The 93,546-nt window shown below is 40.5% G+C and carries 77 protein-coding genes, 1 tRNA gene, 1 other RNA gene and 1 other annotated feature; of the genes, 59 read left to right on the forward strand and 20 right to left on the reverse strand.

Features of this window, described 5'->3' with window-relative positions:
• The first annotated feature begins 340 nt into the window (after positions 1-340).
• From J2S11_RS17670 to hisIE, 8 genes are all read left to right on the forward strand, one after another.
• The gene (locus J2S11_RS17670) at positions 341-1,516 is read left to right on the forward strand and encodes an ATP phosphoribosyltransferase regulatory subunit (protein ID WP_307396799.1); all 1,176 of its coding nucleotides are present in this window, start codon (positions 341-343) and stop codon (positions 1,514-1,516) included.
• A 4-nt stretch (positions 1,517-1,520) separates the two neighbouring features.
• Positions 1,521-2,165, forward strand: a complete 645-nt coding sequence (hisG, locus tag J2S11_RS17675; RefSeq protein WP_307396801.1) for an ATP phosphoribosyltransferase — start codon at positions 1,521-1,523, stop codon at positions 2,163-2,165.
• A complete protein-coding gene (gene hisD, locus J2S11_RS17680) occupies positions 2,158-3,450 on the forward strand; it encodes a histidinol dehydrogenase (protein WP_307396803.1) in 1,293 nt (430 codons plus the stop codon). The genes hisG and hisD overlap by 8 nt, the downstream gene beginning before the upstream one ends.
• Positions 3,451-3,531: 81 nt before the next feature.
• Positions 3,532-4,134 carry an imidazoleglycerol-phosphate dehydratase HisB gene (gene hisB, locus J2S11_RS17685; RefSeq protein WP_307396806.1) on the forward strand — a complete coding sequence of 201 codons (603 nt, stop codon included), beginning with the start codon at positions 3,532-3,534 and terminating at the stop codon, positions 4,132-4,134.
• Between the two features lies 1 nt (position 4,135).
• The gene (hisH, locus tag J2S11_RS17690) at positions 4,136-4,783 is read left to right on the forward strand and encodes an imidazole glycerol phosphate synthase subunit HisH (protein WP_307396807.1); all 648 of its coding nucleotides are present in this window, start codon (positions 4,136-4,138) and stop codon (positions 4,781-4,783) included.
• Positions 4,780-5,514: a 1-(5-phosphoribosyl)-5-[(5-phosphoribosylamino)methylideneamino]imidazole-4-carboxamide isomerase gene (gene hisA / locus J2S11_RS17695; RefSeq protein WP_307396811.1), complete on the forward strand. Its 735-nt coding sequence runs from the start codon at positions 4,780-4,782 to the stop codon at positions 5,512-5,514. Before hisH ends, hisA begins: the two co-directional genes overlap by 4 nt.
• Before the next feature lies 1 nt (position 5,515).
• Complete coding sequence (hisF, locus tag J2S11_RS17700) at positions 5,516-6,274, forward strand: imidazole glycerol phosphate synthase subunit HisF (RefSeq protein WP_307396813.1); 759 nt, start codon at positions 5,516-5,518, stop codon at positions 6,272-6,274.
• Positions 6,271-7,014: a bifunctional phosphoribosyl-AMP cyclohydrolase/phosphoribosyl-ATP diphosphatase HisIE gene (gene hisIE / locus J2S11_RS17705; RefSeq protein ID WP_307396815.1), complete on the forward strand. Its 744-nt coding sequence runs from the start codon at positions 6,271-6,273 to the stop codon at positions 7,012-7,014. The genes hisF and hisIE overlap by 4 nt, the downstream gene beginning before the upstream one ends.
• 338 nt (positions 7,015-7,352) lie before the next feature.
• Here the strand turns inward: hisIE and J2S11_RS17710 are convergent, their stop codons facing one another.
• Together J2S11_RS17710 and clpP are read right to left on the reverse strand one after the other, a co-directional pair.
• Complete coding sequence (locus tag J2S11_RS17710; RefSeq protein ID WP_307396816.1) at positions 7,353-8,156, reverse strand: copper amine oxidase N-terminal domain-containing protein; 804 nt, start codon at positions 8,154-8,156, stop codon at positions 7,353-7,355.
• A 462-nt stretch (positions 8,157-8,618) separates the two neighbouring features.
• Complete coding sequence (gene clpP, locus J2S11_RS17715) at positions 8,619-9,212, reverse strand: ATP-dependent Clp endopeptidase proteolytic subunit ClpP (protein WP_307396818.1); 594 nt, start codon at positions 9,210-9,212, stop codon at positions 8,619-8,621.
• Positions 9,213-9,358: 146 nt separating this feature from the next.
• Between clpP and J2S11_RS17720 the strand changes: the two genes are divergently transcribed.
• Positions 9,359-11,104: a phospho-sugar mutase gene (locus tag J2S11_RS17720; RefSeq protein WP_307396820.1), complete on the forward strand. Its 1,746-nt coding sequence runs from the start codon at positions 9,359-9,361 to the stop codon at positions 11,102-11,104.
• A 108-nt stretch (positions 11,105-11,212) separates the two neighbouring features.
• Here J2S11_RS17720 and J2S11_RS17725 read toward each other — a convergent pair whose 3' ends face one another.
• Together J2S11_RS17725 and J2S11_RS17730 are read right to left on the reverse strand one after the other, a co-directional pair.
• Positions 11,213-11,602, reverse strand: a complete 390-nt coding sequence (locus tag J2S11_RS17725; protein ID WP_307396822.1) for a bactofilin family protein — start codon at positions 11,600-11,602, stop codon at positions 11,213-11,215.
• Positions 11,603-11,716: 114 nt separating this feature from the next.
• Positions 11,717-12,850, reverse strand: coding sequence for a M23 family metallopeptidase (locus tag J2S11_RS17730; protein WP_307396824.1), 1,134 nt, complete (start codon positions 12,848-12,850; stop codon positions 11,717-11,719).
• A gap of 316 nt (positions 12,851-13,166) precedes the next feature.
• On the opposite strand from J2S11_RS17730, the gene J2S11_RS17735 reads away from it, so the two are divergent.
• Positions 13,167-13,346 carry a hypothetical protein gene (locus tag J2S11_RS17735; protein WP_307396826.1) on the forward strand — a complete coding sequence of 60 codons (180 nt, stop codon included), beginning with the start codon at positions 13,167-13,169 and terminating at the stop codon, positions 13,344-13,346.
• 317 nt (positions 13,347-13,663) lie between these two features.
• Here the strand turns inward: J2S11_RS17735 and J2S11_RS17740 are convergent.
• A tRNA-Arg gene (locus J2S11_RS17740) sits at positions 13,664-13,742 on the reverse strand.
• A 285-nt stretch (positions 13,743-14,027) separates the two neighbouring features.
• Here J2S11_RS17740 and rpoN point away from each other — a divergent pair.
• From rpoN to J2S11_RS17815, 15 genes are all read left to right on the forward strand, one after another.
• Complete coding sequence (gene rpoN / locus J2S11_RS17745; protein WP_307396828.1) at positions 14,028-15,383, forward strand: RNA polymerase factor sigma-54; 1,356 nt, start codon at positions 14,028-14,030, stop codon at positions 15,381-15,383.
• A 301-nt stretch (positions 15,384-15,684) separates the two neighbouring features.
• Complete coding sequence (locus J2S11_RS17750) at positions 15,685-16,725, forward strand: sugar-binding transcriptional regulator (protein ID WP_307396942.1); 1,041 nt, start codon at positions 15,685-15,687, stop codon at positions 16,723-16,725.
• Positions 16,726-16,846: 121 nt separating this feature from the next.
• Positions 16,847-17,854 (forward strand): type I glyceraldehyde-3-phosphate dehydrogenase, encoded by a 1,008-nt coding sequence (gene gap, locus J2S11_RS17755; RefSeq protein WP_307396830.1) that lies wholly within the window; start codon positions 16,847-16,849, stop codon positions 17,852-17,854.
• A gap of 63 nt (positions 17,855-17,917) precedes the next feature.
• On the forward strand, positions 17,918-19,099 hold the full coding sequence (locus J2S11_RS17760) for a phosphoglycerate kinase (protein ID WP_307396832.1): 1,182 nt from the start codon (positions 17,918-17,920) through the stop codon (positions 19,097-19,099).
• Between the two features lie 47 nt (positions 19,100-19,146).
• A complete protein-coding gene (tpiA, locus tag J2S11_RS17765; protein WP_307396835.1) occupies positions 19,147-19,902 on the forward strand; it encodes a triose-phosphate isomerase in 756 nt (251 codons plus the stop codon).
• Complete coding sequence (gpmI, locus tag J2S11_RS17770) at positions 19,902-21,440, forward strand: 2,3-bisphosphoglycerate-independent phosphoglycerate mutase (RefSeq protein WP_307396837.1); 1,539 nt, start codon at positions 19,902-19,904, stop codon at positions 21,438-21,440. Before tpiA ends, gpmI begins: the two co-directional genes overlap by 1 nt.
• A 109-nt stretch (positions 21,441-21,549) precedes the next feature.
• Entirely contained in the window at positions 21,550-22,836 is a 1,287-nt protein-coding gene (gene eno / locus J2S11_RS17775) for a phosphopyruvate hydratase (RefSeq protein ID WP_307396839.1), read from the forward strand.
• 78 nt (positions 22,837-22,914) lie between these two features.
• Entirely contained in the window at positions 22,915-23,148 is a 234-nt protein-coding gene (secG, locus tag J2S11_RS17780) for a preprotein translocase subunit SecG (RefSeq protein WP_307396842.1), read from the forward strand.
• 408 nt (positions 23,149-23,556) lie between these two features.
• Positions 23,557-24,609 (forward strand): helix-turn-helix domain-containing protein, encoded by a 1,053-nt coding sequence (locus J2S11_RS17785; protein ID WP_307396844.1) that lies wholly within the window; start codon positions 23,557-23,559, stop codon positions 24,607-24,609.
• Positions 24,610-24,629: 20 nt separating this feature from the next.
• Entirely contained in the window at positions 24,630-25,424 is a 795-nt protein-coding gene (locus J2S11_RS17790) for an SDR family NAD(P)-dependent oxidoreductase (protein WP_307396846.1), read from the forward strand.
• A 279-nt stretch (positions 25,425-25,703) separates the two neighbouring features.
• Positions 25,704-26,225 carry a TetR/AcrR family transcriptional regulator gene (locus tag J2S11_RS17795; RefSeq protein ID WP_307396847.1) on the forward strand — a complete coding sequence of 174 codons (522 nt, stop codon included), beginning with the start codon at positions 25,704-25,706 and terminating at the stop codon, positions 26,223-26,225.
• A gap of 303 nt (positions 26,226-26,528) precedes the next feature.
• Positions 26,529-27,239: an alpha/beta hydrolase gene (locus tag J2S11_RS17800; protein WP_307396944.1), complete on the forward strand. Its 711-nt coding sequence runs from the start codon at positions 26,529-26,531 to the stop codon at positions 27,237-27,239.
• 76 nt (positions 27,240-27,315) lie between these two features.
• Positions 27,316-28,086, forward strand: a complete 771-nt coding sequence (locus tag J2S11_RS17805) for an alpha/beta hydrolase (protein ID WP_307396848.1) — start codon at positions 27,316-27,318, stop codon at positions 28,084-28,086.
• Between the two features lie 73 nt (positions 28,087-28,159).
• The gene (gene rnr, locus J2S11_RS17810; protein WP_307396850.1) at positions 28,160-30,496 is read left to right on the forward strand and encodes a ribonuclease R; all 2,337 of its coding nucleotides are present in this window, start codon (positions 28,160-28,162) and stop codon (positions 30,494-30,496) included.
• 565 nt (positions 30,497-31,061) lie between these two features.
• Positions 31,062-31,907 (forward strand): copper amine oxidase N-terminal domain-containing protein, encoded by an 846-nt coding sequence (locus J2S11_RS17815; RefSeq protein WP_307396852.1) that lies wholly within the window; start codon positions 31,062-31,064, stop codon positions 31,905-31,907.
• Between the two features lie 207 nt (positions 31,908-32,114).
• On the opposite strand, the gene J2S11_RS17820 is transcribed toward J2S11_RS17815, so the two are convergent.
• Positions 32,115-33,032 (reverse strand): helix-turn-helix domain-containing protein, encoded by a 918-nt coding sequence (locus J2S11_RS17820; protein WP_307396853.1) that lies wholly within the window; start codon positions 33,030-33,032, stop codon positions 32,115-32,117.
• Positions 33,033-33,448: 416 nt separating this feature from the next.
• Here J2S11_RS17820 and J2S11_RS17825 point away from each other — a divergent pair, with 416 nt between their 5' ends.
• The 3 genes from J2S11_RS17825 to J2S11_RS17835 all read left to right on the forward strand — a co-directional run bounded on the left by J2S11_RS17825 (position 33,449) and on the right by J2S11_RS17835 (position 35,883).
• Positions 33,449-33,583 carry a hypothetical protein gene (locus J2S11_RS17825; RefSeq protein WP_307396855.1) on the forward strand — a complete coding sequence of 45 codons (135 nt, stop codon included), beginning with the start codon at positions 33,449-33,451 and terminating at the stop codon, positions 33,581-33,583.
• A gap of 470 nt (positions 33,584-34,053) precedes the next feature.
• A complete protein-coding gene (locus J2S11_RS17830; RefSeq protein ID WP_307396857.1) occupies positions 34,054-34,872 on the forward strand; it encodes a GNAT family N-acetyltransferase in 819 nt (272 codons plus the stop codon).
• 45 nt (positions 34,873-34,917) lie between these two features.
• Positions 34,918-35,883, forward strand: coding sequence for an ornithine cyclodeaminase family protein (locus J2S11_RS17835; protein WP_307396858.1), 966 nt, complete (start codon positions 34,918-34,920; stop codon positions 35,881-35,883).
• A gap of 102 nt (positions 35,884-35,985) precedes the next feature.
• Here the strand turns inward: J2S11_RS17835 and J2S11_RS17840 are convergent, their stop codons facing one another.
• Positions 35,986-37,956, reverse strand: coding sequence for a S9 family peptidase (locus J2S11_RS17840; RefSeq protein ID WP_307396860.1), 1,971 nt, complete (start codon positions 37,954-37,956; stop codon positions 35,986-35,988).
• A gap of 139 nt (positions 37,957-38,095) precedes the next feature.
• Here J2S11_RS17840 and smpB point away from each other — a divergent pair, with 139 nt between their 5' ends.
• Positions 38,096-38,560 (forward strand): SsrA-binding protein SmpB, encoded by a 465-nt coding sequence (gene smpB / locus J2S11_RS17845; RefSeq protein WP_307396862.1) that lies wholly within the window; start codon positions 38,096-38,098, stop codon positions 38,558-38,560.
• Between the two features lie 177 nt (positions 38,561-38,737).
• Positions 38,738-39,075: a transfer-messenger RNA gene (gene ssrA, locus J2S11_RS17850) on the forward strand.
• A gap of 366 nt (positions 39,076-39,441) precedes the next feature.
• Here the strand turns inward: ssrA and J2S11_RS17855 are convergent.
• Positions 39,442-39,849 carry an LAGLIDADG family homing endonuclease gene (locus J2S11_RS17855; protein ID WP_307396864.1) on the reverse strand — a complete coding sequence of 136 codons (408 nt, stop codon included), beginning with the start codon at positions 39,847-39,849 and terminating at the stop codon, positions 39,442-39,444.
• Between the two features lie 455 nt (positions 39,850-40,304).
• Here J2S11_RS17855 and J2S11_RS17860 point away from each other — a divergent pair, with 455 nt between their 5' ends.
• The 4 genes from J2S11_RS17860 to J2S11_RS17875 all read left to right on the forward strand — a co-directional run bounded on the left by J2S11_RS17860 (position 40,305) and on the right by J2S11_RS17875 (position 43,967).
• Positions 40,305-42,233 (forward strand): DUF2339 domain-containing protein, encoded by a 1,929-nt coding sequence (locus tag J2S11_RS17860; protein WP_307396866.1) that lies wholly within the window; start codon positions 40,305-40,307, stop codon positions 42,231-42,233.
• A gap of 146 nt (positions 42,234-42,379) precedes the next feature.
• The gene (locus J2S11_RS17865) at positions 42,380-42,655 is read left to right on the forward strand and encodes an AbrB/MazE/SpoVT family DNA-binding domain-containing protein (RefSeq protein WP_307396868.1); all 276 of its coding nucleotides are present in this window, start codon (positions 42,380-42,382) and stop codon (positions 42,653-42,655) included.
• Positions 42,656-43,051, forward strand: coding sequence for a type II toxin-antitoxin system death-on-curing family toxin (locus tag J2S11_RS17870; protein WP_307396870.1), 396 nt, complete (start codon positions 42,656-42,658; stop codon positions 43,049-43,051).
• A 10-nt stretch (positions 43,052-43,061) separates the two neighbouring features.
• The gene (locus J2S11_RS17875; RefSeq protein WP_307396872.1) at positions 43,062-43,967 is read left to right on the forward strand and encodes a radical SAM/SPASM domain-containing protein; all 906 of its coding nucleotides are present in this window, start codon (positions 43,062-43,064) and stop codon (positions 43,965-43,967) included.
• 124 nt (positions 43,968-44,091) lie between these two features.
• On the opposite strand, the gene J2S11_RS17880 is transcribed toward J2S11_RS17875, so the two are convergent.
• Positions 44,092-45,339 (reverse strand): Acg family FMN-binding oxidoreductase, encoded by a 1,248-nt coding sequence (locus tag J2S11_RS17880; protein ID WP_307396875.1) that lies wholly within the window; start codon positions 45,337-45,339, stop codon positions 44,092-44,094.
• A gap of 109 nt (positions 45,340-45,448) precedes the next feature.
• On the reverse strand, positions 45,449-46,045 hold the full coding sequence (locus J2S11_RS17885) for a TetR/AcrR family transcriptional regulator (protein WP_307396877.1): 597 nt from the start codon (positions 46,043-46,045) through the stop codon (positions 45,449-45,451).
• Positions 46,046-46,417: 372 nt separating this feature from the next.
• Here J2S11_RS17885 and J2S11_RS17890 point away from each other — a divergent pair, with 372 nt between their 5' ends.
• The gene (locus J2S11_RS17890; protein ID WP_307396879.1) at positions 46,418-47,266 is read left to right on the forward strand and encodes a DegV family protein; all 849 of its coding nucleotides are present in this window, start codon (positions 46,418-46,420) and stop codon (positions 47,264-47,266) included.
• 211 nt (positions 47,267-47,477) lie between these two features.
• On the opposite strand, the gene J2S11_RS17895 is transcribed toward J2S11_RS17890, so the two are convergent.
• Complete coding sequence (locus J2S11_RS17895) at positions 47,478-49,121, reverse strand: PucR family transcriptional regulator (protein WP_307396881.1); 1,644 nt, start codon at positions 49,119-49,121, stop codon at positions 47,478-47,480.
• 80 nt (positions 49,122-49,201) lie between these two features.
• Positions 49,202-51,238: a methyl-accepting chemotaxis protein gene (locus tag J2S11_RS17900; RefSeq protein WP_307396883.1), complete on the reverse strand. Its 2,037-nt coding sequence runs from the start codon at positions 51,236-51,238 to the stop codon at positions 49,202-49,204.
• Between the two features lie 469 nt (positions 51,239-51,707).
• Between J2S11_RS17900 and atzD the strand changes: the two genes are divergently transcribed.
• The 13 genes from atzD (at position 51,708) to ileS (ending at position 69,051) form a co-directional block, all read left to right on the forward strand.
• Positions 51,708-52,817 carry a cyanuric acid amidohydrolase gene (atzD, locus tag J2S11_RS17905; protein ID WP_307396885.1) on the forward strand — a complete coding sequence of 370 codons (1,110 nt, stop codon included), beginning with the start codon at positions 51,708-51,710 and terminating at the stop codon, positions 52,815-52,817.
• Between the two features lie 43 nt (positions 52,818-52,860).
• Positions 52,861-54,114, forward strand: a complete 1,254-nt coding sequence (locus tag J2S11_RS17910; RefSeq protein WP_307396887.1) for a transporter — start codon at positions 52,861-52,863, stop codon at positions 54,112-54,114.
• Positions 54,115-54,179: 65 nt separating this feature from the next.
• Positions 54,180-55,487, forward strand: coding sequence for a uracil-xanthine permease family protein (locus J2S11_RS17915; protein ID WP_307396889.1), 1,308 nt, complete (start codon positions 54,180-54,182; stop codon positions 55,485-55,487).
• Positions 55,488-55,604: 117 nt separating this feature from the next.
• On the forward strand, positions 55,605-56,552 hold the full coding sequence (locus tag J2S11_RS17920) for an oxamate carbamoyltransferase subunit AllH family protein (protein WP_307396891.1): 948 nt from the start codon (positions 55,605-55,607) through the stop codon (positions 56,550-56,552).
• A 44-nt stretch (positions 56,553-56,596) separates the two neighbouring features.
• Positions 56,597-58,156, forward strand: a complete 1,560-nt coding sequence (fdrA, locus tag J2S11_RS17925) for an acyl-CoA synthetase FdrA (protein ID WP_307396893.1) — start codon at positions 56,597-56,599, stop codon at positions 58,154-58,156.
• Positions 58,156-59,571 carry a YlbE family protein gene (locus J2S11_RS17930; RefSeq protein ID WP_307396894.1) on the forward strand — a complete coding sequence of 472 codons (1,416 nt, stop codon included), beginning with the start codon at positions 58,156-58,158 and terminating at the stop codon, positions 59,569-59,571. The genes fdrA and J2S11_RS17930 overlap by 1 nt, the downstream gene beginning before the upstream one ends.
• Positions 59,572-60,507, forward strand: a complete 936-nt coding sequence (arcC, locus tag J2S11_RS17935; RefSeq protein ID WP_307396897.1) for a carbamate kinase — start codon at positions 59,572-59,574, stop codon at positions 60,505-60,507.
• A gap of 245 nt (positions 60,508-60,752) precedes the next feature.
• On the forward strand, positions 60,753-61,349 hold the full coding sequence (locus J2S11_RS17940) for a DedA family protein (RefSeq protein ID WP_307396898.1): 597 nt from the start codon (positions 60,753-60,755) through the stop codon (positions 61,347-61,349).
• A gap of 68 nt (positions 61,350-61,417) precedes the next feature.
• Positions 61,418-62,479 (forward strand): YkvI family membrane protein, encoded by a 1,062-nt coding sequence (locus J2S11_RS17945; RefSeq protein ID WP_307396900.1) that lies wholly within the window; start codon positions 61,418-61,420, stop codon positions 62,477-62,479.
• A 208-nt stretch (positions 62,480-62,687) separates the two neighbouring features.
• The gene (locus J2S11_RS17950) at positions 62,688-63,581 is read left to right on the forward strand and encodes a GNAT family N-acetyltransferase (RefSeq protein WP_307396903.1); all 894 of its coding nucleotides are present in this window, start codon (positions 62,688-62,690) and stop codon (positions 63,579-63,581) included.
• A 37-nt stretch (positions 63,582-63,618) separates the two neighbouring features.
• Entirely contained in the window at positions 63,619-64,227 is a 609-nt protein-coding gene (locus J2S11_RS17955) for a TetR/AcrR family transcriptional regulator (RefSeq protein WP_307396905.1), read from the forward strand.
• A gap of 463 nt (positions 64,228-64,690) precedes the next feature.
• Positions 64,691-65,140: a DUF3908 family protein gene (locus J2S11_RS17960; RefSeq protein ID WP_307396906.1), complete on the forward strand. Its 450-nt coding sequence runs from the start codon at positions 64,691-64,693 to the stop codon at positions 65,138-65,140.
• 350 nt (positions 65,141-65,490) lie between these two features.
• Positions 65,491-65,833: a binding site (T-box leader), on the forward strand.
• Between the two features lie 83 nt (positions 65,834-65,916).
• Positions 65,917-69,051, forward strand: coding sequence for an isoleucine--tRNA ligase (gene ileS / locus J2S11_RS17965; protein ID WP_307396945.1), 3,135 nt, complete (start codon positions 65,917-65,919; stop codon positions 69,049-69,051).
• A gap of 120 nt (positions 69,052-69,171) precedes the next feature.
• Here ileS and J2S11_RS17970 read toward each other — a convergent pair whose 3' ends face one another.
• Both J2S11_RS17970 and J2S11_RS17975 read right to left on the reverse strand, forming a co-directional pair.
• Positions 69,172-70,914, reverse strand: coding sequence for an ABC transporter ATP-binding protein (locus J2S11_RS17970; protein ID WP_307396908.1), 1,743 nt, complete (start codon positions 70,912-70,914; stop codon positions 69,172-69,174).
• Positions 70,911-72,674 (reverse strand): ABC transporter ATP-binding protein, encoded by a 1,764-nt coding sequence (locus tag J2S11_RS17975; RefSeq protein ID WP_307396910.1) that lies wholly within the window; start codon positions 72,672-72,674, stop codon positions 70,911-70,913. Before J2S11_RS17975 ends, J2S11_RS17970 begins: the two co-directional genes overlap by 4 nt.
• Positions 72,675-72,928: 254 nt before the next feature.
• On the opposite strand from J2S11_RS17975, the gene J2S11_RS17980 reads away from it, so the two are divergent.
• The 7 genes from J2S11_RS17980 to J2S11_RS18010 all read left to right on the forward strand — a co-directional run bounded on the left by J2S11_RS17980 (position 72,929) and on the right by J2S11_RS18010 (position 81,847).
• A complete protein-coding gene (locus tag J2S11_RS17980) occupies positions 72,929-74,356 on the forward strand; it encodes a PTS mannitol transporter subunit IIBC (RefSeq protein WP_307396912.1) in 1,428 nt (475 codons plus the stop codon).
• A 367-nt stretch (positions 74,357-74,723) separates the two neighbouring features.
• On the forward strand, positions 74,724-76,865 hold the full coding sequence (locus J2S11_RS17985; RefSeq protein WP_307396914.1) for a BglG family transcription antiterminator: 2,142 nt from the start codon (positions 74,724-74,726) through the stop codon (positions 76,863-76,865).
• A gap of 2 nt (positions 76,866-76,867) precedes the next feature.
• Positions 76,868-77,305 (forward strand): PTS mannitol transporter subunit IIA, encoded by a 438-nt coding sequence (locus tag J2S11_RS17990; protein WP_307396916.1) that lies wholly within the window; start codon positions 76,868-76,870, stop codon positions 77,303-77,305.
• Between the two features lies 1 nt (position 77,306).
• Positions 77,307-78,449, forward strand: coding sequence for a mannitol-1-phosphate 5-dehydrogenase (locus J2S11_RS17995; protein WP_307396918.1), 1,143 nt, complete (start codon positions 77,307-77,309; stop codon positions 78,447-78,449).
• 126 nt (positions 78,450-78,575) lie between these two features.
• On the forward strand, positions 78,576-78,842 hold the full coding sequence (locus J2S11_RS18000; RefSeq protein WP_307396919.1) for a phosphocarrier protein HPr: 267 nt from the start codon (positions 78,576-78,578) through the stop codon (positions 78,840-78,842).
• The gene (ptsP, locus tag J2S11_RS18005; RefSeq protein ID WP_307396921.1) at positions 78,842-80,554 is read left to right on the forward strand and encodes a phosphoenolpyruvate--protein phosphotransferase; all 1,713 of its coding nucleotides are present in this window, start codon (positions 78,842-78,844) and stop codon (positions 80,552-80,554) included. The genes J2S11_RS18000 and ptsP overlap by 1 nt, the downstream gene beginning before the upstream one ends.
• A gap of 297 nt (positions 80,555-80,851) precedes the next feature.
• Positions 80,852-81,847: a lipoate--protein ligase gene (locus J2S11_RS18010; protein ID WP_307396923.1), complete on the forward strand. Its 996-nt coding sequence runs from the start codon at positions 80,852-80,854 to the stop codon at positions 81,845-81,847.
• A 369-nt stretch (positions 81,848-82,216) separates the two neighbouring features.
• Here J2S11_RS18010 and J2S11_RS18015 read toward each other — a convergent pair whose 3' ends face one another.
• Entirely contained in the window at positions 82,217-82,771 is a 555-nt protein-coding gene (locus tag J2S11_RS18015; RefSeq protein ID WP_307396925.1) for a pyridoxamine 5'-phosphate oxidase family protein, read from the reverse strand.
• Between the two features lie 88 nt (positions 82,772-82,859).
• On the reverse strand, positions 82,860-83,528 hold the full coding sequence (locus J2S11_RS18020) for an O-methyltransferase (protein ID WP_307396927.1): 669 nt from the start codon (positions 83,526-83,528) through the stop codon (positions 82,860-82,862).
• A 311-nt stretch (positions 83,529-83,839) separates the two neighbouring features.
• On the opposite strand from J2S11_RS18020, the gene J2S11_RS18025 reads away from it, so the two are divergent.
• Entirely contained in the window at positions 83,840-85,015 is a 1,176-nt protein-coding gene (locus tag J2S11_RS18025) for a hypothetical protein (protein ID WP_307396929.1), read from the forward strand.
• 86 nt (positions 85,016-85,101) lie between these two features.
• Here J2S11_RS18025 and J2S11_RS18030 read toward each other — a convergent pair whose 3' ends face one another.
• From J2S11_RS18030 to J2S11_RS18045, 4 genes are all read right to left on the reverse strand, one after another.
• Complete coding sequence (locus J2S11_RS18030; RefSeq protein ID WP_307396931.1) at positions 85,102-85,464, reverse strand: DUF3221 domain-containing protein; 363 nt, start codon at positions 85,462-85,464, stop codon at positions 85,102-85,104.
• Positions 85,465-85,581: 117 nt separating this feature from the next.
• Positions 85,582-85,722 carry a hypothetical protein gene (locus J2S11_RS18035; protein ID WP_307396933.1) on the reverse strand — a complete coding sequence of 47 codons (141 nt, stop codon included), beginning with the start codon at positions 85,720-85,722 and terminating at the stop codon, positions 85,582-85,584.
• 2 nt (positions 85,723-85,724) lie between these two features.
• The gene (locus J2S11_RS18040) at positions 85,725-86,882 is read right to left on the reverse strand and encodes an AimR family lysis-lysogeny pheromone receptor (RefSeq protein ID WP_307396934.1); all 1,158 of its coding nucleotides are present in this window, start codon (positions 86,880-86,882) and stop codon (positions 85,725-85,727) included.
• A gap of 355 nt (positions 86,883-87,237) precedes the next feature.
• Entirely contained in the window at positions 87,238-90,351 is a 3,114-nt protein-coding gene (locus J2S11_RS18045; protein ID WP_307396935.1) for a hybrid sensor histidine kinase/response regulator, read from the reverse strand.
• Between the two features lie 153 nt (positions 90,352-90,504).
• Here J2S11_RS18045 and J2S11_RS18050 point away from each other — a divergent pair, with 153 nt between their 5' ends.
• From J2S11_RS18050 to J2S11_RS18060, 3 genes are all read left to right on the forward strand, one after another.
• Complete coding sequence (locus J2S11_RS18050; RefSeq protein ID WP_307396937.1) at positions 90,505-91,842, forward strand: MFS transporter; 1,338 nt, start codon at positions 90,505-90,507, stop codon at positions 91,840-91,842.
• Positions 91,808-92,719 (forward strand): polysaccharide deacetylase family protein, encoded by a 912-nt coding sequence (locus J2S11_RS18055; RefSeq protein ID WP_307396939.1) that lies wholly within the window; start codon positions 91,808-91,810, stop codon positions 92,717-92,719. Before J2S11_RS18050 ends, J2S11_RS18055 begins: the two co-directional genes overlap by 35 nt.
• Before the next feature lie 106 nt (positions 92,720-92,825).
• The gene (locus tag J2S11_RS18060) at positions 92,826-93,233 is read left to right on the forward strand and encodes a hypothetical protein (protein ID WP_307396941.1); all 408 of its coding nucleotides are present in this window, start codon (positions 92,826-92,828) and stop codon (positions 93,231-93,233) included.
• Positions 93,234-93,546: the final 313 nt, after the last annotated feature.

Below are 93,546 nucleotides of genomic sequence, written 5' to 3' on the forward strand. Positions count from 1 at the left end.
GACTCCTTACGGAGTACTTAATGAACCGCCGTATACCGAACGGTTTGTACGGTGGTGTGAGAGGTCGGGGGTTAGTCACCCCCTCCTACTCGATTTTAGCTGAAGGCTTGCACGATCAGGTTTGAAGATCAGACAAGCTTTCTACTGAAAAAAGAATTGACCTACCCCATGAAGGCATGGTAGACTTTTTCACATAACATTTTACTTTAACTTATTAGCAAGCTAAAGGATTTTACGGAAGACAAATGATTCAGAAGTAAGAGCTGGATGGTTTGAGCAAGCTAATAAAGGCTCATAGATAAATGAATAAGAGATAGAAAAAGTTCGTGGGGTGTGAGGAATGACGAAGCCATTTGTGTTTGAAAAACCATTGGGAATGAGGGATATCCTTCCCACTGACGTTGAACGCAAGGAAGAGGTTCTTTTACGAATACAAAAAGTGATCAAGCGCTGGGGATATGAACGGATTGAAACCCCGACTTTAGAATTTTACGATACGGTTGGCGGTGTGAGTGCGACGCTTGAGCAGAAGCTGTTTAAACTGTTGGATCGCTCGGGCCGCTCTCTTGTACTGCGCCCAGATATGACGACTCCGATTGCGCGAGTGGTGGGTTCTTTATTGAAGGAGCAAGCGTTCCCTTTACGCTTAGCGTATCAGGGAAATGTGTTTAGAGCACAGGAAAATGAAGCAGGGAAAAATGCCGAGTTCCCTGAGGTCGGTGTCGAGCTTATTGGAGAGGTGGCCCCTGATGCGGATGCTGAAGTGCTCGTGCTAGCGATTGAATCGCTGCGTGCAGCTGGAGTAGAGAAGTTCCAAATAGCGATTGGTCATGTAGGATTCCTGCATTCCTTGTTAGCTCTATATTTTGAGGATGGTGAGCAGCAGGAGCTAAAGCGTCATTTATATCAAAAAAATTACGTTGGTTTCCAGCAGCTTGTAGTGGATTCTGCCCTAGCGGAGGGGGATAAAGAGAAGGTTCTAGCTCTCCTAAAGCTACAAGGAGGAGCTGAGATTCTAGAAACATTGAAGCAGCTTGAGTTACCAAATCCTTTGAAGAAGTCCATTTATGAGCTAGAGGAGCTGTGGGCTGTGCTCAAGCTGTACGGGATAACGGAGCATATACTGTTAGACCTAAGTTTATTAAAAGAAATGGACTATTACACAGGGATTCTTTTTGAAGGCTACGCCCATTCATTAGGTTTTCCGATATGTGATGGTGGTAGATATGATCAATTGCTTGAGGGCTTTGGACGTCCCGCACCAGCTATCGGATTTTCGTTGAAGCTTGACCGTGTGATTGAGGTTGTCGGTTCCTCCTTGACTCAGAAGGGGTGTAAAGAGAAGCCGATAAGGATACTGTACGGAGAGGCAGAGCGAAGGAAGGCGATTGAGCTTGCGGCAAGGCATAGGGCTGAGGGGCGTATTGTAAAACTGCATTTTAAACAGAACGGTGCTTTTGAAAAAGATGAACGCCTAGCCGAAGAGATCATTGATCTTAGAAAAGGAGGGGCGTAGTGAGATGCAAACTAGAAATAGACCGCTAATGATTGCTATGCCTAAGGGAAGAATTTTTGAGGAGGCTGTAGCTCTGCTTCGAAAGGCAGGATATCCCTTGCCTCCTGAGTTTGAGGAGTCAAGAAAGCTGGTAATTGATGTGCCAGAAGCGGATATGTCTTTCATTCTAGCGAAGCCTACGGATGTACCTACGTATGTAGAGTATGGGGTAGCCGATCTCGGTGTAGTAGGCAAGGATGTATTACTGGAGGAGGAGCGGGATGTGTATGAGCTGCTAGATTTGCAGATCAGCTATTGCCGCTTATGTATTGCTGGTCTTCCAGATTGGAAACCTACCCGTTCACCAAGAGTAGCTACAAAGTATCCGAATGTGGCTTCCGCCTATTTCAGGCAGCAGGGACAGCAGGTTGAAGTGATTAAGCTGAATGGCTCTATTGAACTGGCTCCAATTGTGGGCTTAGCGGATCGGATTGTGGATATTGTATCGACAGGACAGACTCTACTGGAAAATGGATTGGTAGAGCTGGAAACGATCACTCAGGTTTCCTCTCGACTGATTGCCAATCAGGTGAGCTATCGGATGAGAAGAGAAGAGATACAGTCTATGATTAAGCGATTAAAGGCTGTTGTGGAGGGAAAGCATGATTAAAATCATTGAGAGAAAAGCTCAGGATGCCACGGCTTCTCTGCAGCGGAGTATAGAAACAGGTACGAAGGAGCAGCGCCAGGCGGTTTGGGACATTATAGAGCAAGTGAAGGCAAATGGAGATCGAGCTTTGTTTCAGCTTACTCATCAATTCGATGGAGTTCAGCTTGATACACTTAACGTTTCAGAAGAGGAAATACAAGAAGCGTATAAGTTTGTTGATGAAGAAACAGTCGAGACATTTAAGCAGGCGATCACAAACATCGTTCAGTTTCATGAGAAACAGAAGAGAGAATCCTGGATGTATTCGAATCCTAATGGCACTAAGCTCGGAATGAAGCTACGTCCTCTGCAAAGAGTGGGCTTGTATGTTCCAGGTGGAACAGCCGCCTTGCTGTCATCCGTTTTAATGACCGCTATTCCGGCTCAGGTGGCTGGAGTTCAACAGCTAGTGCTCACTACTCCTCCCTCAAAAACCGGAAAAGTAGCTCCAACTGTGCTGGTAGCTGCTGATCTCCTAGGTATTCGAGAGATATATAGTGTAGGCGGAGCACAGGCAATTGCGGCTCTAGCTTATGGTACGGAAACAATAAAAGGAGTAGATAAAATTGTTGGTCCGGGGAATATCTATGTGGCCTTAGCGAAACGAGAGGTGTTCGGTACGGTGGATATCGATATGATCGCTGGACCTAGCGAGATTGTTGTTCTAGCAGATGAACAGCAGAATCCAGCGTATATTGCCGCAGACCTATTATCTCAAGCAGAGCATGATGTACTTGCTTCAGCGATCTGTGTAACAACGTCCAAGGAGCTGGCTCAAGATGTTCAAGCAGAGCTGGTAAAGCAGGTGCAGAAGCTGCCACGCAGAGAAATCGCTTTAAAAGCACTGGAACAGCATGGAGCCATTTATGTAACAGAAACATTAGAGGAAGCCCTTGATATTGTAAATCAGCTTGCTCCTGAGCATTTAGAGCTAATGGTGGAGGAGCCCTTTGAGCTTCTGGACAGCATTCATCACGCAGGAGCGGTTTTCCTAGGAGAGTACAGCTCTGAGCCAGTTGGAGATTATTTTGCAGGACCAAATCATGTTCTGCCTACTAACGGTTCAGCCCGCTTTTCATCTCCGCTAAATGTGGATGACTTTATGAAGAAGAGTAGCATTATTGCTTATAGTAAACAGGATTTAATGGAAAATGCAGATAAAATTATGCGCATAGCTAGATTTGAAGAGCTAGAAGGTCATGCACAGGCTATTCAAATTCGATTAGAGCAATCGAGTAAGGATTAAGAAACAGATTATCCTGAGGAAAATTAAAGAGAAATAATGGATACATCTTACGAGCAACTGTATGGAGGAGGTAGTGATGAAATGTCAGGAAAAATAGTAGCGAGAGAGCATACCATTCGTCGTCATACGAATGAAACGAAAATTGAGCTAAAGATTGCTTTAGATGGAGAGGGAAAAAATCAAATTCATACAGGTGTTCCTTTTCTTGATCATATGCTGGATTTATTTGCCCGTCATGGACATTTCGATTTGCAGGTCAAAGCGGAAGGAGATGTGCATATTGATGCCCATCATACGACAGAGGATGTAGGAATTTGCTTGGGCTTAGCGATCAGGGAAGCGTTAGGAGATAAAGCAGGTGTACAAAGGTACGGAAATGCTTTTGTACCCATGGATGACTCCCTGGCTCAGGCTGTCATAGATTTAAGCAATCGTCCACATTTAGAGTACCGTGCCAACTTGTCAAAGGAAAGAGTAGGTCAGTTTGACACAGAACTCGTTCATGAATTTTTTTGGAAGCTAGCCCTAGAAGCACGAATGAACTTACATGTCATTTTGCACTATGGACAAAATACACATCATCAAATTGAAGCTATGTTTAAAGCGGTGGGTCGAGCGTTAGATGAAGCAACGAGAATTGATCCTAGGGTTAAAGGAGTTCTCTCAACGAAAGGAATGCTGTAGGATGATCGCCATAATTGATTACGGGATGGGGAATTTGCACAGTGTTAGCAAAGCGCTGGAGCGTTTGGGCTTTGATTACTTTATTTCAGGAGTTCCAGCTGAGTTGGCTAAGGCGGATGCTCTCCTTTTACCTGGAGTAGGCTCCTTTAAGGATGCGATGGAAAGCTTACACCAGAGTGGCTTGACTACATTTATTCAAGGATGGGCTGTGTCAGAAAAGCCTTTGTTAGGTATTTGTCTTGGTATGCAGTTGCTTTTTGAAGAAAGTGAAGAGAATGGGCAATCCCTTGGATTAGCTCTACTTCCGGGTAAGGTGCAGCGATTTTCAGGTGAAACAGAGGCTGGTTATAGCTACAAGGTTCCTCATATGGGCTGGAACAATCTGAATATCAAGGATACAGATCATGCCCTTTTTCAAGCATTGGAAGGAGCAGAAGGGTACGTTTATTTTGTGCATTCCTATGTTGTGCATGCCGACAATGAAGAGGATGTGTTGGCGACAAGCTCTTATTATGGCGAGGTTCCTGCAGTTGTAGGAAGAGGCTCTGTGTTAGGCATGCAATTTCACCCTGAAAAAAGCAGTGCCGTTGGGATGAGACTGCTACAAAACTTTGGAGAAATGGTCCAGAAGGCAGGTGTAGGAAGATGAGTCGTTTTAAAATATATCCTGCCATCGATATACGTGACGGGAAATGTGTACGACTGGTACAAGGAGATTATGCTCAGGAAACCATATATGCTGATTCTCCTGTAGCCATGGCTAGTACCTTTGTTGAAGCAGGAGCGGATTGGATCCATGTTGTGGATTTAGACGGAGCAAAGGCAAAGGAAAGAGTTAATCATCAGCATGTGCTACAAATTGCTCAGGAGCTTGGTGTTCAGGTGCAGGTTGGAGGGGGCATACGAACGGCTGAGGATGTGGCCTTTTATTTAGAGCATGGAGTACAGAGAGTGATTCTTGGGAGTGTGGCTGTAAACAATCCTGCTTTTACGAAGCAAATGCTCTCTACATATGGAGGTGAGAGGATCGTTATTGGACTTGATGCTAGGGACGGATATGTGGCTACGGAGGGTTGGCTGGAAACATCTACGGTACTTGCCGAGGAGCTAGGTCAAGAGCTTGCTGCACATGGAGCAGAGCTTTTCATTTTTACCGATATTTCACGAGACGGTATGCTTAGTGGACCAAATACGGAAGGAATAACTAGGCTGGCACAAGCGACAGGAAAACAGGTTATCGCCTCAGGTGGTGTGAGCACCCTACAGGATTTGCAGGGACTTGTTGCGGAGCAAAAACACGGCGTAGCTGGAGCAATTGTAGGAAAGGCACTGTATACGAATCAATTTACGCTTGAAGAAGCGCTGCAGGTGGTGAAATAGCATGCTGACCAAACGAATTATTCCCTGCTTGGATGTGAAGGAAGGGCGTGTTGTGAAGGGAGTTCAGTTTTTAGAGCTACAGGATGCTGGAGATCCGGTGGAGCTAGCCGGCTATTACGATCAGGAGGGAGCGGATGAACTAGTATTTCTTGATATATCTGCTTCGCATGAAGGGCGAGAAACGATGATTGATGTGGTCCGTGAAGTAGCAGGGACATTAGCTATTCCCTTTACCGTTGGTGGAGGCATTAATACTGTTGAGGACATGAAACGTGTCCTTCGAGCAGGAGCAGATAAGGTCTCCGTAAATACAGCAGCTGTCCTAAGACCTGAATTGATTGCTGAAGGGGCAGGTTACTTTGGCTCCCAATGTATCGTGCTAGCGGTAGATGCCAAATTTGATTCTACTCTAGACTCGTGGAGAATTTATACACATGGTGGAAGAAAGGCAACAGAATGGGAAGTGACTGATTGGGTAAAAGAAGCTGTTCGTTTAGGTGCTGGAGAAATCCTGCTAACAAGCATGGATCAGGATGGGGCTAAAACGGGATATGATCTTGCTCTCACTCAAAGGGTTTCAGGAGCGGTTTCTGTTCCTGTAATCGCCTCAGGTGGTGCTGGAGCGAAGGAGGATTTTACGGCTGTTTTTCAGCAGGCTGGAGCGGATGCTGCGTTAGCAGCTTCTATTTTTCACTATAAGGAAACGTCTATAGGTGAAGTGAAGGCGTATCTTCAGGAGAGTGGGGTGGAGGTCAGATGAGTAATCAGGATGGAAAAAGTGTAGGGCAGGAGAAGGAACAAGCTGATCACTATATAGAAGGAATCAAATTTGATCAGCAAGGGCTTGTACCTGCCATCGTTCAGGATGTGACGAGTAAGGAGGTTCTAACTCTTGCTTATATGAATAAAGAATCCTTACAACGATCCATTGAAACGAAGCAAACCTGGTTTTATAGTCGTTCAAGACAGGAGCTTTGGCATAAAGGAGCTACGTCGGGACATACTCAGGAAATTGTAGATATTCGTTTTGACTGTGATGCTGACGCCCTCGTTGTTCTTGTTAAGCCAGCTGGTCCTGCCTGTCATACAGGGAGCTATAGCTGTTTTTCTGAATCTCTGCTATATAGGAAAAGGGACAAGGAGGATACTGAAGACGAGAAGGATGGAGATGAGCTGAAGGCTGATTCAAATGCGTATACAATGAGTCAATCGGGAGAACGCTTTGCCATACTTAATCTACTGGAAAAGACGATAGCTGAACGTGAGACTGAACGCCCCGAGGGTGCTTATACAACCTATCTATTTGAAAAAGGCGTGGATAAAATCCTAAAGAAAGTCGGGGAAGAAGCAGCTGAAATTATTATAGCGGCTAAAAATCGTGATCCTGAGGAATTAAAATGGGAGGTTGCTGATTTTCTCTACCATCTTCTCGTACTCCTAAGAGAACAAAAGCTTCCACTGGATGATGTGCTTAAGGTTTTGGAGGAACGCTTTAATTAAAGTATAAATACAAATTATAAACTCTACGATATAAGTAAGCCCTTTTGGTACAGTCTTTTAATGCCTTTTAATGCTGGAAAGGGTTTTATTATTGTCGCCTGCCTAGTAAGCCATTAACTGCTAGTCGGTGGAAGTCCGACCTAAGTAAGAACCAAGTCGCTTAGCTTCTCTCACTGATTGCTAGAGGAGAAGCTGGAATGAGTAAAGGCGACCTTACGGTCGCCTAGAAAATTTCAGTTTTTTACTCTACTCTTTTTTATTCCGTTGGAATAGCTCGGATAACATCGGAGTAAACGTTAAAAGGAGATTCTAACAATTCACGCTTCTGGTTTTGAGGATTAGTGTAAGTTGTCCGTACCGTATTTGTTGGATTGCTTAAAGAAACTAACTGATTGATCGCCGATAAATGGGCCGATCTTATCCAAACGATTATCCTCCGTAATATCCCCAACCGAACGAGCAATTCGATTGGGAGCACCATCTACGTATTGAAACAGAATGTGAGCTTTATCCTCCCGAATTTCGACCATGGTATAAACTAATGAATCCATAAACAGATAACGATGAGCTTCGCCTTTTACGAAACGGTATGAGAATTCGTTCCCTTTATGCGGATTCAATGTATTAAAGCTAGACTGCAAAGGAAGGGAAATAGCAGCTAATCGAGCTTGCACCAAATCATTCCCGTTTAATGCCTCCTTCGGGCCTGTGTAGTTAGGAGAGCTAACAAATACCAAGCCACGAGTGTTTTCAAACTGTACCGAAAGACCAAGCTGCTCCGAGACAAATCGTACCGGAACCATAATCCGGCCGTTCATAATTTGAGCAGGAACATCCAGGGTTACCGCCGCATTATTTTTATAAGCCGTTCTCTGGCTAGCCGTAACGCGTATGATGTCACCGCCTGCATTTTGAATTGTTGCTCTTTTTGCAGTATTATCCCATTGATATGTTAACCCCAAGGAGGACAATGTCCGTAACGGAACGAGCATTCTCCCTTCTTTGATGACAGGACTAGTGTCCGTTTCAATAAACTGACCATCGACATTTACATGAAGGGTTCGTTCAGTATTTTCCGCTGAAACGACTGAAGCTGTTGCAAATAATAAGAAAAGCAACATAAGCCAAATGTACTTTTTCATCAGAAACACCTCTTTGTTTTTATTTGTCATTACCCCATCTTTCTGTCCCTACACTAAAGATTTAGACGAATCCTTCCCTTAAAAGTTGCAATAGAGGAAAAAAACACCTTCCTCAAAATTCTCTTCCCTTACCTAAATTTTTCGAAACATCACTTAATTTGGCGATGAATAAATGGAAAAGCAAAATGCTCCATTTACTCTCACAGAAGATGAGTTCTTAACCTTATAGGAAAAAGCCCAAAACAAAAAAGATCTCTACACCATGTTAAAGCTATGATTAATTTTAGCAATAAAAAAGAAGCAGGACTTTTTTCCTGCTTCTTGTTTTATAAAGCTAATGACAACTTGCCTATTCATAAATAATTAGCCATAATCGAACTTATGATATAGTAAGCTTCATACAGAGCTTATGCTTCGAGTAATCTTTACTCTTTTATAAGATAGTAGTCAAACTGCCTAGCGTTAGTCTTTCTTAGGCTGTCCAACGATCACATCGTCTACCAAGCCGTATTCCTTCGCTTCAGTAGCAGACATAAAGTTGTCGCGATCGGTGTCTTTTTCAATTCTTTCAAGTGGCTGGCCAGTACGTTCAGCTAAAATATGATTGAGGTGCTCTCTCATTTTAAGAATTCTCTTAGCGTGGATCTCGATATCTGTTGCTTGCCCTTGAGTACCACCTAATGGTTGGTGAATCATCACCTCAGCGTTTGGCAAAGCAAAGCGTTTACCTTTTTCACCAGCAGCTAATAGAAAGGCACCCATAGAAGCAGCTAATCCGATACAAATTGTTGAAACCTGAGGTTTAATATGCTGAATCGTATCGTAGATCGCCATTCCAGCAGAGATAGAGCCACCAGGACTGTTAATGTATAGGCTAATGTCCTTGTCAGGATCATCGGATGCTAGGAACAAAAGCTGAGCGACAACGGAATTAGCCACCTGATCATCAATGGCTGTTCCTAAGAAGATAATTCTGTCCTTTAACAGGCGAGAATAAATATCATATGCTCTTTCGCCACGGTTTGTTTGCTCAATTACAGTTGGGATTAGATTCATGGTTAGACCTCCTTATTTAGATATCCTCCTGACATTTCTGTGCCTACCATGGTACAGTAAACATGCTAGGAGTGGTATGAGATTATTGTCTCTGTTTGTATTTTACACCAAAAGGTCAAAAAAGGTCAAATAAAAAGGAGAGCAGAATGAGTAAAAAAATGGAAACCTACAGCTATGAGCAGCGTTATCAGCAATGGGCATCATTTGAAGGCCTCACCAAAGAGATGAAGATGGAGCTAGAAAGCATTCAAAATGATTCAAAGGAGCTCGAGGAACGCTTTTATACAGACCTGGCTTTTGGGACAGGAGGATTAAGAGGTATCCTTGGAGCCGGAACAAATAGAATGAACACGTATACGGTTAGAAAAGCAAGTCTTGGCTTAGGTCACTACTTAAAGAAAACCTATGTAGATCAAGACATTCATGTAGTTATCGCCTATGATTGCCGACATCAATCTGTTGAGTTTGCCGAGCAGGCTGCTTTGACCTTAAATGGACTAGGGATTCATGCTCATGTTTTCCCTGAGCTAAGACCAACACCACAGCTTTCGTACACGGTTCGTCAGCTAAGCGCTCAAGCAGGAATTGTCATTACGGCTAGCCACAATCCACCTGAGTATAATGGCTATAAGGTTTATGGGGCAGATGGAGCGCAGATGAATTTAGAAACGGCTGACCAAGTCATTCAGCTAATAAATAAAATTGAAAATGAACTAACAATAGATGTGATGGACAAGGAAACGGCTATACAGAAAGGACTTTTACATACAATTAATGATCAATTAGATCAGGCGTATATAGACTATGTTGCTTCTCTTACCTTGCAACCAGATGTCATTAAACAAGCGGCGGACGATTTTCACATTGTGTTTACGCCACTACATGGAACGGCGCTTGGTCCCACAACGAAGGTTCTTAAGCAAGTGGGCTTTAAGCATGTCCATGTTGTAGAGGAGCAGGCCAATCCAGATCCGAATTTCAGCACGGTTAAATCGCCTAATCCGGAGGAGCATGAAGCGTTTGAAATAGCCCTTCAATACGCTGACCAAACAGGAGCAAATCTGATAATGGGAACAGATCCTGACGCAGATCGAATGGGAGTCGTTGTTCCTGATCATACAGGGACTTATCAGGTACTAAGTGGTAATCAAACGGGAGCCCTAATCCTACATTATCTATTAGAACAAAAGCAAAAGGATGGCTCATTAACAGCGGAGCATATGATATGTAAGACGATTGTAACGTCAGAGCTAGGTCGTGTTTTAGGACAAGCGTTTGGTGTCGAAACGTTAGATACACTTACAGGCTTTAAGTTTATAGGTGAGAAGATCAGGGAATTTGAGCAGACTGGTGATCAACAGTTTCTGTTCGGCTACGAGGAGAGCTATGGGTACTTAATTGGTGCGGAAGCAAGAGATAAGGATGCCATTCAAGCCGTTCTATTAGTAGCAGAAATGGGAGCTTATTATCATAGGCAGGGAATGACCTTATTAGATGCTCTGCATCAAATTTACACGAAGTATGGATTTTTTAAGGAAAAGCTCGTTTCTGTGACTATGCAGGGACTAGAAGGAGTAGCTAAGATCAAAGAGACGATGCAACGCTTGAGAGAACAGCCACCGCAAAACGTTAGTGCCGTACCAGTAAAATGGATTGAAGATTATTCAACGGGTACTCGCTTCACACCGTCAGGGAGGGAAGTGGAAAAGCTACAGCTACCAGCATCAAACGTAGTGAAATATTTTCTAGAGGACGGATCTTGGATCTGTGTTCGGCCATCAGGAACGGAGCCAAAGCTTAAGCTGTATATTGGAGTTGAAGGTGGCACAGAAGAAGAAGCTCAGCAGAAGGTAGAGATATACTCGAAGGATTTTCAGCAGAATTGGCTTTAGTATCAGCAGAATTGGCATATAAAAAACCTCCATTACTCTCAGTAGCACTTAGCACTTTTTAAGAGAGTAGGAGGTTTTTAATTTTTAAATTCATTTGATTCGTCCTATTTAGGCGTTTGCTTTGAGCTTTTCTTGCTTTTTCTTATCCTTCGCGTTAGAGATGTTCATATGGCTATGCCCGTTGAATATAGCCCCTTTTTCAATCTCAATCGTTTGAGCTGTAATATCTCCCTTCACCTGACAGCCCTTCACTAGCTGGATGGCATCGGATACTTGAATATTTCCTTCGACAAGCCCTTCTATGGTTAAGCTACCAGCCGTAATATTGCCTAAAATCACACCATCTTTACCTACTAAAACCGTTCCTTCTGTAACGACATCCCCTTTAAACTCACCATCTATGCGAATAGAGCTTGTAGACTCCAGTTTTCCTTCCATTTTAGTGCCATGTCCTATGACCGTATTGATTCGGTCAGGCTGAGTATTTTTAGAAAACAATCTCTTTTCCCCCTGTCTGGGCTATTTTTTCTATTCAATCATTTGGTGAGCTTCTTATCGGGTAAGATGGCCAGTTGCTCACCACTGTTCACTGGTACCTCTGTTTAATCTAGGCTATCTTAAATAATCAGCAGGATTAATCGCTTTCCCATCCTTATGTAGCTCATAGTGTAGATGGACACCGGTACTGCGTCCCGTGCTACCCATCCTGCCAATCTCGTCCCCTTTTTCCACCTTATCCCCCTTCTCTACATCAATCGCTGATAAATGAGAGTAGGAGGTGGTATATCCGTTACCATGATTGACAACAATTTGATTGCCATAGTTTCCGTTCCTCCCCGCGAAGGTCACCGTTCCGTGGGCTGTAGCATAAATAGGTGATCGACTGTTACCAGCAAAATCAATTCCACTATGCATTCTAGTTCTTCCATGGAAAGGATCCTTACGAAAGCCAAAGGAGGAGGAAACCCTCCCATTTGACGGTGGGATGGATGGGATAAACAACGCTTTATACTGTTCTTCCTCGATATAACTTTTTAAATCTGTCAGTTGACTCTGCTGGTGCTTCGCTTCATCCTTTAGGGCAATGATTTGTTCACGGATTATTTCAGTTACGGCAAATGTTTGGCTTGAGTACACTGAGGTAAGTTCACGCTGGTCTGCTTTTGAACGTGAGGAGTCTGAAGATGCCATTCTTCGAAGGGCAGCTGTTTCTTCTGTGGAGTTGTGTTCTTCAAAATGATGAGAGTGGGGCTCTTCAAAATGGCCATCTAATTCAAGTGATGTAAAGGTACTAATTCCTAATACTCGTGGAGAGGGATCAAAGCTAGATACGGCAAAAAGACCTTCATCACTGCGTTGTATGCCTTCGTTCTGCAGGAGTGAGGTAGAATCGTCGAGCTCTTTAATTTGCTGTTCAAGCTGTTGAACTTCTTCAATATAACGCTGAAGATCTAGTAAATTATTCTGAAGATCATCCAATTCAACATTGACATGGGATAATCGCAGCTTTAATTCATGATTTTCATCAATGTATCCGTCCATTTCTACATACTGTTGATCCATTCTGGCGTCTAGTTTTTTTGTTGTATCCCATAAAAACAGAGATAAACCTATCCCTGTAATTGTAAGGATAAGCACTAGACTAATTAATATGAGAATTGGCCATTTTTTCACTTTGTAGGACTGAATATCCCCTTTTCCGTGAGGGATAATTTGAACGGTCCACCATTTATTGTTCTTGCTCATTGTTTTCTCCTATAACCAAATGATTCAGTAGCTGTCCATTCGACAGCATTCCTACCTTGATCTTCCGTAAAGATATCATCTTAAAGGATCCTAGAGGTAAAAAATAGACAATAAGGTAGTTGGTTGGGTTAGCAACTTTTATTCAATTCGCCTTCCTGAGTAAAATTCCTTCTAATTTCGACAAAAAAATATTTTAAAATCACTCAAGGTAAGGAGGATTATTAAATTCCGGATTTTGCATATCGAAAGAGGACTAGCTAAAAGGATAGTGTTAATTGCATGGAAGGAGGATCATTCAAATGACGAGGGATCATTCATGGAAGAAGGATTAATCAAGTGCCGAGGGGTAGCCTCATGGAGGAGGTTCAATCAAGTGCCGAGGGGTATCCTCATGGAAGAAGGATCAATCAAGGAGGAGAAGCTCATTCATGAAAAGAAGTCAAGACGGAGTACTCATGAAAAGGACATAAAAAAGGCCGCCCCACTATCATTCTAACTTTGGGTCAGCCGCTTAATTTTAGATAAGATGTTCAAATTTGATTAGATAATCTAATGAGTAGCTTTCTAACGGTCATAATTGCACCTTAGAAGTGTATATTTTATGTTTAAAAGTTCTAACGGTCAAATTTGCACCTTAGAGCACAAATTGATGGAGTTAATCTGCGGATTTGCATTCTAAGGGTCTGAAATGTCCGTTAGAAATTAAATCAAGGAAAAAAAGGTGTCTAAGAGTCGAAAATGTCCGTTACAGCTCAGCATTAAAAGATGTTACAGCTCTAAAGGTAATATGAAAATAGAAGCAGATATGTATGCTGGCGCACCCGGAGGGATTCGAACCCCCGGCAGACGTGGTACCGGAAACCACCGCTCTATCCTGCTGAGCTACGGGTGCACAAGAAAAAGAGCAACTCTAATTATACTGCTTCCTATAGTATAAATCAATGGCAATAAATGAATTGCTGAATTGATCAAAAATTTCATTCGTACGTAAGCATAGGAATAAAAAAATGATATACTATAAAGAAAGAAGTGACAGATGAAGGGTTGAAAAGGATTGAAAAGAGAAGGACTGAATAGAGAAGGATAGAAAAGAGAGTGTACAAATAATGTTTGGGTAGAGACATGTTATGGAGAAGAACATGCTATTCGGTAAAACATGTGATACGGAGGGATAAGCATGCAGCTAGGATTCGAATTGACTCAGCAACTTCAAACGAAGCTTGTGATTACTCCAGAGCTACGGCAGTCGATTACAATCTTACAGTACCCTACCCTTGATCTTATTCGCTATTTAAGAGAGCAGGCGGGGGAAAATCCCTTTATAGAGCTTGCGGAGCCTGAGGATTTTTTATGGAACAAAAGCATAGAGAAAAGCCAAATTAAATCAAACTGGGATGAAGATGATCAGCTGCAGGAGGGAGCTTATTCCTCCCTTGAAGCCTATGTCAACCCTATTGATTATTGTGCTAATCATGAGGAAACTCTACAGGGATATTTACTAGAACAGGTAGGCTGTCTCACACTCGAGCCCCAAATCAAAAAAATTGTCCAGTTTCTTATCGGCAATGTAAATGAGCGGGGATACCTTGAGCTAGATGATGATAAGTGGGCTACTTCTTTAGGGGGAGGCTTAGAGGATTGGGAGCAGGCTTTAGGGGTTTTACAGCAGCTAGAGCCGCGTGGAGTTGGGGCAAGGAGCTTAGAAGAATGTTTGCTCTTACAGCTCAGGCACCTAGGAGGTACAGACCAACTAACGGAAAAAGTAATCGCTGAATATTTAGCGGACCTTGCGGCAAAGAGATATCAGAAGATAGCTAGTGCTTTGAAGGTAAGTGTACAGGAGGTCCAGCAAATTGCAGATTTTATAAGCACCTTACAGCCTAAGCCAGGCATGCTCTTTCACTCGCAGGAAGCCAGATATATTATTCCTGACGTCTATGTTCAAAAGGTTAATGGCAAATTGCTAGTTCAGCTTAATGATCGAATACTGCCACGTGTTCAAATGAACAAAGTCTATGTTGATTTACTTAAGCAAGGAACGGATGCGAAGGAGTATTTGGAGGAGCAATTGCAGCAGGTTCAATGGATTGAGCGTAGCTTAGCTCAGCGTCAACAAACGATTTTAAAGGTAGCCAAAGCGATTATTCAAGCTCAGCCAGAATTTTTTGTAGAGAATAAACCTTCCTTGAGGCCGCTTGTTTTAAAGCAGATTGCTCAGGAGGTTAATGTTCATGAATCTACCGTTTCAAGGGCGACAAACCATAAATATATTCAAACCTCCCAAGGGGTATTCGAGCTTAAGTATTTCTTCTCCAATAGGTTAACATCCAATGAAGAAAATGCTACCTCCTCACAGCAGGTCAAGCAATGGATACAGGGCATTATTGAAAAAGAAGAGAAGCGTAAGCCTTTATCCGATCAAAAAATTGTTTCTATCCTTCAGGAAAAAGGAGTTTCTGTGGCTAGACGAACGGTTGCTAAATATAGAGAAGAACTAGGTATCTTCCCTTCCTCACAGAGAAAAAGAGTGTAAGATTAAAGTTAATTATTAGTGTGAGAAATTAATAATTTAAGCAAGTACACGAGGCAATTATATATAGACAATTCATTTAGACAGGGTCAACAGGTCATCATTAGACAAATTCATATTGATAAATTCATCCTTCATTGTTAAAATAGCAGTGAAGTTATTTTTTTTATTCAAATGGGACGTTTTTCGTCAACGGGGGACGATTTTTGTCCCTAAAGTAGTCTTTTGTTAGGCTATTTGTAATCAAAAAGGATTGTTTTAACATCATGAGCTTCATGGACAGCAAAGGAAAGGAGGAGGTCTACTGGAAAAACTGCTCCACTTACAATTAAAGGTTGTCCCGGATCTCCTGCAAGTTATGACCAGAAGATACACCATAATGAAGGTCATTCAAGCTACTCAGCCTATTGGACGGAGAAGCTTAACTCAAATGGTGGGTCTAACTGAGCGGGTGCTAAGGGCAGAGACGGACTTTATTAAGCAGCAGGGACTACTCCAGATTGCCTCCTCAGGCATGAGCCTTACCCCAGAAGGTGTAGAGGCGGTGACCGGATTGCGAGGCATGATGAGAGAGCTCCTAGGCCTGAAAGAGCTAGAACAGCAGCTAGAGCAGCTTTTATCCGTAAATCAGGTGATTGTGGTTCCAGGAGATAGTTCTGAAGAAGCCTGGGTCAAGCATGATTTAGGACGTGCTGCTGTAGAGCAAATGTCTTTGCTAGCTGAAGAAAAATGGAATGTGGCTGTGGCTGGTGGAACAACGATGGCTGCTGTAGCTGAGGTGATGAAGCCTAGCTCCAAGCTTAAATCTCTAGTATTTTTACCAGCTAGAGGTGGTTTAGGAGAAGAGGTGGAAAACCAGGCGAATACGATTACCTCGAAGATGGCTCAGCAATCAGGAGGAAGCTATCGTATGCTTCATATTCCAGATCAGCTAAGTAAGGAAGCGTATGAATCTCTGACACATGATCCACACATCAAGGATGTGATCAGACAAATCCGATCCTCGCGAATGATCGTTCATGGAATTGGTGAAGCTAGAACGATGGCTTTGCGCAGAAAATCCACAAAGCAGCTGCTCCAGTCGATTGAAGAACGTCAGGCTGTCGCCGAAGCGTTTGGCTATTATTTTAGCCAGCAGGGTGAAATCGTCGAAAAGATTCAAACGGTGGGTCTGCGCTTAGAGGATGTTCAACAGGCCGATCATATTATTGCGGTCGCTGGAGGTCGGGCAAAAGCAAGAGCGATTCGTGCTTTTCTAATGCATGGCACTCATGATGTTTTAATCACCGATGAGGGGGCAGCTAGAGAGATGATTCAGCTCTGCCAGCCTGAAACAGAGGTTTAGTTTTCTAGTCATCGGGCTATCAATTTACTAGTGTATACCTAACTAGGGTAGGTCAGAACATAACAGTAATAATGCTTTACAATTATATAAAATGGATAGAGACCAAAGGAGGAAATTAAGAATGGCTACAAAAATTGCAATCAATGGTTTTGGACGTATTGGGAGAAACGTGTTCCGCGCAGCATTAAACAACCCAAATGTTGAGGTAGTTGCTGTTAATGACTTAACAGATGCAAAAATGCTAGCTCATCTTCTAAAGTATGATTCCGTTCACGGTAGATTAGACGCAAAGGTTGAAGCTAGTGACAATGCCCTAATTGTTAACGGAAGTACAGTAAAGGTTCTAGCTGAGCGTGACCCTTCTGCACTACCTTGGAAGGAGCTAGGCATTGATATCGTAGTAGAAAGTACAGGACGCTTTACAGATCATGCTGACGCTTCTAAACACATCGAAGCAGGAGCTAAGAAGGTAATCATTTCTGCACCTTCTAAGGACGCTGACTTTAATGTTGTTCTTGGTGTAAATGAAGGAAGCTATGAGCCAGCCTCACACAACATTATTTCAAATGCTTCTTGTACAACAAACTGTTTAGCACCATTTGCTAAAGTTCTAAATGAAAAATTCGGATTACGTCGTGGTATGATGACAACTGTTCACTCTTATACAAACGATCAGCAAATTTTAGACCTAGCACACAGTGACTACCGTCGTGCACGTGCAGCTGCTGAAAATATTATCCCAACAACAACGGGTGCAGCTAAAGCGGTAGCTCTAGTTTTACCAGAGTTAAAAGGTAAATTAAACGGCTTCGCCATGCGTGTTCCTACAGCTAACGTTTCTGTAGTTGACCTAGTAGCTGAGCTAGATAAAGAAGTAACAGTTGAAGACGTAAACGGTGCTCTTAAAGAAGCGGCTGAGGGAGAGCTTAAAGGAATTTTAGCTTATACTGAGGAGCCACTTGTAAGCTCTGACTTTAACGGAGATGCTCATTCTTCTACAATTGATGCACTATCTACAATGGTAATGGAAGGCAACATGGTTAAGGTTGTTTCTTGGTATGACAATGAGTGGGGCTACTCCAACCGTGTCGTAGATTTAGTTGAATATATGGCAAGCAAAGGCTTATAATTTTAAATGAAAGAAGTTTAGAGGAGAATAGGGTATTCTCCTCTTTCATGTGGAGGCGATACGATGAACAAGAAAACAATGCGAGATATTGAGTTTAATCAAAAACGTGTGTTTTGTCGTGTTGATTTTAACGTCCCTATGGAGGATGGTCAGGTAACGGACGATACGCGGATTCGTGCAGCTCTTCCTACTATTACATATTTAATAGAGCAGGGAGCCAAAGTGATTCTAGCCAGTCACCTAGGTAGACCAAAGGGAGAGGTTAAGGAAGAGCTTCGTTTAGATGCTGTAGCTAAGCGTCTTTCTGAGCTATTAGGGAAAGAGGTAGCTAAAGCAGATGAAGCGTTTGGACCAGAGGTTGAGGCGCATGTGGCTCAAATGAGTGCAGGAGATATCCTCTTGCTTGAGAATGTACGCTTCTACGCTGGAGAGGAAAAAAATGATACTGAGCTAGCGAAATCCTTCGCTGCTTTAGCTGACGTATTTGTGAATGATGCGTTTGGTACAGCACATCGTGCTCATGCTTCAACAGAAGGAATTGCTCACCACCTTCCTGCCGTTGCAGGATTACTTATGGAAAAGGAACTAGATTTCTTAGGCGGTGCCCTAGAGCAGCCTGAACGTCCTTTTACGGCCATCATTGGTGGAGCAAAGGTTAAGGATAAAATCGGTGTCATTGAAAACCTACTGAATAAAGTGGACAACTTGATTATCGGTGGCGGATTGGCGTACACGTTCGTAAAAGCGCTTGGACATGATATTGGTAAGTCTCTTTTAGAAGAGGACAAAATCGATCTTGCCAAACAATTTATGGAGCAGGCTAAGGAAAAAGGCGTCAAGCTATACATCCCTCAGGATGTTGTTGTAGCCGATGAATTTTCAAAAACTGCTACGACTCAGGTCGTTGCTATCGATGCAATCCCTAGCGACTGGGAAGCGTTAGATATCGGACCGAATACGATTGATACGTATCGTCAAGTGATTCTTGATTCTAAGCTAGTGATTTGGAACGGACCTATGGGAGTGTTTGAATTTGATCTATTTGCTCAAGGAACAAATTCTGTAGCTCGTGCATTAGCTGACTGTGAAGGAACCACCATTATTGGAGGTGGAGATTCTGCTGCTGCTGTAGAAAAGGCGGGATTAGCAGACTCCATGAAGCATGTCTCTACGGGTGGAGGAGCTTCTCTAGAGTTTATGGAGGGTAAAATCCTACCGGGTGTAGCTGCTCTTCAAGATAAATAAAATAAAAAACATAGCATACGATAGATCTACTTGAAGGAGGAAGCAAGATGCGTAAACCGATTATTGCAGGGAACTGGAAGATGCATATGACTGTAGACGAAGCCAAAGCGTTTGTTCAAGAGGTTGATGGACTTGTACCAAGTGCTGATCAGGTAGATACGGTTATTTGTGCTCCTTTTACCCATCTTTCAACCCTGACAGAGCTTGTGCAGGAGCGTCCCATTGCTATTGGAGCGCAGAATATGTATTTTGAGGAGCAGGGTGCATTTACAGGAGAGATTAGTCCCGTGATGCTAAGCTCGCTTGGCGTAACGTATGTGATTTTAGGACATTCTGAAAGACGTCAGTATTTTAATGAAACGGACGAGCTAGTCAATGCAAAGGCGAAGGCTGCTCATCAACATAAGCTAATTCCAATTATTTGTGTAGGTGAGAACCTAGAGGAAAGAGAAAAGGACGAGACCAAAGAGGTTGTTCAAAAGCAGCTAATTGGTGCGTTACAAGGACTTTCATCTGCTGAAGCTTCAGCTTCTGTGATTGCTTATGAGCCAGTGTGGGCTATAGGTACAGGAAAATCATCTACTGCTGAGGATGCGGGAGATGTCATTTCCTTCATTCGCTCGATTGTAGAGGATCAATATGATCAACAGGTTGCTAGTGCTGTCCGTATTCAGTATGGTGGAAGTGTGAAGCCAGAAAATATTGCCGAGTACATGGCCCATCCTGATATTGATGGAGCGTTAGTGGGAGGAGCTAGCTTAAAGCCAACATCCTTCCTACAGCTTTTGGAGGGACGTTCGTAATGAGAAGACCAAAACCTGTAGCGTTAATCATCCTAGACGGCTTCGGACTTCGTGATGAAATGCAAGGGAACGCTGTAAGTCATGCGCGCAAACCGAACTATGACCGATACTGGGAGAACTATCCTCATACCACTTTAACGGCAAGTGGAGAAGCGGTTGGACTTCCAGGCGGACAGATGGGGAATTCCGAGGTAGGTCATTTAAATATTGGTTCTGGGCGGATCGTTTATCAGGACTTAACTAGGGTAAACAAGGAAATAAGTGAAGGAGCCTTTTTTGATAACGAAGTGATGATTGAAGCGATGCGTTATGCAAAAAGGGAAGGAAAAAAGCTTCACTTATATGGTCTGCTTTCAGATGGTGGTGTACACAGTCATATCAATCACCTTTTTGCTCTTTTACGTTTAGCTAAGACAGAGCAATTGACAGAAGTGTATATTCATGCCTTTTTAGATGGAAGAGATGTAGCTCCAGACAGTGCCCAATCCTATATCGAACTTCTTCTAGCGAAAATGAAGGAGCTAGGAGTTGGAAAGCTTGCTACCGTCCAGGGGCGATATTACTCTATGGATCGTGATAAGCGCTGGGATCGTGTAGAAAAAGCCTATCGGGCCATGGTGTATGGAGAAGGTCCTAAATATACGGACCCTATCCAAGCGATTACCGAATCCTATGAACAAAGTGTCTTTGATGAGTTTGTTATTCCGACTGTGATGGTGGACGAGCATGGTGAACCAGTGGCTCAAATAGAGTCTGGAGACGCTGTGATCTTTTATAACTTTAGACCTGACCGAGCCATCCAGATTTCTAACGTCTTTACAAACGAAGACTTTAGAGGCTTTGATCGGGGAGAAAGCACACCAAAGAACCTGCACTATGTTTGTTTAACCCATTTTAGTGAGACTGTTCAAGGCTTCGTGGCGTACAAGCCGGTGAACCTAGACAACACATTAGGTGAGGTGCTTACACAAAATGGTCTGAAACAGTTACGTATAGCAGAGACGGAAAAGTATCCTCATGTCACCTTTTTCTTTAGTGGTGGGCGTGAAGCTCCATTTGAAGGCGAGGAACGTGTCCTCATTGCTTCGCCTAAGGTAGCCACCTATGATCTACAGCCGGAAATGAGTGCATATGAGGTTACAGATAGGCTGCTACAAGAATTAGACCGTGACCACCATGACGTGATCATTTTAAATTTTGCTAACCCGGATATGGTAGGGCATTCTGGAATGCTAGAGCCAACAGTTAAAGCGATTGAAGCTGTAGATACGTGTTTAGGAAAGATTGTAGATAAGATTCTAGCTAAGGATGGCGTAGCTTTAATTACGGCCGACCATGGAAATGCCGATATGGTACTGGATCCAGCAAATCGCCCTGTTACATCACACACCACAAATCCAGTTCCTTTTATTGTGACCAAAAATGGGGCGGAGCTTAGAGAGGGTGGTATCCTAGCAGATATCTCTCCAACGATCCTAGATCTTCTAGGTGTGCAACAGCCTGTTGAAATGACAGGTGCTTCAATGATTAAAAAGTAGAAGAAGCTTGCTCTATACAACGTGTTCTTTAGAGCTAATTTCTTATAGTGAATTTCATACAGCTACTTAGACTAAATAACAAAAATATTAAAGAGGAGTGTGTTTTAACATGACAATCATTTCTGATGTATATGCTCGCCAGGTATTAGATTCACGTGGTAACCCAACTGTTGAGGTAGAAGTATATTTAGAATCTGGTGTAATGGCTCGCGCAATCGTACCTTCTGGAGCTTCAACAGGTGCTCACGAAGCTGTAGAGCTACGTGATGGAGATAAAGAGGTTTACTTAGGAAAAGGGGTAACAAAAGCGGTTCAGAACGTAAATGAAATCATCGCTCCAGAGCTTATTGGCTTTGATGTACGTGATCAAGTGGGCATTGATGAGTTTATGATTGAATTAGATGGAACAAAAAATAAATCTAAGCTTGGAGCGAACGCTATCCTTGGTGTTTCCATGGCAGTAGCTCGTGCTGCGGCAGAGGAGTTAGGCTTAGAGCTTTATGAGTACTTAGGAGGCTTTAACTCTAAGACTTTACCTGTGCCAATGCTTAACATCTTAAACGGTGGGGAGCATGCGGACAATAACGTAGACATTCAAGAGTTTATGGTTATGCCTGTTGGAGCATCAACGTTCCAAGAAGCCCTTCAAACAGGTGCTGAGATTTTCCATAGCTTGAAATCCGTATTAAAGGAAAAAGGTTTAAATACAGCTGTTGGAGATGAAGGTGGCTTTGCTCCAAACCTTTCCTCCAATGAAGAAGCGATTACAACGATTATTACAGCGATTGAAAAAGCGGGATATAAAGCTGGTGAAGACGTATTTATCGCGTTAGATGTAGCTTCAACAGAGCTATATCAAGATGGTAAATATGAATTCAAGGGAGAAGGAATCACTCGTACAACAGATGAGATGATAACATTCTACTCTGAGCTTTGCGATAAATACCCAATTATCTCCATTGAAGATGGTCTAGCTGAGGATGATTGGGAAGGCTGGAACAAGCTAACGAAAGCGATTGGAAACAAGGTTCAGCTAGTTGGGGATGATCTATTTGTTACAAATACAGAGCGCTTATCAAGAGGAATTGAAGAGGGTACAGGGAACTCCATCTTAGTTAAAGTGAACCAAATTGGTACACTAACGGAAACCTTTGATGCGATCGAAATGGCAAAAAGAGCTGGATACACAGCGGTTATTTCTCACCGTTCTGGTGAAACTGAGGATACAACTATTGCTGATATCGCAGTGGCTACAAACGCTGGACAAATCAAAACTGGAGCTCCTTCTCGTACAGACCGTGTAGCGAAATACAACCAATTACTACGCATTGAGGATCGCTTAGGGGATGTAGCCAGGTACGGTGGAAAAGCTGCTTTTTACAATCTAAAAAAATAATGCCAAAGGGGAATTGATAACTTGGGCATTTTATGATAACGTATTAGTATTGCAAACTCACTTTTAGGAGGTGGGAGAATGGAACTAGTCGTTAAAATCTTACTAGTTGTGGTTTCCCTTGGTCTGATTACAGTTGTTTTACTTCAATCTGGTCGTAGTGCTGGTTTAGCTGGTGCTATTGGCGGTGGTGCGGAGCAAATTATGGGGAAACAAAAAGCACGTGGTATTGATGCCCTTCTTGGAAAAATTACAACAGTTTTAGCGGTTGTATTTATACTGTTATCTGTTACGGTTGCTTATATCGTAGGATAATCATAGATCAAATCAATACTCAAAAGGGAAGCAGTAGGTGGACAAGCCTGCTGCTTTTTCCTTTACTTTTTTTCTAATAATAGTAATTAATGGGTAAACATAGACAAAGAAGTATTTTCTGGGATAGTAAAACCTAATTATTGTGAGGATAATTGTCGACCTTCTCTTGATCCATATTCTTTTCAAAATAATGATAATGATCTTTAGTGGCTATTTATATGGAATTCGTTCCGAACGAATTATCAAAGGAAATTCAAGTATTTAAATCGGCGCAATAGGCTAGTTCGTTGGCACCCTCTGCTAGTTACATATCGGAATGTTAAGGGTATCATAATATTCATAAGTCAGGGAGAGGATGGTTTCTCATCCGAATATGTCAGTTAGCAGAAGGAGGTGCAAAAGAAGAGAATGACAACTCATGCTTTTGACCGAATTAAAATGCCTCCGGGTTTTTGGGAAGGACTGCGTCAATTGGGAATTGCCTCGCATGATGTAGCCCGCAAAGCCGGATTGCCGCTCACTATTATTTCCGAGACGGCTGTTAGTACCGCCCAATACTACTCAATCTGGCAGGCGTATTCCGATTTGGTAGGTGACATAGCCCAAGGGATGATCAAGCTTGCAACCATTTATGAAGCAACGAAATACCCACCAACTGTATTGGCCACTTATCACGCCCGTGATTATCGCGATGCCTTGCATAGAATGGTCCGATATAAACAGCTCTGTCCTCCAGAAAGCTTAAGGATGATTGAAGGCGGTGAGGAATGTACCATCGAATTGGAATGGCTCGTCACTGATCAAACTTGTCCGCCATTGCTGGTGGGTATCACACTGGCATTCCTGCTTGAATTGGGAAGACGAGGTACAGGCCAGCATCTAAAGGCCAGTGCTGTAGAATTTTCGCAGCCGATGGGAGATGTTCAGGCCCTGGAAGTTTACTTTGGGTGTCGCATCCGAACGGATTCCGATCGCAATCGATTGACGCTATATAGACATGATCTGGATTCTCCTTTTCTTACCTATAATGAAGAGTTGCTTGAGGTTCTGACTCCTGCACTGGACCTCACACTGCATCAACATCAAGACAATCGTTCCATATCGAACATGGTTAAATGGATCATGAAGCGCACCTTGAGCGGCGGACGCCCCGATGTACAGACGGTCGCCAAAGAACTGGGCATGAGTGACCGTACGTTGCAGCGTCGACTAACCGATGAGAACTCAAGTTTCAACCATCTGCTCACACAAGCACGGCAAGAACAGGCACGGATGTATTTGGCAGACTTATCGCTCGATATTAAGGAAGTAGCATTCCTGATCGGATATGAAGACCAAAATTCGTTTTACCGTGCGTTCCGCTCTTGGGAAGGTGACACTCCTGCCAATTGGCGAAGAGGACATACGGGGGGCCAAGCAAACGTAGAAGATATGCCTTCAGACAGACTGAATAATCATTAACAGAAAAGGGAGAATGAATCATGGATATGGGATTGAACAACAAAACAGCCTTGGTAACAGGATCAACGAAAGGAATTGGCAAAGCCATTGCCATCGAGCTGGCCAAAGAAGGGGTCAATGTACTTATTAATGGACGAAATTCCGAAGAGGTAGAGCGCATAGTAGGTGAGATTAAGTCTGCATATCCGAATACTTCCCCTCAAAATGCGGCGGCTGATATCGTCAATGTCGCTGAGCGGGAAGCTTTGTTTGAAAAGTTCCCGCATGTTGATATTTTAGTAAACAACACAGGGATTTACGAGGTCATGTCCTATGACGACGTAGATGACGACGTATGGGAAACATATATTCAGACCAACATGCTTGCCGCAAACGGGCTATCCAAATTCTATATGCCAAACATGCTAAACAACGGCTTTGGCAGAATCATCTTTATCGCGAGCGAAGAAGCGGTGATGCCATCCGGACAAATGCCGCAATATGCCGTAACCAAATCCATGCTTCTCTCTTTGTCGAAGAGTCTGTCCAAATTGACAGTGGGGACGGAGGTAACAGTCAATACGATTATGCCTGGGCCATCACTTTCGGAGAATGTACAACAGATCATCGAGAGCATCTTTCAGGACGAAAACATGACCTTTGAGGAAAAAGAAAAAACCTTTATGGCGGCCAATCTCCCGCAATCCGAATTGCAGCGGTTCATCAGGCCAAGCGAGATTGGTAGACTTGTGACATTTGTGTGCAGCCCTTATGCAACACCATTCAAAGGTTCAGCGATCCGTATGGACGGTGGAATGGTTCCAACGATTTACTAATCATTTGCAAAATACATGTATCTAGCGCTCATTTCATTGTTTAAATTGCTAGTGTGAACTAGAAGACTGGCGAGGTTCTGATAACTGAAAAAATCCACAAGAACCAAGACTCCTATGCAGGTTAAGCGACTTAATGGTAACTAAATCAGGTTATTCATTCGTTGCTCAGTTTTGAGAGTTCAACTCTCAAATTAATCTGTCTTCTGTGTGTCATATAGACAAGGCATGCAGTGACCAAACTAAACCAAGAGATCAATTACTAATGAAAGAGGGCTAACTATGGTGAGGTCGAAAGGACAGGATCGCAAGGAGGAAATCCTTGAGGCAGGTGTGGAGGTATTTGCCCAGCGTGGATACTATAACACTACGACTGCCCTTATCGCAGAGAAAGCGGGGATATCTCAACCTTATGTGTTTCGTTTTTTTCCGACGAAGGAAGAACTGTTCATCGCCGTTTTGAATCGGGCGTTTGACCGGATCCTCCAAACATTTAAAAATGTGGAGTCGAGCCCAGACCAACTGGGTAACGACATGGTCAAAGCCTATGAAGAATTGTCGGTCCAATATCCTAATGAGATTGCTTTGCAGGTGATCGGCATTGGCATCACCGAAGAAGCAATTCGGGCGGCTGCCAAAGAGGGGTTATCCCGTATCAGAACTTATGCCCTAAAAGAGTTTAAAGCAGCAGGCATACCCGATGCAGAAAAGAACGTAACGATTTTTATCGCCATGGGCATGATGTGCAACATTTCATACTTTTTGGATCTTCCCGAGCTTTTTGAGTTCAACGAAAATAAATAACTGTCCAGGTTATTTTATTTTTGCTACAAAAGTAATTGATCAATCAATACCTACCTCTTTTTTTCTAAAAGAGCGTCATGTTTCCCCTTCATAAATCGTTTGTATATTTATATTTCCATTTAAATAACTCACCTCTCATTGGGAGTACCTCATGTCTAAAAAGCACGCACCAATAGCCCATATTCTTTATACATTGTAGAAAAGAGCTACTTTTAGCCTGCTTTTAAGATTTTTAAAAAAGGGTACTATAAAGGAGTAGATGGATCCAATGATAAGGAAAGGGTGAGAATTTTGAAAGGATGTATGCTCATACATGGGTTTACTGGTAGTCCTTATGAAGTCAAACCTTTAGCGAGCTTCTTAGAACAGCAAACAAATTGGAACATATATACTCCCACACTTGCGGGACATGGGCAAGGGGATTCCATAGTGGAAACAACGTATCATGACTGGATTTCTTCTGCTGAAGGAGCATTGAAGAAAGCGTCAGAAGAAAATGAAGAGCTTATCTTGATCGGCTTTTCTATGGGGAGTATCATTGCCAGTTATCTGGCTTCTAAATATCAAATTTCTAAGCTGATTCTTCTTAGTCCAGCTGTATTTTATCCGAGTACACAGCAATTTTTTAAAGTCATGGTTGAGGTAACCCGTATGTACTTCCAAGATCAATTAAAAGCTCAAAGTTATATTGATCGTTATCGTGGTAAATGGAAGAGTACACCGTTTCAAGCGGTATGGAATTTTCACCAGCTGGTCAAGCAACTCAAACCAAGCTTCCGATTGATTGACATCCCTATCTTGATTGTGCAAGGACGAAAGGACGAAATTGTGAATCCCAAAAGTGCTCAGTACATTTTTAATATGGTACGATCGGAAGAAAAGGAGCTTGTCTGGCTCGAGGATTCAAAGCATATTGTTTGCCATGACTGCGAAGCGGACATCATATTTAATAAGGTTGAACAATTTTTGCAGGCAGAAGACTCTGTTCAGGAGGAGTCATTAGCTGTAAACTAGAGCTAGAGGTTAGAGGTTAGAAAGATACCTGGAGCGCTATAACAAATAGCATCGATGGGGAGAGGACAATTTTAGCATGGGAATGGAAAAACCAACATCCTTCACATATAGAGGGGATCGTCAAATAGGTGTGCTGCTTATTCATGGCTTTTCTGGATCAACAAAGGAGCTAACAGGATTAGGACGGATCTTGCACGAGCAGGGCTTGACCGTCCACGCTCCTTTATTAAAGGGTCACGGTCTAACACCTGAGGAGATGGGCAAAACGACTTGGGTAGACTGGTGGGGGAGTGTAAAGGAAGGCTATCAACAGCTAGTACGTGAAGGCTGTACATCGATATTTGTTATAGGGCATTCCATGGGTGGGCTGCTAGCGCTTAAGCTAGCTCAGTACGAGAAGATAGAAGGAATTGTAACGCTATGTGCGGCCATGAAGGTACGAGATAAGCGTTTCGCCATCGTCAGCCTACTCCAGCATATGATCCCTTATAAACGCAGAAAAAAGCCTAAGGCAGATTACATTGAACGGGAGCTTTATATTTATGATAGGGTTCCGTTAAAGTGTATCGTAAGCTTACATAAGCTTATCACGAATGTACAGAAAATGGTGCACTACGTGAAGCAGCCTATTCTCATTATTCAATCTGATTTGGATGAAACGGTGGACCCTTTAAGTGGGAATATCCTGTATCAACGTGTGGGAAGCGAGGAAAAAGAGCTGGTTACATTTAAAGATTCCACCCATATGATCACACTTGACTTAGAAAAGGAAATGGTTTTTGACCGAGTGCAGAAGTTTCTTTTGGACCGAATTGAAAAAAAGGTTAGTCTTTTAAATGTACAATAACAATAATTGCAAACATACAGCTACAATAAAGCAGAGTGAACACAGTAATGGATACAGAAAGGGTGTGGAGATCATGGTCGATCGTCAGGAATTGCTTGCCTTTATGAAGGATGATGCCTATAAGCCACTCAGTGTAAAAGAGCTTGAAGAAACGTTTGAGATAGAGGATGCTGAGGAGTTTAAAGCCCTCGTTAAGCTTTTAAATGAACTAGAGAACGAAGGAGAAATTGTACGTACTCGATCAAACCGTTATGGCATTCCAGAACGAATGAATTTAGTGAAGGGAACGATTCAAGGGAATCCAAAAGGATTTGCCTTTCTTCTTCCTGAAGAGGAGGGAGAGCAGGATGTTTATATTTCTGAAAAAGATTTACATGGAGCTATGAATCGAGATAAGGTGCTGGTACGTATAAATCGTGGTACATCAGGCCCTCGCTTAGAAGGAGAAGTTGTAAGGATTGTAAAAAGAGAAACTCAGCAGGTTGTAGGAACCTTCCAGGATCTTGATACATACGGTTTTGTCGTGACTGACGACAAACGTATGAGTCATGATATTTTCATTCCTAAGGAAGCGTATAACGGAGCTGCTGAAGGTCATAAAGTTGTTGTTTCCATTACTAAATATCCAGAGGGTAGACGAAATGCGGAAGGGGAAGTTATTGAAATTTTAGGGCATAAAAATGACCCCGGAGTGGACATCCTCTCTATTATCCGTAAATTTGATTTACCTGAAGGCTTTAACGATGAAGTGATGCGTGAAGCTGAGGAAGTTCCTGATCAAATTTCTGAGAGTGAGCTCACTCAGCGTAGAGATTTACGTGAGGAAACGATCGTGACGATTGATGGAGAGGATGCCAAGGATTTAGATGATGCGATTTCCTTAAAGAAAAATGGAGCAGGAAACTTCCTTTTGGGAGTGCATATTGCTGATGTCAGCTACTATGTAAAGGAAGGCTCTGCCCTAGACAAAGAAGCTTACCATAGAGGTACTAGTGTGTATCTAGTGGATCGTGTTATTCCGATGATTCCGCATCGTTTATCCAATGGAATATGTAGCTTAAACCCTAAAGTAGATCGTTTGACGCTAAGCTGTGAGATGGAAATTACACCAAATGGGGAAATTGTGCATCACGAGATTTTCCAAAGTGTGATTCGTACAACAGAAAGAATGACGTATACAAATGTACGTAAGATTGTGGAGCGTGAAGAGGAAGAGGTTTTAAAGCAGTATGAGCCTCTTGTACCGTTTTTCGATCAGATGAAGGAGCTGGCTTTAATCCTACGCAAGAGACGTATGGATCGTGGCGCAATCGACTTTGACTTTAAAGAAGCCAGAGTTTTAGTGAATGAGGAAGGTCAAGCTGCGGATGTAGCCATTCGTGAACGCTCTATTGCGGAGAAGATCATTGAGGAGTTTATGCTTGCTGCCAATGAAACAGTAGCTGAGCATTTTCATTGGATGGATGTTCCTTTTATCTACCGAACACATGATGATCCAAATCCGGAGAAGCTTCAAGCTTTCTTAGAATTTATTACGAACTTTGGTTACCTTGTACGAGGTAAATCTAATACGGTTCACCCTAGAGCCCTGCAGCATCTTTTAAATCAAATTAAGGATACACCAGAGGAGTCGATTATCAGTACAGTCATGCTTCGTTCGATGAAGCAGGCAAAGTATTCGGCTGAAAATATCGGGCATTTTGGCTTAGCAGCTGATTTTTACACGCATTTCACGTCTCCTATTCGTCGTTACCCAGACTTGATTGTCCACCGCTTGATTCGTAAGCTCATTATTGAAGCAGATATGAGTGAAGGTCAGCAGCAGCGCTGGAGTGAAAGGCTACCTGAAATAGCGGAGCATACCTCGAGTAGAGAGCGCTTAGCCGTCGATGCCGAACGAGAAACAGATGATCTGAAGAAAGCGGAATACATGCTGGATAAAATCGGTGAGGAATACGAGGGAGTCATTAGTGGAGTAACCTCCTTTGGCTTGTTTATTGAGCTACCGAACACCATTGAAGGACTTGTTCATGTTAGCTATCTGACAGACGACTATTATCATTATCATGAGAAGCAATATGCCATGATCGGTGAACGTACAGGTAAGGTGTTCCGTCTAGGGGATAGCGTGAAGGTTAAAGTGTCGAAGGTCGATGTGGATGAGCGTTCCATTGATTTTGAAATCGCTGAGGGTATGAAACCACCTAAGGCTAGACCACATGGTGCTGGAAAGATCATTAAGCTTTCGGATGCTGGTCAAGGAAAGAGTCGAGGTGGTAGTGGAAGAAATCAAAGAAACGGTAGGAATGACTCGCGTTCTAAACCTGGTGGTAAGAAGGATGGTCGCAAGAAGGAGCAGAAAAATGGCTTGAGGATGAAGGCTAAAAAGGCTTCTAAAAAGAAGCGGTAAGGTACGATATTGACTCTAAGTCATTTTTACTTGTATGATTAAAATTGATTCAGGAAGTAGATTTAGTTTTTCTGAAAAAAAATAAGGTGACGTAAAGGGTAACCTTTATGTTGGCCCTCTGGTTAAATACGGTAAACCCGTTGCGCAGTGCCTCCTTTTATGGGAGGCTTTTTATTTTTTGATTAAAATTTATACGTAAAGAAGGGTAGAAGGATACAGGAAGATTCACAGTTCCATGTTGCCTCTGTTCGGAAAAGCTATATAGGCTATGCCACTGCGTATGCCGTTTATAGTGGAGCCTGTAGCTCAAATTCTTGATAAGCAAGTGTTTGGACCGTTAGGTTTTAGGGAAAGTGGTTGGTATCCTAGAGAAAGTTCAAAGCTTGTAGATGTGTTTAATAGCTTTGGATCACCTGAAGGGTTCGATTATTTAGCGGACATCAGAAGTTTTGGTAATATCAGTATGCAATGCTTTATCACAATAAACTACTTATGGCAACTTTTACCTCTATATTACGTCTATAATTATTAGGGTTACCAAATTTAACAACCTGGAGGCATATTTATGATTAAAAAATTGTCATTAAGCTTATTGGCATCAGTCCTACTAATAGCTTTAAATTTCTCTGCTTCAAGCTTTGCCATGGAAAGGAATTCAGTCGTTATCGATAACGGTCAATTGAAGAACAATCGTGTACTGATTCCTCTGAGAGCCGTTTCTCAAAACCTTGGAGCTGCAGTTGAATGGAACCAAGAAAATAAAACGATTAAGATTACTAAGGCTGAAACAGAATTTGTGCTGGCCGTAAATTTCAACCGAGCTAGGATTATTCATCCAGAGGAGCCATGGCTGTTTGACGTTGTTGATTTCGATGCTCCAGCAGAGCTAATTAATCATACGACCTATGTTCCTCTTAGGTTCGTAAGCGAAACTTTGGGTGCGCGAGTGAGCTGGGATCAACAGACTAAGCAGGCGACAGTTGCTTTGGATGGAAAACAAATTGTTGTAAATGTTGAGGAGCCCATCAAACCGACCGCGAGAGTAACAGATGCGCGTCTCAAGCAACTATCTGATAAGTTAAATGAAGCGAATGATGTGTCGTCTATTAATCAAGTAAGGCAATACTTCAAACCGCATTTTACAGATCGTTTCATTAATCAGATTATACAAGGGGGATCTGACACAGCAGGTTACCCATACAAAGTTGAGACATCTCCTAACTACGTAAGTAGTACGACGGCAACATTTTGGCAATCGTTCGTTCCAGGAAACGTTTTGACTGGTGAATATCATTACGTCTCTGATAGGCAAGTAAATCTTGTTTATACGGGTGGAGTTTGGAAGGTAGATCGCGTAAATTATCAGCTTAGGCAGATTCGAAATATGGGTCTTGATTATCCTTGGGAATAAGCTTTACTTTTATTGTGAAATAACTAATGTTAAAAAACATATAGCTCAACTAGAGCTATATGTTTTTTTAGCAAACTTAAAATAAACAGGCCGATCTCAAGTAGCAGCTATGCCCATTATCTTACTATTTTGAAGGAGGATTGACCCTTTGATTTTTCCTACTTCTGTATCGTTGTTTGATAAAGCTGCAACCACAATCACCCCATACTAATCCCTACTGCTTTTCCAAGCTGTATAAGCGGTTGTTACTACGGCGGCAGCCGGAAACACTAACCACCCTGGATGCCAAGCGTTCCAAATAAAACCGATGGCTAGAAAAATAACAGCTGCTAATGGCCAAATGACCGCATGAATCCAACCATGTTTGCTCGATTTCTCATATTCTTCATTTTCCTTAACATATTCTTCATTGTTGGTAATTAATCTTTCTCCCTCCATTGCCGATCCTGAAATAATGAACAAGTACACAGCAACGGCCCATATAACAGGCATCACAGCTAAAAGGGGATCTATGTTTGAGCGGTCTGTATCGTTAGTCAGGAAAGGAATACCAAAACTTAATATTATGATGACAATTCCGGTGACAATCAATATTCCATACCTTTTGCGATTATCCATGCTTTTCTGCCTAAACTCTTGAATAAAGAAATCGTCAAACACTAATGGCTGCGTTTCAAGCTCCTTGTACTGTTTTACGCTGAGGCCTTGCCACACTAAGATAGCAACTCCAACAGCAGCGATCATCATAAATAATACGTAGCCAAACGCTTCTTGAAAATACATAGGTAATAAGATTGATGCGATAAGAATAGCCACTCCTATTGCGATCCTTTTTGCACCCTGCTTTTTATTTAAAAGATAAGCCTCCACCACTTCTTGACTGGCATAGTAGCCTTCGTCAGTCGTTCTGGATTCCCCGAGTGCTTGGTCTTCATCCTTCAATAGGTAATCTAGTGAAACCTGGAATAGCCGACTCATTTTCACGATTTTCTCTGTTTCGGGAAACCCTTGACCATTCTCCCATTTACTTACCGCTTGTCTTGAGACCTGAAGCTTCTCGGCAAACTCCTCTTGGGACCATCCTTTTTGTGCCCTCAGTTTTTTTAGTTTTTGATAAAATTCCATTTTCTTCACCTCACTCCTATCGTAAACCGACAGCCGTAATACTACTACCTACCAGGGGTTGCAACCCTGCCATTTTACAGTTGCAATTCTCGTTTTTTTGCGTAGCATCGCGGTTTTCCTCGTTGCAACACACCGCTAAGTAAGTTTCGCACTTGAAATAGCTATTTTAGTAACCAGCCCATGATCACCTTACGTTCACACTTATATTTTATCATATCAAGCGAGAAGACCCTCCTCCTCAAAAGTAGAACTTTAGGAGGGAGATGAAAGTAAATGAAACTGTTGTTTTTGAATATCTTTTAGCACAAGAATAGCTGGAAGAAGGTAGTAATCGTGATATAATTAAGGTGTGGACAGATGAGCGGTGGATGTTTTTGGGCCACGGCGTGACTCTCCTTGTAAGGGAGGTGATGCCGATGGCCGTACTTGTGGCGTTGCTGGACGTACTCCGGTGGTTAGCAGCCGTACTAAGCCTTGTGCTTGGTTTTCGGAAGCTTTATCGTTGGTTGAAGCGTAAGTTTCGTAGAAACAAGCAAAAACCCACCTCCTAGGTTGGACGCCTTAACGGTGGGTTTTTGCATTTGAATACAATGCACGCCGTGGTGTTCCACAGCCTTTGTGTCCTAGAGTCTTTGCTGTTAGAGCAGCAGAGGCTCTTTTTTAGTATATGGTTAAAGCTTATGTCTTAATACTGTTTACTACTAAACAACATTTATACTTCTATGGTCATTATAATACTTCAATTGCTGAAATGTCAAAAGTCGTGAAGAGGAACGTGCATTTTTTTAATGGTAAAATAGGGAATACACTTTCTGGTTCAATCATTCGTCGACTCTCCTCCATTCAGTAGCTTAAGGACCTTTAATCTAGTTATAGTTGAAGTTGTGATATAGTAAATGTATTGATTAAATAGTATAACGAATAAGGGGAAAATTATAAATAGTATAGCTAGTCATGATATTCATAAAATAAGTAATCTTATTTTACCAAGTGAGTGAAAAGCGACGGAAGGATACATAACATGATTTATGAACTAAAGAAGGACGAGCTTTATAAATGTATAGATTTGATAGATGAGAAAACTCCTGAGCCACTTGCTGTAGCATTAGGGAATAGCCCAGGGAGAATATTTGTCGATCATAGGGAAAAACCTACAACGGGTCTGGTGTGGCATAAATCTTTGGATATTGGATTTCATTTTATTGGTGACAGCTTCAACACTAACTTCAATAAATGGATTGATTCATATATAGAAAATACTATTCAGCCGGAAGCTAAAAAACTAGGAATGGATTGGTTCGAAGCCAGCGGGGTACATCAAGATTGGGATCTTACGATAAAGAATATTTTTGAACACAGAAATTTAGAAGTTCAAGAACAACACGTGTATCTTTTAAATAATAAAAGTGATATAAAATCTCAAGTTGATGTTCTACCTTCTGATTACGAATTGATTAAGATATCAAAGCCTTTGTTAATCTCTAAAAAGGTGAACTTATCTTTCTTAAGTGAGAAGATTTTAAGCTTTTGGGATAGTGTGGATTCCTTTCTAAAGAAGGGAGTAGGTTACGGGATTATTCATCACAACAAAATAGTGAGTGTTTGTCTATCAGGGTTTGTAACAAATCAATATTCTGCTACTGATGTAGAAACAATTGAGGGGTACACAGGGAAGAAGCTAGCACAAATAGTAGCGGAAGCCTATGCACGAGAATGTTTTACAAGAGACTTAATCCCTTATTGGGATTGTATGAAGGAGAATCTCCCTTCACATGCAGTAGCGAAAAAAGTAGGTTTTACAAAGTACAGAACGTATTACGTGCATTATTTTCAGTTTTAATGTAGTAAATAGATGTAAAGAAGTTGGGGCTGGAGGAAGAAATAGATGACTTTACTATTATCAAAAGCAGATACAATAACCTATTTAGATCAAATTGAATTATTATTACTATTAGAAAAAGGGTTTGTACAACAAAGTATAAATAATAATCAGCTTAAAAATGAGAAATATAGGTACGCTTTAGATAAAGATAATACAGTCATTGTCCTTTTTCCTGGCTTGCACAATGATATTCCAGCTTATACTGTCAAGGTTCATTCGAAGACGCCTAAGTCTACCCCAGCAATAACAGGAATAATTCATTTACATGATATTAACACTGGCGAATTATTGGCTATAATGGACTCCACTTATATCACTGCCATTAGAACGGGATTGTCTGGAGCGTTAGGTACTCATTTGGTTGCCGATCCTATTTTTAAAAAAGTGACCATAATTGGAGCAGGTGTTCAGGGCTATGCTCAGTTAAGAGCATTATCATCGTTAAGAAAGATTGAAAAAGTGGATGTACTGGATATGGATATTAATAAAGCTAATCAATACGCTTCAAAGTTGAGTGATGAGCTTCATATACAGATGAACGTCGTTAATACACTGAAAGATGCGCTGAGAGATACCGAGATTATTATTACATCAACATGGGAAAAAGAGCCTTTTATTTATAGAGATATGATAAAAAGAGGAACTCATATCACTACATTAGGGAGCGATGAGCTAGGAAAATCAGAGGTCTCAGAGGATTTAATAAAATCTTCTCTGTTTATATGTGATAACAAGAATTTGGCATTACGGATGGGTGTACTGGGGAGCTTAAGCTTAAATGAAAGTCATGTATATGCAGAACTTGGAGACGTGATGATTAATCCCTTAAATCATAGAACTAGAGAGAATTATTATTGCACCGTTTTTAGCTCTGTAGGTATGGCCTTTCAGGATCTAGCAGCTGCATGGATAGTATATAAAAATGCAAAGAAAGCTCTTGGTGGACAGAATTTTAATTTTCAAGAATAAAAAAGCGTAGTCCAAAGATATAGACTACGCTTTTTTGTTTAGGATTAGTGGTTGAAAAATTAACCATTGAAATTAATGGTGGACAAAAAAGTTTATAGAAATCTAAGCCTCTCCCAAGTGAGTAGCTAAGAACTCCTCCAAAGCATGATAGAAATCAAAGACATTTTCTTGTTTGCGGAATCCGTGCCCTTCATCTTCCTTGAGCATATAAGGGACTTCGATTCCCCTTTCCTGCAAAGCTTCAACAATTTGATCAGATTCCTCCTGCTTCACACGAGGGTCGTTAGCTCCTTGTACAATAAACAAAGGCGTTTTAATTTGCTCCACATGGAAAAGAGGGGAGATTTCCTCTAGTAACTTCTTGTCTTTTACCGGATGTCCTACTCGCTCATGAAACATCGTACGTCCAGATTCCCAATAAGGAGGCAACGATTTTAACAGAGTGAAAAGGTTAGATGGTCCTACATAACTAATACCAGCTGCATATAAATCAGGAGTAAATGTGACACCTGCTAATGTGGCATATCCGCCATAGGAAGCCCCGTAGATAGCGATTCTGCCAGGATCGGCGATTCCTTTTTCAATCAACCATTCCACGCCATCTGTAATATCATCCTGCATCGCTTTGCCCCATTCTTTATTACCAGCATCCAAAAACTCACGCCCATAACCCGTTGATCCTCTAAAGTTCATTTGTAGAACAGCATAGCCCCGATTGGCTAAGAACTGAACTTCAGGATTATAGCCCCAAGTATCTCTAGCCCATGGACCACCATGAGGGTGAATGACAACAGGTAGATTTCTGGCAGCTACACCTTTTGGTAAAGTGAGATAGCCGTTAATTTTTAGCCCATCCCTTGCTTTATACTGAATCGCTTGCATATCTGCCAAGTCGTCTTCATTTAACCAACCGCTTAACTTAGCGAGGAGCTTGAGCTCTTTTGTGTTCGCATCATATTTGTAATAGGCTCCTTGAGACTTATCGTTGCTAGCGAAAACGACTGCATTTTTTTCTTCGTCTCCGATGTGTACGAGCTTCACCCTATACTGAGGTAAAAGCTTCTCCACTTTTCTTTGTAGCTTTTTCGTATGACGATCAAAGAACTCATAATGAACCTCATTGGTTACATAGGAGGCAGCTAGGAGCTTTTTGCGCTGATCTGATGAGATAACACCACTTACGTCCACTGTATCATGCTCAAAAATGGTATCCGTGATATCCCCCGTTCCCAAGTCCATTTTAACAAGTGCTGTTTTATCCCGCTCAAGATTGGAGAGGGCATAGATAGCATTTGGATCGTCATAGGCAAAAAGTAGGGGATGTAACGTATCGTCATGCTGAAATGTACGAATGATCTTAAAATCCTCTTCCTCCGTGCTCCTATACAGAAGCATAGATTTTTCTCCCTCAGTACCTACGGCCACACGTACCTGTCCTTCATGATCCGTAAGCCAATCTGTTATGTAGCCAGGGTTTTCGGCGATAAGAGTTAAGTCAGCCGTATGAATATTTAAGCGATACACATCAAATACACGAGGGTCGCGTTGATTCATTTGAATGAGGATTTCATCAGTATTTCCCTTGAGCAAATCTAAAGGATACGCTTTAATTCCTTCATTAGGTGTCAGTTCCTTAGGGTCAGTCCCATCAGCGTTAACCGCAAAGAGCCTATAATTCTCGTCTCCCCCTGTATCGAACATATATAGTAATCTGTTGTTTGTAATCCAGCCAAACCCTAGCACATCCTGCTCAGTTTCGTTGGTGATTCTTACAGCTTCCTCTGAATCATTGAGCTGAACATGAACGTTCATACGGTTATTCCAAGGCTGGAGGTAAGCTAAATGCTCTCCGTTTGGGGAAACGTTAAAGCTTGCTTTATCTGGTTTGCGGAAGAAATCCTCTAAGGGAATGAGCTTAGAATGGGACTGCGTGATAGCCTGTACTGGTGACTGCTTTAAAGCACTTGCTTCTCCAATGTTATGTGAAAATATGGGCTGTGAAGAAAAAACTCCTGCGAGTAATCCTATAGCTAGAAAAGAGGCAATAATACGCTGCCACATCCATTGAAACATTAAATCAACTCCTGTTGGTAAAATGTAATCTTTTTAGTTTCACCAAAATATAGCTAAACATGCATACATTGAAGAAGGGATACTATTTCTGCTATAATAAAGGCTACAAATATGCAGGTAGAAGTGAGGTGTTCTTCATATGGCAGAAGGTGTTAAAGTGGTCGCTCAGAACAAAAAAGCAAGGCATGATTTCCATATTGAAGAAACGTATGAAGTGGGTATAGTTCTAACAGGAACTGAGATAAAATCGATCCGTTCAGGGAAGGCTAACCTAAAGGATAGCTTCGCTCGTATTAATAATGGTGAAGTTTACTTAATAAATATGCACATTAGTCCTTATGAGCAGGGCAATCGCTATAATCATGATCCCTTGCGGACAAGAAAGCTACTGATGAAGAAGAAGGAAATTAGCAAGCTGATTGGTCTAACGAAGGAGCAAGGTCTTTCCCTGATCCCATTAAGAATGTATCTTAAAGGTGGCTTTGCCAAGCTAGAGCTAGCCTTAGCGAAAGGGAAAAAGCTATACGATAAACGTGAGGATCTGAAGCGTAAGGATGCACAAAGGGATATTCAAAGAGCCTTTCGTGAACGCCAAAAGGTCTAAATTTAATCTTAATCTTTTCTTGTAAGTCGATGTATGTACAAGATCATAAAAAGTGTCAATTTAAAAATCGTCTCAAATATGTTATAATGATCAAGCAGCCTTTTTTGAGGTTGCTTTAATTCCCTTCTAATCGATTCTATTTCTTGATGATGCTGAAGAAGGTTTTCATGGGGGCGTTTTGGATTCGACGGGAATAGTTCGAGCTTTAGTGGCGAGTCGAGGGGTCGGCCTCGTAAAAACGCACCGCCAATAATAACTGGCAAACAAAACAACAACTTCGCTTTAGCAGCGTAAGCTAGCTAGCGGCTCTTTCCATCAATCGCCCATGTTGCTGGAGTAGAGCTCAATCTTAGTGGGATGCGGTCATCGTTCTCCATCTGTGGATGATGATCTAAGGTAATCAGATTAGCCTTTAGGCTTGCCTGTCGTTGGGCGTACCTTTAGGCGAAACTCAAATACGACGACTACACTCGTAGAAGCTATTGTTACGTTATTTTCGGACGTGGGTTCGATTAACGAAATGGTCGCCTTGTATGGCAACATACAAGTGATAACTTGGCTTTATCGGTGAACCCTAAGTCATTTTCTGAAAAAGATGATAAGGTAATACCGAGCGGTATGTAGAGTAATCTAACAGCCGTGTATCGACTTATAGGCTTCCTAAGGAAGTACTAGGATATGGAACAGTTATCTTTAAAGCAGAGGTAAAATCTAAGCTCCATATAATACGCCAAGGGACTTGAGACTTCAATTCAAGTTCAAGATATAGTCAGTGCCATAGCGAAAGCATGGAAGTACATGTCCCACCGCCTCCACCAATATTATGAAAAAAGAGACCGTGTGAGGTCTCTTTTTTCATACAAAATAACTTTTACGTTTATTTATAAGAGAAAAAAATGATTTTCAAATTCTTTTTTTAAACGAAGTTGTTCGGGGGTATATCTTCCGTTTCGAATAGTAACCCTGTCATAATTATTAATTATATAGGTTGCACGATTAATTTTTGAAGTTACTCTTAAGTAAGGAAGGATTAGTCCTAAAGTAGTTAAGACATTTTCTTTATTCTTAATTTGAAGGACAAAGGAGCTACGATGTTTATTAGGATTATAGTTCTTTTTTGATGTTATTACTCCTCCAACTAAACCCTTAGTAAACTTAAGAAGCTCAATATCTGTGGAAGCTATAGAAATAATAGGTCTTCTATTTTCTGATGCATGCATACGTGTTAATGTAATCGTTCCCTCACCATCGATAATTCCAGCAAGATACGCTGCTTCTGTTTCTCTCATTTTCCCCTCCTATAAAATATCACTTGTTTTTAGAAAGCTCATTAAACAATTTTGTAATATGTTCTTTCACTTGGAGCTTCTCATTTTCATCAAGAACAAAAGAAGTTTTATCGTTAATATCAAAGGTTTCAGGGAAATAACTTTCGTAACATAGACCTCCTAATGGTTTTTCCATATGTAGTGAAAATACAGAAGTAGAATAGCTATATTAATTGTATCATGGATCTGTAATTATATGGTTAAACACTTGTAATTATGGGAGGAAAGCAGTAACTTTTTTATCAAGATTAGAAGTTGTATAACTGCGTACAATTATTCTGTATTAAGACACCCTGACAAGTGCCTTATTTTTTATAATGCAGCTGTTTGAATAATCAGATATAAATTGTGATATAATCAATCAATTAGCTTATTATCTATGACAGTATGATTTGTTGGTTGAGGAGGAATTAGAGGTGAACGAAATAGACTGGAAACGTAGAGTGGAGCAGTTGGAGCAAAGGGTGAGCACACTAGAGCAAGAGCTTAGCGTTTTAAAGAAGCCTCTACAAAAGGAAGAAAATGTACTTGATCAGTTGAACATACAACAGACTCAGGACTCTCTGGAAGTTGCAGAATCATCAGCTACGAATAAATGGAGCTCACAACCAGATGCAAATGAATCAGAAAGATCGGACGGAACAGCTCGTGATCATAGAGAATATAGAGAATCAAATGCACAAAAGGGTAAAGGTAAGGTAGGAGTACCATCCTCAGCACCAAACAAGCAACCAAGAGATTTAGAGCATCTTTTGGTTAGAGTGTGGTTACCTCGCGTCTTTATCATTGTGTTACTGGTCGGAGTATTGTGGGGATTCCTTGCTGCTGCAAGCGCTGGCTATATTACAGAAGGTGTTCGTTGCTTACTTGGAGCCCTAGTAGCTGGTGCGATGTTTGTAGCCGGTGTTCGACAAATGAAGCAGAATCGTACTGGGCTTGGAAAAGTCTTACTTGGAGGGGCACATGGAATTTTTGTTTTATCTATATCAGCGGCTCATTTGTTGTATGGACTTTTATCTGTAGAAATTGCAGTACTGTTTTATATAGCGTCCATGGCGTTAGCGATAACTACAGCGTTCCGTTGGAAGTCTCAAACCTTGGTTGTCTTGTCTGTCCTATCAGGTTATCTTCTACCATTCTTAGTTGAAAATACATACGCAAATGTGTGGATCGTTGTGGGGTATCAGGTAGCCTTTTCAGCCTTAATGCTTATACTAGCTTCCCGATACCGGTATGTGGTAGCTTATTGGTTTGCATTTGGAATGTTGCATTTTGCTCTATTGGCTACAGCATTTATTTTCTATTCTTATGAGCTTTCAGCCTTATTGTTAGGCTCTGTTATCCTACAGCATATTCTGCTGTACATTCTTTTTGCTAAGAGTGATCGTGGGGGTACAAAGCAAAGTGCTTTTCAGTTTACTGCGTTTGGTGTTCTTGCGTTATGGGCTTACTTTCTGTATGAAGGAACGGATTCATTTGTTTATTGGAGTATATTAATCATTGGTGGATTGGCTTATGCCTTTTTGGCCTATTTGTTAAGAAAAAAGCCTACTTCTACAGCTCAAGTAGATGTTCTGGATGGCAAGCTAGCTAACGGCAAAGAGCTAAAACAACCACTAGCAAGAGCTAGAGAAGCGATTAGTATTGTTATCGCTACGATGGCTTTGATGCTGTTTACTTTAAATATTGTTGGAGCTTCTTACGGAGCTACGATCTTATTTGTTCAAGGTCTGTTAGCCTTACTTCTTGGCTTGCGTCTGCGGTACCAGCTTCAATATGTAGCAGGACTAATCGTAACGTTTTTAGCAGGTGTTGCTATTGTCTCGAACCCGCCAATCGCGATCATTTCTGAGGAAACCTTAGGCTGGATCATTTTACTTATTGGTATACCTGTACTTTACTTCTATTACCCGAGACTTAGCTATCAAAAGCTAAACAAGGCATCTGATGTGTCACAGCGCAGGCCTATGTTATCTGGACTATTGTGGATAGAAGCTCTACTTGGTCTGGCTTTTATATCTATCTTAACGAACCTTTTCACTGAAAACGTTGATCAAGAGATGAGACATTTTATCCTATCAGCTGTTTGGCTTGTGTATGCAATCGGGGCGATTGTGCTTGGAATAATCTTCAAAAAAGCTAAAGCACGTATAGCGGGAGTACTATTCCTTTTTGTGGTGTTAATGAAGGTGATTTTTGTAGATATGCCAGATGTATCACTAGGAATCAGGGCGTTGCTGTTTATGATTATGGGGGCAGTGGGGATTGGGATTTCTCGCTTGTTATACACAAACAAGGATCAATCAGGAAAGGGTTCAGATGTTGACCCAGATCATAAAGTTTAGTGAAGTGGTTTTATGAGGACTAATATAGCTATAGAAAGTAAGTTACAAATGTTATAAGGTTATAATATAATAAGTTATAACATATGTGCGTGATGATCATACTATGAGTGAAGAAGGCTAAGGCTATTAAGAATGGAGGGGAGAAAATGAATCAAAGCAGAAATAAAGTCAAACGATATTCTCGGAAAGTTGGTAGAATGGGTAACAGTTTAGGTGTAAGCTTGCCAAAAAACCTAGCAGAAAAACTTAATGTATCACAAGGAGATGAACTAGAATTCGTAGAGAATGAACAAGGAGAGGTTTTGCTGAAAAAGGTTCGGCAGATGGAGCTACCGCAAAATGTCCGTCCAGAGGTCCTAGAGGCCTTCTATGATATTTTTGAAGAGGATAAGGAGATCTTTGAAGATCTAAAGGATCGGTAGATGGTCAAATATCTGAGGAAAGAAGAAGTGTTAGCGGGACACTTTTATGTGATGAAGCAAATGAATGATGCAGAGCAGGCAGGGGTAAAGGATTATGCTCTTCTTGACTCTGCTCTATCTAGACCACGCCATAGTGTATTTGGTAAAGAGGCTTATCCTACATTGTTTGAAAAGGCAGCAGCCTTACTAGAATCCTTGGTCAAAAATCATTGCTTCTATAATGGCAATAAACGGACGGCTTATTTGGCTGTGAAGACATTCTTGAGAATAAACAAGGCTAATTTTCAGATGGATCGAAAAAAAGCTGTCGAGTTTATCGTAGATATTGCTAATAATAAACGTGATTTTAAAGATATTGTACGAACTCTTAAACAACATTCAACGGAGAGAAGATAGGAGCAAGAGGATGGCTAAGAGATTTAAGAAATTTTATGTTGAGATAACAAGTGTGTGTAATTTAGCGTGTTCCTTCTGTCCTCCGACACAGAGGGCAGCAGGCTTTATTAAGGTGGAGGATTTTGAGAAAAGGCTGGATGAGATTAAACCCTTTACAGATTATATCTATTTTCATCTAAAAGGCGAGCCGCTTATGCATCCCAAATTAGATCAGTTGCTTGACCTAAGTGCTGAGAAAGGCTTCAAGGTTAATCTAACAACGAATGGTACACTGCTCAATAAAGCGAAGCACCGTTTAGTCAATAAGCCTGCCTTGAGACAGATGAACATTTCCCTGCACAGCTTTGATGGTCATCCAGGCTCAACAGATAAAGAGCAGTATGTGACCGATGTGCTCAGCTTCCTAAAGGAAATGAACGCTACGAGCCAGGTGATTTTTTCACTAAGATTGTGGAATCTCACACAGGATAATATGACGAATAAAGAGAGACAGAGAAATCGCGAGCTTCTGTCTATGATAGAGAGAGAATTTGGCTTAGACTACCATATCGAAGAGCAAGTGATTCCTGGTAGTGGATTAAAGCTAGCTGAACGAGTCTACTTGAACCAGGACTATGAGTTTAATTGGCCAGACTTAAAGGAAGAAGAGGACTTGAGTCGAGGCTTCTGTCATGGGTTGCGTAATCAGGCGGGGATTCTTGTGGATGGAACAGTTGTCCCATGCTGTTTAGATGGAGAAGGTGTAATTAATCTCGGAAATCTGAATGAGCAGCCATTTGCTGAAATTATTGAAGGGGAAAGAGCAACACGTCTAGTAGATGGGTTTTCCAGACGAGAAGTGGTAGAGGAGCTTTGCCGTAAATGTGGGTATCGTCAGCGGTTTAACTTAAAGGAACAGGAACAAACTGTTTCGTAAGGTTAATAGCTAGTTAGCAACAGGTCAATTGTTCTGTCGCGAACTAGCTTTTTATTTTAATCCGAGCCCTATGAGAAGACACTTTAGAAATCCGATACGATACAGGCTTTCCTTAAAGCTTCCCTTATATGAGAACATCCTCTAGTGCCCTTCTTGGGCTAGGATGTGTTTGAGCCAGAGGATAACCTAGACGGAAAAGGAATAGAACATCCCAATCGGCTAATCCTAATAAATCCTGTAATCTTTGACCAAAGAAAGGTGTAGCTCCAAGATGGAGTTCTCGGTCTCGCATTTCAACAGGCTGATTTAGGGGATGGAGGCCAAGTCCGTGAACTGTCCCATATAGATGTATTCTTTGCCAAACACGCCCTGCTCTTACTCTATCCTCTTTACTACTAAAATCCTTAATCGATAATAATCCATATGCAGCAGCCGTACTCGTATGAGTCTGTCGTGTTGAATTTACCCAAAATTGATTCGCTTGTTCTGTAGACAAAGGTGGGAGTAGTTTGCCTGCTATGCGAAGCCATAGAGGGCCTCCCTGAGCATCTAATGTTATTCCATCCCTATATTCCTGTAAATCCTGCCAGCTATCTCGGTACCATGCGTTACTGTCATAACTCATTTCAGGATCAGAAGTAATGGCTTCCGTTGCTGAAATGGTTAGATCTCCAGCTTCTTTTTTCAGCTCGGCTGTAGTAAGCCATGTAAGCTTTACCTTTGGTTCATCCTGACAAAGCTCCTCAGCTTCATCGAAAAATGCCTGAGGGACAGGTCGATCTATATCGTAAGCCCCTCGATGTGTACGTCTATTTGGTATAGCATGATAAAGAGGAGAGCTAATTTTATTTCCGGGATACAGGTCAATATGGGCAACAAAAGTAGGATCTGAATGATCAGGATAAATTCTTACATTTGGTGAGTAGCCTTGCTCCTGAGCAGCAAGCGTCAGATTTTCAAGGGCACATCCCAAGCCCATTTGCATTTCTCTAAAGAAGGGGTCTATGCTTCCGATATTTCTTTGTTCATCTGCATAGAGCTCAATAGAAGTATCTGCTATCCGAAATAACCACGGCTGACTATTATGGGGATTAGATGCTAAAATAGCCGCTTGAACTAAGGCGAGGGGACCTGTTACAGGTTCATCCGCATGTACATCCCATAGCTCATAAGCAGGTCCTTTTCCTGTGCTAAATACGCCCTGATCAACAGCTCTCCAAAGAATACCACCAACAGAAACGACAAGGAGAGTTGCCCCTGCTCTTTTTAAAAATTTTCGTCTAGTCCATGCTATATTCTCAGGATTAGTCTTTGCTTCAATTGTTTCTTCTGTTCCTTCATCAGTTCTTTTATCTTTTTTATGTACAGTCATATAGAAATCTCCTTTAATTATCTAGGTTCATAAAATAGAAAGCTCATAAGACTAGTATTCCTATGAACATCCGTATAGTTTTTTAAAAGAATAGTGTTTTGGCCCATATTCAGTTTGAGCTAGCCAAATAAGGGCGCAGAACGGACAAAATAAGCTGAATCCCCTGCTCAATGCGATTCTCATCTATATGTGCTCCACTGACCTCGACAAAGGATAACCAATAGTTACTGATAATCCAGCATGATGTCAGTAAAGAATCCACATCCTTTGAACTCTCTGGAAGGGAGAGAATACCAGCATTAATAAAAGCCTGAAAAAACTCTTTCTGTTCTACCATGCGTTGCTGCTGAATATGTTGATGGGCTTCCTTGAGCTTAGTGTCATGCTTAATCAAGAGAATAAGTTCACGGTAAAAAAAGCGATATTTCCACTCCAACCGCAGACTAAGTCGGATTACAGCAATCAAATCGTCCAAGCTAGGCAGCCAATCTGCTGGAGGGAGGAGCCAGAGGGAATCCCAATCAGATATCATGGACTCGAAAATAGCTCGAATAATCTCCTCCTTATTCTGAAAATGGTAGTATAGATTCCCCGGACTAATTCCTAATTCTTTGGCGATGTGATTTGTCGAAATGGCTCCAGTCCCTGATTCATTAAATAGCTTTACAGCTGTTTGTATAATCTTATCTTTTGTTTTTGAGCTCATTTGCAACACTCCCCATTAGAGGTTATGATCTGCTTAGCATTTCTTAGGTAAAAAGAAGTTGTTATAAAAAATAGAGCAATTACTCTAATTTGAACTTATTACAAGAATAGAGTATTTACTCTAAAAAATCAAGAGCCTCTGTATGATTGTGTCACAATTCTATGAACTTATTAAAATTTGCTTTAAATTTAAACCTTATTTATAGGGATAGCCTTGATGTTAGAGTGGGTTACCGCTACAATGTAAGTAACAATGAGGCTGGAATAGTAAGAAGATAAATGATGGACTAGACGACTTCTTCGAGAGGACTTCGATAGAAGCTTTTCTTATTGCTCTTCGTAGCTGGCTTAGAAAATGACGGGACGTGAGAAGATGGCAAAGATTAAGATTGTGACTGATTCTACGGTTGATATGACGGAGGAAATGCTTCGGAAATACGATATTGAGGTTGTTCCTTTGTCGATTACAATTGATGGACAAACGTATCTGGATCGAGTTGATCTGTCTCCAGATACATTTATTGAAAAGATGAGAGAAACACAGGAGCTACCTAAAAGCTCACAGCCTCCAGTAGGAGAGTTTGTCGAAGTATATGAACGCTTAGCCAAGGCGGGGTTTGATGTTCTCTCTATTCATATAACAGGCTCAATGAGTGGTACAGTACAATCGGCTCAAATGGCTGCGGACATGGCTGAAGCAAACGTGAAGGTGATAGATTCTAGATTTATTTCCAAGGCTCTTTCCTTTCAGGTGATTGAGGCAGCGAGGATGGCAAAAGAAGGGCATTCTTTAGAGGAAATTATAGCAAGACTTGACCAGATTCGTGAGCAAACTCGCCTCTTTCTCATGGTTGATACCCTTGATAATCTAGTCAAAGGTGGTCGTATAGGGAGAGCGAGCGGGTTTATCGGATCCATTTTGAAAATAAAGCCAATCGCAGCTCTAGAGGATGGAGCTTTGGCTCCTGTAACGAAAGTTAGAAGCTATTCTCAGGTCATCAAGCATTTTTCGGAGCAATTTGCTGAAGACATTAAAGGGAAAACAGTTAAAGGAATTGGAATTGCCCATGCGGAAGCTCTTGAGCTAGCAACAAAGCTTAAAGCCTCTCTATCTTCAGTTACGGACTTCAAGAATATTGAGATTGAATTTACGACTCCTATCATTAGTACACATACAGGTCCAGGAGCGATTGGTTTTATGTACTACTTTGATAAAAAATAATATAAAGGATGCACCCTAAAAGCTTACGGAATGTTCTGCTTTCAGTATAGGGACCTTATCCTACCAAAGAACCTGTGTATCTTTTCTCGTAGAGAGGATACACAGGTTATTAGAGTGAATAAGTAATCCAATGAGTGGTCCAAGGTAGACATTCTAGCTTAGGTGAAAGCATGAGCAACAGGTCAATGTATTCGATGTAGCTTTAATCTAACTATTCAAATGATCCTGCCCCTTGTCCCAAACCATTGTTCGACCTTAGCCAAAGATACACATTGTAGGCAAAGACGATTTCGACAACCTCTAAGCCGTTTTCTGTATTTATTCCTAATTCCTTTATCCTTTCAATCCTATAGCGTAGTGTGTTGTAATGAACAAATAATCTTTTTGCTGCCTGCTTTGCATTAAAATTTTCCTCTATTAATACGATAAGTGTTTCTAAAAGGCTCATATCGGAAACTTTGTCATGCTTCAAAATTTTACCCAATTTGTTCTCAATATATGTACTTAAAACAGTGCTATCAGGTACTTCCTTTATAATGTTAAACATTTGATAATCATCATAATGAGTCACAAATGGAGGTTGTTTCATGATCATCCCTACTTTTAAACTATTGTGTGCCTCTTGATAGGCAGAGGGCAAGTCGCCAAGCTCTCGTACTGTACTGGAAATTCCGATCCCTAATTTTACAGTATCGTTATATTGATTTATAATCCATTTCCCAACTTCGATCGCTTTTTCCTTCATTTCATGCGTGGGTCCTATATTTATAAATAAGACAAGAGAATCATCTAGGTATACGCTTTTAGATTGATCGCTGATCAATGACATCTGTTCTTCCAACGTTTTTTCAATGACTTGTGTATCTATGATCTGTTGATATATTTCCTTCTTCCGTTTTTCATCGTCATTCAACACTTTAATGACAATAACGACTAGCGGGAACTCTACCTTCCAGCCAAATGCCATGGCTTTATTGATCATTTCCATTTGAGATGTTATCCTACCTTGAAGAATATCTCTAATAAATGCATCTTGAAAGGATCTTTCTTTTTCCAATACAGCGTAATTTTTATAGAAAAGTGAGGCGATTAATAGAGAAGCTTGCTGTACGGCTACAACCAAATCTTTTTGCTCCGCATCTCCATTTAAAACGACTATATATCCGAAATTTGTTTCCCCTCCTGTAATTGAATAGCTTAAGTAAGACCCCTCCCGATATTCTATACCGTCTATTTGTACGATAATCGGTCTGTCATCGCGCTCATTTTGAGGGTGGCTTATCACTACCTCTTGGTCAGCTATTTCTTTGGATAAACATGTTACTTTAAACATATGATCCAATAAAATGATGGGAAGATTAACGATCTCAGATAAATTGTCTACCAGAGAATTTATATTTTCTCCTCTTAAAAATATATTCATGAGACGTTCATGAACATAATTTCTAAAATTTAAAAGATCGATATGCTTATTTAATGATACTTCAAGGATTTCTGTAACTAAACTAGATAAGTTAGCATCTTCTGGCAACTCGATAATTGGAAAATTTAGCTGATTGGCTTGATTAATCATTGTTGATGGTATTCTATCAATATATCTAATAGGTTTGATACATATTCCAGCCAGATTCAATCGTGCAAGCTTGGGAATAAGCTCATTAATGGCTTCGTTATTATTGGATATGGGATAGAGAGTCGTAATCAGAAGGCTATGATCATTTACATAAGAAAATATATCAGGCACTTCCATTAAAGTGGCATTGTTCACAATATTCAAAAGGCCATCTTCTCCAGCCACTAATCTGGCCTTACTAAAGCCTCTTAATTTTAATACATCCTTTAAGATTAGGGACATATATAACCATCCATTTCAATTAGTTTAAAAAAACTTCGTAACCCTGAGCCAAAGCTAGGCACAGGGCTACGTGTAATTATTTATCCTTTAATCTCATTTTCATGGCTGAGTTCTTTTTTTACTGAAAACTGACCAACCATCTCCTGGAGTTCCATGGCCATATGGCTTAAAGATTCAGCCGAAGCTGAAATTTCCTTCATATTTTCATTTTGGTTAGTTATGGAAAAAGATACTTCGTTCAGATTGTTTGATGATTGTTTGCTAATGTCAACAACATCTTGGGCTGAAGCTGACACTTCCTCAGTGCTTGCTGATATTTGTTCAGTTGCAGCAGACACCTCCTGGACTTGACTATTTACTCTATTAATAGCTTCTAGGATCGTACCGAATACTGACCCTACCGTTTGAACTTGCTGCACACCCTTTTCTACTTCTTCCATCCCCGAAGCCATGGCGTGGGATGCATTTTCTGTTGCTCCAACGATCAATTGGATAATACTTGTAATATCCTCGGTAGCTTGACTTGTTTGTTCAGCTAGATTTTTGACTTCTGTCGCTACCACGGCAAATCCTTTTCCGTGTTCTCCTGCTCTAGCTGCTTCAATTGAAGCGTTTAGGGCAAGGAGGTTTGTCTGGTTAGCAATCCCTGAAATCATGGAAACAATATTTTCAATTTCTTGAGATTTTTCATTTAAGAACTGAACCTCATTTGTACACTGTTCAACATTAAGCTTAATTGAGTTCATTTGAGCTATGGCATTTTTAACCTCTGAATCACCTAGATTAACTTCTTTTGTCACACCTTGAGTAGAATCTGTTACTACAGTTGCAGATTGTGCTATCTGTTGAATGCCTAAGGCAATCTCATCCACTACAATAGCCACCTGTTCAGTTGATCTGTATTGAGACTCCGCTCCTTTAACCACTTCATCTACTGAATCTGTTATTACTTTTGAAGTAGTGGTCGAATCTACGGCTATTGCTGTTAGTTCTTCGGAAGCTGAAGCTACGTGTTCAGTAGATTGTGCTAATTTAGTGACCATCAATGAGAATGAGTCTAGCATATCATTAATGTTTCTTCTTAAATCTGCTATTTCGTCATTTCCATTTACCCGTAATCTTTCTGTTAAATCCCCTTTTGCTACCTTTTTCATGATCGATGTAATTTCAAGCACTGGCTTGATCACTACTTTCGCAGCAAAGAAAGCAATTAGGATCACAGCAACAATGGAAATTAAGATAATGATATAGGCTGAATTTCTTGCTTCTGCAATTTCTTTAAACACTTCAGTTGTAGGTGCACTTGTTATTAATCTCCAGCCTGTTTGTTCAATCGTCGAAAACGCAGTAGACATTTCTATTCCATCGATTCCGGTATATGTAATATTTCCTCCACTTTCCTGCAACACTACTTCTGCGAAAAGCTCTTGACTGCCTGGACTGAGATTTTCCGAGACATTCATCCCTATATTTTCAACTTCAGGATGTAATAAATATGTTCCATCTGATGCAAGTAAATAGGCATAGCCTGTTTCCTCTACCTGAATTCGATCGACAATATTTAAAATTTCAGCTGGATTTAGAGCAGCCTGAACAATCCCTTTGAATTGTCCTTGGCTATTGACCAAAGGAACATCAATAATAATGATGTTACTCCCATCTGTCACAGCCTGTAAAATATCTGATATTGACAGCTCTAAACTATTCTTAGCATTTTGTATATTTTGAAATTGACTAACATCATTGACTCTATCTAACGTATCGTGAGCAGTAAGGCTTTCGTCTACAAACCTAAAATATTGTACTTCAGCATCACTGGCGTCTAGTACTTTTAATATAGGCAATATTTCATCTTTGTTTCCTCTTAGAAATTCTGGATGTTTGTCGATTACATTCTCTAGTGCATTGACCTTTTGGCTAAGCCACAAACTAATCATATCCCCATTTGTACGTGACAACTCAACTTGGGCCTCTTCTGTTTTACCTTCTAATACAGAAATGGACTGAAACATTAAGACGATGGTAACTAAAGCGAGAGGCACAATTGAGATGAGTAAAAGTAAAAACATGATTTTGGTCTTAATTGATTTAAGTTTAATGAGATCTCCCTTTTTCACATTGTATTCCTCCATTTGTATTAAATCTCTTGATCAGGGGCAGAGGATCGCACAAAGGATCAGCTTCAAAAAAATTTTCATTCGACCCCCATAAATCCATAGTTCTCATTATTCCAAAGTTTCCTTTTTTGTCAACATTAAATATACACATGCATGGTCATTTGTAGATAGTGACACAGCTATTTTCCGATTTATATTATGCAAGGTAAAAGTCGACACAGGCTTGCTATTATCCTAAATATCGCCTGTGTCGATTTTCTTTATCAATTTTTCAGGTCATATTCCATTGTGAACTATTTACAATAGTTACTTTTATTTTTGGTTAATTATTATAATGACGAAAAAATAAATTGTTTGTTATGATTTGGTAATAAGTAAAGAATTTTGTTGAAAATTCGTATAGATTAAAGAAACATGTCGAATTTTCGCATAATTTTAAGTCCAGGTTATAACATGAGGAGGATTACAAATGGTGGATGTAAAGGTATACCGAATTCCAATGTCTGCACCTGATGATATGTCAAGCTTAAAGGAATTAATTGATAGTGGTCAGATTAATCCAACTGAAATCGTAGCTGTTTTAGGGAAAACAGAGGGGAATGGATGTGTAAATGATTTCACTAGAGGGTTTGCAACCTCAGCGTTTAGAAGCTTTTTAGCTAGAATCCTTGGGCAAACAGAGCAGCAAGTAGAGGAAAAGATTGCTTTCGTCATGTCAGGTGGGACTGAGGGTGTGATGACCCCCCATGCTACTATCTTTACTAAAAATGAGGTAGACACAAATACAGAGCTATCTAGAGAAAAGGGATTAACGGTTAGTGTAGGATTTACTAGAAACTTTTTACCCGAAGAGATAGGTACCTTAACGATGGTTCAAGAGGTAGAGAGAGTCGTTCTTGGGCTAATGGAGACAGCAGGGATAGAAGAAAAAGAAGATGTTCATTTTGTACAGATCAAGTGTCCTCTACTAACTTCTGATAGGATTTTAGAAGCAAAATCAAGAGGTAAATCAGTTGCAGTAGAAGATACCTATAAATCTATGGGCTATTCAAGAGGTGCATCCGCCCTTGGAGTAGCTGTGGCCTTAGAAGAAGTGAATCGAACAGCTGTTACAGAAGAAAGTATTTTGAATGATTGGTCTTTATATTCCAGTGTCGCTTCCACTTCTGCTGGCGTAGAGCTGATGAATTGTGAAATTATACTAATGGGAAATTCTAAAAAATCAATGAGCAAGTATAGAATTGGACATAGTGTCATGAATGACGCTATTGATCTGAATGCCGTTATTGAAGCGATGAAAAATAGTGGCTTAGAGATTGATAAATTACCTACAGCAGAAGACAATAACCGCATCGTCAATATTTTAGCTAAAGCTGAGGCTTCTCCAGATGGACTTGTCAGAAATAGACGCCATACGATGTTGACAGATTCTGATATTAACCATACGCGCCAAGCCCGAGCAGTCGTAAATGGAGTTATTGCATCTATCACAGGAGATCCTATGGTATACGTATCTGGCGGCGCTGAGCATCAAGGGCCAGCTGGTGGAGGTCCAATAGCCGTTATTATTAAAAAGTAACGATTTGGTTTTAAGCAAAATTTGTAATAGGTGGTGAAGTCCGATGAGTTTATTAATGAATAGTATTCCCTTAATTGTTATCATTGTTCTTTTATATAAAAGGCAGCACATGCTATTCGCTGGATTAGTAGGGGGAGTATTAGCGTTTATTATAGGTGGATTAACAGTAGATCAGGCAACGTCCATTTTTGTTGGCGGGATTTCAAACATGCTAGGAATCACAATACCGATCATTTACGCAGCGGCAGCAATGATGGTATCAAAAGCTGGAAGTATCCAAGCGTTAGTGGAACTAGCTAGCAGAGGGATAAAAGGTAAAGTCAGTATTCTAGCAGGAGTGATCGTATTAATCCAAGCCTTTGCCACCTACATGGCCGGGATGGGAGCAGGTAACACTATGGTTACGGCGCCATTAATGGCTATGGCTGTAGGGGCTAATCCTTTTGTCATTGCAGCTATGTCTATTGCTACAGCGGTTGGCTTCACGACTTCTCCAGCCTCTACTGAAACCATATTAGCTGCTGAGAGTGCAGGACTTGATGTGATTACACATGCAAGTGCCATGCTGCCTTATACGATGTTGTTTTACCTATTAGCTGCTGGATTAGCCATTTATGGCGTACATAAAAATGGTGCTCTCATCAATCAGGATGGTAAAAAAGAAGAGCAGAATGAAAAGACAAATAATTGGACTCTATTAAAACAATCCATACCAGCTGTTGCTTTACTTGTTATGGTGTTAGCAGGAAATAGCATCAATTCAATGCTAGAAATAAAAATCTTCACACCTGCATCCATTGTGATTATAACGGCTGTATTAACAGTCCTATTAACACCATTAAACATTAACAAAACAGGTGAAGCCTTGGTTGACGGCTCCAAATTTATTTTAACAACATTGTTTGGTGTAGGGATCTTCCTTGGCTTTATTAACATGATTGGAGAGTTAGGCACTTTTGCACAAATAGCTGCTCTAGCAAACAATGTACCGAACATGATTGTTTTACCTGTAGCTATGATCCTTGCCTTTTTAATCGCCATTCCTTCTGGAGCTATGACAGCTGGAGTTTTGACTCTAATCTTACCTACTTTAGCCGCCTTGGGATTACCACCTTTAGCAATGGGATTTGTGGCTATAGCGACTGGTCTTGGTACACAAATAAGCCCTGTACAAATTAACGTAGCAGCTCTAGCAGACGGCTTTAAACTAGACATTATTGATATTATCAAAGGGAATATGAAATTTGTCCTAGGGGCGTTAGCTTTATTAATCGTAATCGCAATGATCGTTGTCTGATTTTCTAAACACGCACTAGAACACTATGATAATTATGTCATTTTAGTAGAGCGAAAGGCGTGAGAATGATTAACAAGAGCGAGTCAACAGAGATTGAGGTTATTTATGGGATTCATGACAAACCTAAGCTATCACTCGGGATACCCTTAGCCATTCAACATATTTTAGCTATGTTTGTGGCTAATATTACGGTCCCTCTTCTCGTGTCATCCTTATTAGGATTATCCTCGGCTGAAACGACGTTCTTAATCCAGTGCGCTATTTTAATGGCTGGGGTAACAACTTTCATCCAGGTTATGCGCTATAGATTTGGGATAGGGTCTGGTCTTCCCATCGTCATGGGGACAAGTAATGCCTTTATTCCGGTGGTAGTTGTGATAGCTACTGATTATGGAATAGGGGCAGTCCTAGTGGCAAGCTTTATTGGTGGATTATTTGAGATTATTCTGGGAAGATATCTTATTCATGTAAAAAGAATCTTTACACCATTAGTGGCTGGAATAGTCGTCTTAACCATAGGCATCACACTGATACCGGTTGGAATAAGACAAGCTGCTGGTGGAAGCAGCAATATGGGTGACCTAACAAGTCTTGCTATTGCGGGGCTCGTCTTACTAACAATTATTATCTTTAACCAAAGTAAAAATAAAGTACTTAAGTCTTCGTCCATACTCATCGGGATCGGGGTAGGTTACGTCGTTTCTATCTTACTCGGATTAGTAGACATCACACCAGTCATAGAATCAAGTTGGCTATCATTTCCCCAGCCCTTTCAATATCAATGGACTTTTGAGCCCGTAGCTATCATTGCCATGTTATTTATGTATATCGCCACGGCCATTGAATCGGTTGGAGATATTTCAGCGATTACGAATGGTGCAGAGGGGAGAGAGGCAACAAAAAAGGAGCTGCGTGGCGGGGTTGTTGCGGATGGAATTTCAAGCAGTATAGCTGCATTATTCAATGCATTTCCAAACACTTCGTACTCCCAAAATATCGGTGTAGTTAACTTAACAGGTGTGTTTAGTGTATTTGTCATCAAAATAGGTGCGGTAATCCTCATTCTATTATCCTTGTTACCTAAATTTGCAGCGTTCATCACCATTATGCCTCAGCCTGTATTAGGGGGCGCAGCCGTTGCGATGTTCGCCATGGTTGCTGTTTCAGGGGTATCATTATTGAAAAAAATCAAGCTTGATAGTAGAAATATACTCATTATTGCCGTAGCTTTAGGATTGGGTATAGGGTTCAATGTTGTCCCAGAAGCGACTCAGCAACTTCCAGAAAATGTACAATTAATTTTAACAACAGGTCTCGTACCGGCAGCATTGGTCGCCATCCTATTAGATTTGTTGCTACCTAAAAAACAATAGATTGATAAGGATGCCAAAATACTAGAATAGATTGTTCCATTATAACCTAACGCTTTCGTAGGACTCGGCGATAAGTCAAGTTTTTCTAAAAAGTTATAGGAGGGGGGAGGACAACAGATGAATAGTGAGTTTAATGCTGAATGTTTGACCCTCTCCTTTGATGAAGGATTTAAGAAACTAATGGATAGAGGAAATGCTGAGGCTGTGAGCCAAGTTGGCATCGTTCATAGCGTATTTAATAAAGTGATTAACTTTAAAGACCATAAAAATCAACTGCATAGCCTATTGCATAGGGATATGGACAATGGCCCTTATTCCATAAGGGTAGATAGGAAAGGGTCATGTTCCTTCCAAGACTTTTTGATACATGTAAATGATGCAGTATATATGTCAAAGGATTACTTAGTCATAGGAAATCTTTTCAAGCTGAAGCTTAGTAGGAGTCGCTTATGGCAACCACAGCCAATTAAGCTGGATTTGAATAGAGCATATGACTTATTAAATAAAAATATTGAGCGATATAATCAGTATTTGTTAGTAAGCGGATCAAGTGGAGGCGTAAAGCACTATTATCTAAAAAATCACTTGCATCTCCCTGTCAAACATCATCCAACGCTAATAGAAAAAGAGCTGGAGAAAAGAATTCTCAATTTTAGATGGAGCGTTCAGAATAACGGTCAAGCTCTTGAAGAGCATATCAACGCTCTGCTAGGCTTCGGAAATGGCTTGACTCCCTCGGGGGATGACTTTTTAGCGGGATATATATTGGCACTAAACACCGTTCAACGTAGAGAGGCCAGTAAAATACTCCGTAAAATAAAAGGTTTGCTGGGTGCTCAGAAGCTGCCTACTACGGATATTAGTATTACGATGCTGAAAGCAACACTTGAAGGTAAAACAAGAGAATATATTCATCAATTTATTTGCTCTCTTTTTGACGATGACGATTCGAGAATGATCCGTAACACTGAACAGGTGTTAGCCATTGGGTCATCCTCCGGAACAGATTTATCGATTGGGATCTCTGTAGGATTATCTGATTTTTTGGAAGATTCAGTAAAATAATAGGATTAAAGTGATTAGAATAGTACTGAAAAGGAGAAATGTACATGTCATCTAAGGTCGTTATTAAAAAAAATTCCTATCATGATTCAGTGACATTGATGTCCCTAGCGAGCAAAGCGCTGTCTATTGAAGGTGTCAATGAAGCGATTGTATCCATGGCCACAGCAATGAATAAGGATTTAATTCAGCAAGTTGGTCTTATGACTGAGGAAGTAGCCCAAGCTACCCCAAATGATCTGATTATCGCCATTAGTGCGAACTCAGAGGAAATTAGCGAACAAGCTCTACAATTCATTGAGGAAGCATTCCAGTCTAAGCAAAAAAAATCAAAAGGGGAAAAGAATAAATCCTATCAAACGATTAATACGGCACTTGAAGCTGAAGGGGAACACCAAATAGCTATTATCTCTGTTCCTGGAGATTTTGCTGCCAGGGAAGCAAATATTGCCTTAGATAAGGGGCTTCATGTCATGATGTTTAGTGATAACGTTTCAATTGAAGACGAGAAGCAGCTTAAGCAGAAAGCGGTAGAAAAGAATTTATTTGTTATGGGACCAGATTGTGGAACAGCCATCATCAATGGAGTAGGACTCTGCTTTGCAAACAATGTAAGGAAAGGCAACATCGGCTTAGTTGCTGCCTCCGGAACAGGTCTTCAGGAAGTCACTGTTCAGATTGATCGCTTAGGTGGTGGGATTACTCAGGCGTTTGGAACGGGTGGACGTGATCTCTATGAATCTATTGGTGGCATCATGATGAAGCAAGGGCTAAAAGCACTGGCCGAGGATGAAAATACGGAGGTCATCGTGTTAATTTCCAAACCACCTGCTAAGAAGGTTCAGGACGAAATACTGGAGCTTGTAAAATCCATTAATAAGCCAGTTGTTATCTCTTTTATTGATGGTGATGAGCAAGCTGTAAAAGAAGCAGGAGCATATTATGGGGAAAGTCTGGCGGATACCGCTTATCAAGCCGTTAAGCTAGCAAATCCTACTGGAAACCCGCCACAGATCGTCAGTGGTACAGATGAGGAAACAATTCAACATGAGGCAGTGAGGCTTGCCGCATCACAGCAATATATTCGCGCATTGTTCTGTGGAGGCACACTATGTTCGGAGGCTTTGTCAATTTTAAGAAATGCTGGCTTAGAAGTTAGAAGCAATGTATCTAAGAAGGATCATGAACAGCTTTTAGATATAAAAAACAGCATGGGACACACCCTGCTAGACTTAGGTGAAGATGAATTTACAGTTGGAAGGCCTCATCCAATGATTGATCCAACGATTCGTAATGAAAGGATCATTCAGGAAGCGCGGGATCCTGAAACGGCTGTCCTTCTCTTAGACTTTGAACTGGGCTACGGAGCACACGAAGATCCAATTGGATCTGCTTTAGAATTCATACAAAGAGCTAGAAAAACGGCGGAGGAAGAAGGTAGATACTTTCCTGTTATCGCATACGTTTGCGGGACCGAAGCAGATAAGCAAAGCTTATCTGAGTCTGAAAGAAAGCTAAAAGAAGCTGGGGTATTGGTTGCTAACAGTAATGTACAAGCTGTCGAGTTAGCCAATCAACTTATTTCTAGCAAAGGGGGAAAAGCGTAATGAGTAGCATAAATACGTTGTTTTCAAGCTCACTTCGAGTATTGAACGTAGGTACAGAAACGTTTAAACAGGATATCCTTCTTCAACAAGGAGATGTGACTCAAGTAGATTGGCGTCCTCCTGCGGGCGGAAATGTAGAGTTAGTCAGAGCTTTAGCTAGACTAGAGAACAACCCTGCTATTGACGAAGCCAATCAAAAAGCGGTTGAGATTTTAAAATCTGCCCATCCTGTTCTCATTGATATGGATCTGGCAATCAACGTCATACCAGGCATGCATGAAAAATTAATTCTTCATGCAGGTCCACCGATCACATGGGAAAAAATGTGTGGTCCAATGCAGGGAGCCGTTATTGGTGCGTTAATTTTCGAGGGACTAGCTAACAATGAGGAAGAAGCGAGAGAATTAGTCAGCTCTGGTCAAATTGAATTTGCCCCATGTAATGAGCATGACGCTGTAGGTCCAATGGCCGGAATCATTTCTCCTTCAATGCCTGTGCACATTATACAAAATATAGAGCATGGAAATCATGCCTACTGTTCCATTAACGAAGGGTTAGGAAAAGTTTTAAGATATGGTGCCTTCTCTGATGACGTGATCAAGAGATTAAAGTGGTTAAAAGATGATTTTATGCCCGTGCTAAAGGAAGCCATTATTATAAGTAAGGGAATTGATCTTAAGTCGATTATTGCTCAAGCCTTGCATATGGGTGATGAAGTTCATAATCGGAACAAAGCGGCTACTAGCTTGTTTATCCGTCAAATAGTTCCCTACATTTTACAGACAAATGCGAGTGAGCTTATGCGTTCTGAGACGATCTCGTTCATCAATAATAATGACCACTACTTTTTAAACTTATCCATGCCTGCTTGTAAGGCGTCATTAGATGCCGCACACGGGATCGAAGGCTCCACGATCGTCACAGCGATGGCTAGAAATGGTGTAGAATTCGGTATACGTGTTAGTGGCTTACCAAAAGAGCAATGGTTTACTGGTCCAGCTAATTATATCAAAGGTCTACTTTTTCCTGGGTTTAGTCAAGAGGATGCAGCCCGAGATATTGGTGATAGCACGATAACCGAAACAATAGGTATTGGAGGATTTTCGATGGGTGGTGCTCCAGCTATTGTTCAGTTTGTTGGGGGATCTGTTGAAGATGCCATAGAATATAGTGAGAAGATGTATCAGATAACGACTGGCGAAAATAGTAACTACTCCATCCCAACTTTAGATTTTCGGGGATCGCCTATCGGAATTGATGTGCGCAAGGTCGTTGAAACGAACATATTACCGATTATAAATACGGGAATGGCTCATAAGGATGCAGGGATTGGTCAAGTAGGCGCAGGTCTGGTAGAACCACCGATGGCTTGTTTTGAAGGTGCCTTAAAAGCCCTTGCAAAGGAGGTCAGCTAATTGAGTAAAATTATGCTTGCTCTTGGCGGAAACGCATTGGGAGAATCGGCTGAAGAACAAAAAAAATTGGTAGGGGAAACGGCGTACTCGATCGTAGATTTAATTGAACAGGGCCATCAAGTAGTGATAGCTCATGGCAATGGCCCTCAAGTAGGAAAGATCCATTCAGCGTTAGAGCTTGCTGCTGAGCTAGAAAATTCAGACGGTATGCCTCTTCCTGAATGTGGGGCAATGAGTCAAGGCTATATTGGTTATCACCTACAAAATGCAATCCGTGAGGAATTATTAAATCGTCAAATTAAACGTCCTGTATCTGCTGTGGTAACACAGGTGGTAGTCGATCTCCATGACCCAGCTTTTAAAAATCCGTCAAAGCCAATAGGACGATTTTACACAGAAGAGCAGGCTAAGCGTCTTGCCTCTGAAAAAGGCTATGAAATGATGGAAGACTCAGGTCGTGGGTGGAGAAGGATTGTGCCGTCCCCCAAACCACAAAAAATAGTGGAGAAGGATACAATCAAGACGCTTCTGGATGCAGATGGTATTGTGATTTCTGTTGGCGGAGGTGGTATCCCAGTGATAGAGGAAGCAAACAAACTCACTGGCGTGAACGCTGTCATTGATAAAGATTTTGCTAGTAGTAAGTTAGCCCAAGAATTAGAATTAGATTATCTGTTTCTATTAACATCCGTTGAATGTGTTTCTATAAATTTTGGAAAACCAAATGAACAGCAGCTGAATAAAATTTCTTTAAGTGAAGCCATTGAATACATTCGTGATGGACAATTTGGTGCAGGAAGTATGCTACCTAAGGTTGAAGCAGCCATTGAATTTGTTCAATCAAAGCCTGGGAGAAAGGCGATCATCGCTTCAATTGAAAAGACAAAAGAAGCCATTCTCGGAGAGTCAGGAACTACTTTCTATTCCGATAAATAGGTAGAGGCTTTTAATTAGGAAGAGCATAAAAGCTCTTCTTTTTTCTAATTGTATGGATGATTTTTCAGCTCAAATGAAGTAAAATCAAAGAGCTTGTTCTTATTTTTCATTTTATTAATGAATATATCAACAGATAAGAGCCTAGGAATGAGTATTAGTAGTATTAATTTGTTAGTATTAAAACAATAAAAGGTTTGGAAAAATATAAGCGTAGGATGAATCCGTGCAACAGTTGGTGACAAGACATGAGTGAGCTGCTATTAATTATTCAGCACTACGGCTATTTTGGAATTATGTTATTGCTTTCTTTAGGGATCATTGGTTTACCCATTCCGGATGAATTTCTGATGACTTTTGTGGGTTATCTGGTTTCAAAGGATTTTTTCTCTTACCCCTTGGCTGTTCTCAGCTCAATCATTGGTGCTTTATCGGGGATCACGATCAGTTACATATTAGGCTTAAAGCTAGGCTTGCCTTTTCTAAAGAAAGTGGGTCCGAAAATTCATATCTCTGAAGAGAAGATCGAGAAAGCCCAGCATTATTTTAGAAAATATGGAGTGGTTATGGTGTTCTTCGGTTATTTCATCCCGGGAGTTCGCCACCTTACAGGATATTTTGCTGGAATAGCTAAGCTACCTCTGAGGAAGTTCTTTCTCTACTCTGGTGCAGGGGCTACTGTTTGGGCATTTACCTTTATTACGCTCGGCAACATGTTAGGGTATAAGTGGATTTTGGTTGAGCACTATGTGAAAAAGTATGCTCTCCATGCTTTGGCTGGAATTATTCTAGTCGCTATCATTCTCTTCGTTGTTTATAAAAGAAAACAAAAGAAACGAAAATAACTTGTCTAATCTGGCTCTACCTCTCATAAGCATGTACGAATGAGACATTCAACAAATGAGGTGGAGCTATGAAAAAACAGCTTACTTTAGCCCTGCAAATTGCAGCTACATATATTGGGACTGTTGTAGGTGCTGGTTTTGCGACAGGACAGGAGATTGTTCAATTTTTTACAAGGCACTATCATTGGGGAGTCTTAGGCATTATAGGGAGTATGTTTTTATTCATTTGGCTTGGTAAAAAAATGATGCTCCTTTCCCATCACATAGGTGCGTATTCCTATCAGGAGCTGAATCAGTATTTGTTTGGTAAGGGGCTTGGCGCTGTAGCGAATGGGTTTGTGTTTTTTATTCTGTTTGGTGTTACATCGGTCATGCTTTCGGGGACAGGTGCTATTTTCGAGGAACAGCTTGGCTTACCGTTCCAAGTTGGCATATTAGTGACTCTGGCCCTTTCTTTTTTAGTTATTTTAAAGGGGATGAAGGGTCTTTTTATTGTGAATTCTCTTGTGGTTCCCATGATGCTGACCTTTACTATCATTATTGCCTTTAAGGTTGGCATGACGGCTCCCAATGGAATAGGTTCAGTATTTAACCTAGGTAGCTGGAGTGGAAATTGGCAGGGCTGGTCTTGGGTGAGTAGTGCACTGACGTATGTAGCGTTTAATCTGGCGATGGCGCAGGCAGTTCTAGTTCCTTTAGGTAAAGAGGTTACGAGTGTTAGAGCCTTGCATTTAGGAGGGCTTTTAGGTGGTTTGGGTTTAGGGTTTATGCTTTTAACAAGTCATTTTGCTTTGGTTACCTTGATGCCAGAGGCTCTGCACTTTGATATTCCCATCGCATTTGTGATTAAGGAATTTGGGTGGCTTGTTTTGCTTCTCTTTTTGCTTGTAATCTATGGAGAGGTTTTTACAACACTGATTGGCAATGTATTTGGCCTGAACAGGCAAATCATTAGCTTAGTTAAGCTGCCGGAAAAATGGGTCATTGCAATGATCTTATTAACCAGCTTTGTAATCAGTCAGATCGGCTTTAGCTCATTAGTATCCTATTTGTATCCGATCTTTGGTTATATGGGTCTTGCGTTACTTTTAATGCTAGCGGTGAGGAAGATACCACAAATAAAACAATAAAAATGAATCCAGTATTTAGGTTTCTAAAAAGAAGACGGGCTAAAGGATAAAGTCTGTCTTTTTTCTGTTTACAAGATGACAAAACATATGCTTAAATAAAATAAACTGACTAGTCGTTTTAAATGGGTGTAAAATCCTTTGATGATTAAGGTAAAGGACTTTGCTATGAAATAAGCGTAACTAATTTATGATAGAAAGGTAGAAACCTATGATAACAATGAAAAGATTAACGGAGTGTACCTTAGCAGAAAGTGTTCAAGCGTGGAATGAGGGGTTCGAAGGGTATTATTTTAATGCAACCACATCAGCAGAAGCTTTTATCCAAAGAATGATGCAGGAGGACCTATCACCAGACTATTCAATTGTGGCGTTTAAAGAAGGAAAGCCAGTGGGCATAGTTTTACACGGAATTCGCGATGTGAAGGAACATAAATTGGCTTGGAATGGTGGGACAGGTGTAGCGACTGAGGTTAGGAAAATGGGAGTTGGTCGCTTATTGATGGAAGAGAGCCTGAAGGTTTTACAGGAGGCAGGTGTAACACTGGCCACTTTGGAGGCAATAAGTGAGAATCATAAGGCTATTGGACTCTATGAAAAAATGGGGTATCAGGTGATTGATCAGCTCGAGCACTTGGGACTTAACGGGTCACAATCGAATAAAAGCTTTGCAGAGCTGGAGAATAAAGATTTTAGCGTTCAGCACACTCTTCCCCAACTAGTAGGAAATCTATCCTTCTATAAAGATACGAATCCATGGCAAACACAATGGCCTAATACGAAAAATGGCGAGGCTATCATTGTCCGTGATACGGAAGGCAAGCAAGAACTAGGTTATGCTTTTTATCGCCGAGTATTTAATAAGCAGGGTGAGCATACCAAAACGATTTTAAATCAATGTGAGCCTCATCCAGGGCTAGCGGAGGCCGAAGCTGAAAAGGTCATCAAATCTATGCTATCAGATGTTTTTGGAGCCTTTTCAGAGAATATTGATCGAGTCATTCCCAACCTACCTTTAGAGCAAAGTAAGCTTACATATAAGGTGTTGACGGAACTAGGTTTTACCACGAAGGCCAAGCAGGTTTTTATGGTGAAAAAGCTTTAGACTTAGATGTAATAAGTTATGAAGGAGATTAATGAACATGCCGCCTATTGTCTCAGAGGAGTATAAAGAGAAGAAAAAGGAGCAGATCTTAACTAGTGCGTTAGCCTGTTTTGCTCAAAAGGGGTTTACGGCAGCTACCATTGATGATATTGTAGCCCACTCTGGAATAAGTAAGGGTTCCATCTATAATTATTATAAGAGTAAAGATGACATTTATATTGATCTACTAAATACAAATACGTCACATTATATGGAGCAGATCACAGAACAATTTTCAAAGCTTCATTCAGCTATAGACAAAATAACGTTTTTGTTTGATCACTATATCAATGTTGACCCTCAAGATGAGCAAAGATTAGGGTATGTCTCTGTTTTTTATGAGTTTATTTTCCATAGTACAAGGGATGAGGACATTCATGCGCTTGTAACAAAGAGGAAGAATCATCTACTCAAGCTCATGAAGGATATAATAGAGCAAGGGCAACAGGCTGGAGAGGTAAAGAAGGAATTAGATCCAGAGCTTTACGCTTATAAATTTTGGATTATGATTGATGGAGTTAGTATTCAATCTGTTTTTGCAGATTCCCCATACCATAACGTTCTAGCCATGCTAAAGCAGACCTACTTAGAGGAAATTAAGGGCTAGTTTTGCTGTAATTGTCTAGGTGTATTTAGAGTGATTATGAAAAATAAATAAAAATCGAAAATTCTGATAAATAGAAGGAATTTAATGTTACTTGTAGAATATAGCAATTATGATAAATGAAAGGAGGCAAGGAAGCATGAAAAAGTTATCTTCTGCGTTTCTTTCAAGCGCTTTACTCCTTAGTTTAGTTTTTGCTCCCATGGCAGGTGCTACATCGGATATTGTTCAACCTTGTGATTGTCCGGGAACCCCACCGCCACCACCACCGCCGCCTATCTGCTATCCAAGTGGCTATTGTATCATGCCGTAAGTAATGAAAAAGAGTCTCTTCATAGGGGGCTCTTTTTGTTTGAAGGGAGATTTAACCTTTATGTCGAATTAGGGCATAGGGGGATGAACAGAATGGAATCCAGGGGATGGACCAGTATTTAAAGGACCAGGCAAAATATGAAGGGGTGAAAACGTGAATAAAATAACTTACCAAGGTTTATTAAACGAGATTGATGATCGTGCTAAATCGCAATTTGGATTAGGTCTGTTGATTGACCACCTGAAGCGAAACTATCCTGTTGAAAAGGTGAAATTCTTTTACGCAAAAGATATATTTGAAAAGTCTAAACCAACAATTTTCTACTTAATAACAACTAATGGGAAATTTATTGAAATTACAGAAGATGATGAATACATTCAAGCTGAGATAAGAAATGAGCGAGATATCAAAAAAGCATTTTACAAGGAAGTTGCATATGATAACGAAGCCAGCTTAGTACTTCACTTTGAGGACAAGACAATTACATTGTCCAGTTTAGAGGATACAAAATCTGGCCCGTGGGTAAGTAAACATGACAAAACAATAAAAGATATCTACGCCTACTTAACTCGTGGCGCAGAATTGCAAGAGAGCACCCTATAAGGTGTTTTTCTTTTTGTTTCAAAACAACACAATTTCGGGGGTGGTGATGATGTAAATGGCAGAGACACACGTCCAAGCTGAGAGAGACTAACTGCAGGGGATGAAATACAAGGACATGCCCATTTGATGCCCTACAAATATTAATAAGTATAAGTATAGAAAAAAATAATTGTAGAAACAATGAAAATAACCATTGCGAAAAGGGTTAAAATAATCCTATAATAAGTGATAAATATTTGTAAGTGATCAAATAATTTAATTTCAAACTTGTGCACAAATTTGTTCAGCAGATTACTTGTCTGTGCCTGTTGCAACATACTATGTGCCTAGTTACAATATGATTTGAAAGCATAAATTCGTCGAAGAGAAAGAGTAAGGTAGGATGGCGTTCTACAGAGAGTTGGGGAAGCTGAAAACCAACGAACAAAGCCTAGCTGAAAATCATCTCAGAGAAGTGAGGCTGAACATTTGCTGTCTTATAAAGCATAAGCTTGATTAATGTTGTTTAACACTCAAGCGAGCTGTCTTTAGAGATAAGATAGACAAAGATGTAAGTCTTAACGGAGGTCCACCGTTACCAGGAACGCGTATCATGTGTACGTTGATGAGTGCTGTGACTCACTTTCAGGTTTTCAATTACGAGAATGAGTTTGCAGAACAAGGGTGGTAACGCGAGCTCAGCTCGTCCCTTATGGGGCGGGCTTTTTTTGTTGTTTAAATCATTTTGCCTGAAATGAACAACCTACATGGAGAAAGAACAAGAAGGGATGATTAGGGTGAGAAAGGTCGATACGAAAGAAACGGCTCATGCTAGGGAGCAAAGAGTTTTAGCTGGGTGGAGAGAACAGGAAACCTTCAAGAAGTCTGTAGAGCAAAGGGAGGGTCAGCCAAGCTTTGTTTTCTACGAAGGACCACCAACAGCGAATGGATTGCCTCATGCAGGTCATGTGCTGGGACGTGTGATTAAGGACTTTATTGCTAGATATAAAACGATGACAGGGTATCAGGTGGTACGAAAAGCAGGATGGGATACACATGGCCTACCTGTTGAGCTTGGTGTAGAGAAGCAGTTAGGGATCTCTGGTAAAAAGGAAATTGAGGAGTATGGTGTTGAACAGTTTATCGAGAAATGTAAGGAAAGTGTGTTCCAGTATGAGAAGCAGTGGAGAGATTTTTCGGAGGAGATTGGCTATTGGCTAGACTTTGATGATCCCTATGTGACTCTACAAAATGAATATATTGAATCGGTATGGCACATCCTTAGTCATATTCATAGAAAGGGCCTGCTGTATAAAGGACACCGAGTTACTCCCTATTGTCCTAGCTGTCAGACGTCACTGAGTACACATGAAGTGGCTCAGGGCTATAAGGATGTGAAGGATCTTAGTGCCACGGTTAAGTTCACTAGTAAGGCTTCCGGAGAGCATTTTCTAGTCTGGACCACAACTCCTTGGACACTGCCAGCGAACGTAACGCTTGCTGTACATCCTGATTTGACGTATTGTCGGGTGAAGCAGGGAAAGGATGTTTATATCCTAGCCAAAAATCTGGTAGACAAAGTGCTGCAAGGAGATTTTGAGCTTCTTTCGGAGCACCTGGGTAGTGAATTTGTTGGTGTAGATTATACGGCTCCATTCTCTTTTATTGCCGTTGAAAAGGGACATCGGGTTGTTGCGGCAGATTTTGTTACTGAAAGTAGCGGGACTGGTATTGTTCATTTAGCACCAGCGTTTGGGGATGATGATTACCAGGTGATTAAAAAGCTTGGCTTAAGCTATGTGAATCCAGTAGACACAGCGGGACGCTATAAAGCAGAGGTAACCTCGCTTGCTGGAAGGTTTGTCAAGGATTGTGATGTAGATATCGTTAAGGATTTAGCGGGAAGAGGGCTGCTGTATACGAAAGAGAAATATGAGCACAGCTATCCGTTCTGTTGGCGATGTGATTCACCACTTTTGTATTATGCGATGGAAAGCTGGTTTATTCAAACCACTGCCGTTAAGGAACAGCTTATCGCTAATAATCAGCAGGTCACCTGGTATCCTGAACATATTAAGGACGGTCGCTTCGGGCGTTTCCTTGAGGATTTAATGGACTGGAACATCAGCAGAAGTCGTTACTGGGGAACGCCATTAAATGTGTGGGAGTGTACATCCTGTGAGCAGCAGTATGCTCCTTCTGGACTGGATGATTTACGCAGCCATGCTACAAAGCCCCTTACTGATATTGAACTACACAAACCATATATTGATCAGGTTGATCTGAACTGTCCAAGCTGTCAGGGTATTATGAAGCGAACTCCTGAAGTCATTGATGTTTGGTTTGATAGTGGATCAATGCCTTTTGCTCAATACCATTATCCGTTTGCAGAAGGGGATCGATTTAAGCAGCAGTTCCCTGCGGATATGATCTGTGAAGGAATTGACCAGACGAGAGGTTGGTTCTATAGTCTGCTTGCTGTATCAACGCTTTATACTGGTCAAGCGCCATATAAGAGTGTCATGTCCTTAGGGCATATTCTAGATGAAAATGGGCAGAAGATGTCCAAAAGCAAAGGAAACGTCCTCCATCCCTCGGAGCTAGTACAGGAATTCGGAGCAGATGCGCTGCGCTGGGCTTTGTTGTCTGACAGTGCGCCATGGAACAGTAAACGATTCTCTAAAAAAATCGTAGCAGAAGCCAAATCTAAGGTCATTGATACGCTGATGAATGTTCATTCCTTTTATACCCTTTACGCTACAATTGATGGGTATGATCCGCAAGCTCATTTCAATGAACAAGCGCATAGATTAACTGTTCATACAGAAGGAAATAAGTCGTCTGAGCATGAGCATGTGCAGGTGATGGATCAATGGTTAAAGTCTCGCTTGCACTCTACAGTAAAAGCGGTGCACCAAGTGCTTGAGCATTATGATTTTATGAATGCCTCCAGAGCAATTGAAGACTTTGTGGAACAATTGAGCAATTGGTACATTCGTCGATCAAGAGATCGTTTTTGGAGTGAAGGCCTATCCTCGGATAAACGAGCAGCTTACGGAACTCTTCATCAGGTACTAGTCACTTTAAGTCAGCTAGTGGCTCCATTTATTCCATTTCTAGCTGAGGATATGTATGGTAACTTAACAGGAGAAAGTGTCCATCTGACGGAGTTTCCAGAGCCAGATGAAAGTCTAATTAATGAGCAGCTTGAGAAGGAAATGGAAAATGTGCTTCAAATCGTAGAACTGGCCAGGAGTGTACGTAATACGAGTTCTATGAAGACGAAGCAGCCATTATCTGAGCTGGTACTCGTTCCGTTAGAAGATACAGCAGATGTCTCTAGGTTCTACGATATTATAAAGGATGAGGTCAATGTGAAGAGCATTGTCCAGCAGCAGGATGAAACGGGATTGCTCGAATATGCTTTAAAGCTCAACTTCAAGCAGGCGGGACCAAAGTATGGGAAGTCTGTAGGTGAGCTACAAACATTCATTACTCAACTCTCAGCTGAGCAGGCTAAACAAGCTGTAGATGAGGGAGGTTTAGCTGTACAGCTAGAAGAGGGTCAAAGCGTTTATGTAGATCTTGAGGATATGCTTGTTGAAAAGAAGGCTACTAGAAAATATGCCAGTGCAACGGGGAAGCAGTACACAGTAGCGTTAAATACAACTCTAACAAAAGAGCTTGTACAAGAAGGAATCGTTCGAGAAATCAGTCGAGCGGTTCAGGAGTATAGGAAAAAGCTAAATCTCTCCGTAGAGCAACGAATACATCTAATACTTGATGTAGATGCAGAGACAAAGGAAGCTCTTCAGGAATTTAACGATTTGCTACAGCGAAGTCTATTACTCAGTGATCTTAATTTTTCTAAAGTGGAAGATATGGAATATGTCACTATAGGAGATAAGCAAGTGGGGATGGCTATTCAATAAAATAATCAATAATATATGCTAAGCATTATTTGAACAATAATTATTCATGAACTATTAACACTAAAGGCTGTAGGCTCATAACTTGAGCTCACAGCCTTAACTTTTTTCTCCACTATGCTATTACCCTTTAGAAAAAGAGTGCTCTACATACATTCCTTGATAGAGTCCCTCTTCCTTCAATAAGGATTGATGAGAACCAGTTTCGGCTATCTCCCCTTGATCCAATACATGAATCCTATCCGCGTTTTCAATGGTTGATAGTCGATGAGCAATGACTATCGTTATGCCGTGCTGCATGGCTTGGTCTAAATTTTGCTGCACGATCCTTTCCGTTTCCATATCTAACGCAGAGGTGGCCTCATCTAGAATTAAGATTTCTGGCTTCAGTAACAGAGCTCTGGCTAAAGCAATCCTCTGCTTCTGCCCGCCAGAAAGAGTAACCCCTCTTTCTCCAATAACTGTCTGATAACCATCAGGTAAACCCTGAATAAACGTATGAATATGAGCTTGGCGGCAGGCTTGTTCAATGTCCTCCATAGAGAACTCCTCCTTGCCTAGTGCTAAATTAGCTAGCAGGGTACCTTGGTAGAGATAGGGCTCTTGGAAGACAATAGCGATCTTATCCAACCATTCTTCCCTTTTGAGCTCACTTAAAGAGTATCCATTAACAAGGACTTCTCCCTTAGAAGGTTCAAAGTTTCTAATTAAAAGCTGGGCAATGGTTGATTTCCCACCACCACTTCTCCCTACAAATGCTATCTTTTGTCCTTTTTTCATGGAGATGTTTATCTGATTAAGCACGTTAGGGAGCTGACTGTCGTAAGTAAAAGAGACCTGTTTGAAGGAAATCGTATCAATATCCTCTTTTAAGGGAAGTGTCCCGTCCTTCATTTTATCTTGCTTAAACAGCTCATCCAGTCTTGCAATATGGGCAAAACGACCTGACACATTAAGCAGGAACTGGAACAGCATTTGGAGAGCCTCCATCAATTGAGAGGAGAATTGATAAACAATAATAAACATCCCGAGCGTTAATGATCCCTCTATGACCAAATATCCTCCATACGCTAAGACGACTAAAGTAACTCCCCATTTTAAAGGCTCACTTAAGAATAAATGCTTGTTTTCCTCTTTTCCTTCTCGGACAACGGTATCGAAGTATTTTTTAAACAAACGGTTATAGATCGCCATTTCCCATTTAAGCCGATGAAAGGCAATCACTTCCCTAGTTGAAGATATCCCCTCTTCAATATGAACTAACAGATTTGACTTATCTTCCTGCACCTGTCCATGCAGTTTTTTCATCCTTGGGGCAAAGATTCTACCAATAAAAATATATAGACAGCTAAGGAATAGGATAAGGGCTAAGATACTAGGGCTAGCCCAGCCAATGATAATCATCAAAAGGATGACCTTTAACATTTGTTGAATACCTACTGGTATCTGCTTTGCGATTAGCTCAGAGCTTTGACGAACATCCTGAGTAAAATAATAAACATAGCGAGCGGTGCGTTCCTGCTGGAATTTCCCGTAAACTAAGCTTTGAATATGCTTCATTAGGTCAGTGGAAAGTCCAAGGAGTGGCTTGTTGTATACCCGGTCTCGGAAATAAGCATTGATAGGATTTAAGAGCAGGAAGCTGATAATCCCAGTGGCAAATATTAAGATATAGGTCCAAAGAGAAGTATAATCTCCTTCCATGAAAACATCATCAATGATCCATTTCTGTACTCCTATAATAACAAAGTCAGTAAGCATATAAATAATGTGAATAAGCAAGGACAGAAGCAATGGCCATTTTAAGTGGGAAAGGTGTTTTCGTAGCCACAAAAAGCGTTGCTGAAGCGAAAGCCATTTTTTCATGCTCTTACCTCCTCTTCCACACTAACTGTTTGTCCATGTACTAGTCGATAGAGTCCTTCTTTACGCTGTAGAAGCTGATCATATGTTCCTTCTTCTACTACTCTCCCTTTGTCCATAACAATGATTTTGTCACAGTTTTGAACGGTAGAAAGTCGGTGTGCGATGGTAATCGTTGTCCTTCCTTGTGTAAGCTTCTCAAGGGCTTGCTGAACATGGGCTTCACTGATATTGTCCAAGGCTGAAGTAGCTTCATCCAAGAGGACGATTGCTGGGTTTTTAATGAACATGCGGGCAATGGATATCCGCTGCTTTTGTCCGCCAGAAAGCTTGTAGCCACGTTCTCCAACTAACGTATCATAGCCCTTAGGGAGCTCCATAATAAACTCGTGGGCAAACGCTAATTTTGCCGCTTCTACTATGTCCTCCTCCGAAGCTTCAGGATGACCAAAGGCAATATTTTCACGGATTGTTGTGCCGAATAAATAGGTTTCCTGAAAAACATAGCCAATGTTTGAACGCAATGACGAGAGGGAAAGCTCCTGAATAGGTATAGCATCTATGAAAATTTGACCCTTACTCATATCATAAAAACGCCCTAGTAATTTTAATAAAGTCGTTTTGCCACAGCCACTTTCACCGACTAGAGCTACGTGCTCCCCGGGAAGGATTTGAAAGCTTACCCCTTTTAAGGCATTAGGATATGTGGGATAGCTAAAATGAATATGCTGAACAGTGATACTTCCTTTAATAAATCGTAAATCCTTAGGGTTTGAACTCTCTACAACATCGGGTTTAAGGTGGCAGAAATCATACAGCCTTTTTGCTTGAAACATCAAAGTATGCTGCTCAGTTGTGGCCGTAACTAAATGAGTCAAGGCATTCATAACAATGAAAAAATAAAAATAATAAGCAATAAATTCTCCAAGAGAAAGCACACCGACCCTAACTAAGTGAGAGCCGTACACAAATAAAATGAGAATAGCTAAGTATATAGTTAAACGTCTGATTGAGCCGCGTGTATGGGCAAAAATGATTGATTTTAGCCAATCCTTATTCATATGACCAAGTCGCTCTATAAATCTTTTTCGTATCCAAGCTTCAAGACGATAAGCCCGCGCCTCCTGCATAGAGGACATTGTTTCATAGATATCCTTTTCTACATCTACACGATGCTCGTTGAAAGATCTTAAATAGAGGAACGCCTGCCTTTCGACCCAAGGTCCAGCAATGTAATACACTAGGAAGCAAGGGATAATAATGAGTGATAAGACAAGATTCATTGAAGCTATAATGAAAAAGGCAATGACACAAGTAATGGATTGTAAAACGATTTGTGGAAAGTAGTCTCGATAAATACGTTGGACATCCTGTACATCTGTATTTAATAGTGAAAGAGTCTGACCTGTAGAATTTTGCTCAAAGTAAGAGAATCCTAGCTTACGCAAATGGGAAAAAGCAGTATGCTGAAGGTCTTTTGCTGCCTTTTCCCTGACAATCCGTTGTAATAAATTCTTGCCTCCAGTGGCCAGAATCATCACACTAAGCACAGCAAGAAGGAGCAGAAGCATATACAAAAAGAGAGTGAGATCCTGTGCGGGCAGAATTCTATCAATAAAAAATTGAATAGATCTAGGGATAAGCATGGCTGTTAATGATATAATTACGCCGCAGCTTATAAGGAGAAACATGGTCCCTTTATACGGTTTAATAAAAGAAATAATCCACCAATATTCCTTCCAGTATCGAGTTTTCTTTACCATAAAATTTGTACTCCTAACGTCATTGTCTACCAACTCTAACTTTATCGAATTTTAGTGGATAAATAAAATATATGTTTTTCATATAATCATATATTTTAATGTGATGAATAGGACTTTTATCCTGTTTTCATTGATTTGTATAAATGTTGACAACAAAACGATTGACAAAATAGGTTTTAGTTTATGTTGAAATATAGGCTGAAAGCGCTTTATCATTAAGGTGTACCTACCTATTGCGAAAGGAGGAAATAAAAATGTCAGAACAAACATCTAATGGAGGCTTTCGAGTTAAAGCTCAGCGCTTCGGAAGTTTTTTAAGTGGCATGATTTTGCCAAACATAGGTGCATTTATTGCATGGGGACTTATTACTGCCTTATTTATTGAAACTGGCTGGTTGCCAAATGAAAGCCTTGCTGAATTAGTAGGGCCAATGATTACGTACTTACTACCTATCCTTATCGGATATACGGGTGGTAAAATGATCCACGATGTCCGCGGAGGGGTTGTGGGTGCAGCAGCAACGATCGGGGTGATCGTTGGAGCAGACATCCCAATGTTCCTTGGAGCTATGATCGTAGGACCTCTAGGAGGTTTCTTGATCAAGAAGATTGATGACGCTCTTGAAGGGAAAATTCCTTCAGGCTTCGAGATGCTTATCAATAACTTTACAGCTGGTATCCTAGGAGCGATTCTAGCGATTGCTTCATTTGTTGCCATCGGTCCTGCTGTAGTGGTTCTAAACGATGTGCTAGCAGGAGGAGTACGCTTCATTGTAGATGCTGGATTGCTCCCATTTGCTAATATCTTTGTTGAACCAGCTAAGGTTCTATTCTTAAACAATGCCATTAACCATGGAATATTAGGACCGATTGCTATTGAAGAGGCAGCACGTACAGGTAAATCTATCCTATTTATGCTAGAAACAAATCCGGGACCTGGTTTAGGTATTTTACTTGCTTTTATGTTATTCGGTAAAGGAATGGCGAAGCAATCTGCATCTGGTGCAGCTATTATTCACTTCTTGGGTGGTATTCATGAGATTTACTTCCCGTATGTCTTAATGAGACCATTATTATTCCTTGCTGTTATCGCTGGAGGAATTAGTGGTGTAGCTACTTTTGCCTTATTTGATGTTGGGTTAAGAGCAACACCATCACCTGGTAGTATCTTTGCTTACTTTGCAATGACTCCATCAACCGATTATGTTGGAATGATTGCCGGTGTCTTAGTAGCTACGCTTGTTTCCTTTGTTGTCGCAGCAGTTATTCTTCGCGTAGGTAAAAAAGGCGAAGACGATCTAGAGGCAGCAGCAGCAAAAACACAAGCTCTTAAAGGAAAGAAAAGTGATTCCGTATCAAACTTAGTTAAAAAAGAGGAAGAAAACGTGGTAGTAGGTACAAACGTACAGAAGGTTATCTTTGCTTGTGACGCAGGAATGGGCTCAAGTGCTATGGGAGCTTCAATCCTTCGTAAGAAGTTCAAAGATGCTGGTCTAGATATTAGCGTAACAAATAAAGCTATCAACAACATCCCAGACGATGCTGACATCGTCATTACACATCGCGATTTAACGGATCGTGCGAAGGCTAAGCTTCCTACGGCTGCGCATATTTCAGTAGAAAGCTTCCTAAACAGTCCTAAATACGATGAGCTTGTTGAGCAATTAAAAGAGCAAAAATAACAGAGTTTTTCACAAATCATTAAATAGAACAGAAGACATAAGGGTATAGGTACTCTAAATGTCTCCTGTTCTTTTTTTAGCGATTCGATGGATTAATGTTCAGGATCTGTTATCAATGTGCGGGAAAAAGAGCTTAAAGCAAGAATACAAAGTAAAGATGTTGCCAAAATATGCTTTTTGCTGCATTGTTTATTAAGCTATTAAAAAGTGGCAACAATACATTAGACGAAACTATACTTACATTCTGTTTCAATCTCAGTGAAAACGTTTTATTATTAAGGTAATAGCATGAAGCATCAACCTTCATATCGGGCATCTAAGAGTAGAGCATGCTATCGTCTTTCTTTCTATCACAAATTGTGGAGTGATGAACATTTATATTTCCGCTAGAGAAAGAAAAATATTAGATTATCTGTTGGATAAGCCTGATGAAGTGACGGTAAAGGATCTAGCTGATCAAATTGACGTCAGTGTGCGTACCATTCATAGGGATCTAAAGGGTGTTGAGGATATTGTCAACGAATATGACCTGCGTCTCATTAAGAAATCTGGCGTAGGGATTAAGGTTGAAGGAAAAGCGGAGCACATTCGTAATTTGAAAATGTTCCTGTTCAACGCCTCTCATAATGAATACACACCTGAAGAACGTCAAACGGTTATTTTGTGTGCCCTCTTAGAAACAAACGAACGTGAGCCAGTAAAGCTTGTCGCTTTAGCCCATGAATTAAATGTAACTATTGCGACCATAAGCAATGATTTATCGAAGCTACAGGAGAAGCTTAATGGCTTTGGTTTAATATTGATTAGACGCAGAGGCTATGGTGTTGGGATTTCTGGAAGTGAATCCTCCAAAAGACGAGCCATGAGTAGCCTCATATCTAAAAATATCGATGAATTTGAATTCCTTTCCTTTGTCAGAGCAGCCATACAAAAAAAGGGCACAACATACACCAACTCGATTTCAGAAAGGTTGCTTGGTTTTGTAGAAAAAGAAAAGCTGCTTGAAGTAGAGAAGGTCTTAGAAGAAATGAACCGGGAGCTCCCCTACACCATTGCTGATAGTGCATACATTGGATTAGTCATCCATTTAGCCTTAGCGATTGAGCGTATTCTTCAAGGGGAGAATATTCAAATTGATCAGGAGTATTTGATTAGTTTACAAGGAACGATGGAGTATAGTCTAGCTCAAAAGGTGATTGAAAAGCTGGAAAAGGTATTTGATATCCAAATCCCTCCAGCTGAAATAGGCTATATTACGATGCACTTAAGAGGAGCTAAGCTAAGGTATGATAAGAAATTCCTGATAGAGGATGCTAGCTTCAACTTAGCTGTTAAGGCGAAGGCGCTTATTGATTATGTAGGTAAACAGGTTCAAACGGATTTGACAAGTCATACATCTCTACTTCAAGGACTTGTTGCCCATTTGCGCCCTGCTATTTTTAGGATTAAGCAGAACATGGGAATTCACAATCCATTGTTACCTCAAATCAAAGCAGATTATGCTGTATTGTTCTCTATTATTCGAGATGGCGTCGGGCAGCATTTTCCTGACCTTGATGTACCTGATGAGGAAATTGGCTATCTTGTTTTACATTTTGGCTCTGCACTCATGGGAAATAGGGAAAAAGAACCTGTCCATGCCTTAATCATCTGTTCTAGTGGAATAGGAACCTCCAAAATGCTAGCAACAAGACTACAGCAGGAAATTCCTGAAATCGAGAATCCGAGAAATGTATCGCTTTTTGAAGCAAGCCGGCTAGATCTAGATGAGTATGATTTGATTATTTCGACGGTTCACTCTCCTGAGCTACCGGAGCATTATATCCTAGTAAACCCTATCCTAACCAAAGAGGAGATTGCCCATATTAAGGATAAAATTAGGGTACAGGAAAGAAAGGGAATTCTTGGTCTAAAATCCTCTGAGCGCTTTAGAGGAGGCCAAGGGAAGGAACAATTCTTGTCATCCCTAGAAGAGATGCATGGGTATACTCAAGCTATATTGACGCTGCTTAAGCATTTGCTTGTCCATGAAATCAGGAGTGTACAATCAAGTACAGACGTTATATCTGCAGCAGTCGATCATCTTATCCAGCAAGGGATTGTTCCTATTGCGAATGGAGATGCTGTAAAGGAAGCTATTTTAGAGCGTGAAAAGCTGGGAGGCTTAGGTATTCCAGACACACATCTTGCTCTGTTCCATGCTCGTCATGAAAGTATTCCTACCCCGTCCTTTAGTATATATAGTCTTCACGAGCCGCTATTAGCTTTAGGAATGGATCAGGAGGAAATGGAAATCAAGCAAGTTATTTTATTGCTAGCTCCCCTTAATGCGAGTGATCAGGAAATGGAGCTGCTTAGCTATATTAGCACTCTTATCATTGAAGATGAAAAAAGTCTGGAGCTGTTCCACTCCACTGACTTTGAAGCCATTTCCAGCTATGTGACGAATAAATTTGAACAATTTTACTTGACCCAATTTACCAATACTATAGATAAGAGGAGAGATTAACAATGCCACAAACTGTATTAGCGAAAGAGAACATTCTACTAAATCAAGAGATTGCAGATATGGAAAGTGCGATTAGGCTAGCAGGAGATACATTGGTTAAGCAAGGCTATGTGGAAGAAGCGTACATTGAGAAAATGCTAGAGCGCGAACAGCTTTCCAGTACGTTCATGGGCAATTTTGTGGCCATTCCACATGGAACAGAGGATGCTAAGCATACGGTAATAAATTCAGGGATTGTAGTCATTCAAGCTCCTAATGGTGTGGATTTCGGTAAAGGAAATATAGCTAAACTTATTATTGGGATTGCTGGAAAAAACGATGAGCATCTAGATATTCTTTCTCAAATCGCTATCGTTTGCTCAGAGGAAGAAAATATTGAGCGTCTTGTACAGGCTCAATCTGCGGACGAAATCCTTGAGCTTTTTGAAGGAGTGAATTAATGTGAAGGCTGTACATTTCGGGGCTGGAAATATCGGTCGAGGCTTTATCGGAAGCTTATTATACAAGTCTGGCTTTTCTACGACGTTTGTGGACGTCAATCAGGAGATTGTAGATCTATTAAATGAGAAGCAGGAATACCGAGTTGTATTAGCAGAGCTAACAACAGATGAGCATGTTGTTCAAAAGGTTAAAGCGGTGCATAGTCAGCTTCACCCTGAACAAGTCATCGAGGAAATTGTTCAGGCAGACCTTATTACTACAGCTGTAGGGCCACAAATTTTGCCTTTGATTTCAGATTTGCTTTATCAAGGCTTAAAGCAAAGAGCGGTATCAAACAGTAAGCCTCTAGCGATTATTTCCTGTGAAAATATGATCGGTGGTAGTGCTTTCTTACAAGAAAAAGTGTATGAAAAGCTACAAGTAGGTGAGCAAGAGCAATTTGATCGCTTATTCCACTTTCCGAATGCTGCGGTTGACCGAATTGTTCCCCTACAGTCCAATGCAGATAAGCTGATGGTTATGGTAGAGCCTTTCTTTGAGTGGATTGTAGAGGGTGGGCAGGCTGTAGACGTTATCCCACATGTAGAGGGGTTACAATTAGTACACGACCTTACTCCATATATTGAGAGAAAGCTCTTCACAGTTAATACGGGGCACGCTATCGCTGCCTATCTTGGCTATAAAGCAGGAATTGAGACCATTAATGAAGCGATGCAAAACGAGGAAATCCTAGCTATCGTTGAAGCGGCATTAAAAGAATCAGGGAATGTACTAATAGAGAAATATAACTTTGATGAAAATGAGCATCGTGCGTATATAGCGAAAATCATTGAACGTTTCTTAAATCCTTATATCTCCGATGAAGTGACTCGTGTAGGACGTTCGCCATTACGTAAGCTTGGAGCAAATGATCGTTTGATCTCTCCAGCTAAGCAGTACGTTGAGCTTCTACAGAAGGAGCCTGAGCATCTAGCAAAAGGGATCGCTGCCGCCTTACATTATAATTATGCAGAAGACCCAGAAGCTGTCGAATTACAGAAGGAAATACAAACAAATGGGGTCGAGCTAGCGCTTCCTAAGTTTACAGGACTTCCTAAAGAATCAGCTCTAGTTGAACTTATTCTAAAACACTACCATGTTTAGTTGATTGGTAATAGCACGATGCCAAGGTAGGAGAAGTATGAGAGAGCAAACGTTAGTAAGATATCGCAGTGGAACAAATGATAGTTACTAAAATAAAGTTATTCAAAAGAGAAAGGATGTTGAGGAATGAAGGCAAAGGAATTTACAGTAACAGCACAGGAGGGTGTTCACGCGCGTCCAGCAACAGCTATTGTACAAAAGGCTAGCGGCTTTGAAGCAGATGTTCAACTTGAGTATAACGGCCGTAGTGTCAACTTAAAATCCATTATGGGTGTCCTTTCTTTGGGTATTCCAAAGGGTAGCACGATCAAAATTACGACAGATGGTACAGATGAAGAGGCGGCTATTACAGCATTAGAGGAAGCACTTAAAAACGAAGGGATTGCTGAGTGATGAGTAAAAAGCTAGAAGGAATCGCCGCATCGGCAGGTATTGCTGTAGCAAAGGCTTTTCGCTTAGAGAGCCCAGAGCTTTCTACAGAAAAAAAGACGATTGAAGACACAGTAGCTGAGATTGAGCGCTTTGAGCAAGCTATTAATACTTCTAAAGAGCAGCTAGAAAAAATCAAAGAGCATACACGTAAAGAGCTCGGCGATGATAAAGCTGAAATTTTTTCTGCACACCTGTTAGTCTTAAGTGATCCTGAGCTTCTTCATCCTATTCAAGATAAAATTGAACAAGACAAGGTGAATGCTGAGTTTGCTTTAAATGAAGTCTCTCAGATGTTTGTCAGCATGTTTGAAGGTATGGATAATGACTACATGAAGGAACGTGCAGCAGATATTAGAGACGTAACAAAAAGAGCCCTAGCCAATCTTCTAGGAATTGAACTAGCTAGCCCTACTTTAATTTCAGAGGATGTTATCGTTATTGCCGATGATCTAACTCCTTCTGAGACGGCTCAGCTAAACAAATACGTAAAAGGCTTTGTCACAGATATTGGAGGGCGTACATCTCACTCAGCCATTATGGCTCGTTCCTTAGAGATTCCAGCTGTTGTAGGAACAAAGCAAGCAACGGCTGACATTAAAAATGGCGACCTAGTTATTGTAGATGGATTAACAGGGGATGTTATTATTAACCCTGCGGAGAATGTCATAGAAGAGTATAAAGGGAAGAAAGAGGAATATGCTCAGCAGAAAAAGGAATGGGCTAAGCTTGTGGCTGAGAAGACCCTTACGTCTGAGGGGCATCACGTAGAGCTAGCAGCTAACATTGGAACGGCTGAGGATATTAAAGGAGTAATTGAGAACGGTGGAGAGGGTGTAGGACTATTCCGTACAGAGTTTCTATACATGGGTAGAGATTCCCTTCCAACAGAGGATGAGCAATATGACGTATATAAAACAGTCCTTGAGCGAATGGAAGGCAAGCCTGTGGTTGTCCGTACGTTAGATATTGGCGGAGATAAGGAATTATCATACTTAGACCTACCTAAGGAAATGAACCCATTCTTAGGATTCCGAGCTATTCGTCTGTGCTTAGAAAAAGAGGATATGTTCCGTACACAGCTACGAGCCCTACTAAGAGCAAGCCGTTTTGGTCAATTAAAGGTAATGTTCCCGATGATCGCAACTCTTGATGAGTTTCATCAAGCTAAGGCTATCCTAGAGGAGGAAAAGGAGAAGCTACAAGGTGAAGGTGTGGAGTTAGCGAAGGAGATTGAAGTAGGGATCATGGTAGAGATTCCTTCTACGGCCATTCTAGCTGACCAATTTGCTAAGGTAGTAGACTTTTTCTCCATTGGAACGAATGATTTAATTCAGTATACGTTCGCAGCTGACCGTATGAATGAGCGAGTTTCATACCTTTATCAGCCTTATAACCCAGCTATTTTGCGCCTTATTAAGATGGTTATTGATGCCGCACACAAAGAAGGAAAGTGGGCGGGTATGTGTGGAGAGATGGCTGGTGATGAAATTGCTATTCCAATTTTATTAGGACTAGGCTTAGACGAATTCTCCATGAGTGCTTCCTCCATTCTTAAGGCACGCTCGCAAATTAAAGGATTATCTAAAGCTGAGCTTGAAGGACAGGTAGAAAAGCTTTTAGCTATGGGTACGTCTGAGGAAGTTGTAGATTTTGTGAAAGAGCATTATCTATAAGACATGTTATCAAGAAAAATATAAGGCATGTTCTCAAGAAATAATATATGTTATTAGGAAAGTAAGAAGTAAAGATAAGTCATCAAGAAAATTATGTATGCTATGTTAAGCCGATTTCAAGTAAGTAAACGAAGTCGGCTTTTTACCTTTACTATTTGAAACATTTTCTTATATCACATAGAATAAAGGAGATTACTGCATTTGCTATGGAATACCCAACTAGCTTTAAAAGCGCAGGAGCTATAGGAGCTACAAAAGCTATTTCAAGTATTGCATTCTAAAAGGAGAGTGTACAACATGCTGTTTATAGATAACCAAGGAATAACGGATCCTAAAATTAACCTAGCGATAGAGGAGTATGCTTTAAAGCATCTAGATATTGACGAAACATATTTACTTTTTTACATAAATGAGCCTTCTATTATTATTGGAAGAAATCAAAACACAATTGAAGAGATTAACACAGAGTATGTAAATCAGAATGGGATTCATGTCGTGCGACGGTTGTCTGGTGGTGGAGCCGTCTATCATGATCATGGGAATCTGAACTTCAGCTTTATCACGAAGGATGATGGAGAGAGCTTTAGTAATTTTAAAAAGTTTACTGAGCCCGTAGTGGCTGCCTTGGCTAAGCTTGGAGTTACGGCTGAGCTAAAAGGACGTAATGATATTATCGCCGGAGATGGACGGAAAATTTCAGGCAACGCCCAATTTTCTACACGTGGTCGGATGTTTAGCCATGGTACACTTTTATTTGATTCTGAGATTGAGCATGTTGTTTCAGCCCTTAAGGTGAGTAAGGACAAGATTGAATCTAAAGGAATTAAGTCGATTCGTAGCCGTGTAGCAAATATCTCTGAATTTTTGAATGAAAAAATTTCTATAGAAGAATTCCGTTCTCTACTGCTTCGTTCTATATTTGATGGCTCGGAGAATATTGAAGAGTATGTGTTGACAGAAGACGATTGGAAGAAAATCAGGGAGATATCCCTTGAGCGTTATCAGAACTGGGATTGGAATTTTGGCCGCTCTCCAAAATTCAACCTACAGCACTCACACCGTTTCCCTGTTGGTAAAATTGATATTCGTTTAGAGGTAAGTGAGGGTGGGGTTATAGAGAACTGTGTGATCTACGGAGACTTCTTCGGTGTAGGAGATGTAAATGAAATTGCGGACAAGCTTATCGGCTTGCGTTATGAACGCGATGAGATTGAAAAAGCACTGCAGGATATAGACGTGAAGAAATACTTTGGAAACGTTGAAAAAGAAGAGATTATAAATTTAATTTATTAATTTCATTAAGTCATTCGATTTTCTAATCTGCTTTTCTACAAATTTGATTATCCAATCTGAACGAACACCGTACATAACTTCCTTCGTACGGTGTTCACTGTATTATGGTAAACCACAGTACGAATTGAACTAGGAAATAGGACAAGATCCTGCACCAATTGAAATCTAAAAAAAGATCAAGTGCAAAAATACATTTATTACACCGCTTTATGTTAACCTTCATCATATTAAGTGCAAAAATACATTTAGTGGATTTAAAACAGAGCATAGTGACAAGGTATTGAAGAAATAATTGCATTTCTGCAGTTAAATGAAAATATTTTGTGATAAATCAATTATTTAACTGTATATTTGCACTTAACTATCATTTTATTGCAGCTTTCCAAGTGGAGTCTGGAGTCCATCAAGTGTGGTTGAATTTTTCAATTGACGGTATTCCTCTAATCCATCCTGCCCCTTATTAAGAGCAAATTTGTGCAACGTATCTCGATCCCCTTCATAGGTATAATACGGTATTCCAAAGCCACAGGAGGTCTGCACTAAGTGAATCTTGGTGTAGATGATTTGCCGCGCTCCAGGAAGTGGATCAAATTGAGCGACATACTCATCCCACCTCTCTGTATCTGGCAGGATGACTTCACCCTTCCCGTAAAGACGTAATATTAATGGTTTTTGATCAAAGGAGATAAACATCAATGTAATTCTGCCATTTTCGGTAATGTGTGCACTGGTTTCGTTCCCACTCCCTGTTAAATCTAAATAGGCAGCTTCAGTGGAGGATAGAAGCTTAAACGAATCGTACCCCTTAGGGGAGATGTTGACATGCCCATTTGCTAGCATTGGAGCTGACGCAACAAAAAATAGATGCTGCCTCTCAATAAAGCTTTTATGCTCAGGGAGAATTTCAGAAAATTGCTTAGCCAAAGGCGTCCTCTCCTTTTTAGATCAGGTCGTATTTCAATCAGGTATGGTCACAATATGTCATTTAAGATGCTATAGGATCCTATTCAATTTACTTAATCACAAGTGCAATGGAAAGCCCGTCATATCCTTTGCTACCTACTGTTTGAATGGCTGTTGTACTAACCCTAGCCTCTTGGGCCATTAATTCAAACATGCGTCGAACTCCGTGTACCCGCTCATCATTACTGTTCGCATTAACGACCTCACCATCTCGAACTACATTGTCTACAATAATTAGCGTTCCTTTTTTAGAGAAGGTTAGAGCCCACTGAAAGTAGTGTGGGTTATTCTCCTTGTCGGCATCAATAAAAATTAGATCAAAAGGCTCCTGCCCTTCATCATGAAGCTGTTGAAGGGAGTCTAATGCTTCCCCTTTGCGGAGCTCGACAAGGTTAGAGTATCCGGCTTTTTCAATATTTGAGAGAGCGACTTCAGCATGCTTTGGCTCATATTCTAGAGTTACGAGCTTTCCATCCGCTGGCAAAGCCTTAGCCATCCAAATTGTACTGTAGCCCCCTAACGTACCTATTTCTAAAATCCGCTTCGCCCCATTCATTTGTGCCAGTAAATGCAGGAACTTCCCCTGATTTGGTGCAACATCAATAGCAGGTAGGTTAGCTGCTTCATTGGCTTTTAATGCAGCTTCAAGAGAAGGATCAGTAGGTACAAGTAAATCCGTCATATATTCATCTACAGCAGTCCAGGTTTTTTGATTCATAGCTATCACGCCTTTCAATATGATTTTTAAGTGTTCTATATATGTTTACCCTAAGTATAAGCGAGTTTTAACTATAAATTAAATATATGTTTTTCATGATGATATATAATATTGTTATATATAAAAAAGAATGATCATATTTATTCTCCCTTTTTATAAAATATAATCCTGTATATGTATAGTACCTTTAGGAAAATTACAATTTTTTAAAATTCATAAATAGTAAAGGAGATCCAGTGTTTTTATCAAATATAGCTTACAAACACTGATTTCTTTTATCTTAACATTATCAATGAAGTGAGAGGTGAAATATGAGTGAAAAGAATAGACTACGAAAATGTCTATATCTAGGCTTCTTGCTCGTTATATTGCTTGTTAGTTGGGCATGTGAAAAAGATCCAGCTTATAGCGATCTAGAAGATGATAACAAGATAGAGCAAGAAATTGAAAAAGAAGCTGATATCATTTCAATTGATACAATTGATGATACGGAATCAACAACAGGCACAGAAGCTAGTCATGAGGGTATCGATTTTATAGAGCTAACCTATGATATTGATACAGGACATTTTAAGGCTGTTCAACCAGATGTTTTTAACGGAACTGTCATTTGGACAGGAGATGATGAGAGAGTTGAATATACAGCTCATTCCGACTTGAGGCTCTATGAATATCATTTGGATCGAGGAATGGAGCTGGTTGCTGAGTCACGAACGGGAGGACAACTGGATTCTGCTCAAATGAACGAGAACTGGATAGTATGGGTAGATTGGTTACTTGTAGATGAAGGAGAGTGGCTTATCCAAGCCTATTCTAAAGAAACCAAGGAAACGAAGGAAATTGCAAGGCATACAGTCGGTAAGCATCTTCCATTAATGCATTTACCATATCTTTCATTGTCTAACTCTGACTATTTAGCATGGTTGGAGAAGGTGGAAGAAGGGGGAGATGAAAAGTATGAGGTTAATGTTATGCGTCTGCCGGAAGGTCTAACAAATACAGTAGCCATTATAGATTTAAACAATGACTTACAAGATAAACTGAATAACGACTTATTGTACGTTTCTGATGAGGACCTAATATGGTCAGATGATACAGAGATTTATGTTTACTCCCTAAAAGAGGAGAGTATCGTGGAGCAAATTACAGCCCCAAGAACAGTTATCTCTCCGAAAGCAAACAACCGATATGTAGTTTGGGAAGAGTACTATAGAGATGCCACTATGGCTGAGATGTTTATTCAGCCGCTTGGAGGTGAAGGTGAGAGAATGAGGATACGTAGTGGAAAGGTATTCTCCTATGATATTGGAGAGGATTATGTGATATGGGAAACGAATAATCGTATTCAGCTGTATTCAATTGAACATAGGAAAACTCAGCTATTAGGACCTGGGAAATTGCCTCATATGAGAAATAATGAGGCGGTGTGGTCATTAATTGATGATGATCAAACGGAATCCTTGAGATATGCTAAATTTAGGGAGTAGGATCTCAAGGAGTTCCCTGAAATAAACGAAGCAAAAAGGACCATCCATGTGCATGGTCCTTTCAAACGAATTGTAATGAGATATTTTTAATTGTGTTTACTAATGACTTCGATTTTTGTGGCTACGCCTTGTGCAGGATTACTTTCTTCATATGCTCCCGTAGTCCCTATTTTCACTTTGTCACCTACTTTAGCTTCATGATCAATGCCGATAACTAATAGTTGAAATACTCGCTCTCTATTGTCCAAACTACTTATTGTAGAAATTAAGATTGTTGGCTCATCAATTTCTAGTACAATTCCTTCAAAAATATCCATTGTGAGATCGTCGCTTTGATTCACTTTACCAATTGAATCTTTCGCAAGATTATCAGTAGTGCCTGTGCTACAACCAAATAACAGTATTAATATTAAACTAGTGACAGATATTGAACTGAATAATGACTTCATGGACTTTCCTCCAAATAGTATAAGAGTGTAATATATTAGACGTAAAGAAAGGTGAGGATGTTTCAAAATAAAAAAGAGCTTGGAGTTAGCTCTTTTTTAGTAATATCTTCATTTTAATTAAATGGTTAAATCTCCTTTTATAGCTGTTGGTTCTGTAACTCCTCCGCCCCCTGAATTTTTGGTGAATAGTCCTGAGTTAGGTTGAGAAATCATTACGATTAAAGAAAAAACAAGTAATAATTGAATTAATCTACTCATTTTTATTTCCTCCTTGTTGAAAGTATTCTTAAAGCAATTTCGTTTTCTCCTAACTTTTGTAGCTCTAAAAGAGGTAATTGAGCGTGAAAATAATCATCGATTTTTAAAAATAATTCTACTGAGGAATAGTATAGGGATAGCTCACTTGTTAGTAGACCTTTGTAATAGTAATAGAATGCTTTATCCCATTCAGCTAGCTCCCCAACGCTTGTTTTACTTAAATATTCGTTTGCTAATGCTAGTTCACCCTTTTTTATTAAATAGAAAGTATAATTTAGAAAGCTACTATGATTACCGATAGGCTGAGTATAGTCAAATTTTATATTCCAATATGACATAAGCAAGGATAAATTTAGTCGTACTTGTCTAATACGGATGGTATGATCATGATACAGGTAGAAATCTAGTGCCTTATTAAAATAGTTTAAAGCTACTTGGTAATCCTCAAAAAAGTATGAAAGCCCTAAATTATGGTTAGCTGTAGCTTTAACATCCTCAAAGAAATCTTGCTTTAAGATGGCAGTATTAAAATTTCTAGACTCTAATATTCTATTTTCAAGCAGTGTCACATAACCCATTAATAGACCTAGTCTAACAGTAAAAGAATCTTTTAAAAAGGAACTTTTAAGATTACTAATATTAGCTTCTGCATCTTCTATATGTAGAAATATAGAAAACCTCTCACCTAAGTCATTGTAGATGTAACCCTTAACAAGTGACTTCATAATCTGCATTTCAGTTTCTTTGGGTTTAAAAACTTCAACTTTATTTAATTGTTCAATAGGACTTAAAAGTTGTTGCTTTCTAATATAAATTAAATCATACATGGTGGCCCATTCTTTATCTGCGGGATTACTAGAGGATGATAGCAGCTCAATAATCTGTTCTAATTCGTCCCAAAGCTGGTTCATTACAGCGTACTCTAAACTATGTCTAGCATTTTTACTTCTTTGAGTGAGGATATACTTAGACATCACTTCTTTTTCTTGTTGTGGGTACAAGTATTTAACCATCTTTAACACAGACTCAAACTTCATTTCTTCATGTCCATTAAGATATCTGGATACGGTGGATTCTGTAACATTAGCAACTCGTGATAGCTTGCGCTGATCTATGTTGTCTAGATTTTCAAGAGTCCGTAGGATTTGCTCTTGGAGCACATTGTCTTCCCCCTATCATAGGTTTAATAGCCGTTTTGAATTTATACGAGTATCTTATAGTAATTGGATTCATTGAGTCAAGTTGATTTAAGAATATTGGGAATGTTTTGAAAATAAATATTTTCATATTGATTTCTTTGAGAATTTCAAAAGTCTATTAAATTCAAAAGTAAAAGAAACCGAGAAATTCGAGTAAGCATGAAATTCTGGAACAGAAGCAGCAAGCAGGAGATCCTCTGCAAAGTGAGAAAGGGTATTTTCGCTAGTGGGGCATTAAAACAAATAACGCAAGCTCCAAGGCCTCTCTTGCCTTAGAGCTTGCGTTATTTACAAAAATATTGCCAACGTTTGAAGGTCAGCAATTGGGTATAACAAAAGAAACTCTAGTCCCCTTATCAGGACTACTTTGGATAGATAATCCGTTACCGTACATCTGGATCAGTCTACGGTTTGTATTGGCAACTCCAATTCCTTTCATCTCACTAAATGATGGATCAAGGAGCTGCTGGACTTTATTTTGATCCATTCCTTTACCATCATCTAGAACCTCAATAAGAGTGAAGGTGTCTTGTCGAGTAATCCTAATAGAAACTGTGCCTCCTCGTGTTTTCGCTAAAACACCATGACTTACTGCATTTTCAACAAGAGGCTGAATAGTGAGAGGAGGGAGGCTTACCTTCACTGTAGGATCAATATCCCAATTTACGATTAACCTATTGGGAAAGCGTTCTTGTTCAATATATAGATAGGCTCGTACAAGCTCTAGCTCATGTTCAAGCGTAACAAGCTCGGCGGAATTCAAGAAGTCAAAGCTAATTCTTAAATAAGAGGAAAAGGCATCTCCAAGCTTACGCATCTTATCCGGATCAATATCACTTAGCGCCATAATTGAATTTAACGTATTGAACAAAAAGTGAGGTTGAATCTGAGCCTGTAAATAGGCAGCTTCCATCCGTAGGCGTTCGTTAATAGAGTGCTTTAAAGTTGTGAGTGACCAAATACGGTATTTCAGCTCCATAGCATCAACAGGCTTAGTCACGTAATCATTAGCTCCAGACGAAAAGCCGGTATAGATGTCTGCTGGCTGACTGCGTGCAGTTAGTAAGAGAATAGGAAGCTCAGAAATGGAGAAATTCTCTCTCACCCTTTGTGTCAGCTCATAGCCAGACATATGTGGCATCATCACATCTACAATTAACAGGTCCCATTGCTTAGTGCTAAGTACTTCTAACGCTTCTCTAGCAGAAGTAGTGGGCACGATATTAAATTGCTCTTCGGACAGAATACTTAAAAGGACTTTGAGGTTGACATTATCATCGTCAACCACAAGAATATTAAATTTCCCTTCATTAAAGACGGGTGCTGAGTGTGCTATTACTGTGCCATGGCTAACAGCTTCTGATAGAGTTAGCCGGTTCAAAGCTTCCTGACTTAAAATAGGTTGTTTTTGATTTTCGTCTTGTAGAGGTAGCAACCCTTCAAAGGAGGCTACAGGTAAGGAAAAACTAAATATCGAGCCTTTGTTAGGTTCAGAAACCACAGTAAGCTTACTCCCATGAAGCTCAACTAGTTGCTGGCAAATACTTAAGCCTAAGCCAATTCCGCCACCATCCGTTATTCCATGTGGTCCTTGTTCATATGGCTTAAAAATACGCTCTTGCGTCTCTCGATCCATCCCTACTCCACTGTCAGACACTTGAATAATGATCTGTTTGTTTTTAAGCTTTGCAGAGACAGAAATGATCCCTTCCTCCGTGTATTTAATAGAGTTATGCAGTAAATTAAATAAAATCTGTACTAGCCTTTTTTCATCACCTAAAACTGGTGGGAGAGCTTCTTCAATATTTATCTGGAGCTGAACGGGCTTGCCTTCTGTCATGAACTTAAGCATACTGACTACCCCAGAAGCGATGGACTCAATGCGTAGAGGTATCTTCTCCAGTACAATACGTTTGTCCTGTAGTCTGATGACATCTAGTAGATCATCTAGCATATAGGACATTCTACGACTAATGGTAATGAGAAGATCCATATTTTCTGAGCTATTTATACTCAGCGAATCTTTTTCCTTTTCCCTAACACTTTGAGCGATGTTCATAATTCCATGTAAGGGTGTTCGAAGCTCATGAGAAGTATTGGCCAAAAACTGGTCTTTCAGCTTGTCAGTCTGCCTGAACTGCTCGTTCAGCTTAGCGTTCTCTTCTGAATTACGGAAATATCTCTTAAACCAATAAGCCGAAAATGCAACGAGTGCTGCAATAATATCTATAGGGTAGTAAATGGTTTCTACAATTCCTTTAAAAGTAAAGGCTCCCCAAATCGCACTAGAGGCTATACTTGCTGCGGCAAACAATAAAAATACAGCATCAGTCTGATTGTCCATAACCATTTTTCCGATCAAATAGACAAACCAAACTAAAGGGAGAAAATATAGTATAGTAAATAACCCCATATCTCTAGTGTGAAAAATAGGCTCTGTTGGTGCTATCACTACAAAAATTGTATAGAGAATAAGTATCGTAAAATAACTATAAAAATACTTTGACCGTCTTACATATCCTGAAAAGTTCATAGCCAAAAGCAGGATAAAAAAGGAAAGCCACAAGTAAGAGATCATTCTGACCTTTAGAATTGAGGCGTAATCCAACGAAAACCAAAATGTTAAGAGAGTATCATGGTCAGATACAATTGTAATACTAGCTAAAAATAATAGGATACAGAAAAGAAGGAATGATTTTTCCTTTGTGTTAAATAAGTATAGGATAAAGGCGTACAAAGCATGTAAAAGCAAAATAACAAAGGTTACAAGCTGAAAGCCAATGGAATACATACGTTCGTTATCTATAGCCGCTTCTGAACCGAATTTAATCGTTCTAAGGATGCCACCATTTATTGGATTATCAAAATTAGCCACACGAATAAGTAGCTCTATTTCCTGTATATCTTCATTTTTATGGTAAGCAAGATAGGAGGCAATTCGAGGAGTATAGTCCTCTGCACGCTCTGCTGGAATACCAAAAGGCATTTCTTCGTTTCCGTTAATCTCAACAACTGAAGACGCCTGGATGCCCTGTAACCAAAAGGCATAGCGTAGGCTTAGCGGCTGGTCAACCAGAATTCTAATACGATACGTTCCATATCCGAAGGAGGCGTTTTTTTCTCCCTCAAACCCCTCGCGCCAATCTCCAGGAACTTGAATATAGTGTGGGCGATGGTCAGTAGTTTGGTTATTAAAGTCCTCATGATAAAGAAAAGCATAGGGGTAGAACTCCCAATCCCCATTCAGTGTAATGGAAGATGTCCCCTCTAGGGCCCAGCCCCTAAGATCTAGTACTCCTTGCTGGACAGACGGATGCTCAGGAGTATAAAAGTATGTGAACCATGCCCATCTTAAGCCAAGCAAACAGGAGAGAAATAGTATAGTTATGACTATATATTTTAAAGTTGTTTTGTTTAGTCTATTCATCATAAAGGATTAGATTCGACAACTCTAAAAGGTATTCCTTTTTATAAATTTAGTTTTGTAGCACGCGTATTAAAAAGAGGAAAACAGATTCAATTTGTAGAATTAATATTTTGAATTATTAGTTAATAATTTAATGCTGGCTAAAGGAGTATGCTTATGAAAACCAAGCTTCAAAACTCCCCGTTTACATTCGCCTTTGGTATGTTAGCTATGATGATCCCTGTGCAGGCCTTCAGCTCCTTTTACAGCTATTATTACGTAGAAAAGCTAGGCTTAAGTGTAGGTCTTGCCACGCTTGCCCGTACCATTTATTTGATTTGGGATGCGGTGGATCAGCCCCTTTTTGGTTACCTTTCGGATCGTACCAGAACACGCTGGGGCAGGAGAAAGCCGTGGATTTATTCAGCCATGCCGTTTTTTGTTTTGACGTTTGTGATGGTCTTTGCTGTCCCTGAAGGGATGAAGGGAACTGAACTCTTTATCTGGTTCCTTGCTGCTTTACTTCTTTTTGAAACAGCTTCTACTATTCTGTGGGTTAATTACGGTGCTTTATTTCCTGAATTATTTCGCGGCGATCGAATCCGGGCTAAGGCTTCAGCTATACAGCAGGGCTTTCAAATTATTGCCCTATTGATAGGCTCAGCGGTTACCCCAATTATTTTCGCCGCCTATGGCTTTACGAACATGGCTATCCTTTTTGCCGTGGCATTTGTTGTATTCATGTGGCTCTGTATGGTCACAGTAAGAGAGAAGGAAGAAGCTAGGAAGGAAGCTCCGCTGAAGCTAGTTGAAGCGTTCCGAGTCACGCTCAAAAATAAAGAGTTTTGGATCTTCAATATCGCTAATTCCTTTGCTCAAACAGTTAATGGTTTGCTTAGTTCAATGATCCCGTTTTATGCAAAGTATGCGCTAAAAATACCGGAATCGCAGGTTTCTCTCTTGCTTGCTGCTATATTTGTTTCAGTTATCCCACTTGTAGCGGTCTGGTATTACATTGTACGTAAGCTTGGTGGATTAAAGAGCTGGCGTTTAGCTATGCTGTTTTATGCCTTAGCCGTTATTCCTTTATGGTTTGCTAATGGGCTAGGGAGTGGAATTCTGGCTGGAGTTGTTGCAGGGTTTGGCTTATCTGGATTTTTGGTTACACCAGCTGTACTTAGCGGACAAATCATTGATCGAGACGCTAAGGAAACTGGACGTAGGAGAGAGGGGATTTATACTGCTGTTGCCGGATTTATTACTCGCTCTAGTGGGCTCATATCTGCAGTGGCTTTCTGGATAGTGGGTATGATCTTTGGCTATGTTAGTGGTGAGAACCCTGGTTCTAATCCGGAGGTAGCTTTTAGATACTTAGTCAGTGTGGTTCCCTTTGGACTATTACTAATCTCATTCTTAATTAGTCTCTTTCTGAGGAACATTTTTCCGGTGGAAATGGGAAAGTGGAAAGGAGAAAACAGTCATGAACAAAACAATGAACAGAAAATTAATCATTAACTGTGATGATTTTGGGCAGAGTCAAGCTGCCAATACAGCCATTATGCATTTACTTGAGGAAGGTAAGGTATCTTCAGCAACGATTATGCCACCTGCTCCATTTTTTGCTGAGGCCGCGGAATGGGTCAAGAAAAGAGAAAAACTGAGCATAGGGCTACATCTGACACTTACTAGTGAATTTACAGGATATCGCTGGAGGAGCCTGACCAATCTTCCTTCCCTCCATGACGAAAGCGGTCATCTCCACATGACCGTCAAGGAATTTGAACAGAAGGCTGATCCTAAAGAGGTTAAAGCGGAAATGGTCGCTCAATTTCAAGCGGTAAAAAGCGCAGGGTTAGAGATTACTCATGTAGATAATCATATGGGGAGCTTGTATGGAATTGAGACGGGAAGAAGCTATTTACCCGCGGTACTATGGCAGTGTGCCAAGAGAAGATTGCCCTTTCGAATTTTTCGTAATATCTATTCGAAGGATAAGTTTCTTGCTACCATTCCAAATGCTAAAGAGATTCTAGCTAAGGTTGTAGCTCTTGCAGATACGCTTGGTGTAGGAATGCCGGATTATTTGTTAACCCATCCGTACCATATTGAAGAAGGTGAGACATACGACAGCTTCAAGAAATCTTTAATTGAAAAAGTATACGACCTACCTGAAGGTGTTTGCGAAACATATATTCACCCCGCAGCTCCAGACGAGAATATGAACAAGCTGATCCAGTCATGGGAAAAGAGAGTATGGGAATACAAGCTGCTGCTTGATGAGGATTTTGCTTACGCACTAAGAGATGCTGGGGTAACTCTGACGGATTATAGGTATGTACACCAAAACTTAAGGAGATCAAGGGTTGCTTCCCTATTTCGCCTACTAAGATGATACATTTACACTTTGGGAGTGGTTGGTATAAACTTATATTTTATAGTACAGAAGTATCAAGGTGAGTTCCTAAAAAACGTTTAGATATAGAAATAGGAGGTAGCTTATGGCTGAAAAAATGAATCTAGTAGAACAATTTAAGAGTTTGCATGATGAATTTGCTTCTTTATGGGCTGAAGCAATGAAAAGTGGTCATACGGATAAGGTTGTTGCCATGTACGATAAGGACTATTCCTGTACTGTTTTTATGAAGGACAATAGCCAATCCCTAGTCTTTCAATATGAGGAGGCTATGGAAGGATTAATGCAGTCGGTTCAAGCGTTAATTGGCGCACAAAAAAGGTTTGAAAACTGCATTATACATACTAAGCATGACTCATATTCATACGTCTTTTATGAACAAGTGATTGTGCAAGACAACAAAGAACTATCTAGGATATTTACGACAGAAGAGTGGGCTTTAAAAGATGATCAATGGCTTATTGTTAGAGAAGTTAATACGATAATAAGCTAGGAAGGCTTAAAGCAAGGGCTCTCAAACAAAGTAGAGAGTCTTTGAAGAGCAGATCGATTTTTTCCTACGTTGATTGAGGAGCAAACCTGCTGCGGTGCTTTGCAAAATCATAGTGAAGAAAGAGGAGATCAACTTCTTTCCGCTGCCTCCCATCTCTAACGGACATAATTGACTCTTAGAGACACAAATTTATAGGTTTTGATCTTTAACGGTCATAATGCTCTTCTGTCAATAAAGTAGACACAATAAGTTACGCAACTTCCTGATAATAGAGTTGCTCAAAGCGCACTGGTGACATGTAACCAATGGTACT

It is taken from the genome of Bacillus horti (assembly GCF_030813115.1).
Classification (GTDB): Bacteria; Bacillota; Bacilli; order Caldalkalibacillales; family JCM-10596; genus Bacillus_CH; species Bacillus_CH horti.

What these genes read in the sequence shown, in the direction of transcription:
- hisF (WP_307396813.1), top strand. Translation starts at nt 5,516, where the DNA reads ATGCTGACCAAACGAATTATTCCCTGCTTGGATGTGAAGGAAGGGCGT.
- hisG (WP_307396801.1), top strand. Translation starts at nt 1,521, where the DNA reads ATGCAAACTAGAAATAGACCGCTAATGATTGCTATGCCTAAGGGAAGA.
- J2S11_RS17815 (WP_307396852.1), top strand. Translation starts at nt 31,062, where the DNA reads ATGATTAAAAAATTGTCATTAAGCTTATTGGCATCAGTCCTACTAATA.
- secG (WP_307396842.1), top strand. Translation starts at nt 22,915, where the DNA reads ATGGAACTAGTCGTTAAAATCTTACTAGTTGTGGTTTCCCTTGGTCTG.
- gpmI (WP_307396837.1), top strand. Translation starts at nt 19,902, where the DNA reads ATGAGAAGACCAAAACCTGTAGCGTTAATCATCCTAGACGGCTTCGGA.
- tpiA (WP_307396835.1), top strand. Translation starts at nt 19,147, where the DNA reads ATGCGTAAACCGATTATTGCAGGGAACTGGAAGATGCATATGACTGTA.
- J2S11_RS18000 (WP_307396919.1), top strand. Translation starts at nt 78,576, where the DNA reads ATGAAGGCAAAGGAATTTACAGTAACAGCACAGGAGGGTGTTCACGCG.
- J2S11_RS17980 (WP_307396912.1), top strand. Translation starts at nt 72,929, where the DNA reads ATGTCAGAACAAACATCTAATGGAGGCTTTCGAGTTAAAGCTCAGCGC.
- J2S11_RS17930 (WP_307396894.1), top strand. Translation starts at nt 58,156, where the DNA reads ATGAGTAGCATAAATACGTTGTTTTCAAGCTCACTTCGAGTATTGAAC.
- J2S11_RS17870 (WP_307396870.1), top strand. Translation starts at nt 42,656, where the DNA reads ATGGTCAAATATCTGAGGAAAGAAGAAGTGTTAGCGGGACACTTTTAT.
- J2S11_RS17895 (WP_307396881.1), bottom strand. Translation starts at nt 49,121, where the DNA reads ATGTCCCTAATCTTAAAGGATGTATTAAAATTAAGAGGCTTTAGTAAG.
- J2S11_RS17990 (WP_307396916.1), top strand. Translation starts at nt 76,868, where the DNA reads ATGCCACAAACTGTATTAGCGAAAGAGAACATTCTACTAAATCAAGAG.
- rnr (WP_307396850.1), top strand. Translation starts at nt 28,160, where the DNA reads ATGGTCGATCGTCAGGAATTGCTTGCCTTTATGAAGGATGATGCCTAT.
- J2S11_RS18035 (WP_307396933.1), bottom strand. Translation starts at nt 85,722, where the DNA reads ATGAGTAGATTAATTCAATTATTACTTGTTTTTTCTTTAATCGTAATG.
- J2S11_RS17970 (WP_307396908.1), bottom strand. Translation starts at nt 70,914, where the DNA reads ATGAAAAAATGGCTTTCGCTTCAGCAACGCTTTTTGTGGCTACGAAAA.
- J2S11_RS18060 (WP_307396941.1), top strand. Translation starts at nt 92,826, where the DNA reads ATGGCTGAAAAAATGAATCTAGTAGAACAATTTAAGAGTTTGCATGAT.
- gap (WP_307396830.1), top strand. Translation starts at nt 16,847, where the DNA reads ATGGCTACAAAAATTGCAATCAATGGTTTTGGACGTATTGGGAGAAAC.
- J2S11_RS17670 (WP_307396799.1), top strand. Translation starts at nt 341, where the DNA reads ATGACGAAGCCATTTGTGTTTGAAAAACCATTGGGAATGAGGGATATC.
- J2S11_RS17975 (WP_307396910.1), bottom strand. Translation starts at nt 72,674, where the DNA reads ATGGTAAAGAAAACTCGATACTGGAAGGAATATTGGTGGATTATTTCT.
- J2S11_RS17830 (WP_307396857.1), top strand. Translation starts at nt 34,054, where the DNA reads ATGATTTATGAACTAAAGAAGGACGAGCTTTATAAATGTATAGATTTG.
- atzD (WP_307396885.1), top strand. Translation starts at nt 51,708, where the DNA reads ATGGTGGATGTAAAGGTATACCGAATTCCAATGTCTGCACCTGATGAT.
- J2S11_RS18020 (WP_307396927.1), bottom strand. Translation starts at nt 83,528, where the DNA reads ATGAATCAAAAAACCTGGACTGCTGTAGATGAATATATGACGGATTTA.
- J2S11_RS17735 (WP_307396826.1), top strand. Translation starts at nt 13,167, where the DNA reads ATGGAAGAAGGATTAATCAAGTGCCGAGGGGTAGCCTCATGGAGGAGG.
- J2S11_RS18010 (WP_307396923.1), top strand. Translation starts at nt 80,852, where the DNA reads ATGCTGTTTATAGATAACCAAGGAATAACGGATCCTAAAATTAACCTA.
- J2S11_RS17825 (WP_307396855.1), top strand. Translation starts at nt 33,449, where the DNA reads ATGGCCGTACTTGTGGCGTTGCTGGACGTACTCCGGTGGTTAGCAGCC.
- J2S11_RS17890 (WP_307396879.1), top strand. Translation starts at nt 46,418, where the DNA reads ATGGCAAAGATTAAGATTGTGACTGATTCTACGGTTGATATGACGGAG.
- J2S11_RS17710 (WP_307396816.1), bottom strand. Translation starts at nt 8,156, where the DNA reads ATGAAAAAGTACATTTGGCTTATGTTGCTTTTCTTATTATTTGCAACA.
- J2S11_RS17910 (WP_307396887.1), top strand. Translation starts at nt 52,861, where the DNA reads ATGAGTTTATTAATGAATAGTATTCCCTTAATTGTTATCATTGTTCTT.
- J2S11_RS18025 (WP_307396929.1), top strand. Translation starts at nt 83,840, where the DNA reads ATGAGTGAAAAGAATAGACTACGAAAATGTCTATATCTAGGCTTCTTG.
- J2S11_RS17945 (WP_307396900.1), top strand. Translation starts at nt 61,418, where the DNA reads ATGAAAAAACAGCTTACTTTAGCCCTGCAAATTGCAGCTACATATATT.
- J2S11_RS18030 (WP_307396931.1), bottom strand. Translation starts at nt 85,464, where the DNA reads ATGAAGTCATTATTCAGTTCAATATCTGTCACTAGTTTAATATTAATA.
- J2S11_RS17885 (WP_307396877.1), bottom strand. Translation starts at nt 46,045, where the DNA reads ATGAGCTCAAAAACAAAAGATAAGATTATACAAACAGCTGTAAAGCTA.
- J2S11_RS18045 (WP_307396935.1), bottom strand. Translation starts at nt 90,351, where the DNA reads ATGATGAATAGACTAAACAAAACAACTTTAAAATATATAGTCATAACT.
- rpoN (WP_307396828.1), top strand. Translation starts at nt 14,028, where the DNA reads ATGCAGCTAGGATTCGAATTGACTCAGCAACTTCAAACGAAGCTTGTG.
- J2S11_RS17760 (WP_307396832.1), top strand. Translation starts at nt 17,918, where the DNA reads ATGAACAAGAAAACAATGCGAGATATTGAGTTTAATCAAAAACGTGTG.
- J2S11_RS17985 (WP_307396914.1), top strand. Translation starts at nt 74,724, where the DNA reads ATGAACATTTATATTTCCGCTAGAGAAAGAAAAATATTAGATTATCTG.
- J2S11_RS17955 (WP_307396905.1), top strand. Translation starts at nt 63,619, where the DNA reads ATGCCGCCTATTGTCTCAGAGGAGTATAAAGAGAAGAAAAAGGAGCAG.
- J2S11_RS17720 (WP_307396820.1), top strand. Translation starts at nt 9,359, where the DNA reads ATGAGTAAAAAAATGGAAACCTACAGCTATGAGCAGCGTTATCAGCAA.
- fdrA (WP_307396893.1), top strand. Translation starts at nt 56,597, where the DNA reads ATGTCATCTAAGGTCGTTATTAAAAAAAATTCCTATCATGATTCAGTG.
- J2S11_RS17880 (WP_307396875.1), bottom strand. Translation starts at nt 45,339, where the DNA reads ATGACTGTACATAAAAAAGATAAAAGAACTGATGAAGGAACAGAAGAA.
- eno (WP_307396839.1), top strand. Translation starts at nt 21,550, where the DNA reads ATGACAATCATTTCTGATGTATATGCTCGCCAGGTATTAGATTCACGT.
- J2S11_RS17790 (WP_307396846.1), top strand. Translation starts at nt 24,630, where the DNA reads ATGGATATGGGATTGAACAACAAAACAGCCTTGGTAACAGGATCAACG.
- hisIE (WP_307396815.1), top strand. Translation starts at nt 6,271, where the DNA reads ATGAGTAATCAGGATGGAAAAAGTGTAGGGCAGGAGAAGGAACAAGCT.
- J2S11_RS17855 (WP_307396864.1), bottom strand. Translation starts at nt 39,849, where the DNA reads ATGAGAGAAACAGAAGCAGCGTATCTTGCTGGAATTATCGATGGTGAG.
- J2S11_RS17730 (WP_307396824.1), bottom strand. Translation starts at nt 12,850, where the DNA reads ATGAGCAAGAACAATAAATGGTGGACCGTTCAAATTATCCCTCACGGA.
- hisD (WP_307396803.1), top strand. Translation starts at nt 2,158, where the DNA reads ATGATTAAAATCATTGAGAGAAAAGCTCAGGATGCCACGGCTTCTCTG.
- J2S11_RS17795 (WP_307396847.1), top strand. Translation starts at nt 25,704, where the DNA reads ATGGTGAGGTCGAAAGGACAGGATCGCAAGGAGGAAATCCTTGAGGCA.
- J2S11_RS17940 (WP_307396898.1), top strand. Translation starts at nt 60,753, where the DNA reads ATGAGTGAGCTGCTATTAATTATTCAGCACTACGGCTATTTTGGAATT.
- J2S11_RS17800 (WP_307396944.1), top strand. Translation starts at nt 26,529, where the DNA reads ATGCTCATACATGGGTTTACTGGTAGTCCTTATGAAGTCAAACCTTTA.
- smpB (WP_307396862.1), top strand. Translation starts at nt 38,096, where the DNA reads ATGGCAGAAGGTGTTAAAGTGGTCGCTCAGAACAAAAAAGCAAGGCAT.
- J2S11_RS17875 (WP_307396872.1), top strand. Translation starts at nt 43,062, where the DNA reads ATGGCTAAGAGATTTAAGAAATTTTATGTTGAGATAACAAGTGTGTGT.
- J2S11_RS17785 (WP_307396844.1), top strand. Translation starts at nt 23,557, where the DNA reads ATGACAACTCATGCTTTTGACCGAATTAAAATGCCTCCGGGTTTTTGG.
- ptsP (WP_307396921.1), top strand. Translation starts at nt 78,842, where the DNA reads ATGAGTAAAAAGCTAGAAGGAATCGCCGCATCGGCAGGTATTGCTGTA.
- J2S11_RS17865 (WP_307396868.1), top strand. Translation starts at nt 42,380, where the DNA reads ATGAATCAAAGCAGAAATAAAGTCAAACGATATTCTCGGAAAGTTGGT.
- J2S11_RS17820 (WP_307396853.1), bottom strand. Translation starts at nt 33,032, where the DNA reads ATGGAATTTTATCAAAAACTAAAAAAACTGAGGGCACAAAAAGGATGG.
- J2S11_RS18050 (WP_307396937.1), top strand. Translation starts at nt 90,505, where the DNA reads ATGAAAACCAAGCTTCAAAACTCCCCGTTTACATTCGCCTTTGGTATG.
- hisA (WP_307396811.1), top strand. Translation starts at nt 4,780, where the DNA reads ATGAGTCGTTTTAAAATATATCCTGCCATCGATATACGTGACGGGAAA.
- hisH (WP_307396807.1), top strand. Translation starts at nt 4,136, where the DNA reads ATGATCGCCATAATTGATTACGGGATGGGGAATTTGCACAGTGTTAGC.
- J2S11_RS17915 (WP_307396889.1), top strand. Translation starts at nt 54,180, where the DNA reads ATGATTAACAAGAGCGAGTCAACAGAGATTGAGGTTATTTATGGGATT.
- J2S11_RS17920 (WP_307396891.1), top strand. Translation starts at nt 55,605, where the DNA reads ATGAATAGTGAGTTTAATGCTGAATGTTTGACCCTCTCCTTTGATGAA.
- J2S11_RS17950 (WP_307396903.1), top strand. Translation starts at nt 62,688, where the DNA reads ATGATAACAATGAAAAGATTAACGGAGTGTACCTTAGCAGAAAGTGTT.
- J2S11_RS17835 (WP_307396858.1), top strand. Translation starts at nt 34,918, where the DNA reads ATGACTTTACTATTATCAAAAGCAGATACAATAACCTATTTAGATCAA.
- J2S11_RS18055 (WP_307396939.1), top strand. Translation starts at nt 91,808, where the DNA reads ATGAACAAAACAATGAACAGAAAATTAATCATTAACTGTGATGATTTT.
- hisB (WP_307396806.1), top strand. Translation starts at nt 3,532, where the DNA reads ATGTCAGGAAAAATAGTAGCGAGAGAGCATACCATTCGTCGTCATACG.
- J2S11_RS17840 (WP_307396860.1), bottom strand. Translation starts at nt 37,956, where the DNA reads ATGTTTCAATGGATGTGGCAGCGTATTATTGCCTCTTTTCTAGCTATA.
- J2S11_RS17805 (WP_307396848.1), top strand. Translation starts at nt 27,316, where the DNA reads ATGGGAATGGAAAAACCAACATCCTTCACATATAGAGGGGATCGTCAA.
- clpP (WP_307396818.1), bottom strand. Translation starts at nt 9,212, where the DNA reads ATGAATCTAATCCCAACTGTAATTGAGCAAACAAACCGTGGCGAAAGA.